This window comes from Xanthomonas campestris pv. badrii, assembly GCF_012848175.1.
In the GTDB taxonomy this organism is placed as follows: domain Bacteria; phylum Pseudomonadota; class Gammaproteobacteria; order Xanthomonadales; family Xanthomonadaceae; genus Xanthomonas; species Xanthomonas campestris_C.
Genome location: NZ_CP051651.1, coordinates 4,086,813 through 4,202,155 on the forward strand (window position 1 = coordinate 4,086,813; position 115,343 = coordinate 4,202,155).

Here is a 115,343-nt window from a genome sequence, read left to right on the forward strand (position 1 = left end):
GCCGCAGCACGGTGGGCTGCACGATCACCCCTTCGACCAGCGCAGTGGGGTGCGCGGCGCGCGCGCGCGCCAGGATGCCGGTGGCCGCTTCGCGCACCGCCGCCACGCTGGACAGGTTCAGGCGCACACCGTCCACATCGGATTTGTGCGCGATCTCGCTGGACAACACCTTCAAGGTCACCGTGCGGCCGACCGCCAGTAGGGGGTCGGCCAGCAACGCGGCCTCGTTGGCGGTGGCGGCCACCTGTAACGGCACCACCGGGATGCCGTAGGCGCTCAGCAACCGGTTGGTGGCCACCGGATCCAGCCAGCGCCGGCCTGCGGCCAGCGCCTCTTCCACCAGCGTGCGCGCCACGCCGGCATCCACCACGAAATCTTCCGGCAGGCTGGGCGGAGTCTCCATCAACGCCGCCTGCGCCTCGCGGTAGCGCACCAGATGGGTGAAGCCGCGCACCGCATCCGATTCGGTGGCATAGGTGGGCACGCGCGCGGCATTGAGCGCGGCGATCGCCGCATCGTCCTGGCCCAGCCACACCGCAAACACCGGTTTGTCGCGCTGATAGCGGTTGCGTTGCTCCAGCGCGCGGGTCAGCGCCTTGGCCGCATCGGCCGAGGAGGTGAACGCGGTGGGCACATTGACCACCAGCAGCGCGTCGTTCTCCGGATCGTCCAGCAGCGCTTCGATCGCTGCGGCATAACGCGCACCGTCGGCGTCGACAATGATGTCCACTGGGTTGCTGCGCGACCAGCCTTCCGGCAGCGACTGATCCAGCCGCTCCAGGGTCTTGGCCGACAGCTCGGCCAGGGTACCGCCGCGCAGCACCAGTTGATCCACCGCCAGCTGCCCCACCCCGCCGCCATTGCTCAGGATGGCCAGCCGCCGGCCAGGAAAACTGCCCAGCCGGCCCAGCGTTTCGGCGGCGGCAAACAATTCGTCCAGCGCACCCACGCGCAACAACCCTGCACGTGCGAAGGCGGCGCCATACACCGCATCCGAGCCGGCCAGCGCCTGGGCATGGGTGTCGGCATTGGGATTGATGCGGAACTGGCGCCCCGACTTGACCACCACCACCGGCTTGGCACGCGCGGCCGCACGCGCGGCCGACATGAACTTGCGCGCATCGCCGATGCGTTCGACATACAGCAGGATCGCGCGGGTGCGGTAGTCGGTGGCGAAGTAGTCGAGCAGGTCGCCGAAATCCACGTCCAGCGTATCGCCCAGCGACACCACCGCCGAAAATCCCACCGAGCGCGCCACGCCCCACTCCACCAGCGCCGCGGCAATGGCGCTGGATTCGGAAATCAGCGCCAGATCGCCGGCCTGCGGGCAGTGCGCGGCAATGCTGGCATTGAGCCGCGCATGCGGAGCAATCACGCCCAGGCAGTGCGGGCCGAGGATGCGCATGCCCTTTGCCCGCGCGGCCGCTTCCATGCGCGCGGCCGGCGAGCCCGGGCCGCGCCCCAGGCCGGCGGTGAGGATGATTGCCGCGGCCACCCCGCGGCGCGCGGCGATGGAGACGATGCGCGGCACGATGCGCGCCGGCGCGGTGATCACCACCAGGTCCGGCACCCACGGCAGATCGGTCAACCGCGCCACCGTACGCACGCCATCGATCTCGCTATAGCGCGGGCTCACCCAGCCGATCTGCCCGGGAAATCCGGCCGCGCGCAGATTGCGCACCACCGCCCGCCCGGCCGAGCGCTCGCGCGGGCTGCCGCCCACCACCGCGACGGTGCTGGGGCGGAAGACCTGCTGCAGGTGGTACGTACTCATCGGGCGGGGGACGCGAATGCCATCGCACTACGGTACACGTACTGGCGTTTCAGGGTATGGATGACGGATGCATGCGCACATGCATCCGTGATTGCCCGGGCACGAGGCCGCTACAACAGCGTGCCGCTCAAGATCAGCGCGGCGATGCTGAAATAGATCACCAGCCCGGTGACATCCACCAGCGTGGCAACAAAGGGCGCCGAGGCGCTGGCCGGGTCGAAGCCGAAGCGTTGCAGCACGAACGGCAGCATCGAGCCGGACAGCGAACCGAAGGTGACGATGCCGATCAGCGCCGCGCCGATGGTCAGCGCCACCCTCTGCCAATGCGGGCCGTAATCGTATAGCCCGGCGTTTTGCCAGATGGTGATACGCACGATCGCCAGCACGCCCAGGATCGCGCCCAGGGTCAGGCCGGTGGGCAGCTCGCGCAGCGCCACTTTCCACCAGTCGCGCAGGCGGATTTCGCGCAGCGCCAGCGAGCGGATCAGCAGCGAGGTGGCCTGCGAGCCGGAGTTGCCGCCCGAGCTCATGATCAACGGGATGAACAAGGTCAGCACCACGGCCTTGGACAGCTCGTCCTCGAAGTGCTGCATCGCGCTGGCGGTGAGCATTTCGCCCAGGAACAGCACGCTCAGCCAACCGGCGCGCTTCTTGATCATCTGGCCGAAGCCAATCTGCATGTACGGCTTGTCCAGCGCTTCCATGCCGCCGAACTTGTGCACGTCTTCGGTGGATTCGGCGATCAGCGCATCGAGCACGTCGTCGACGGTAACGATGCCCAGCACATGGCCGCGCGCATCCGCAACCGGGATCGCCAGCAGGTCATGCCGGCGGATCAGCCGCGCCACTTCTTCCTGGTCCAGCGCCGGGTCCACGGTGATCGGCGGATTGACCTGCGCCACCTCCAGGATCGGCGCATCCGCAGCGCCGGTGATCAGCCGGCGCATGGTCACCACCTGCTGCAGCACGCGGGTCTGCGGGTCGAGCAGATAGATGGCGTAGACGGTCTCGCGGCTGCGCTCCACGTCGCGGATGTGCTGCAGGGTGCGCCCCACCGTCCAGTCGGACGGCACGGCGACGAACTCAGTGGTCATCAGCGCGCCCGCGGTATTGGGCGGGTAGCGCATCAGCGCCTGGATCGACAGCCGCGCCTCGGCGCTGAGCAGCCACAGCAGCGGCTGGCGCTGGTCGGCATCCAGGCCATGGAAGATGTCGGTGGCGCGGTCGTCGGCCATCTGTCCGAGCAGCGAGGCGGCCTGCTCGGCCGGCAGCGACGCCACCAGCGCGCTGGCATCGCGCAGCTCGGGTTGTTCGAGCAACTTCACCGCACGCGGCGGCGGCAACGCGGCCATGACCTGCGCGGCGTCTTCGCGGTCGAGGGTGTTGAGATATTCCACCGCATCGGCCGTGTTGAGCTCGGCCAGGGGGGCGGTCAGTGCATCGACGCCTTGGGCAAGGCGCAGGGTTTCGTTGTACATGGTGGTTCGCCTGGTGACGACCGTCGTCGATGACAGCCGGCGAACCTAAAGCCTCAGGCGCGCGCCAGCTGGGTCATCGACCCGGGTCTAGGGTGACTGTCGCTGGACATGAGTAAGGGCTCCGAAAGGTGCGCACCGACCGGTGATCCGGGTGGCGGCGCGGCGCAGTCTGCGCGCCTGGGTCGGCGTGGTCAATGCCCTGCGCAGACCGTGCTCAGCAAACGTGCAGGCCGGCGCGCGGGGGGCTGGTTCTGGCACCTTGGCGCGCCGCGGCGGCATCGCTCATTGCGCTGGCATGGAGACCTCAAGCGCCTGGAGCGTGTGCTCCGGTGGCCTGTGCAGTGCGGCCCGGAACAGGCATTACGCTGGCGACCGCAACGCGGCGTACCGTGCCTCGATGCCGGAATTGGGCGTAGGCAGGCATCGTCGCCGTGCGGCCATGTGATGTCACCGGACGGACAGCGGTTGCGGGTGGCTCGCTGCGTGTCCCATGGCCGTGGCGATCACCGAACGGAAGCGCACCGCCGACCCGCACCGTGCACGCAGCGTACGCCGTTCCAGGCCGGCACACGCATGCCGGCGGCATAATGAGCACCTCAACGGAGAACGTGCATGCATAGCGGTGGTCTTGAACTGGCTCTGGTGCTGATGCTGGCTGCCATCGTGGCCGTGCCGGTGTTCAAACGCTTCGGCCTGGGCGCGGTGCTGGCCTATCTGGTCGCCGGCGTGGTGCTCGGGCCCGATGGCGTCGGCGTGGTGCAGGATGCCGAACGCATCAGCGGTGCGGCCGAGATCGGTGTGGTGATGCTGCTGTTCGTGATCGGCCTGGAACTGTCGCCAGCCCGGCTGAAGGTCATGCGCCATTCGGTGTTCGGTGCCGGCGCCAGCCAGGTGCTGGTGACCGCGGTGATTCTGGGTGGCCTGTTGATGCTGGGCCAACTCGGCTGGAAGAGCGCACTGATCGTCGGCGTGGCACTGGCATTGTCGTCCACCGCGGTGGGCCTGCAGCTGCTGGCCGAGCGCAAGGCACTGAACAGCGACTACGGCCGGCTGGCCTTCGCCATCCTGCTGTTCCAGGACCTGATCGCCATCCCGCTGCTGGCGGCCATTCCGCTGCTGGGCGGCAGCAAGAACGCCACCCTGGCCTGGCCGGATGTGGCCAAGGCGGTCGCCGCCCTGGTACTGGTGATCCTGTGCGGACGCTTGGTGCTGCGCCATCTGTTCAACGTGGTGGCACGCACGCGCATGCCCGAGGTGTTCACCGCCAGCGCGCTGCTGGTGGTACTGGGCACTGCGTGGATCATGCAGGAGGCCGGCCTGAGCGCCAGCCTGGGCGCCTTCATCGCCGGCGTGCTGCTGGCCGATTCGGAATTCCGCCACGAACTGGAATCGCAGATCGAGCCGTTCGAAGGCTTGCTGCTGGGCCTGTTTTTCATCTCGGTGGGCATGGGGATCGATCTCCACCGCGTGGCGGCCGAGCCGTGGTTGATCGCAGCGGGCGTGGCGATCTTGCTGGTGGTGAAGTTCTCGCTGCTGGTGGGTATCGGCAGTGTGGCCAAGCTGCCGCTGCGCAGCAGCCTGATGCTGGGCAGCGTGCTGTGGCTGGGTGGCGAATTCGCGTTCGTGGTGTTCAACGAGGCCGACCGCGTCGGGCTGCTGGAAGCTGCCAATCACGACCGTCTGGTGGCCATCGTGGGCGTGTCGATGGCATTGACCCCGCTGTTGCTGCTCGGCATGCAGCGCATCCTCAACGGGCCGCTGCGCGTGCGCGAACCCAAGTCCGAACGCCCGTTCGACACCATCGATGCGCAGACGCCCAAGGTGCTGGTCGCCGGCATGGGCCGCTTCGGCCAGGTGGTCGCGCGCCTGCTCACCGCACGGCATGTGCCGTTCGTGGCGCTGGAACACAACCCCGACACGGTGGAAGACCTGCGTCGCTTCGGCAGCCAGTTGTATTACGGCGACCCCACCCGCCCGGAACTGCTGCGCGCCGCCGGCGCCGAGCGCATCAAGGTGTTCGTGATCGCGGTGGATGACCCGGACACCAACATCAAGACGGTGCGACTGATCCGCCGCCTGTACCCGCAAGCCACCGTGCTGGCGCGCGCACGCAACCGTCAACACGCCTGGAAACTCATGGACCTGGGCGCAGAACCGTTCCGCGAGGTCTTCGCCTCCAGCCTGGAGCTGAGCGAACGCGTCCTCACCTCGCTCGGCCTCGGTGAAGCGCTCGCACACGATCACGTCAAACGCTTCCGCCAGCACGACGAAGACCTGCTGCGCCGCCAGCACCTGGTCTACGACGACGAAGCCAAGGTGATCCAGACCTCGCGCGATGCACGTGCCGACCTGATGAACCTGTTCGAAGCCGACGTCAAGGCGGATGTGGATGGGGACGATGTGCCGGTGGCGGAGGCTCACGAAAAATAACCTCGCACCATGCGTGGGACGACATCCGTTCGAGAGGAGATCTGCAAGAGCTTGCAGCTTTCCACATCATGGTCGATGCGCGTCTTCGGCAACACTGCCCTGATCTGCCTGCAACAACGAATCAGGTTCGAGCGCGCGTACGCCACCACATCCTCGTCGCGACGATCGAGGTTGATCGCGCACCACTGCATCCATGCACCCTAGCGATCCCGCGACCAGGGCACAGGATAAGCTGGCGTTTCTCACTTGGATGGAAGCGACCGTTGACCGAAGCGACGCCAGCAGTCACGTGACTGCCGGCGCAGATGGATCAACTCCGCGGCTTGCGCGCTGCGCGCTTGGCTGGCGCGTTCTTTCCCGCAGCGTTGCCGGTTGCAGTCTTGATGCCCGCGCGTCTTGTCGTCTTCGCGGTTGTCTTCGCCGCACGTTTGGCGACGGCTTTCTTGGAACGCATGGTGCTCCCACCAGGTGATACTTCCACCGCCTTCGCGGTCGTTGCAGGAGCGCGTTTGGCAGGCGCTGCGCCTGCCTTTCTCGTGGCTGGCTTGCTGGCCTTCTTCACCGGCGTTGCCGTACCCACACGCACCTCCGGGGGCCGACGCGGTGGCGGCTTGCGCCCTGGGGTGAGCGCGCGCCAGGCGTGGCCGCCATTCATGGCCAGCAGTGCGTCGGCGGCCGAGGGGCCGGCGCTGCCGGCGGCGTAGTTGGGGAAATCGCTGGCCGGCTGTTTCCAGGCATCCAGGATCGGTTGCACGATGCGCCAAGCGCCTTCCACCATCGCCGCATCCTGGAACAGGCCGGCTTCGCCGTTCATGCAGTCCTGCAGCAGGCGCTCGTAACCCACGGTGTATTCCTTGGGAAACCAGTCGCGGTAGCGGAAATCCATGCGTACCGGCGCCAGCGCAACCTGCGCGCCGGGGCGCTTGACGTCGAACTGCAGCGAGATGCCTTCATCAGGTTGAATATGCAGTACCAGCCAGTCGGGGCCGTAGCCGCCCACTTCGGTACTGCGGAATGGCGCCAGCGGTGCGGGCTTGAAGCGGATGGCGATCTCGGTGGTGCGTTCGCGCAGGCGCTTGCCAGTGCGCAGGTAGAACGGCACGCCGGCCCAGCGCCAGGTGTCGACCTGCAGCTTCATCGCCACATAGGTTTCGGTGTCCGAATCGTCGGGCACGGTGTCTTCTTCGCGATAGCCGGGAACGGCACTGCGATTGACCGCGCCGGATGCGTACTGGCCACGCACCACGTCTTCCGGCTTGATCGGGCGCACCGCTTCGATCACTTCGGCGCGGCGGCGGTGCATCGCCTCGGTGGTGAATGCGGCCGGCGGTTCCATCGCAATCATCGCCAGCAGCTGGAACAGATGGTTGGGCACCATGTCGCGCAGACAGCCGGTGGGATCGTAGAAGCGACCACGCCCTTCCACGCCGATGGTTTCAGCGGCGGTGATCTGCACATGATCGATGCGGTCGCGATTCCACACCGGCTCGAACAGGCCATTGGCAAAGCGGAATGCCAAGATGTTCTGCACGGTTTCCTTGCCCAGGAAATGGTCGATGCGGAATACCTGGTCCTCGTGCAGCACCTTGGCCACGGTGGCATTGAGCGCGATGGCGCTTGGCAGGTCGTGGCCGAAGGGTTTTTCCACGATGACGCGGCGCCAGCCCTCTCCCTCGCGCTGCTTGACCAGACCGGCCTCGCCCAGATTGAGCAGCACCGGTTCGAAGAAGCGCGCAGCGGTGGCCAGGTAGAACAGCACATTGCCCTGGGTGCCGTAGCGCTTGTGCAGCTTGTCCAGCACGCCTCCCAGCGCCTGGTAGGCACCCTGGTCGGTGAAGTCGCCACGCACGTAATGCATGCGTTCGCGTAGCCACTCCCAGGTGGCGGTGTCGAAGGCATCGGTCTGGAATTCGGCATCGCGGCTGCTGAGCAGCTGCGTCATCGCCTTGCCCATGTTGGTGCGCCAGGCGCGTTCGCTGATGTCGCCATGGTCCATGCCGACGATGGCGAAGTCATCGCCGAGCGCGCCCGAGCGGCGCAGGTTGTACAGCGCCGGCATCACCAGCCGCCGGGTCAGGTCACCGCGGGCGCCGAACACCACGATGATGCAGGGCGGCGTGGTCTGTTGCTCGTTCATGGATGCGTTTCCTTTTCGCCCATGCGTCCATGCAGGCGCAATGCCGCATTGACCAGGGCCACGTGGGAATACCCTTGGGGGAAGTTGCCAAGCATGCGTTTTGCGCGTGGGTCGTACTCTTCTGCGAGCAGGCCCACGTCGTTGCAGAGCCCCAGCAATCGTTCGAGCAGCGCGCGCGCTTCATCGGTGCGACCGATCAGGGCATAGTTTTCCACCAGCCAGAAACTGCAGGCCAGAAAGGTGCCCTCGCCGGCCGGCAGACCGTCGGCACTGTCGTCGGCGCGATAGCGTTCGACCAGGCCATCGATGGTCAGCTCGCGTGCGATCGCGTCGGCGGTGGCGGCAATGCGTGGATCCTCCGGCGGCAGGAAGCCGACGATGGGAATCAACAGCAGCGACGCATCCAGCCGATCCGAGCCATAGCTCTGCACGAAGTGACCATCCGGGTGCACGCCTTTTTCCAGCACTTCGGCGCGGATTTCCTCGGCGATCGCGCCCCAGCGCGCGCGCTTGGCGGCGTCGGCGTTGGTGATGCCGTCGCGCGTGCCGCAATCGAACGCCAGCCACGCCATCACCTTGGAATGCACGAAGTGACGGCGCTCGTCGCGGATTTCCCAGATGCCTTCGTCCGGCTGACGCCACAGCCCTTCGAGTGTGTCGAGGATGTTTTCCAGCAATGCCGCCGACGAGCCATCGTCGTCCGACGGCAGCGCCACACCTTTTTCGCGGGCGTAATGGAATGCGCCGATCAGCTCGCCATAGACATCGAGCTGGAACTGATCCACTGCGCCGTTGCCGATGCGCACCGGGCCGGAATTTTCATAACCGGGCAGCCAGTGCGCCTCCCACTCCTGCAAGCGGCGTTCGCCACCGATGCCGTAGAGCGCCTGCAATTGATCCGGCGACCCGGCGATGGTGCGCTGGACCCAGTCGCGAAACGAGGCAGCTTCGTCGCGATAGCCCGCTTGCAGCAACGCGATCAGCGTAAAGACCGAATCGCGTAGCCAGCAATAGCGGTAATCCCAGTTGCGGGTACCGCCCAGGTGCTCGGGCAGCGAGGCAGTGGGCGCGGCGACAATGCCGCCGGTGGGCAGATAGCTCAGGCCCTTGAGCACCACCAGGGAGCGGCGCACCTGCTGGGTCCACGGCCCCACGTCATTGCAGCGGCGCGCCCAGCCGTGCCAGAACGCGGTGGTGCGTTGCCGCGCCTGTTCCGGGTCGATCGGCGGCGGCGTGGGCAGATGCGACGCGCCATGGCTGAGCACGAACCAGGTGCTCTCGCCATCGCGCAGGGTGAAGTCGGCTTCTGTGCCCAGGTCCTGACCATGCAGCTCCTGTGGCGAACGCAGCGCAAGCTGATCGGGCCCGGCGGTGGCGCGGATGCCGCCATCGATACGGGTCACCCACGGCACGGTGCGGCCGTAATTGAAACGGAAGGTCAGCCGCATGTGCATGGGCACTTCGCCCTGCACGCAGCGCACGATGCGCACCAGGTGTTGGTGCAGCTCGCCATTTTCGGTGGCGGCCATGAAGTCAACCAGTTCCACCGTACCGGTGTCAGTGATCAACCGCGTGCACAGCACCAGGCTGTCGTCTTCATAGGCGCGCTCGCTGCGGAAATCGGCTGCGGGCGCCAGTGCCCACTGCCCGTGCTGCTCGTCGCCCAGCAATGCAGCGAAGACCGCATCGGAATCGAAGCGTGGCAGACATAGCCAGTCGATGGTGCCAAGGTGGTCCACCAGGGCCGCGCTGTGGCAGTTGCCCAGCATGGCGTGGTCTTCGATACGAACGCTCATCGTGCGGGCGCTTCCTTCCTGCGAAAGAGCCCGCAGTCTTGCACGCGCGGTGTCGGGATCAGGTTACGACTGCGCCGGCAACCGCAGCAGCGGTGGCACCGTGTGTTCCAGCCGGCGAACCAGTGCCGGGTCCATGTAGGCATAGTCGTCGGGGATCTGCAGGCAGACCACGCGGCAGTGGCGCAGATGCGCGGCGAAGCGTTTGCGCAGCAGCTGCAGATGGCGCCGTTCCATCACCAGCACCACCTCTGCCTCCTGCAACAGCTCCGGGGTGACCTGCACGTGCGCATCGGCGGCCAGCCCGGCCGATTGCGCCTGCACGCCGGGCCAGTCGGCGAACACGCGCTCGGCGGTGGGGCTGCGCAGGCGGTTGCGGCTGCACACGAACAGCACCCGCAGCGGTTGGCCGCCGCGCAGGCTCAGCGCCCCTCGCGCAGGAAGCGCGCCATCGACGAGACGCCCGGCAACGCCGGTTCGAACTGGCCCGCCACATCGATGAAGCCGCGCATGATGGCGATCTCGCGTGGGGTGCGGTTGAGCGCGTCGCGGCGGTCGGCGTCGGCACCGGCGCGCAGCAGGCGCTGCACCAGCAGCGGCAGGCCATGCAGGGCGGCCAGGTGCAGCGGCCCGAAGCCGCGTTGATCGGCAACCTCCAGCGACACGTCTTCATCGAGCAGGCGCTCGACCCCGGCCAGCACCACCTTCTCGTCGCAGGCAGTGCCCGGTTCGGCACGTGCGCCCAGCAACAGCAGCAGCGGGCTGACCCGGCCACCGGCCAGATGATCGGGATCGGCGCCGGCCAGCAGCAGCGTGTCCAGCAGGGCCAGCAGGCGGGTGGTGTCGCGTGCGGTGAAGCCGTACAACGCCGCGCAGTGCAGCGGCGCCAGGCCCTGGTTGTCGGTGGCGTGCACGTCGGCGGCGGCGGTGAGCAGGCGCGCCACGATATCCGGCATGCCCAGCGCGCAGGCCAGCATCAGCACGGTAACCCCGCCCGGCAGGCGGTGCTCGATCTGCGCGCCGGCCTGCAGCAGGGCGGCCACGATCTCGGTCTGGCGCATGCTCACCGCCGCCGACAACGGCGTGGCGCCACTGTTGGCAGCGCGCTGCAGATCGGCGCCACGGCTCAGCAGGTGCGCCACCACGCCCAGATGGCCGCCGCCGGCCGCGCGCAGCAGCGCGGTGCAGCCCTGCGCATCGACCGCATCGACGGTGAGGCCGAGGTCGATCAGGCGGCGCACCGCATCGGTGTCGCCGGTCATCGCAGCCGCCGGCACGTCCGCCTCGCGCAATGCGCGGCGCGGCAGCGCCCAGATCCGCCAGTCCAGCCAGTCGGCCAGATCGCGACGCCCGATCGACAGCGCCACGCCCAGCGGGGTCTGCCCATCGGCAGCGCGCGCGTCCGGCGAGGCGCCCTGCTTGACCAGCAATTTCAGCGCCGCCTCGCGGCCCAGTGCGGTGGCCAGGTGCAGCGCCGTCATGCCGTGGCTGTCGCGCGCCTCGCGGTCCACGCCGTGTTCCAGCAACCACTGTTGCAGGCGCAGCCAGCCCAGCCGCACGGCCAGCGACAACGGCGGGTCGCCCGCGGCCGAGGGCGCGAACGGGTCGGCACCCCGCTCGAGCAACTCCAACGCGAACTGTTCCAGCCCCCGCGAGGCGGCATCGTGCTGCACGCAGGCGCTGAGCAAGCGGGTCAGGCCACCGGCACCGGCCGGCGAGACGCCATGGCGCAGCAGCACCTGCAGGGCAGGCACGGCCTCCAGGCCGCGCGAGAGCAGCGCGAACATCGGCACATCGCCGCAGGCGTCGCGCACCTCGGCATCGGCGCCGTGGCGCAGCAGCCAGTCCACCGCCTCGGCATTCAAGGCCACATGCGCATCGTGCAGCAGGCCGCCGAGTTCTTCCGGCCCGCACAGCCTGGCCAGCGCGCCCAGGCTGTCGCGCTGGCCGAGCTGCAGACCCTCGCGCAGCAGCACCAGCGGCGGGCGGTCCGGCAACGTGGAAACGCCCGGGGTATCGCCGGGGGCATCGCTGACCGCGGCCGGCAGCGGATAGGCGGGATCGAGCAACTGCACGATGGCCCAGCGCCCGGCTTCGGCCGCCACGTCCACCGCACGGCGGCCGTGCACATCGGCGGCATCGGCCGGCACCTGCAATTCGAGCAGGCGGCGGATCAGTGCCGGCGAGACGCTATCGGCCGCACAGGCCAGCATCACCGCATTGCGCCCTTCGCCATCGATGGCCAGCACGTCGGCCTTGCGTGCGAGCAGGCGTTCGAGCACCGCACTGCGCGCCTGACGGGCGGCATCCAGCCACGGAGTGCGGCCGAGCAGATCGCGCGCATCCAGGTTGGCGCCGGCCGACAGCAGCGCTTCGACGATGTCGCCATGACCGGCCAGTGCGGCTTCGTGCAGGGCGCTGCGGCGCTGGCGGTCGCGCGCATCCACGCGCGCCTTGTGCTTGAGCAGCAACTGCACGCCGGCCGGGTCGTCTTCTTCGGTGCCGGCCGCGGCCAGCAAGACCGGCGCGCCGCCCTCCGGTTCGGACTGCGCGCCGCGCTCCAGCAGGAACTTGGCCAACCGCCAGTTGCCGACCTGGCAGGCCATCGCCAGCGGCGAATGGCCATCGTTGTTGAGCGCATCGAGCTCTGCGGCGGCATCGCGCAGCAGCGCGGCCACGCCGGGGTCGGAGCTGCGCACGGCGTGGTGCAGCGGGGTGTTGCCGTCGTTGTCGCTGGCGCGCGGATCGGCGCCGTTGGCCAGCAGGGTCATCACCGCATCCGGGCGGCCATGCCAGCTGTCGCGGGTGGCGGCCAGCAGCGGGGTCATGCCGCGGTGCGGCTGGTTGACGTCCACGCGCCGCACGATCAACTCGCGCAGCAGGCGCAGGTCCGGCAGCACCGCGGCCAGTGCCGGCAGGCTGCGTTGGTCGCGCCATTCCGGCAGCGGCATCGCCTGCGGGTCGGCACCGGCCTCCAGCAACTGCAGCGCGCGATCCACCCGGCCGCTGCGCGCGGCCTCGAACAGTTCGGGTACCAGCTGATGCTGGGCCACCGGCTCCAGCGGGCGCGGCGCGGCGGCCGCTTCGTTGAAGAAATCAGCCGCCTGCGGGGCGGCCGGTGCCGTGCTGCGCGATGGCGCGGCGGTGCGCTGCAACAGCAGGTGGGCGGCCGGCAAGGCCACGCAGGCGGCGATCGCCAGGCCCCAACGCAGCCCGGCGGACACGCCGCCCGGCCAGGCCAGGGTCACGCACAGCGTGCACATCGCCAGCACCAGTGCAGCCGCCAGCAACCCGCGCCAGGCATGCAGTTCCTGCGTGGCCAGCGCATGCCAGCGTGGCGCCAGCGCGCCGCCATCGCGTTCGACCTCGCCCCACAACGGCCAGGTCCGCCATAGCCCGAGCAGGGCCGCGCTGATCGCCACGCTCAGCGCCAGCGCGGCGGCCAGACTGCCGCTGTCGCGCAGCGCAGTCAGCGGCCAGCTGATCAATGCAGCCAGCGCCAGCAGGCCCACCCCCCAGATCGCCAGCAACGGCGGCAGCGCGTGTGCGATGGCGCGCGGCTGCGCCGGCAGCGCACGGGTCCCGCGCGCCCACGACACCGCGAGCGCGAACGCCGGCTGGGCCAGCCACAGGCTCAGTGCGGCAATGCCGCCGCCCAGGCCGCCAAGCAGGGACAACACCACGCCGGCTGCTGCCGCCAGCGCTGCGGCGCGCAGGCGCGCGGCACGCTGCGGATCAGTCATGGTCGCACTCGCCTGCCAGCACCACGGTCTTGGGCAATTGCAGATAGAAGCCGTGCTTGCCCAGCGCCTCGCGCACCGTGACCGCGTCGGCCTGCGCCAGCCGGCGCTCCGGCGTCAATACCACCTCCAGCACGAAGGCAAACGGCGCCAACTGCGCGTGCACGGCAGCAGGAAGACCGGCGAAGTCGTCACGCGTGGCGAGATAGACGAAGGTGTCCTGCTTGCGTTGGCTTTTATAGACGTAGGCGTGCATGCGCGCGTGATCGCGCTCGAAGAGCGGTAGGTCGCGTCGATTGTGTCCCAATTGCGGCCATGGCGAAAGCGCGGCGGGTGCGAAAAATCCCAGCCGCGTCAGCGACATGACCGGCACGTTCAGTTGTGGCGTCGATGGGACAGGCGCACGCCACCGATATACTGCAAGCACTTTTTGCCAGCCAGACCACCGTGAGCCAAGCGCAGCATCCGTCCCAGATGGCCCCGGTCGCCGTCACCGCCTACACCTCCACCACCGCGCTCGGCGCCGGGCTCGCCGCCCAGGCCGCCGCCTTGCAGGCGCGCCGCAGCGGCCTGCGTCGCAACGATTTCGGGCCGCAACCGCTGCCGTGCTGGATCGGCCGCGTCGACGGCGTGGAAGAGGTAGTCCTTCCCGATGCACTGCAGCGCTGGGACTGCCGCAACAACCGCCTGGCCTGGCTGGCGCTGCAGCAGGACGGCCTGCTGGACGCGGCGCAGGCTGCCGCGCAGCGCTACGGCGCCGAGCGCGTGGCGGTGATCATCGGCACCTCCACTTCCAGCATCGGTGCCAGCGAAGAGGCCTATACGCGGCTGGTGGAAGACGCCGACGGCGCGCGCTTCCCGCCGGATCTGGACCGCCAGATCGTGCACACCCCGCATTCGCTGGGCGACTTCGTGCAGCACGCCACCGGCCTGCGCGGCCCCAGCGTGACCGTGGCCACCGCGTGCTCGTCCAGTGCCAAGGTGTTCGCGCAGGCGGCGCGGCTGATCGAGGCCGGGGTGATCGATGCGGCCCTGGTCGGTGGCGTGGATACCTTGTGCGGCAGCGTGCTGTTCGGCTTCAACTCCCTGCAGGTGGTGGCGCCCGAGCCGTGCCAGCCGTTCGATGCGCGGCGCGTGGGCCTGAGCCTGGGGGAGGCCGGCGGCTTTGCGCTGGTCGAACGTACCGCCGCCGCACCGGACGCGGCGGTGTGGCTGTATGGCTATGGCGAATCCAGCGATGCGCACCATATGTCGGCTCCGCACCCGCAGGGGCTGGGCGCGCAGCTGGCGATGCGCGGCGCGCTGCAACGCGCCGGTGTGGAGCCGGCCGCGGTGGGCTATCTGAACCTGCACGGCACGGCCACCCCGGCCAACGACAGCGTGGAAGCGGCCGCGGTGGCGGCGATCTTCCCCGACACCCTGCATGCCAGCTCGACCAAGGCTTGGACCGGCCACACCCTGGGCGCGGCCGGCATCGTGGAATCGGTGATCGCGCTGCTGGCGCTGCGCGACGGCCTGCTGCCGGGCACGCTCAACAGCGACGTGCCCGACCCGGCCTGCGGCCCGCAGATCCGCTTCGACAACGCCCATACCCGGATCGATTACGCCATGAACAATTCCTTCGGCTTTGGCGGCAACAACTGCTCGCTGCTGTTCGGGCGGGCCCGCTGATGCTCGCTGCCAGCATCGAAGGGATCGGCTTCTGGAGCCAGGGCCTGCCCAGCTGGGAGGCCGCATGCGCCTTGGTGCACGGTGCCGCGCTGCAGCAGACCCCGGCACGCCCGGCGCCGCAGCTGCTGGCCGCCAACGAGCGCCGCCGCGCACCGGACACGGTGGCGGTGTCGCTGGAGGCAGCGCTGGCCGCCTGCATCGCTGCCGGCCGCGACCCGACCAGCCTGCCGTCGGTGTTCACCTCCACCCATGGCGACCTGGCCATCACCGATTACATGTGCACCACCCTGGCCAGCGACCCGCTGGCGATCTCGCCGACCAAGTTCCACAACTCCGTGCACAACGCCGCCGCCGGGTACTGGACCATCGGCGCGGGTGCAATGACGCCGGCCACGGCCATCAGCGCCTCCGATGCCAGTTTCGCGCAAGGGCTGCTGGAGGCGTTGGTGCAACTCACCGCCGGCGTGGAGGCCGTGCTGCTGGCCGGCTACGACGCGCGTTCGGTCGGGCCGCTGGGCCGGATCTCGCCCAGCCAGGGCCTGCTCGGCGGCGCCCTGGTGCTCGGCAGCGCCGGCCAGGCAGGCAAGCCGCAGCTGCGTGCGCGATTGGATGATGGCACCCCGTCGCCGGGCGATGGCCCGTTGGCACAGCAGATCGCCGGCAATGCGATGGCGCCGATGCTGCCGTTGTTCGAACTGCTGGCCGGGCGTGGCGACGGCGTGGCGTTGCAGGCCGGCCCTGGCCGGGTCCTGCGCGTGGAGATCCTGCCGTGAGCCGCGTGCCGCTGACGCCGCAGGACACCGCGATCCTGGTGCCGGCGTTGAACGAATCGCTGCGTATCCGCGAAGTGGTCACCGATGCACTGCAGCACTGCCCGCAGGTGATCGTGATCGACGACGGCTCCGACGATGGCACCGCCGATTGCATCGCCGACCTGCCGGTCACCGTGATCCGCCACCCGCAGCGCATGGGCAAGGGCGCCGCCCTGCGCAGCGGCTTTGCCAAGGCCCAGCAGTTGGGCATGCGCGCAGTGATGACCATGGACGGCGATGGCCAGCACAAGGCCGCCGATTTTCCGCGCCTGCTGGCCGCGGCCAACCGCCACCCCGGCAGCGTGGTGATCGGCGCACGCATGCGCAAGCGCGCCACCCAGCCCACCATTCGCCGTATCGGCAACGATTTCGGTGATTGGGGCATCGCCTGGGGCTGCGGTTTCCAGCTGGTGGACAGCCAGAGCGGCCAACGGCTGTATCCGGCGGCGGTGTTCACCCTGCCGAATGTGCCCGGCGAAGGCTTCGTGTTCGAAGCGCAGCTGCTGATTTCGGCCGCACGCCAGGCCGGCGCGCGGGTGGTGGCGGTGCCGATCGAGACCCGCTACGCCGGCAGCGCGCCAGGCACCTTTCGCAAGAGCCATTTCCGGCTGGTGCGCGACCTGTGGAACATCACCTCGCATGTGGTCAAGCAGGTCTGGGCGTATGGCCATGTCTGGCGCGAATATCGCCGCGTGCGCGCCAACCCGGTGATCGTTGACGATGTCGATGGCGAATTTGCTACTGTGCCCGCGGTCACCAAGAGCACCCACTCCTCATGAATGCAGCGCGCGCCGATGTCGTCATTACCGGTGGTGGGTTGGCCGGCCTAAGCCTGGCCTTGCAACTGAAGCAGCGCGACCCTGCGCTGGCCATCACGGTGCTGGAACGGCGCGCCCACCCGGTGCGCGAGGCCGCCTTCAAGGTGGGCGAATCCACGGTGGAGATCGGCGCGCATTACTTCGCCCAGGTACTGGATCTGCGCGAGCATCTGGAGATCGAACAGATCCGCAAGTTCGGGTTCCGTTTCTTCTTCTCCGACAAGCGCGAAGACATCGACCGTTGCACCGAACTGGGCGTGAGCAAGATCCTGCCGACGCCATCGTGGCAGATCGACCGCGGCCGCTTCGAAAACTTCCTTGGCGAGCGCGCCCGCGCGCAGGGCATCACCTTTATCGATGGCTGCAGCGTCAAGGGCGTGGACCTGGCCGAGGACGACGCCGACCATGCGGTGCGTTACGAGTGCGCCGGCACTGCCGGCACGCTGCAGGCGCGCTGGGTGGTGGACGCCAGCGGCCGCGCCGGCCTGCTCAAGCGCAAGCTCGGCCTGGCGCAGGACAACGCACACAATGCCAACGCGGTGTGGTGGCGCGTGGAAGGCTTGATCGACCCCAACGGCTGGTCGCAGGACAGCAGCTGGCTGCAGCGCTGCACCCCGCCGGACCGCTGGCGTTCGACCAATCACATGTGCGGGCCGGGCTATTGGTTCTGGCTGATTCCACTGTCGTCGGGAGCGCATTCGCTGGGCATCGTCTGCGATGCCGCGATGCATCCGCTGGAGACGATGAACACCCACGAAAAAGCCATGGACTGGCTGCGCCTGCATCAACCGCAGGTGGCCGCCACGCTCGACAGTGCGCACTACCGGCTGCAGGATTTCCTGTTCCTGCGCAAGTTCTCCTATGGCTGCACGCAGGTGTTCTCCGCGCAGCGCTGGGCGCTCACCGGCGAGGCCGGCCTGTTCCTGGATCCGTTCTATTCGCCCGGCAGCGACTTCATCGCGATTTCCAACACCTATATCTGCGAGCTGATCGGCCGCGACCGCGCCGGCAAATCGCTCAGCCCGTATGTGGAGCTGTACCAGCAGCTGTATTTTTCGTTCTACGAAAACACCCTGACGCTGTACCAGGATCAATATGCCTTGTTCGGCGACGAGCAGGTCATGCCGGTCAAGGTGATCTGGGATTACACCTATTACTGGTCGCTGCTGGCGCCGCTGTTCTGCTCAGGGCGCATCGCCGACCTGAGCCTGCTGGCGCGCATGAAGGCAGACTTTTTCTACGCGCGCGACATGAATCTGGCCATGCAGCGCGTCTTGCACGACTGGGGCGTGCGCAACACCGAACAGGGCATCACCGGCAGCGATGGACGCCTGCTGGACCAGTATCTGATCGGCTGGTTCAACGAACTCAATGGCGCCTTGAACGACACCCTGGACGATGACGCCTTTGCCGCACGCATCCACCGCAACGTGGCGCAGATGGCGGTACTGGCCCGGGAAATCCTGCAGCAGGCACGCCAACGCCACCCGGAGCTGTCCGACCACGGCCTGGACGCGCTGACGGCCGATGCCAGCGGCGAGGCGATCCTGACCGCCACGTGGTACGCCGACGCGGCGTGAGTTTGAGCGCGCGCGCCGATGCGCGGCGAGTTTCGGCGTACAACGCACTTTTTCGAGCAGTACGTGCAGCACGTGAGCGCATTGGCATCCAGTGCGCAATGCCCCACCGGACAGTCAGTGGGCTGCTTTATTGAAAGCCCTGCGCACCGACCCTCTCGACTGGTCCTTGCCCGCCACCGTCGCGGGACCCTTGGCGGCATGGATGCCGCCACGGAGCTTACATGGATGTACTTGCAGCGTGTCCTGCGATGGTGGGCGGGCAAGGGCCCTGCAGCAAAGGCGCAGACCATCCGCTCTCAGCCCATCCCACCATTGATGCCGATGACCTGGCCATTGATGTAACCGGCGGACTCCGAACACAGAAACGCCACCAGCGCGGCCACTTCCTCGGGCTTGCCCACGCGTCCGGCCGGCACCAGTTGCTTGATGACGTCCGGGGCGAAGCTCTCGCCGACCATCTCGCCTTCGATCATGCCCGGCGCCACCACGTTGACTGCGATACCGCGGCTGGCCATCTCGCGCGATAGCGACCTGCTGGCACCGTGCAGCGCCGCCTTGGCTGCGGCGTAGTTGGTCTGCCCGCGGTTGCCCAGCACTGCCGCCACCGACGACACACTCACGATGCGGCCCCAGCGCGTGCGTGCCATCGGCAGCAGCAAGGGCTGGGTGACATTGAAGAACCCATGCAGCGACACATCGATGACACGATGCCACTGGGCAGCGTTCATGCCCGCCATCGGCGCGTCGTCGTGGATGCCGGCGTTATTGACCACGATCTGGATCGGGCCGCTGTCCAGCAGGACCTCCAGCGCGGCCGTGGCCGCCTGCGCGTCGGCCACATCGAAGGCCACCGCCTCTGCGCTGCCACCGTCGGCAACGATCGCAGCCACCACGGTTTCGGCGCGCGCCAGGTTGCGGTTGGCATGCACGATGACATGCCGGCCTTGCGCGGCCAGCTGACGGCAGATGGCGCCGCCAAGATCGCCGCTGCCGCCGGTCACCAGCGCACGACGCTGTGGAAGGGATGTGCTCATGGATGCCTCGATGAAAGCCGCAAACGGCAGCGGCGAGCCCGTCATCCTAGCGACTGCCGCGGGCCGCGGGATAGATCGCCCGCATCTCGATCGCCCGCATCATGCAGGAACGCGCTTGCGCGCGATGTGGCCTCGCCGGTAACGCTGCATCGCGCGCAGGCGCGCTCCTACGTGGCGTCGACGGCCTGTGCGGCGCTCAGCATCACTGTCGCTCGCCCTTCGGCAAGCAACTGCTCGCCATGCGTCAGGCGGAAGCTGTATTGCTGGCTGTCCTCGCCCTGCATCAGCACCTGCGCCTGGCACACGATCGCCTCGGGCAGCTGCTCCAGATAGGCCACATGCAGCTCCACGCCACGCAAGGCCACCAGCATGCCCGGGCGCACCGGCTTGCCCGAGGCGCGGCCCAGCAAGCCGCCATGCACGGCCATCGCCTGCGCGCCGTATTCGCACAGATGCAGCGCGCGCAGGCGCCCGGCGGCGCGCAACGGATGCGTCTGGTCGCGGTGCGCGAGGCTGCGCAGCACGATGCGCTGCGCATCCCACTCCACCACCTCTTCCCACAGGCACATCGCGCCCTGGTGCGGAATCAAGGCGGCAATCGCGTCACGTCCCTGCATGCGGCTCTCCGTTGGCCATGCGTTCCAGCGCCGGTTCGCGCGACACCAGCAAGGCCAGAATGAAATTGAACAACACTCCCAGCGCCACCGTGCTGCCGATGGCGCGCAATACCGGGATGCTGGAGGCGGCCAGCAAGGCGAACACCAGCAGCGTCATCAGGCTGCACACGATCAGGGCATGCAGCGTGCGCAGCTGATCGGCGTGGTCGTCGCCGGCATGATCGAAGAACAGCGCGTAGTCCAGACCAAGCCCGGCCGCCAGGATCAGCGCGATCAGGTGGAACAGATTGAGCTCCACGCCGGTGCCGCGCAGGATGGCCAGGATCAGCACCGTGGTCAGCGCCATCGGCAGCAGCACGCGCACGATGCGGCGCGGGCTGCGCAGCGCGATCGCCACCGTCGCCGCCAGCAGCAACGCGGCCAACACCAGCGCGCCGAGCACGCGTGCGCGGTAGGCGGCCACCAGCGATTCGGACGCGTCCTTCAGGTCCAGCAGCTGTGCATCACTGCCCTGCACCGCCGCTGCCAGCACTGCCGGGTCGCGCAGGCCGGTCAACGACACCAGCGCGGTGCTGCGATCGCCGCGGCCCAGCAGCAGCCCGCCGACCGAGGTGGCCAGCGGCGAGCCGGCCAGGTCCCTGGGCAGCAGCGGCGCGGCATGCTTGGCCGTGTCCAGATCCTGCAGGAAGGGCGCAAACGCATCGCTGCGCAACGGCGTGGTGGCTACCGCCTGCTCGGTCATGGCACGCGCCTGCGCGGCATCCGGCAACGCCGCCTGACGTGCCTGCTGGGTCCGGGCACTGGGCAGATACCGCGCGGCCATGTCGTAGCCGGTCAGCGCGCCATGGCGCACCAGTGCATCCAGGCGCGGCCGCAACTGCTCGCTGGCCTGCAGCGCGGCTTCGTCGCTGGCCGCGGGCACGGCAAGCACGTAGCGCACATCCGGCGCACCCAGTTCCTGGCGCAGGCGGGTGTCCTGGGCCAGTGCCTTCGGCGGCACCGGCGTGAGCTTGGAGAGATCGTTCTGCCAGAACTGGCCGGGCGCAAACGCGATCACCGCGATGCCGATCGCCGCCACCACCGCCAGGCTGATGCGTGGCCGCGGCAGCCGCGCGATGCCGCGCCACAGCGTGGCCAGCAGCCGCGAATCGGCGTAGTCGCGCGCGGCCGGGTCGATCAAGGCCGGCAGCAGCCAGCGCGTACCGACTGCAGCGGTGGCCAGGCCGGCGATGGTGAACACCGCCAGCTGGCGCAGGCCGTCCACCCCGGAGAACAGGAAGGTCACATACGCGATGCAGGTGGAGACCACGCCGGTGGCCAGCGTCGGCCATAGATGCCGCGCGTTGTCGCGTGGGTCCAGACCGGGGCGTTGATGACTGAACAGGTGGATCGGGTAATCCTGCACCACCCCGATCAAGGTGAAGCCAAAGGCAATGGTGATGCCATGCACGCCATCGAACAGCAGCGCCACCGCGGCCAGCCCGGCCAGGCCAGCGCTCGCCAGCGGCAACACGCCAAGGACCGGGATCTTCCAGCTGCGGTAGGCGATCAACAGCAGCAGCACCAGGCCCACCGTATCGAGCGTGCCGATCCACTGCGATTCGCCCTGCGTGCGTGCGGTGATTTCCACCGCGAACGCTCCCGGGCCGGTGAGTGTCAGCCGCGTGGTGCTGCCTTGGGCGACCTTGGCAAACGCCGCCTGCACTGCGTCGTAGGCCAGCTGCTGCCCGGTGGGATCGAAACCGGCCGCCCGCGTCTGCGCCACCAGCAGGGCCGCGCTGCCGGCACGATCGAACCACACCGCGTTGCGCAGCTGCGGTGCGGCCGCCGGCTGCAGGGTCTCGGCCAGATGCAGCACTTCCAGCGTGGGGTCGCGTGGCAGCAGCGGCTCCACCAGTGCCGCGGCCGGCGAGCCCAGGTCCTGCACGCGCGCCTGCAGCGCCGTCTCCAGGGTCGATGCGTCCAACCGCGTCGTGTCGAAGCTGTCGCTGAGCAGGTAGCGGTACGGCAGCAGGCGTTCCGGGATCGCCTCCAGCCCGGCGTTGCCACCGTTGCCAACCAGTTCGAACAGCTCCGGCTGTGCGGCCAGGGCCTGCTGCAATGCCTGCGACTGCTCGGCCAAGGTGACCGGGTCGCTGTTGGACAACGCCATCAGCAGCAGCCGCGATCCGGGGCCTTCGCCGAGTTCCTCGATCAAGAGCTTCTGCGCCGGCGTGCGCGGGGCGGGCATGAATTTACGTAGATCGCCGGTGACCTTGAGCGTCTCGCTCAACCAGAATCCAGCGATCGCCAGCAAGGCCAGCCACAGCAATGCCAGGCCGATGCGGCGGTTTGCGGTCAACTTAAACGCCATGGTGTGGATGTCCTACTGCAGCGGCCGAACGTCCACCGGCCGCGTTCGCGGCACGCATCGTCATCGGCAGCACGCGCTTGCCGGATGCGGAGGTTGTGATCTTTATGGAGACGACCGGCGCAACCCTCCCGCGCGCGGTCACGCGCCCGGACCGTGGCAGAGCGTCGTCAGCGCCGCGACATCGGTCACGCTGGCCGCCGCGCGGGCCGCGCCGGCCAGCAGCGTGCGCTGCACGTCCCCCTTGGCGGGTACGCTCTCGATGCACCGCAACTCATCATTGCGGCCATACAGACGCAGTTCGCGCACCTGCTTGGCCACCGCGGCGTCCTTGGGCTGCAGCGTCAGCTGCCAGGCCTGCGGCTGGCCCTGCCCAGTGAGGCGATACTGCTGTTCCAGCAGCGCGCGGTCGCCGGCCAGCAACGCGCCGAAGCCGGATTTCAACCCGGCCAGCTCGGGCACGCGGCTCAACGAGAAGCGGCGCGGCGGCTTGCCGTCGCGTTCCAGCACGCCCTCGTCGCCCTGCAGGGTGGTGGTCTCGTGATACGGCGCGCTGACCTCGCGCACCAAGGTCTGCGCATCCGGGCGGCGGTAGTGGCCCTGCACGCGCAGCGGCGTCTTCAGCAGGGCAGAGCCACGCAGTTCGACGAACTCGGTACTGACCGGGGCCGGGCGCGCCAGGCGCTGCAGCACCTGGCCGACATCCAAGGTCTCAGGCGGTGCGGCGCATAGCGGTGCGGCGCTGAACAGCAGTATCAGCATCCACGGCAGGGTGCGGCGCATCGGCATGATGGGTATTCCAGAAATCGTAGAAGTTGAACCAGTTGTACGGCGCGTAGCGCGTGTAATGTTCCAGCCTGGCAGCGTAATCGCGCATGAGTACCGCCAGCACCGGGGCGCGCTGGCGACGCGGCAGGTCCAGGCCTTCGCTGAAGGTCTCAAATGCCAATTCGTAATGGTTGCCGCCGCGATACAGGCCGAACGCCAGCACCACCGGCACCTTGAGCGCGGCGGCGATCAGCCACGGCGAGGTCGGGAACATCGCGTTGCGGCCCAGGAACATCGCCGGCAGCGCCGGGTCGCCCTCGCGCGGGCGGTCGATCAGCAGCGCCACCAGCGCACCGGCGTCGGTGGCTTCCTTGATCGCCATGACGATCGAGGTCGCATCCATCCCGGCATCGATAATGTTGGCGGCCAGCTGCGGGTTCAGCGCACCCAGCAGGTCGGTCATGGCGCGGTTGTGCGCCTTGTCCAGCACCACCTTGACCTGCACGTCGGGGCGCTCGGTGGCCAGCACGCGCAGCGCGTCGAAACTGCCCAGGTGGGAACCGAAGATCAGCACGCCGCGGCCGCGATCCATCTGCGTATGCAGCTGGTCCAGGCCGGTGATGTCCACGCGGAAGCGCTGCATCTGCCCGCACAGCATGTACACCCGGTCCAGGATGGTGGAGGCGAAGGTGTGGATATGCCGGGCCACGTCGCGCAGCGTTGCCTTGCGGCCCAGCACCCGCGCCAGGTAGGTCCGCGAGGCGGCGCGTTCGGGCGCACGCACCAGCAGGAAGTACAGCGTGATCGGGTACAGCAGCGCACGTCCCACCGCGCGCCCGGCGTGGCGGGCGATGCCGCGGATCAGCCACAGCGCGAAGCGTCCGCCGCCTTCGGGACGCTGCTTCCAGTGATTGCTCATGCCAGCGCCTCCGCCACCAGTTCGCCACTGACCAGCACCTGGTCGGCACGCTGCACACGAAAGCGCCAGCGCGGGCCGTCGCCTTCCAGCGTGACCGAGGCGGTCTGGCCCGGCAACAGCGGCTGCACGAACTTCACCTGCGGCAGCCGTGCCGCCGCGCGCGGGCCATGCAGTGCTTCCACGGCCTGCAGCACATGGTCGAGCACGACCACGCCGGGCACCACGGGGCGACCCGGAAAGTGCCCGGGCAGGCAGGGATGATCATGCGGCACGACGAAATCCATAAGCGCGAAACTCAGATCCTGGGTTGAAGCATTGCAGCCACGGCCTTGTGTGCCTGCTCGGTCAGTTGTTGACGATCCGGCGCATCCGGCCCGGTCACCGCGATCGGCTCGCCGATGCGTACGCGGATGATGCCGGGACGCACCCTGAACACACCATCCACCGGCAGCACCTTGCCGCAGCCATCCAGCGCCACCGGAACCACCTGCACGCCAGCATCGATAGCGGCCTGCAGTAGCCCGGCCTTGAATGGCAATAATGCGCCCGTGCGGCTGCGGGTGCCTTCGGGAAACAGACACAACTGCTTGCCCTCACGCAGCAGCGCGGCAGCCTGCCGCCGCACCAGTGCCCCCGCCCTGCGGCTGTCGCGGTCCAGGAACAGCATGCCGGTGGCGCGCGCATACCAGTTCACGAACGGCACCTTGAGCATTTCTTCCTTGAGCAGGAACCGCAACGGCACTGGCAATGCATGGAACAGTGCGCAGATGTCGATGATCGACTGGTGGTTGCTGACGAACAGGTAGTTCCTGGACCAGTCGACCCGCTCGCGGCCTTCCACGATCACCTTGGCGCCCGCGCCGCGGAACAGCACCGACGACCACATCCAGCGGCCCATGTGTAGCGGACGATCGGGATCGCGGGTGATCGCCAGCACCACCAGCGCACAGGCGATGCCGCCGGCGGTGAACACCAGCGTGAACGCCAACTGCAACAGGTTGAACACAGCCCACGCCAGGCGCGACGGCATCCTTGCCAACGGCATTTTTGTCTTGTCCCCGAAACTGCGCACGTACGTCGGTGCCCTTGGGCCACGCTTTCAGCGTAGCAAATCGCGCCAGAACGCCGGGCCTAGCCTCGCCATCTGCCGCATGAAGTCGGGCAGATTACGATAGGGACGCTGGGGAAACCAGCGGCCGCGCAATAGATATTCCCCAACGAAGAACCCGCCAACCACGCCATACACCAGCACATTGGCGAACAACGATGCGCGCGCATCGCCGATCGGCAACGGCGAGGCATGGCCCAGCTGCGCCAGCACGCCGCTGGGTTCGGCGCACAGCCCCAGTACCAGGTTGACCAGGGTCAACCCGCACAGCAGCAGCGCCCAGGCCAGGGTGAGCCTGCGCGTATAGCGGTACTGGTCGGGCGTGATCGGCATCCCGGCCTGCTGGTACAGCCCCTCGACGATACGGGTGATCAGCGGCGTGCGCCCGCGTCGCAGGCTGCGCCCGAAGAACCACGCCACCCAGCCGGTGAACACCACCGGCGGGGCGGCCAGCAGCAGCATGGCGTACGGCGAGCGCCACAACGCGCCCAGGCCGACCAGGATCAGCACGCACAGGCCCCAGGCCCATGGCCGCCGCGCCACCAACGGTTCGATCAACACCATCAGCACCAACGTGGCGCCGGCGATGACGGCCAGCTCCGGGCGATGGCTGGCGTTGGCCCAATGCGCCAGCGGCGAGTAGGCCACCGCCAGCAACACGCCCACGCCCAGCACCCACGGCGGCGGGTCACTGGCCGCAGCGGTCGGAACCTCAGACGGTCTTGTTGGCTTGGACATGCGCCGACAATGCGCGCAGCGACGCGAAGATGCGACGGTTCTCGTCGTTGTCCGAGCGCAACTGGAAACCGTAGCGCTTGCTGATCGCCAGCGCCAGTTCCAGTGCATCGATCGAGTCCAGCCCCAGCCCGGTGTTGAACAGCGGCGCCTCCGGATCGATGTCGGCGGGTTGGACGTCTTCCAGGTTCAGGCTTTCGACCAGGAGTTCGGCCAGTTCACGTTCGGCAGCGGTTTGCGAGGACATCCAGGGCTTCCACAGGTGAGAGTCAGGCAACAAAATGGGAACAAGCAACCAGCATCGCGGGCGACCATTGATTTCGATGGGCGTCGCATCGAGCCGGAGTGTACGTTGCCGTCACCGCCGGTCCGAGCACCGCCCGCGCCCATCAGGGCACCGGTGCGCGTTGTCGGTCGTTCTTCAAAAGAGATCAGCGGCCCGCACAGCTGCCCGGGCCGCCGGACAGGCTATCATGACTGCATGACGCTGGCCCGCTGCAGGTTTGTTCCAGGATGATTTCCACCGCTGTTCGCCCCACCCCGACCGCCATGCCGGCAGCCGGGCCGGCTCCCGGACCGGAGTGTCCGGATGTACTCATCGTCGGCGGCGGCCCGGCCGGCTGCGCGGCGGCCATCGTGCTTGCCGAGCTCGGTTGGGCGGTCACCCTGCTCGAAAAGGAGCAGCACCCGCGCTTTCATATCGGCGAATCGCTGCTGCCGATGAACGTGCCGATCCTCCAGCGCCTGGGTGTGCTCGAACAGGTGCGCCGGATCGGCGTACTCAAGCGTGGCGCGGATTTCCCCAACGACAGCGGCGGCTACAACACGTTTCGCTTTTCCCACGCGCTCGACGCCAAGGCCGACTTCGCCTTCCAGGTGCCGCGCGCGCAGTTCGACCAGGTCTTGTTCAAGCGTGCGCGTGCGGTGGGCGTGGATGCGCGCGAACAGGTCAGCGTGGAACAGGTGGCGTTCGACGGCGAACAACCGGTGTTGCAGGCGCGCACCGCAGACGGCGGCGTGCAGCAGTTCCGCCCGCGCTATCTGCTCGATGCCAGCGGCCGCGACACCTTTCTGGGCACCCGGCTCAAGCTCAAGCGCGCCAATGCCAGGCATCAATCGGCCGCGTTGTTCAGCCACTTCCGCGGCGTGACACGGCGCCCGGGCGAGGATGCCGGCAATATCAGCATCTACCGGCATGCACACGGCTGGATGTGGCTGATCCCGCTGCCCGACGACATCATGAGCGTGGGTGCGGTCTGCTACCCGGAGTACATGAAGACCCGCAAGGGCGACAGCGAGGGCTTCTTGATGCGCACGCTGGCGCTCAATCCGGAGCTCAACGCACGCATGCGCGGCGCCGAGCGCGTGGCACCGGTGCATGCCACCGGCAATTACGCCTACGAATGCACGCGCATGGCCGGGCCGCGCTGGCTGATGCTGGGCGATGCCTACACCTTCGTCGACCCGATGTTCTCCTCCGGCGTGTTCCTGGCCATGCACGGCGCCGAGCGCGGTGCGGCGATGGTGGATGCCGCGCTGCGCACGCCGCAGTCGGAGGCGAAACTGCAGCGCGCGCTACAACGCGAACTGACCCGCGGCGTGGATGAATTCAAGTGGTTCATCTATCGCTTCACCTCACCCACCATGCGCGCCCTGTTCGCGCAGCCGCAGAACACCTGGCAGGTGGAACAGGCGGTGGTGGCGATGCTGGCCGGCGATGTGTTCGACAGCCCCAAGGTGCGCATCCGCCTGCGCGCCTTTCGTGCGCTGTACGCGCTCACCACCTTGTCGATGATGCCGCGCGCCTGGCACTCCTGGCGCCACCGCCGGCGCCAGGCCAAGCTCGGCTTCGACGGCGACACCTTGCACCGCGACACGCAACGACGAGACGCTCAATGACCGCTTCCCCGGCCCAGACCACGCACGCCGTGCGCCATCCCCGCCTGCAGGTCGACTATGTCGACCAGACCGACCCGGCCTTGCTGCTGGCCGACGCGCAGGTGTTGGCCGTGTTCGGCTTCGGCGATGCGGCGCCGCGCCTGCACGACCCGCGCTATCTGCGCGTGCCGCTGCAGCCGTACCAGGCCGATGTGCTGGAAGTGTGGCGCACCGATGCGCCGGTGCGTAGCGGCCGCGACGGCAACATCGCCTGGTCCAGCGACGGCCGCCTGCAGTTCGGCGTGATCGAGATCGACGAGCGGGATGTCGATATCGAAGACGCCGCCGCCAAGGCCTATGCGCAGATCACCGCCTTCGTCAGCGGCAGCGACACGCCACGCCTGCTGCGCATCTGGAACTACCTGGATGCCATCACCCTGGGCAGCGGCGACCGCGAGCGCTACCGGCAGTTCTGCGTGGGTCGCGCACGTGGCCTGGGCGCGTTCGACACCGCGCAGCTACCGGCCGCCACCGCGGTGGGCCGCTGCGATGCCGAACGCATCATCCAGATCTACTGGCTGGCCGCCGCCGATGCCGGCACCCCGCTGGAAAATCCGCGCCAGGTCAGTGCCTACAACTACCCGCGCCAGTATGGCCCGCAGCCGCCGAGCTTTGCGCGCGCCATGCTGCCGCCGGCCGGCAGCGACATGCCGCTGCTGCTCTCGGGCACCGCTGCGGTAGTTGGGCATGCCTCGATGCATACCGGCCAATTGCTGGCGCAGCTGGAAGAAACCTTCGCCAATTTCGATGCGCTGCTCGGTGCTGCGCGTACGCATGCCCCTGCACTGCCCGCGCAGTTCGGCGCCGGCACCCGGCTGAAGGTGTATGTGCGCGAGCAGGACGACCTGGCCAAGGTCGCTCACGCCCTGGATGCGCGCTTCGGCGATGCGGTGCCGCGCCTGCTGCTGCATGCGGTGATCTGCCGCGACGAACTGGCGGTGGAGATCGATGGGGTGCATGGATAAACCCAGATGGCCGCAGGTGCCGCCTGCTGCATTCAAACGGCACGGTGAGCGACCGGCAGACAGCGTCTGCCGGCCAGGCGCGCGCCAGCATCGCTCAGCCGTTGAGCAGTCCCAGCACCACATCGCGCGGCAGCTTGCCGGTTTCGTTGCGTGGCAGCACCGCAAGCTTGCGCAGGCGGCGCGGCAGGAACACCGGGTCGACGCTGACGCGCAGGGCGGCAAGGATCTGTGACTCGTCCAGGGTGGGGGCGACCACCAGTGCGGCGATGCGGCCGACGGCCTGCCCGGACTCCGGTGCCAGTTGCACCATGATGCCGTCGACCACGCCGGGGATGGCGAGCAGGCGGCGGGTGAGATCGGCCAGCGAGGCGCGCTTGCCGGCGATTTCCAGCAGATCGGCCTGGCGCCCGCGCACCTGGAAACGGCCGTCTTGCGCAACGTCCATCATGTCGGCCAGCAACACCGGCGTGGCCAGATGCGGCGCATGGACCAGCGTGCCGGCAGCCTGGGTTTCCAGGCGTACGCCCGGCAGCGGCGTCCATGCGGCCTCCAGCGCGGTGCGGCGCACCGCAAAGACGCAGGTTTCGGTGGAGCCGAACATCTCGCGGACTTGCCCGCCAAAGCGCGCCTCTGCCGCCGCCGCGATCTCCTGCGCCAGCGGTGCAGTGGCCGAGACGATGCCCACCAGCGGCGGCAACACCACGCCCGATTCGACCAGCGCGCGCAGATGTACGGGCGTGGTCACCAGCACCCGCGGCTCGGGAACCTCCGATAACGCGCGTGCCACATCGTCCGGAAAGAACGGCCGCCCGGCGTGCACCGCCAGCGTGGTCACCATCGGCAGCAGCACCGACAATTCCATGCCGTACATGTGCTGCGGCGGCACCGTGGCCACCACGTGCGGCACCGCGTCGGTGTGCGCCCACAGGCTTTGCAGCGCCACCAGATCCTGCCGGGTACTGGTCAGGAAGCTGCCCCAGGTCTTGGGATTGGGCTGCGGGCTACCGGTGCTGCCGGAGGTGAAGCCGATCGCCACCAGGGCGTCGTCGGCCAGCTGCGGTATCGGGCCGTCGGCCTGCGGCAGCTCGGTGGGCAGTTGCCAATAGCGTGGCGGCGCCAGCTCCAGCGCCAGATCGCCCAGGCAATAGGCATCGGCGTGCCGCGCCTGCACCTCGCCGACCACGGCCGGCGCGCGCGAGGACGGTAGCAGCGACACCTGCCCACGCAACGCACAGGCATAGAAGGCCACCATGAACCGGTAGCGGTCTTCGCACAGGTTCACCGCATGGCGCCCGTCGGGTAGCTGCTGTGCCAGTCCGTGCACGTGCGCGATGAAGGTGGCCAGATCGACCGACTGCCCCGCGCGCCACGCCAGCGGCCGGCCAGGCGCGCCGACGGCCATGGGGTGGGAAACGGCAGAAGCAGGCAGGCTGGACATGTGGATCGACAATCGCAAAAGCGCGCTAGCTTGGCCGCCGCCCGGGCCGCTGGCAAGTCGGGAGGCCGCGGCTGCGCCACGGGGGCGGCCGCCGGGAACCTCGACCAGGACCGTGCGCGCAGCGCGTTGCCCCTCATTGCAGTTGCGCATTGCAGCTGGTGCGCAGTGGCGATGGAGCGCGTGCGCGCGTGTGGAACCACCTACGCCGTCTATGGCCGCACCCGCCATGTGTCCATGCCTGGCCTGCGATGCCGCACTGGTCCAGTGCGGACATGACCTGTGGCCCAAGCCTTGCGCGCGGGCGAGCTGCTAGGCTTGCCCGCTCTCCGTTGCGTGCAGTTGTTGCCGATGCCCAGATTGTTGCCGCTGTCCTTGTTGTTGCTGGCTGTCACCGCGCATGCGCAGTCCGCCGCACCGCTCACCATCGAACAGGTGATGGCCGATCCGGACTGGATCGGGCCATCGGTCGAGCAGGCGTGGTGGCAATGGGATGGCAAACAGGTGCAATACCTGCTCAAGCGCGACGGCAGCCCGGTGCGCGACACCTACCGCCAAGGCATCGACGGTGCCGCCGCCGAACGCGTGGCCGATACCGCGCGCGCCGGCCTGGATGCCGCCAACCCCAGCTATGACGCCGCCCGCCAGCGCATGCTGTTCGCACGCAACGGCGACATCTTCCTGCGCGATCTGCGCTCGGGCGCGCTCACCCAGCTGACCCGCAGCAACGAGGTCGAATCGCGCCCGCAATTCGCCAGCGATGGCGGTGCGATCTGGCGTGCGGGCAACAACTGGTATCACTGGCGCGCCGATGGCGGCACCGCGCAGGTCGCCGTGGTCAAGGCCGAGCGCGACCCCAATGCCGCGCCCAAGGCCGATACCTTGCGCGAGCAGCAACTGGCCACGCTGGCCACGCTGCGGCGCGACCGTGAACAACGCGATGCGCTGCGCACCCAGGAAGACGCCTGGCGCCGTGCCGATGCCACCCGTGCCGCCGCGCCGGTGTATCTGGGCGATGAGGTCGAGATCGTCGACAGCGCCTTGTCGCCGGACGGCCGCCACCTGCTGGTGGTCACCCAGGCCAAGAAGGCCGACGAGGGCCAGGCCGGCAAGATGCCCAAGTACGTGACCGAATCCGGTTACGAGGAATTCCAGGAAGTGCGTACCCGCGTGGGCCGCAACGCGCCGGTCGCGCACGCGCTGTGGCTGGTGGATGTCACCGCCGGCAGCGCGCGGCAGCTGTCGTTCGACGCGCTGCCGGGCATCGCCACCGATCCGCTGGCAAGCCTGCGCAAGGCCGCCAAGCGCGATGCGCTCAAGGGCAACCGCGCGGTGCGGGTGGAAAGCGATGGCGATGGCAGCGGTCCAGCCGTGCACTGGAGCGACGACGGCCGCAACGTGGCGGTGGAAATCCGCGCCACCGACAACAAGGACCGCTGGATCGCCAGCGTGGATCTGGACGCAGCAAAACTGCAGCCGCGGCATCGGCTGAGCGATGGCGCCTGGATCAACTGGGACTTCAACGATTTCGGCTGGCTGCCCGACAACCGTACGCTGTGGCTGCTGTCCGAAGAATCCGGCTACTCACAGCTGTACACGATCGACGGCAACGGCAAGCCGCGCCAGCGCACGCGTGGCACCTGGGAAGTGTCGATGCCGGTGCCCAATGCCGATGGCAGCGGCATGTACTTCCTGTGCAACCAGAAGTGGCCGGGCGACTACGAGGTGTGCAAGCTCGACCTGCGCACCGATCAGCTCACCGAAGTGACCGCCTTGAACGGTGTGGAAGGCTTCAGCCTGTCGCCGAACGGGCAGCAGTTGTTGGTGCGTTACTCCGGTGCGTATCTGCCGCCGCAGCTGGCGGTGGTGCCGGCCGCCGGCGGCCAGGCCACCGTGCTCACCGACACCCGTACGCCCGCCTTCAAGGCGCAATCGTGGATCGCACCGCAGTACGTGCAGGTGCCGTCCAAACACGGCGCCGGCACGGTCTGGGGCAAGTATTACGGCCCGCAGACGCCCGAGCCGGGCAAGCAGTATCCGGTGGTGATGTTCGTGCATGGCGCCGGCTACCTGCAGAACGTGTCGCAACGCTACACGCCGTATTTCCGTGAGCAGATGTTCCACAACCTGCTGGTGCAGCAGGGCTACATCGTACTGGATCTGGACTACCGCGCCTCCGAAGGCTACGGCCGCGACTGGCGCACCGCGATCTACCGCAACATGGGTCATCCGGAGCTGGAAGACTACCTGGACGGCCTGGACTGGCTGGTGGCCACCAAGCAGGGCGATCGCGCACGCGCCGGCATCTATGGCGGTTCCTACGGCGGTTTCATGACCTACATGGCGCTGTTCCGCAGCCCCGGCACCTTCAAGGCCGGCGCGGCGCTGCGGCCGGTGGGCGACTGGATGCAGTACAACCACGAGTACACCTCCAACATCCTCAACACGCCCGAGCTCGATCCGCAGGCCTACAAGACCTCCTCGCCGATCAACTACGCCGACGGGCTGCGGGACCACCTGCTGATCGCCCACGGCATGATCGACGACAACGTGTTCTTCAAGGACTCGGTGGACATGACGCAGAAGCTGATCGAACTGCACAAGGACAACTGGCAGGTGGCGCCCTACCCGCTGGAACGCCACGGCTTCACCCGCGCCGACGCGTGGCTCGACGAGTACAAGCGCATCCTCAAGCTGTTCAACGAACAGGTGAAGCCTTAGAGCGTGTTCGGTACTTTGAGGTGAGTGTGAAGCGTCCTGTGGCGCGTCGAGTCAAGGCGTGCGCTGCGCCTTGCCCAGGCTGGCCGCCTTGTCAAGGCGCGCAACGCGGTATCGGCGCGCCACAGGACGCTTCCCCAGAAGATTGGCCGCCAGCGGCACGGAGTGCGCGCCGCGCAGCTTGCCTTGGCGCTACCAAGCCGGCGCCACGCAGCACCCGCTCCGCACCGCTGGCGGTCAACGCATCTCATCTCAAGGTGCATAACACGCTCCAAACCCGTCGAGACTGCGCGTGCCGTCCGCGCATAGAGATGGACGACACGCGCAGGGCTCGGGTGTTGCGCGTATTGCACGCAGATGCACCAGGCATCAAGGTGGTCATGGGCGCCCCCACCGGCAACATGCTGGTCGATGCCGGGGTCAGGCCATCTCGCAGTCACGATCCGCCCTGACCTACCGCGCAGAACGTTGCCGATCCGCCCATCGGCAGCGACGACGTTGCGATCAGGATCCACGTCGCAGCACGTGCGCAGGCCCACCAACCTCGGCGTCTGGGTTGCTTCGCACTCACCTGTTGCTACGCCAGTGGCTCTAAGCTTGGCGCAGGACCCAATGCCAGTCAGTTAAGCCCCGAGGGGAGCTGATCCAGTAAAAAGGGAACGTGTTCAACACGTTCCCTTTTTTGCTTGATGAGCCTGTTTGCGAGCGCTCTGCGCGAGACGTTACCGCGAGTCCCTGATCGACTCGACCAACTCAGCACATTGATAGAGCCGGCCTGGATCGAGCAGGCGCTGGCGACTAGCGGCAAGGCGTCGATCCGGCGGCGCAAGCTGCCGGCCGAACATGCCGTGTGGCTGGTGATCGGACTGGCGCTGTTTCGTGACCGACCACTGTGGCAGGTGGTGCAGCAGCTCGATCTGAGCCTGGACGCACAAGCGCTGCCCGCGCCGAGTGCCAGCGTGCAGGCCCGCCAGCGCCTGGGAGAAGAACCCCTGGCCGAACTGTTCGGTCTATTGACCCGGGCCTGGAGCCGCACACCGGTGGATACGCAGCGGCCACTGCGCGTGCTGGCGGTGGACGGCGTGGTCTGGGCAGCACCGGACACTGCGGAGAATCGAGCCGACCTCGGCAGCTGCAGCAACCAGCATGGTCCCTTGTCCTGGCCGCAGATTCGCGCCACCTGCCTGATGGATACCCACAGCCACGAGCTGCTCGACGCCAAGCTCGGCGGCATGGACTGCGGTGAACTGAGCCTGGCGGCGCAGCTGCAGGGCCAGGACCACTCGGTGACGCTATTTGACCGAGCGTACTTCTCGGCCGCGTTCCTGCTGGACTGGCAGGCTGCGGGCACGCAGCGTCACTGGCTGATGCGGGCCCGGGACAACCTGCGCCATGAGATCGTCGAACAACTCGCGCCCGGCGATGCACGCATCCGCATGCCGGTCTCGCCACAAGCGCGCAAGGCACGTCCGGAATTGCCCAGCCACTGGCAGGCGCGCCTGATCGAGGTCAGCGTAGGTGGGCGGCTACGGCGCTTCATCACCTCGTTGCCGTGTCCCCACACGCATCCAGCCCATGCCTTGGCCGAGCTCTATCGCCAGCGCTGGGAGATCGAGTTGGGATTCCGCGAGATCAAGCAGTCGCTGCAGGAGGGCGAACCGGTACTGCGCAGCAAGCAGCCCGCGCTGGTGCGCCAGGAACTGTGGGGCGTGCTGATCGCCTACACACTGCTGCGGCGCTGGATGCGAGAGATGGCCGCTCACGCCAAGGTGGAGCCCCAGCGCATCAGCTTCCACACAGCCAGCTATGCCATCGTCAACCTGCTGGCGGTCCCGAGCCTGGATTCGGCGGGCACCCTGCCCAGGCAACTGACGGCCTTGTTGGCACAGTCCAGGCACTTCGTGCTGCCACCACGCCGCACCGAACGAAGCTTCCCCAGAGTCGTCAAGAACCGCACTTCGAAGTTTCCTACGAAAAATGCCAATCAGCGTTAACTGACTGGCATTGGGCGCAGGACCGGCAAGTCGCCATCGCTGCACGCGTGCTGCCCACCGGTCCGCCGCATGACCGGTGCGCCGCCGGCATGATGGCGCTTCCACTCACCACGGGCGCAGGGAAGGGAGACGCGATGGGCCTGTGGGACCGTTTGTTTGGACGCAAGAGCACTGCGGCAGACACGCCGCGCACGGCACCGACGGCAACGTCTGTCGCTGCCGCAGACGCGTCGGAGGTGGCGGCCGAGATCGACCGCGTGCTGCAGCCGGCGCTGAGTGCGTTTCGGCGCGGCGACCATGTCGGTGCCTACAACGCTGCGCAGGCGCAGCTCCACCTTGGTGCCGATGCGCAGCGCCTGTGCGCGCTGTCGTTGAGCGCGCTGGACCGCTATCGCGAAGCCTACCCGCACTGGCTGGCGCTGTACGCGCTGGAGCCCACCGCACACAACGCACTGCAGCTGGCAACCACCTCGGTGATGTGCAACGAGATCGTCCAGGGCGAGCAGTGGCTGCTGACCTTCGACAACCTCAATGCGCAGGAGCGGTCCACCTCGCCGGCGACCGCGCGTACCAGCTTCCTTACCGCGCTCACCCGCGCCGGCCACGGGGCGCACGCGCTGCCGCACCTGGAATGGCTGCGCGAGGCATACGCTGGCATGTCCATCACCGACAGCCACTTCCTGTACGTGCGCGGGCTGCCGTTTCTCGAAGCCTTTCTTGAGCGCAGCACGCCGCTGTTGCGCCAATGCCTGCCTGCCGACACAGTGCCCGAGTGGTACGCGCAACTGCAACCTGCGCTGGATCCGCCCGGGCAGGCGATGGTGGCTGCCCACATCGCATCGCTGCAATGAGCGCCGTCCGGCCAGCATCGGCGCAGCAGCGTGGTAGCTTCGTCACTCCATTGGCGTGGGTTTCGCTGTTGCTGGGGGTGGTCAGCGTGCTGGCCAATCTGGTGCAGATCGCCATGATCGCACTGACGCCAGGTGCGGCATCGCTAGGGCTGCCCGAAGGCATCACCCTGCCCCCCTCCTGGCAGTGGCTGATCGATCACGCCCTGTCGTTATCCGTCGCCGGCGTGGTGCTCTCGGCTGCGTTCTGCGGGTTGAGTTGGGCGCTGCTGCAGCGGCGCGAGTGGGCAAGGCTTGGTTTCGTGGCGGTGTTGCTGGTGACCGGCCTGCTCAATTTCGGCGGACTGGCGTTGATCGGGCCGTTGTTCGACGGCGTGCAGGCGATGTTGCCTGCCGACGTCGTGCACAGCCCGGAATGGCCGGAGCTGCAGGCACGCCTGCAGGTGACCCGCCAGGCCGCGTTGCTGCTGACCGGCCTGGGCGCCTTGGCAATCGGCTGCGTGCATACAGCGCTGGCATGGCGGCTGTGTACTCCCGCAGTATGTGCGGAGTTTGCGTCGTCGGCCTCGGACTAAGAGCGGCAACGGTCCTGTACTTGGATGTAGATGCGTTTCGAGTGAGCAGTCGCGGGTAAACTTGGCGGAACTATTGGACGACGTGAAGCTTGATGAGATGCCTCGCGCGCTGTTTGGTAACCGCTGTTAGAGGCACCTGACGCGCCCAAAAGTCGGTGACGCGTATCTCAATGTGTTGCGGCGAGCCGCCAGCAAGCTTGCGATGCGGGTGCGAGCGAGCGCCGTGGACGCCGACCTGCGGCGCCTTGCCGGCTTTTTCGAGCCGCCGCGCTCATCGCTCAGACGCGCGAACGAAGACAGGAACTGCATAGCGCGCGATCTGGTGCGCTAGGTTGAATGCTGGCTGCGCCGTGACCGGAGGGGTACGCGTCCGACGCAGCGTTAGGTCGATCTTCCACGGCAAGCCCAGATCGGCCAGCGCCTCGCCAAGCCGCGCCAGACCAATAAAGTCGAGTGTGCTGGAGGTTACGCACAGATCAATATCGGAATTGGGCCGGTTAGTTCCGCGTGCGCGCGATCCGTACAGGCATACCTCTTCCACCGTGACGCATTGGGCGAAGACCGCGCCCATGCACAGCCAGTACGCAGCGGCCACGCCGCCTGGCGCCGGGGCGTCAAAGTCGCTCATCGCGAAACGCCTTGAGGCGCGCGGCGAGCGATTCGAGCAGCGGCAGATGGCGCTGGACGATGGCGCAGGCAAGCTCGCGTGCAATGACTCCATGGTGCGACTTCACCGCCAGCGCTCTGCACGCACACATCTCCATCCACAGCTCGCCGTCGCCGACGACACCTCGCGCGAAGGCCTCGCGGAATGTGTCCCGCGGTCCATGCAAATCGATCAGGCCCTGCCAGCGCAGGTACTCGTTGAGCGCATGCCATGCCATGTCATAGCAGATCTCGAACACCTTGATGAGGCCTTGGTCGGCGAGGTTGCCCGCCCCGAAGGTCTCTTCACCGATCTGACTGCGCGCCCACACGAGCGTGTACGCGAACTTGTCGGCACGCTGCTCCCAGCGTGCGGGACAATCGACCGGATCGGCCGCATCAAGCGCTTCGGGCAGTGCGCTGAGATTGGTCATAACAGTTCGCGGGCAAGGCGCGAGCGCCAACCGGCCACAGCGGCCGTGTCAGCCCGTTCTATTTCCGGTGGAAAGACGCGACGCTTGTGCGCGAAATAGACCTCGCGCAGGTCCCCTTCTTCCGAGGCGTTGTACGTCAGGAAGAAGGCGCGGCGGTGGGACCGGCTTCTATTGGGGCTGGACTGATGAGGCAGAAACGCGCTGAACACGACCGCGTCGCCGGGTAACAGGTAGAGCGCCTCCCACGAAATGGAGCATGCATCCACCAACTGACCGTGCGAATGGGGAAGCAGGGTGCGACCGCACGCGAACTCGCAATCGACCTGCAGCGCTCCATTTTCCGCCGTTGTCTCGTCCACCGCGACCATTACCGAGACCGCCTCTTGCGTCAGCAGGCGCCAAGCAGGCGCGTCCTGATGCGGCGCGTAGCCACCGCCTCCCGCCGGCTTGAGGTTAAGCTTTTCCTTGAAGAGCACGTACGGCCGCCCGAAGGCGGCAAAGACCGCCTCATGCATCGCCGGGTTGTCAAACACTGCTGGCGCCTCGGGGCAATGCTCAAGAAACGCCTCGACCCGGTTGAGAAGACGCGTGCCCCCGGGTCCGAGCTCGAAATACTTCATCCAGCGCCCGGCGGTTTCCGGTGCGGCTTCGAGGAAATCGGCCAGCACTCGCAATCGGTCAAGGGCCACGCCCGAAAATGCCGATCGCAGCACGATATAGCCGTGGCGCTGAAACGCCGAGGAATAATTGATTTGCCCCTTAATGGATTGCACAGGGTTACTCGCGAAGGTCGCTCGCCCCGAACGCAGCCGGGTATCGGACGAGGTAGTAGTCGTGCGCGTCCAGCAGAGGGCGCGCCAACAGTTCGCGAACCCCCTGCGCGAAGTACAGCGCCATACTGCAACACCCAACGATCCCGGCGGCGGTGGCTGCAGCCACGCAGGCGGACGTGTGCTGCAGCAGCCATCCGAAACCGCCGAGCCCAACCGGCACGGCCGCTTGGCTCAACCACTTGCCCCAACTTGAGAGCCGTGCCCGGAACGCCGCCGGTGTCGCCGCGCTCCGATACGCCGCGCATCGTGAGTTATGCAGGCCGGTTCCCACGCCGCACGCGAACGAACCGACCGCCAGTGTCCCCGCAGATGCACATACTGCGTAGAGGCCAATGCCCGCGCCTATGAGCGCAACGCTGCCGACAGCCGCTGACAAGGATGACACCGAGCCACGCCGACGCGGCGTCAGGCGGCTGCCTGCCCAGAGTCCGATGGCCATGGCGGCGCTGAACGCGCCCACATACCACGCGGGTTGCCGTTGCTCATGGAGAACGAGAACGGGCACTGTCAGGGAGACAAACGGAATGACGCACCCGTTGATGACCGCGCCGATCACGTTCCAGTCCCGCTCTGCCGGAATGCGAATCGACAGGCGCACCCCCGCCGTCAAACTGGTGAACCAACCATCGCGCGCCCTACCCGGCAACGCCGGCTCGGGGACACGGATCGAGGCAGTCAACAGCAGCGTAACCATGAGCATCGCCGCGTTGACCGCGAGGGCCAGCGACAACGGGATCCAGGTCGCGCCGAATCCGGCGATCAACGGCGCTAGCAGAAGGACGAGGGCCTGTGAGGCGGTAATCGCCGCAAAAGCCTGCCCGAGGCGTTCGCGCTGCACTAGCGACGGAATGATGCTGCCGGACACGGCCGTCATCAGGCTCACGCCCAACGCAAGCGAGCCGACAATGAGCTCGGTGACCAGCGGGCGGTAGTGCCCGTCCCATGTCGCAGCCCAAAGCGCGATCACGCCTGCAAGCGACCAAAGGTCTGCGGCGAGGGCACAGGCCTTGCGCGACCAGCGATCAGCCAGCGGCGCGAGGATGGGGAGGCTGACCAGCCCACACAACGAAAAAATGAGCGCCAACCGGGTAAAATCTGCCTTGGACCCCGTGCGTGGCAGCAGCCACCACGACAGACTCAGGAAGCTGCAGCGACCGCCGAGGATGGCGAGGAACTGCCCGGTCCGAAAGCGGACGAAGTCAGGCGAAGGCACGCGCGTGTGCCTCAGGGCGCAATAGGTCGTGCGGCGCCTGTCCAATGTGCCATAAGGTGGCCTCAATGGCCTCGACGAACGCCGACTGGTGACAGGTCATTAGGACTGTCCCTGCGCTAGCTGCATCATGGATCAGCTCGACGAGCGCGTCGGCGGTTATTTGGTCGAGTCCGTTAAACGGTTCGTCCAGCACGAGCAGCGGGCGCTCTATCAGCAACGCAGCCAGATGCATGAATTTCTTGCGGGTGCCGAGCGACGCCTCGCCGAACGTCGTGCCGAGGTAGGGTTCGACGTTGAGGCGGTGGACGAGGTGCGTAAATCGTGCGCCTCCCACGGCCTCGCCCTGTCCGTGCGCGCGCGCTACCAGGCGTGCGTACTCTTCTCCCGTCACGAAAGGGTAAAACGTGGCCGCATCTGGGACAAAGGCCAGGTTGCGGCGCGCGTCGACGAAATTGCGTTTCAAATCGTGTCCGGCAATGGAGATCCGGCCGCGATACGGAATGACGCCGCACACGGCGCCCAGCAAGGTCGATTTGCCTGCACCATTAGGGCCTGCGATGACGTGACAGCCGGTCGGAAACGCGTGTGTCAGCTCATCAAAGATCTTCGTCCGCCCGTACGAGATCGTCAGTTCAGTCAAGGACAGTGGAAGCATGGTCATCGCGCCCATACGGACGCCACCCAGGAGGTGGCAACTACGATAGAAATGGAGAACAGCAATCCGGCGGCGATCGTGTGCCTCGGCCACGCGCAGTAGGCGACGTACTGGAACGCGCTTAGCAGCATCGCACAGATCGCCACCAGCGCTCCACAGCGCAGCCCGCTGCGGGCCGCAACCAGGGACAACAGGACGCCAACGAACAGTAACGCCGGACCTTCGACCGCCACGATCGCCTGCAGCACCCGCACCGGACGCGCGATCGGCAGCGGCGCGAGAACACCCGCATAGGCCCGTTGGTGCCCCGTCAGCGTGCCGAAACCGAGCCCGAGAACACCGGTCGCGAGTGCCGCATAGGCGGCAGCTAATCCGACCGCGCGGGAAGGTGTCCCGTCGGACTGGGCAACCAGCAGGCCAACAAATACCCCAAGCGCGGCGACCAGTGCCAGCGTAAGGCGGTAGGCGCCATGCCTCCCGCGGTACAGGCCAATCCAATATAAGGCGGTCAGAGTTGTGCACCGCCATGCGGCGAGTCTGCCTGGCGCGCAACGCTTGGCTTGGCGTGGCCGAAAATCGCGGGGCAACGGCGGGCAGCTCCCGAGCCAGACGACGGCGGCGATGATAGCGGTCGCCACAAGCATCCTTGCGCCAGGTCTTGCGTCCCCGCACGCAAGAAAGGCCGCGCCGACGCTGATCGCCGCAACGACATAACGCGCACGCAGAATCGCCAACTGCACGATGAGTGCGATCGCGCTTACCGCCAGCATGGTCACGACGCGTTCGACCATATTCATGGGGGGTGGCGCGGTCCCTGCAGCAACCGCGAGCAGTACCGTCCAAGGGGTCGACACCGATGCAAGAAACAGCGCGTCGCGGAGCAACACCTGGAGCTGCGGCACGGGCAGGCTGTTCATGATCGCAGCCGCCGCTACAGAGCCCACGGCACCACGCTGGAGTGCCGCCCAGAGCGCCAGCACGAGGACATACCCGACCGCGCTGGCCCCGGCCGCGGGGTTCGGGGCGAAGACCTGCTGTAGGGGCGCCAACACGACCGCCTGGAAGGCGGGAAGGCCCGGCAGCGCAAGCAAGGCGATCACCAGCACGACCTGCTTATACCGCGTCACGCGCTCCTTGAGCTCGACGCGATAGTGTCGCAGGGCCAACCTCAGCAGATCAGAGGTGGACAGCGAGCGGCTATGCGGGCGCATAGGCCGCCGCCGCTTGAACACGTCCCACCGCTGCCTCGGCCCGGACGAACGCCCGGTCCAGGATGTCGCGTCCGCGCGCGTCGAACATGGCGCAGTTCGTACGCATGGCTTGGCCCAAGGCATGGATGATGCGGATCACACGCGCCGTCGAGCGATGGTAAACCGGACACGCGTCCAGCTGCCCGGTGGCCTCGCGGTACAGCAGCATTTCGACGGCAACGATATAGCTGTGAAACGCCAGGTAGATCGGGAAGCAGGTACCGCCCATTACGAAGGGCAAGCCGGTTTTGACCTGCACGTCTTTGCGATCCTGTGCCATGTGGGGGTCAAGCGTGTCATCGACGAAAAGCAGCATATGCACGAGCTGGTGGACAAGCAGCTCATGGAAATCCAGTTCGTCGAAATCGTCCTTGAAGTTGAAGTTCGCGACGCCGATGGTGTCTTCGGTGGTGCCGTTGGTGTATTCGCTCAGTTGGTTGACGACGATCAACCGGACACAGAAGTTCGCCATTTGGCACAGCCGAGGTGCCTTGTCGGAGAGCGTCTGCAATGCCCGGTCGAAGTAGCCGTTCGCCAGCCGCTCGCGCAGCAACGACGAGTTCTCCGCAAAGAAACGCTTCTTCTGCTCCGCGAACCGAGGCGCGTAAGGTTTCAGGCCTTCGAAATCGACGAGTCGCGGGCCCAACCAATCGATCGCTACCTCTATGATCGAGTGGGCCTGCAAAAATTGGTTGAACCCGGCGACAGCCGTCCTATCGTCTAATCGTTGAGCGTGCAGTGCCCCTGCGCGACGCAGTAGCAGGCTTGTGACAACTTCGTCCCCAAACAGGTGGTACATGGCGTCAAGCAGCGGCGACGGTCAGCGCTAGCGGCTTCCGCAACCCACGTCGGGCCAGGATGCCGCGGGCAATATCGAGCTCGGCCAGCGTGTCGCTGAACAAACCGAAATTGGAGTCGCGCTCGATGATAACGGCCTCCGGCCGTATGCGCCGACACACCTGATCGAACAGCTCCCACACCTCGCGCCAAACATCCGTAGCATGCGTGTCGACCATCATGCCGAACTTGCGTGACCCGCCGGCCAGATGCACCTCGATGACGCGGTCGAGCGGCAGTTGCTCCAAATAGGTCATCGGATCGAAGTGATGGTTCGACGCGTTGATGTAGAGGTTGTTCACATCAAGGAGCAGGCCACAGCCTGTCGCCTCGCACAGCATGCGCAGGAAATCCGCTTCGGGGATGATCGAACCCGGGATTGGGTAGTAAGAAGTGATGTTCTCCACGAGAAACGGCCGGTCGCTGAACGACTGAACTGCCCGGATCTTCGCAACGGTGCGCTCAAGGTCTTCGTTCGACAACTGCATGGGCATCAGATGCCCGACCTCGACCCCGTCCTCCGCAGTGAGCGAGAGGTGGTCGCTGAACCACTCGTGGGGCGTAACGGAAAGTGTGTGAGCAAGGTTGGTGCAATAGGTCTCCGGCATTTCATTAGACGAGCCAAGCGAGAGATCGAGTCCGTGCAGCGACACCGGCAGGCGTGACATGAGTATCTCAAGCACTGGATCGTCGCTCTGGATGAACAGTTTCTCGGTCGTGACCTCGAGAATATCCAGCGACCCGGTATTGGCGAGTAGTTCCTCACGGAGCTGGCTCTTGTAGTTCACACCGACCATTGTCGACATGGTTCAGCCCTCGTGCATGGCGTCGGGGATGCAAGGCGCAAGGACGCCCGCAGTTAGCAACGACGCAACTAGCGTCGACAGATGAGGATGCCGGTTGAGGAGTTCGGCATGCGAGTAGCGGCCGTCAAACAACTCGAGCGACTTTTCCACGGCGGAACCCAACTTGAGAGTCCCGACGCCGCCGCGCTTCCAGTTTTTGAAAAATAGATCACGCCTTCCTTGCCGACTTGTTCCGTAAAAAGATCGAGGATTGCGCGCCCGGTATCGCCCCGATAGCCGGAATGCACGGCGCCACTGAAGGCCATCACGTGGGCTTTTCGTTTCAGCGCCACTACGTCGCCTTTGACATAACCCACTACGTGCCCTGCCGCGTTCCACAAGAGCAGCAGCATCGCGCCCGATACCGCGTGGATTCGGCGTATAGCGTCCTCATACCGAGCGACGCTGGACGCGCGCTCCCCAGGCTCGAAGAGCATGAAACCTGTCTCGTCATCCAGCGATTGCAAAAACGCCAGCCAAGCGGCCGCGTCTTCAACTCTCGACGCTCGTAGAGAAACCGCCTTTCGCGCCAGCACCTGGGCAGGCGCTGCGACCTGTAATTTTGCATCCATGTCAGCCACAGTCTATGTCGCCGTCGATCAGGCATAGCGAGAGCCTAACCCGCCCAGTCACCTCGTTTCAACGTTCGCGTTCGTCCGAGGCATGCCCAATCCCTGTGCTCTCCTTCCCGCACAATTCCTACGTGTCATTAAATCCGAAGGTGCGGAGACATCTTTCCAAGCAGCCTTACGCGATTTTTCTACGGCGATTGTCCAGCGCAGCGGCGCGATCGAGTCGACCACATGGCGTTGAGCGCGCGTCGGCCGCCCCCCGCGGGCGGTCATCCTCGGGCAGGGCAGGTTGCCGGCGTTGGGACGGTTTTTTTTGATGCGCCCACCCAAGCGTTGGGCAACCAGAAAACTGTGAGCAGCAATGCAGAGCGTGGCGTGATGATGAAACCCCCGCCAACCACGTCCTTGGTAGTGATCCAGGCCGAACTCCTGCTTGAGGTCCTGATAATCGCGTTCGATCCGCCAGCGCGCCTTGACCGTACTGACCAGTTCCTTTCGTCGCGTGCTTGCCGGCAGATTGGATAGGAAGTATCTCGTTGGCTTGTCTTGGTTTTGGGGCATTCGATCTGCAGCCACTCTTCTTGGCGCAAACGATCCCCTTGCGCGGCACGCACGCGCAAGGCAGCAAAGCGCCCGGACAACGGTGCGCTGCTGCCTTCCCGCCATGACACGGTCCGGGAGGCGCGCCGAGGCAGCGCCAGTGCCAGTGCCTCTACCGACTGCCGGTGGCGATCGCCCGTGCGGCGATGGCGCATTGGAGGCGATCGGCACGCTCGCCGCTGGCGTCGCCAGCGATACGCTCACCGCCACCTGGCAGTTGTCCTGCTTTCCGATCTGCCCACAGTACTGTCGGGTCACACCGACCCAATGCCTGCCCTTCTTACGAAAACCCGTCTCGTCCACGATCCAATACACCCCGCCCTTCACATCCATGTGCGATGAGACGTACCGACCGACGCGCTCCAGCACCGCCGCATCGGACTAATCCGACTTGGCGAGGAGATGGTGCAAGGCTTGATGCCGAGCCCGTGTCCGCAGCCGATCCAGATGCGCCGCCAGCGGCTTCACGCTTTTGCGCTCAAACGGCAGCCTCAATCCCCGGCAATAACCGTGTAAGCCCGCCGTGCGATCGGCATGGCCAAGCTCAGCCGATAGCTCATCCAGAGGCGGAAAAACGCGCTTCGTGGCTGACACCGGCCATGTTCATCCTTGCGCGGTGTGGGCTGGCTAAAGGATCTATTTTTTTGACACACTAGGACTGACCATCTGCGCATAAAAACACTGGAAGCTTGCGTGTGCGGTTGCCTGGCGATCTTCAAGCCCAGGTCGAACGCACCGCGCGCCCATCGCTTGCGGCACACGCCGTAAACCTATCCTTGCGGCGAGGACACTGCACCAGCACATTGGTCGGCAGTTGCTGAAGGAGCTCTTCATACGGAAACGGCGCAGCAGAACACGCACGTGTCGCCGTTCGGTTGCACTGGCATACGACCATCTTGACGCGTCCTTGCCCGCTCACCGTCGCGGGATCCTTGGCGACATGGATGCCGCCAAGGAGCTACAGGGACGTACTTGCAGCGTGTCCCGCGATGGTGGGCGGGCAAGAACCCTACAGCCAGCGCAAAGACCTCGAGGGAGCGGCGCCGTCACCAGACAGTTTGCTGGTGGTCTTGTCGCGAAACGAAAGCACACCTCGCACGGTTGGCTGACTGTTGGCTGCCGCGCTGGAATTTTGCGCACCAAGTGACACGACTGGTCGTTGCCCTGCACTGATTGCTACGCCGTCACCCGCATCGCACTGCGACAAACGGGCGCGCTTGCGCGGGATACACCACGCCCAGTGCACGGCTTAGAATTGGGGCCATGAACGAATTCGACCGTGTACGTGATTATCTGACCGACCTGCAGGACCGCATCTGCGCCGCGGTGGAAGCCGCCGATGGACGAGCGCGCTTTTCCGAAGACCTGTGGCAGCGCGAGGAAGGTGGCGGCGGGCGCACCCGCATCCTGCGCGATGGCGCCGTGTTCGAGCAGGCCGGCATCGGTTTTTCGGACGTCTCCGGCACCCGCCTGCCGCCCTCGGCCAGTGCGCACCGCCCCGAACTGGCGGGAGCCACCTGGCGCGCCTGCGGGGTGTCGCTGGTGTTCCATCCGCACAACCCGCACGTGCCGACCACGCATATGAACGTGCGGTACTTCCGCGCCGAGCGCGATGGCGAGGTAGTGGCCGCGTGGTTCGGCGGCGGTTTCGACCTGACGCCGTTCTACCCGGTGGATGAGGACGTGCAGCACTGGCACCGCACCGCGCAGACGCTGTGCGCCCCGTTCGGCGAAGAACGCTATGCCGCGCACAAGCGCTGGTGCGACGAGTACTTCTTCCTGCGCCATCGCAACGAGACGCGCGGCGTCGGCGGGCTGTTCTTCGACGACCTGGGCCAGGACTTCGAGCACGACTTCGCCTATCAACAAGCGGTGGGCAATGGCTTCCTGGATGCCTACATGCCGATCGTGCAGCGCCGCAAGGACACTGCATTCGGCGAGCGCGAGCGCGAGTTCCAGCTGTACCGCCGCGGGCGCTACGTGGAGTTCAACCTGGTCTACGACCGCGGCACCCTGTTCGGGCTGCAGAGCGGCGGGCGCGCCGAGAGCATCCTGATGAGCCTGCCGCCGCGGGTGCGCTGGGAATACGGCTATAGCGCCGAGCCCGGCAGCGCCGAGGCACGCCTGCTGGACTATCTGGTGCCGCGCGACTGGCTGGGCTGAATCGGTCGCACGCATCTGGGCAGGTTGCTGCGCGATGCGGCCATCGGCCTGTATCAGGCAAGCTGGCCGGTGCGCGTGCTTCGGCCCTGCCGCATCGCGACAGTGCGCTACACAGCGTGGCGCGGTAGATGGCCGCGCGTGATCGCTGGCAGATATCGACTTGCTGACGGTATTTCGCCAATCGCGATCCAGCGCTTTCACATCCGCCCTCAGTTAAAGCTGAATTGGGAAAATGAAACGCTGTGTTGATTGAATGAATTAATCACACCCATTTAAATTTGTGATTAATTGCGGCGAGCAGGATCCGCTTCACCGTGCTGCGTTGCGCAATATGCCCCTGAAACTCGTGTAACGCGCGCAATAAAAAAGCCCCGCAGACCAGGGGGAGGTCGGCGGGGCCAGGGAACGGAGACTTGGGGAGGAGTTTCCGCTCCGAGATCTGCTCCAGGGGATGGGAGAGATCTGCCGACAGGCGTTGCGCCCGTCGAGGGATATAACACCATTTTCTACATTGATGGATCGTGAAGATAACTGTTAAAAAAATGTAGAATTTAGCGGTTATTCATTCCCTCAAATCAGCCGAATTCGGATTATGTCCGCGTTTTGTATGGCTGGTCTGCTCATTCAGCATACCAGCGCACGTGACTGCGTCAGTGCGCCTCATCCCAGTTATCGCCAATGCCCGAATCCACCACCAGCGGCACGCGCAACTCGGCGGCAGCCACCATGCGCGTGGTGACCTCACTCAGCAGCGTGTCGACGAAATCGGTGTCTGCTTCGAACACCAGTTCATCGTGCACCTGCAGGATCATCTTCGCGCGTTGCGCGTGGTCGGCGATCCAGCCATCCACGCTGACCATCGCACGCTTGATGATGTCGGCGGCGGTGCCCTGCATCGGGGCGTTGATGGCGGCGCGCTCGGCACCGGCACGCTGGCCCTGGCTGCCGGCGTTGATGAAGTCCAGATACAGGCGGCGGCCGAACACGGTCTCCACATAGCCCTTGTCGCGCGCCTGTTGGCGCGTGGTTTCCATGAAGTCGCGCACGCCCGGGTAGCGGCTGAAGTACAGCGCGATGTAGTCCTGCGCTTCGCCACGGCCGATGCCGAGCTGACGTGCCAGGCCGAACGCGCTCATGCCGTACATCAGGCCGAAGTTGATCGCCTTGGCGGCGCGGCGCTCATCCGCGCTGACGGTGTCGATGGTGCGGCCGAACACGTCCGCAGCGGTGGCCCGATGCACGTCGGCGCCGGACTCGAACGCGCCCACCAGGCCAGGGTCGCCGGACAGGTGCGCCATGATGCGCAGCTCGATCTGCGAATAGTCGCAGGCGACCAGCTTGCGCCCGGCCGGGGCGACGAAGGCACGGCGGATGCGACGGCCGTCTTCGGTGCGGATCGGGATGTTCTGCAGGTTGGGATCGGACGAGGACAACCGCCCGGTGGCGGCGCCGGCCTGATGGTAGCTGGTGTGCACGCGCCCGGACTGCGGGTGGATCATCTCCGGCAGCTTGTCGGTATAGGTGCTGCGCAGCTTGGCCAGGCCGCGGTACTCCAGGATCACCCGCGGCAGTTCGTGCTGGTCGGCGATGGCTTCCAGCGCTTCTTCATTCGTCGAGGGCTGGCCCTTGGGTGTCTTGACCACCGCAGGCAGCTTGAGCTCGTCGAACAGCAGCGCCTGCAGCTGCTTGGGCGAATCCAGGTTGAAGGTGCGCCCGGCCAGCTCGGTGGCCTTCTGCTGGGCGGCGAGCATGCGCTTGGACAGGTCCGCGCTCTGGCGGCGCAGTTCGGCTGCGTCCACGCACACGCCGTTGGCTTCGATGCGGGCCAGCACGCCTACCAGCGGCATTTCGATCTCGCGATAGACGCGCTCCAGGCCCGGCTCGGCGGCCAGCTTGGGGCCGAGCACCTGGTGCAGGCGCAGGGTGATGTCGGCGTCTTCGGCGGCGTAGCGGGTGGCGTCTTCCAGGCTGACATGGGCGAACGGGATCTGCTTGGCGCCCTTGCCGCAGATGTCTTCGTACTTGACCGTGTCGTAGCCCAGGTAGCGCTTGGCCAGGCTGTCCATGTCGTGGCGGGCGCTGCCGGAATTGAGCACGAAGCTCTCCAGCAAGGTGTCGTCGGCATAGCCGGCCAGCTCCACGCCGTGACGGCGCATCACGTGCAGGTCGTACTTGCCGTGCTGGCCGAGCTTGCGCACGGCAGGGTCGGTGAGCAGCGGTGCCAGCTGCGCCAGTGCCTGGGTGCGATCGAGCTGGGCCGGGGCACCAGGGAAGTCGTGGCCGAACGGCAGGTAGGCGGCGTGGCCGGGCTCGGCGGCGACGCTGAGGCCGATCAGGTTGGCCTGCAGGGCATCCAGGCTGTCGGTTTCGGTGTCGAAGGCGAACTGGCCGGCCGCACGCAGGCGCGCGATCCAGCTGTCCAGCTGTTCCTGGGTCAGGATGGTGGCGTACTGGCCGGGCGCGGCCAGTGCAGGATCGAGATCCACCGGCGCCCTGGCCGGGCCGGAGACGAAGCCGGTACCGCGGGCGCGGCCGGGTTCGGTGCGGGCCACTGCCATCGCGTCGGTCTGCGCCCCGGTTGCGGCAGCGCCACCGAGTTCGCGCAGCGCCTGGCTGAAGCCGTAGCGGGCATACAGCGCGGCCAGCGTTTCGCTGTTGGGCTCGCGCAGTTCCAGCGCGCGCGGGCCGCTGGCCAGCACCACGTCGGTCTTGATGGTGACCAGCTCGCGGTTGAGCGGCAACCGCGGCAAGGCGGCGCGCAGGTTGTCGCCGATCTTGCCCTTGATCTTGTCGGCGTTGGCGATCACGCCGTCGAGCGAGTCGTATTCGGCCAGCCATTTGGCGGCGGTCTTGGGGCCGCACTTTTCCACGCCGGGCACGTTGTCGATGGCATCGCCCATCAGCGCCAGCAGGTCCACGATCTGGTTGGGGCGCACGCCGAACTTGGCGATCACCGCCGCGTCCGAATCCATGCGGCTGCCGCTCATGGTGTTGACCAGTTCGATGCCCGGGCGCACCAGCTGCGCGAAGTCCTTGTCGCCGGTGGAGATGGTGACGCTCAGGCCGTCGGCCGCGCCCTGCAGCGCCAGCGTGCCGATCACATCGTCCGCTTCCACGCCGTCGATGCGCAGGATGTCGATGCCCAGCGCATGCACGATGTCGCACATCGGCTGCACCTGCGCGCGCAGGTCGTCGGGCATGGACGGGCGGTTGGCCTTGTAGTCGGCATACAAGTCATCACGGAATGTTTTGCCGGGCGCATCCACCACGAACGCGACGTAGGCCGGGCGCTCCTTCAAGGTGGCGCGCAACATGTTGACCACGCCGAACAAGGCGCCGGTGGGCTCGCCCTGGGCATTGGTCAGCGGCGGAAGCGCGTGGAACGCGCGATACAGGTAACTGGACCCGTCGATCAGGACTAATCTGCTCATGCAGTGATTCTACGCTGCACGCCCACGCCACACCCGGCCAGCGCATACTCGGCGACGACCTCACACGGACCATCACGATGAAGAGAGCACGTCTTTTGCTGTTGCCGCTGCTGCTGCTTGGCGGCTGTGCCACCACCTCCGGCGGCGCTGGCGGTGACGGGATCCCGGCCGGTGCCGATGTCACCAGCAAGACCATGGGCAATGGCGACAAGGTGGACGAATACCGCGTCAACGGTCAGCTGGAAATGGTGCGCATCACGCCGGCACGCGGGGCGCCGTACTTCCTGTACGACCGCGACCACGACGGGCACACCGACGCGGAGAAGGACAAGGTCAACAAGGTGTATTGGCAGCTGTATAGCTGGTGATTCGGGATTCGGGATTCGTAGAGCGTGAGCACGGCGGCTTTGCCAGCCGCTCGTGCCGGTGATGCCGGCCTTGGGCGGCCTATGTGGATGCGATGGCCGTTTGGTTCCGGTGAGCCGGAGCTTGTCAGTGACGGGTAACGCTGATGCGGGTCTACGGCGCCTGACGTCGCTGGGCGCAGGGCTCAGCCGTTGTCCAGCGGGCCGGTGACGCGTTGCAGGTCGTCGATGCCGGCCGGGGCCAGTTCCTTCATCAGGGCCAGGAAGTCGCAGCCCACCAGGCGCTGCGCGCGGCGCAGCAGCATCGGGACCGGGCTGGAGGGCTCGCAGCGCGCGTAGTAGGCGCAGATCTCGTCCAGGCGGCGCAGCACATCGTCCGGACCGGCAATGGCACCGGGCGGGCGGGCGCTGCCGGCCACCGTGGCGCTGCCCTCGCCTGCCGGCACGGCGTCGGCCTCGGGCATGTCGGTCGGGGCACCGCTGTCGCGGGCCTGCCAATGCGGCAGCACGAAGCGCTCCAGCTCGCGCAGGTCGGTCAGCAGCGGGCGCAGGTCCGGCGCGGCGGTGCCCAGGCGTTCGGTCAGCAGGGCGTCGATCGCACGCGTGTGCGCCAGCGCATCGCTGATGGCCTGGGCGGAGGCGGCCAGCGTCTCGGGCGCGCAGTCCAGGCAGCAGGCTTCGATTTCGGCCAGGCTGGGGCCGCTCTGGCCGTCGGGGAGCTTGATGCTGCCGTTGGCCACGCGCAGGTCGCGCAGGCTGAAACGGCCCAGCCGCGGCGACTGCACGAACGCGGTGGTGCGCAGCACACCGAGCAGGCCCATGGGATCGCTCAGGCCGACCAGGGCATTGACGCGCGAGGTGGGGTCGTCGTCGTCGTCGGCATCCAGTTGCGGGTGCACGCTGTCCCAGTGCTGCTCCAGCAGGCCGTGGATCAGCGCCAGGGTGTCGGCCCAGCCGGGCAGCCCGCGCAAGCGCAGCCAGGCCGCGCCGAGCCGGCTGGCCACGCGCAGGTCGCGGCTACGCCGGCTCAGTTCCAGCGCCAGCGTCTGCACCTTGTCCCAGTCCGGTTCTTCGGCGGCGATGACACTGTCGCCCAGGCTGCGTTCGGCGCGGATGGCCGAGTCGCGCTCCAGGCGCAGGAAGTCCGGGTCGTATTCCAGATCCGGGCCGGCCGGCGCGTCGTCGCTGACCGGAGCGAGCAGGGTCTGCAGGGTGCTGTCGTCGTGCATGGCATGGGCTCCGTCGGGGATGCCGCCGCGGTGAGGCGGCGGCGAGGCGATCATTGGGGCGTGCAGACAGCATCCGGGTCGCCGGCATCGCAGGCCGGCTGCTGGTCGTCGGGCAGGCGCAGCCCCGGGCGAACCAGGCCGAACGCGCGGTACGGCGTGCCCGACGCGGACAGATCGACAAAGGCGATGGTGCGGCTGGCCGAACTCTGCGCGCGGCCGGCGAACGCGGAGGCCGGCACGTTGAAGCTGGAGCCACCGCCCAGGTCCAGCAGGCCGCCGTCGGCGGTGGTGGCATTGAAATAGGCCGGCGGCGCGCCAACCAACCCGATCGTCTGGGTGCCGGTGCCGATCACGTACAGCGGATTGTCTTGCGTGCCGATGCGGCCGGTGGCCGAGAAGCTGCCGATGCCATCGCGCAGCGTGGCGCGGCCGTCCTGCACCAGGTCACCGCGCACCGACAGGAACAGCGCGCTGTCGCCGGCATCCACGCTGTAGCTGCTGCCGTCGGACAGCACCAGGGTGAGGTCGCCGGCATTGGTCAGGCTGAAGCCGTTGCTGGCGGTGAAATTGCCCAGGCGCACCACGCGGTTGTCGATGAAGCTGCCGGCATCGCCCAGCACCACTGGCCCGGCGGCGTTGCCGCTGAGCAGGTTGGCGGTAAGCGTGCTGCCGGCGCGCTGGCCGATACCGGCCACTGCCTGCAACCAGGTGCTGGCGCCGTTGAGCTGGCCGTCCAGCAACAGGGCGCCACCGCTGCCCAACCGCAGCAGGCTGCCGCCATCCACGCGCCCGCTGACCTGCAGCGTGGTGGCGCTGAACACGTCCAGGCCCTGCGCACTGAAATCGCCCAGCGTGCCGATGGCATTGCCGGCCCCTGTCAGCGTGGCCACACCGGCGGCACTGCCGCTGAGTTGCGCAGCGCGCAGGCTGCCGGCGCGCTGGGTGATCGCACCGCCGCTGCGCAGGTTGAGCGTGCCGGCACTGGTGATGTCGTGTGCGAGCTGCATGGCGCCACCGCTGCCCAGCGTCACGCTGCTGCCGCTGATCGCGCCACTGCTGGACAGCTGTCCGCCGGCCTGCAGGTCCACCGCACCACCGGATTGCGCGGCGGCAGCCAGGTCGTTGCGATCGGCCAGGGCAATGCTGCCGCCGCTGGCCTGCACGCTGCCCTGGAAATCGTTGCCGGCATCGGTGAGCACGATGGCACCGGTGCCGGCGTCGAGCACGCTATTGACGACGATGGTCAACGCGCCCTGCTGGGTGATGTCTACGCCGGTTGCGGCCGGGCGCACCACCGCCTGCGCGGTCAGCCTGCCGGTGCTGCCGATCCCGTTACTGCCACTACGCGCCACCAGCGTGCCGCCGATGCGGCCCTGGCCCAGGTTCAGGCCGGCGCCGCTGGCAACGTCCAGCGCGCCCACGTCCAGCGTGCCCAGCGTCAGCCCGTTGCGATCACGCACACGGGTATCGCCACCACTCAGGCTGAGGGCCGACTGGAAATCGTTGCCGGCATCGGCCAGCGCGATGGTCGCGCCGGCGCTGTTGATGCGGGTGGCGCCGGTCACGGTCAGCGCAGCGGTCTGTGTCACCGCACCGCCGTTGCTGGCGGCATCCAGATCGCCATCGACCAGGCCAAAACCCAGATTCAATGCACCGTTGCTGGCGACATTCAGTGCGCCGGTGTCGAGCGCGTCCAGGGTGAGCGCATTGGCATCGCGCACCCGCATGGCGCCGCCGGTCAGCGCCAGCAGCCCCTGGAAATCGTTGCCCGCCGCGTCCAGCGTGATCGCGCCGCTGCCGGCATCCACCACGCTGTTGCCAGCCACCTGCAACGTGCCTGCATTCTGGGTGATGGCTGCGTTGGTACTGCGCAGGCGCAGCGTGCCGCTGGCGCTGATGCCCTCGCCCAGCGTAATCCCGTTGGCACCGCTGAGCTGCACATCGCCGCCGCGCAAGGCGTGCGTGGTGGTCAGCGTACCGCCGCGTGCAATGAGGCTCAGCGCACCGGTCCCGACATCGATCGCACTGGCTGGCAGCTGCAGGGCGCCGCCGGCATCCAGCGACACCGAGGCGTTGCCGCCGCTCTGCACGGATGCAACCTGCAGGTCGTTGCGGTCCACCAGCACGATGCCGGAACCTGCCGCGGTCACGGCACCGGAGAAATCGTTGTCGGCGTCATTCAGCGTGATTGCGCTGCTGCCGGCGGTGAGCGTGCTGGTGCCACTGACGTTGAGTGCGCCGGCCTGAGTGATGGCGCCACTGGCGCTGTTGGCGATCAGCGCGCCGTCCACCGTGCCCTGACCAAGATTCAATGCGCCGTTGCTGGTGACAGTGAGTGCGCCGGTGTTGACCGCGCCCACGGTGAGCGCGGAGCCTGCATTGAGCTGGGTTGCGCCGCCGGTGAGGCTTACCGCGCCTGCGAATGCATTGTTGCCGGTCAGGGTGATGCTGCCCGCAGTGGCAACGAAGCTGTTGGTGCTGGCAGCATCGAGGGTAGTGACGCCGCCCACGCTGAGCGCACCGCGTTGCACGATGGCGCCGCCGCTGCTGATGGCCGTCAATGCACCATCGACACGACCACTTCCGAAGGTGAGTGTCTCCCTGGTAGCCCAATCCAGGGGCGTTGCATTGCTGGTTGCGCTCAAGCTGGTTACCGCGAAGGTATCCAGCGTCAGCGCGTTGTTGTCAGCGATCCGGCTTGCGCCACCGAAAAGACTGACTCCGCCTATGAAGTCGTTGAACCGATCTGCGAGCGTAATTGTTCCGGTACCTGCATCGATCACACTGGCGCCACCCACCCCGATGGCGACGATTTGATCGATTGCGCCGCCATTACTGGTTGCACGCAAGGCGCCGCTCACCCAGCCCCATCCAAGGTTGAGTGGACCTGTGCTGGTCACAGTGAGCTGCTGCGCGTCCACTTGACCCAGCATTAGCGCATTGCGGTCGATCAACGTCACGTCTTTTCCGAAAACCGAAAGCGCGCCAACGAAATCGTTGTTGACATTATCTAGACGAACGTCATTGGCACTGGACGCGATGCGGCTACTGCCGGACACCTCAAGTGGACCCGTTTGCGAAATGGCGCCGAGAGCGCTGCGAGCCGTCAGTGTGCCGATACGGCCTTGTCCAAGATTGAGTGCATCCAGGCTCCAGACGTTGAGCTCTCCGACGTCGAGCACTCCCAGGGTCAGGGACGCGGCGCTATCAATCTGCGCCACTGCCGCGCTGAGATCAACCTTACCCGCCAGCTCGATGGATGGAGCACCCAATGTGATGGTACCCGAGCCCGCATTGAGCGCGGCGTCACCAAGGACACGGAGCGAGCCGCCCTGTCTTATCGCACCGCCGTCGCTGCTCGCCGACAACGTGCCAGCGATGACGCCAAAGCCCAGATTCAGGTCACCATGACTGGTCGCATCCAGCGTGGTGACATCCAGTCGTCCCAGCGTCAATGCATTGGTGTCGGCAATCCCCACCGCGCCGCCACGCAGCGAAACGGGTCCACCGAAGTCGTTGCCCGGTGCCACCAATGCGATGGCGCCCACACCGGCATCGAAAGAGGCGTTGCCGGATGCCGACAACACGCCCGTCTGGGTGATGTCGCCACCAGCAACCGCCGCGATGGCATCCACGCGCGAGGTTGCCAGCGACAGTGCGTTGACATCGCGCAGCTGCACCGTACCCGCGGTCACTGCAAGCCCACCGCCAAAATCGTTGCCGCTCTCGTTCAACGTGACCGCGCCAGCGCCGGCGTCGATCACGCTGTCGCCGGCGATGACGAGTGCGCCAGCCTGCCCGATGGCACCACCGTTGCTGGCGGCCGACAGGCTCCCTGCATTGCCCGCGCCCAGATTCAACAGGCCACTGCTTCTGACGTCGAGTGCGCCGACGGCAACCTGATCCAGGGTGAGCGCGTTGGCATCCACGATCCGGGCCGTTCCGGCAGTCAGGGTGAGCGCACCGGCAAAATCGTTGTTCGTACTGTCCAGCGTGATGGCACCACTGCCGGCGTTGAGCGTGCTGGTGCCGGTGATGTTGAGTGCGCCGGTCTGGACGATGCCGTCGCTGGTGCTGTTGGCGTTGAGCGCACCATCGACCGTGCCCTGGCCCAGGTTCAATGCGCCATTGCTGGTGACAGTGAGTGCGCCGGTGTTGAGCGTGCCCAGTGTCAGCGCGTTGGGGTCATTGAGTTGTATAGCGCCGCCTGTCAGCGTCACCGCGTTCTGGAAGTCGTTGTTGCCGGTCAGTGCAATGTTGGCGGTGCCGGCGTTTGCGTCAGTGAGACCACCAACCGTGAGTTGGCCGGCGGTCTGGTTGATCGCGGTATTGGTAGTGCGCAGGGTCAAGTTGCCGGTGGTGATGTCGTGTGCCAGCGTCAGCCCGTCGCGTGCATCCAAGACGACGTTGCTGCCGCTGAGGTTGCCGCCCGTGCTGAGGGCGCTGCCGGTGGCGGTCAGGCTGAGCGTGCCGGTGCCGGCGGAGATCGCCGATGCCGGGAGATCGAGCGCCTGCGCGGTCAACGCGATATCGCCATTGCTGTTGCCGGTGATCGATGACACCGACAAGGTGTTGCGGTCGGTCACGGTGATGCCGTTGCCGGTCACGCCGACGGCGCCCTGAAAATCGTTGTTGGCGTCATTCAGCGTGATTGCACTACTGCCGGCATCCATGGTGGATGCGCCGCCGGCTGTGACTGCACCGGTCTGGGTGATGCCGCCACTGCCGCTGCGGGCGATCAGCGTGCCGGTGGTGCTGCCCTGCCCCAGGTTCAGTGCGCCGCCGCTGCGCGCGGCCAGCGTAGTGGTGGCGAAGCTGCCGAAACGCAACGCGCCGAGCGCATCGATCTGCACCTGGTCGCCGCTCACCGATACCGTGTCGCTGAACACATTGGACGGGCTGGTCAGCGATACATCGCCGCTGCCGGCGATGATCTCGGTGGTGCCGTCGACATCGGCCCTGCCGCTCTGCTGGGCAATCGATGCATCGTCGGTGGTCAGCCGCAGGTTGCCGCTGGCGTTGACGTCGTGCCGCAGCACCATGCCGGCGCCTGCATCGAGGCTGACATTGCGCCCGCTCAGCACGCCGTTGGTCAGCAGGGTGCCGCTCTCCGAGCTCAGGCGAAGGTCCGCACTGCCGGTATCGATCGCCTGCATCGGCAGGCTGAGCGCGCGGCCTGCGGTCAGCGTGACCGGGCTGTTGCTGCCGCTGCTCAGCGAGGCGATGGACAGGTCGTTGCTGTCGTAGACGGCGATGCCGCTGCCGGTCAATGCCAGCTGCGCCACGAAGTCGTTGCCGCTGCCGGCCAGCGCAATGGCGCCGGTGCCGGCATCGACCGTGGCAAGCGCGCCGGCGGTGACCGCACCGGCGGTCTGGGTAATGGCCGTGTTGTTGGTGGTCAGGGTCAGGCTGTCGGCGGCAGTGACGTCATGCGCCAGGGTCAACCCGCTGCCACCGCGCAGACGGATCTGGTTGGCGCTCAGCCCGCCGCTGGTGCCGAGCAGCCCGCCCTCGGCGGTCAGGCTCAGATTGCCGCTGCCGATGTCGATCGCCTGCGCGGGCAGCGACAGTCCGCCACCGGCAGTGAGGGCGACATCGCCGCCGGCTGCGGCGCTCAGTGCACCGATGCGCAGCGCGTTGCGGTCGTGGACCGAGATACCGGTGCCGGTCAATGCCAGCGCATCCTGGAAATCGTTGTCGCTGTTGCTCAGCGCAATGGCGCCGCTGCCCGCGTCCAGCGTGGCCGCACCGGTCAGGGTCAGTGCGCCGCTCTGCCCGATCGTGCCGCCGTTGCTGGAAGCGGTCAGGCGGCCACCGATCGTTCCCTGCCCCAGGTCCAGGTTGCCGTGGCTGGCGACGGTGAGGGTGCTGGTGTCGAGACTGCCGAGGTCGAGCGCGTTGCGGTCGTTGATCAGCACGGTGCCGCCGGTGAGCGACAGCGCACCCTGGAAGTCGTTGTTGGTGCCGTTCAAGGTGATTGCGCCGACGCCTGCCGCCGCCGAGGCGGTCGTGGCCCCGGTCACATCGAGCAGACCGGCGGTCTGGGTGATCGCTGCCGTGTCGCTGGTCAGCCCGAGCGTGCCGCGTGCCTGGATCGCGTGCGCCAGGTTCAGGGCGCCGCTGGCGCGCAGCGCCACGTTGTTGCCCGCCAGCGTGCCCGCGGTGGTCAGCGCACCGCCAAGCGAGATCAGGCTGAGATCCCCGGTGCCGGTGTCGATCGCCTGCGCGGGCAGCGTGAGCGCACCGCCCGCCAGCACCTGGACGGCAGCGGTCCCGGTGGTGGTCAGCGCGCCCACGGTCAGGGCGTTGGCGTCGCGCAGGGTGATGCCGTTGCCGGTGAGGCCGACAGCCGCCTGGAAATCGTTGCCGGCGTTGTCCAGGGTGATGGTGCCGCTGCCGGCATTCAGCGTGCTGGCGCCGGTCACGGTCAGTGGATTGGTCTGGGTGATCGCCCCACCGCCGCTGTTGGCGGTCAATGCGCCGTTGATGGTGCCTCTGCCCAGGTTCAAGGCACCGTTGCTGTTGACGGTCAGCGCACCGGTGTTCAACGTCCCCAGGGAAATCCCGTCGACATCGTTGAGTTGCACGTTGCCGGCGGAGAGATTCAGCACGCCGGAAAAATTATTGCCCGCCCCGGTCAGGGCGAGCGCGCCGCCATCGGTGTTGGCGGTGGTGGTGGTGGCCACCACCACGCTGCCCGCGCTCTGGTTCACCGCGGCATTGCCGGTGGTCAGGTTCAGCGACGTGGCATCGATGTCGTGACCGATGGCGACGCCGTCACGCGCGCGCAAGCTCACGGTGCCGCCACGGAGGTTGCCGGCCGTACTCAGCGCACCGCCGTTGGAAGCCAGATACAGCAAGGCGGTGCCGGTGTCGATCGCGAAAGGGGACAGGCTGAGGGTGGCATTGGAGAACAGCTCCACCGCGCCGTTGGGGCCGTTGGTCAACGCAGTGATGCTGAGATCGTTGCGGTCGTGCAGGTTGATGCTGCCGCCGGTGAGGCTGAGGGCGCCGGTGAAGTCGTTGCCGTTGTTGCCTAATGCAATGGCGCCGCCGACGGCATTGATGGTGCCGGTACCGGTGACGTTCAACACGTCGGCCTGGGTGATGGTCCCGCCGTTGCTGATGGCAGTCAGGACACCGCCCACCGTGCCGGTCCCGAGGTTCAAGTCGCCCGTGCTGGTGGCAGTGAGGTTGCCGGTGGACAGCGTCCCCAGCGTCAGCGCGTTGCTGTCGGTGATGCTGGTGGTGCCGCCGGTCAGCGTGACTGCCTGCTGGAAATCATTGCTGCCGGTAGCCAGCGTGATGCCGCCGGTGCCGGCCTGCAGGTTGCTGGTGCCGGTCACAGTCAGACCGCTCACCGTGGACTGGCTGATCGCCCCGTTGTTGCTGGTGGCAGCCAGCGTGCCGGTCACACTACCGCTGCCCAGATTGAGCGCGCCATTGCTCGTGGCGGTGAGGTTGCCGGTGGACAGCGTCCCCAGCATCAGCGCATTGCCATCGTTGATGCTGGTGGCGCCAGCGGTGATGGTGACCGCGCCGGTGAAGTCATTGCCCGCGTTGTCCAGGGTGAGCGTATTGGCGGCCAGCGCGAAGGTGCTGGTTCCGTCCACATCGAGTGCGTTGGTCTGAGCGAGGTCGCGCGCGTTGGTCACGCTCAAGTTGCGGCCGACCGTTGCGCCGATGGTGTCCATCTGGTTGCTGCCGGTGAGCAGGAGATCATTGCCGGTCGTGGCATCCAGTCTGGCGGCGGTCAGCACGCCGGTTTGTTGCACGCTGCCCTCGGTGGAGTAGCTGATCGAGCCGGTATCGACATCGATGCTGCCGCTGCCACCGATGGAGGTGCCGGTGGCGCCATTGGCGATCAACGAGACATTGCCGTCGCTTCCGGCATCGGACAGCGAGGCGGCACTGATGATGCCGCTGTTGTTGATCAGCTCACTGAACACCCCGCTGGCGGCACGGGCCTGCAAGCTGATGGTGCCGCCGGGCGCGATCAGGCTGCCGGTGTTCTGCACGGCCAGCGTGGCGAGCTGCGATTGCAATGCGCGGGTGATGATGACGCCGAAACCGCCGGATTCAAACGTGAGCGTGGCACGGTCGGCGCCTGCCAGGGTGATGTTGCCCGCGGTGGCGGTGATGGTGCCATTGTTGACCACCTGACCACCGATCAGGTTGACCGAGCCGGCCGCGGCGGTGATGGTGCCGCTGTTGATGACCGGAGCGGTGGAACCGCCGGCATCGAGCGCGTCGGTACTATTCATGAAGTTGGCCGCGCTGGTGCCCAGGCTGCTGGCCACCAGCCCGCCGACATTGACCTGCGCGGTGTCGCCGAACAGCACGCCGCGGCTGTTGATCAGGAACACCTGCCCGTTGGAACTGAGGTTGCCGAAGATCTGGCTGGGCGCGCTGCCGCCGATCAGGTTGAGCACCGCCGCGCTCGTGGAAGGCTGATCGAAGCGCACCGTCGCCGCCGAGCCGACGTCGAAGGACGACCAGGTCAGCGCCATCCGGTTCGAGGTCTGGGTGATCACCTGGGTGGCGCCGCTGGGCGCCTGGATGGTGCCGGTGCCACCGGCGATGCTGCCCCCGGTCGGCAGCTGGGTGCTGGCGACCTGCGCGGCGGCCGGTGCGCTGAGCGTGAGCGCGGCGGCCAGCGCAAGCGCCAGCGGCGCACGCGGCGGCAACGCACGGGGGCAACGGCCTGCTGCGGTGACGGCGGTGTGGGTGGCGTGCATGCGCAGATTCCTCAGAAAGTGAAGCCGAAACGCGTGTAGATGCGGGCGTCGTCGCGTCCGTCGGAGGCGTTGCGGCTCCCGGTCGGCAGGGCGGCGGTGAGGCGCCATTCGAAATTGGCGTACTGCGGCAGGCGGAAGGTGATGCCCACACCGGCGGCGTCGAAGGTCGCTGGCGCGGCCACGCCATTGGCCGCATACACGCGGGCGTGGTCGGCGAACACGTCCAGCTCCAGCAGCTCGCGCCACGGGCGGCCGTTGAACGGCGAGGCGACATCGGCAAAGCCCGGCGCATCGACGTGGTACTCCAGCGCGGTGTAGTACCCGCGGTCGCCCAGTGCGTCGGACACCGGATAGGCGCGCACGCTGTCCGGCCCGCCGACGGCGAACTGCTCCAGCGGCGCCAGCGTGTCGTCGCTGTATTGGCCGCTGAACTTGAAATACAGCCGCTGGGTGCGGCTGAGATATTGCAGGCGGGTATAGGACAGCCGCGTCAGGGTGAAATGGCTGTCGCGGTCGGGGGTGACCAGATCCGGCTCGGCCGAGCCATCGCGCAGGGCCTGGCGCACGCTGAGCTGCAACAGGTCCACTCCGCGCCAGCGCAGGTCGGTGCGGCGCAGCGAGGCGCCGAGTTCGGCCACGTCGAAGGATTGGTCGGACAAGTTCAGGCCGGCCGCTTCCAGCCGCGATGTTTCCCGCAGATACCGCGCCGAACCCTGCAGCTGCAGCAGATCCTGGTTGATGAATTTCCAGTCGGCACCGGCATACACCACCGAGGTCGGGCCGCGGAGCCCAAGCCGGGCGAACACGCCGTTGCGGACTTCCAGCTCGCTGCGGCTGGCGCCGACCACCGCGCTCAGGCCCGACACCTGCCCCACCGGCACCGCATACGACAACGCGCCGATCTGGCTCTGCCGCGGCGACAGCGAATAGGCGTAGTTGGCGGCGAACACATCGCCCAGCCCGAGCGGGCTGTTCCAGGTGATGCCGGCCTGGGCGCGATAGCGGCCGGTGAGTTCGGTGCCGTAGTTGTTGCCGCCCAGGCTGATCACGTACGGGCGGGCGGCTTCGCTGGCGACCAGCACCACATCGGTCTCGCCGGCGTTCTGGCCAGGTTGCAGCACCGAGGACAACGACACCCCGGGCAGATCGCGCGCATACAGCAGCGCGGTGTCCACGTCCTGCTTGCGCAGCGGGCGGCCCTGCAACTGGCGCAGCGGCGCAGACAGCGCGTTGCCGCGGTAGCGCGCCGCGCCCTGCACGGTGATCTGGCCGATGCGCCCCTCGAGCATGCGGATCTCGATGATGCGGTCGGCGCCCGGGGTCTGCGCCGGCAGGTAGGCGGTGCTGACGATGAAGCCGGCGGTGCGATAGGCCTGGGTGATGGTGTCGGCCACCGCCTGCAGCTGGTCGAAGCGCAACGCCACTTCCGGCTGGCCCTGCGCCAGCGTGGCAAAGGCGGCATCGGCCACGGCCTGGATGCGTGCCGGGTCGATGCCGGCGTCGGGATAGTTGCCGACATCGCGCACGCGAAAGCCGCGCACCGGCAAGGTGGCTGCGGCATCGCCACGGTCCTTCATGGCCGGCAGGGCGGCACCGTCGGTGGTAGCGGAGGCAGTCGCGCCATCCTGGGCTTGCGCCCACGCGGGAACGGCCAGCAGCAGGCACGCCGACACCGCCGCGGCCAGACACGTCATACGCATACGTCACTTACCCCTAAAAACATCCGTTGTCGCGCATGCCCGACGGGCCCGGCAGCGCATGCGGCCTGATGCAGACCCGCATGACGTTCGGTGTGGTTGCGCTCGCCCCTGACTGAACGTCGGTCGAACCCCGACGTACATTTATGGAATGTTAGCAACATTAGTGCGACGAGAGTCACTGTTACGACAATTGCCCGGGCGCGCCCGCGTGGTTGACTGAACCGATTAGGCTGCGGCGGCGAGCTGGAGCGCTGTCCCGGCGGCGACTGGGTGTTGCGCAAGGTGGCGCCCTGCGCCTGGCGCGCGGCCTCCAGCACGCTGCGGCGGCGCGCGCGGTATTGCGCGCGGTCGAGCTGGCCGTGCTGGTGCGCCTGGGCCAGGGCCTGGAGTTGCGCGTTGGCCGGATGGGCCGGGGTGCCGTGGCTCATGGCAGTTCCCGCAGCACGCGAAAACCCACGTCCGGCTGCGCCGAGCCGTTGTCGCCACGGCTGGCCTGCACGGTGCAATCGGACCAGTAGCTGGCGAAACTGCCGCCGCGCGCCTGGACGCCGGCGCCGCTGGAGACCCATTCCCAGACATTGCCGGTGAGGTTGATCAGGCCCCAGGGATTGGCATCGCGCCCGCGTGCGGACACCGGTGCGCGTACGGCGTCGGCGGCATTGGCATTGGGCGGCACGCAGTTGCTGTCTTCGGCCTGACGCCAGTTGGCCCCGGCCTGCGCGGCATGCAGCCATTCGGCATCGCTGGGCAGACGGTAGCGCCAGCCGCCGCTGCCGATGGTCAGCCAGCGCAGGTAGGCGCGGGCCTGGCTCAGGCTGATGTTGCGCACCGGCGCGCGCGCCAGCTCGGGGGTGCTGGCGGCCTGCGCGGTGCAGCGGCCGGTGGCCTGGCAGAACAGATTGAAATCGGCCACCGCCACCTCGCCGCGCGACAAGGCATAGGGCTGGCCGCCATCGAGCCCGGGCACCACCACCAGCATCGGCCCACGGGTGTCGCCCAGGGTGTCGAAACAGGCCGCGCCTCGGCCCGGCAGGCCGGCGCCGCCGCAGGGGTCGGGCCCGTTGGGCACCGGCGGCAGGCTGTCCTCCTCGTCCAGGCCGGCCGGCGCGTTGGCCGTGGGCGTGGTACCGCGCGCTGCGCCGGTAGGCGTATTGACGGGCATGGCAGTGGCTTTACCGCGCGCCGGCTTCGTTGTTGAGGTGGATGTGCTTGCATCGGTGGCGCTGCCGGCCGGCACGCTGTCCGATGCTGGCGCATCGCCCACCGGTGCACGTTGCAGGCGCGCCGAGAGCGAGCCTTCGGGCAATTGCCCGGCGGCCTTCATCTGCGCTTCCAGCTGCGCCATGGCCGTGGCATCGCTGCGATACAGCGCCTGCAGGCGCTGGCCCAGTTGCTGACGTTCGCTGGCCGGCAGCGTGGCGGCGGTCATCACTGCGGCCACCACCGCATAGCGGGTTTGCGCGCTGCGCAGTTCGGCGCGCTGGCCCAGCGTCTGCACGCCTTGCGCCAGCAGATCGGCGGCCTGTGCGTAGCGCGCCTGTGCGAACGCATCGTCGGCGGTGTTGCGATACACCTGCGAGAGCAGCTGCGGGCCTTCGCTGCGCAGCAGCGGATGGTCCGGCTGCAGCGTGCGGATACGCGCCAACGCATCGCGGGTCTTGCCCAGGTCGTTGGCGGCGGCGGCGCGGCGCAGCGATTCGACCCGCGCCTCCAGTTCGGCCTCGGCACTCTCGCGTGCCAGCGCTTGTTCGAGCTGTTGTTCGAGGGTCTGCAGGCGCGTGCGCTGGGCCAGCAGGCTGGCCGATTGCGGGGCCAGGCCCAGGCCGAACGCCACCAGCGCCTGTGCGCCGGCCAGCTGTGCGGGGTCGCTTTGTGCGGCGACCGCCGCGCTGATGGCCTCGGCCAGCGCGGTGCCCTGGCTGCTGCGCTCGGCGGCCGGCAGTGCCGCCAGCTCGGCGTCGACGCGCGCGCGCCAGGCCGGGTCGGGACTGGGGTTGGCCAGGTCGGCCGCCAGCGCCTTGCGTGCGCTGTCCGCATCGCGCGGCGCGGCGGCCACTGGCGTGCGTTTGGCTTGCTGCTCGGCGACGCCGACCTCGGCGCTGCGCAACTGCAGCCGCAACGACTCCGGAAACGCTGCACGCGCCTGCTCTACCTCTGTCCGCGCGGTGGCCAGTTGCCCGGCAGCCACCGCCTGCGCGATGGCCTCGTCCAGCCGCACCTCCAGCGCCGAATGGCGCAGCAGGCTGCTCTGCGGATCGATGCGGCGCACCTGGTCCAGCGTGGCCAGTGCGTTGTCGGGTTGGTTGCGGAACAGCAGCCCGGCGTCGAGCTGGCGATTGAGCGCGGTGTCGAGCGCGTTGAGGCGTTCGTTCTTCTCGCGTTCCATGGTCTGGCGGCGCGCATCCAGCGACGGCGAGTACAGCCGCAGCCGGTCGCGCAACGCGAACACCTGCAATGCGCCGCGATAGTCGTCGCGGCCGTTGCCCGGATTCCACAATGCATCCAGGCGACGCAGCAGGAAATCCTCGATCAAGTCGCTGCGGTCGGTGAGCAGGCGGCGGCGGTCGTCCGGCTCCAGGCTGGACAGCGCCTGCATGGCCTGGGTTTCGTCGCGATAACGCTGCCGGTCCTGCGCGCCGAAGCGGGCGATCACCTCGGCCAGGTGCTGCTGATGCAGATAGCGGTGGATGCCCCAGCCGCCCGTGCCCACTACCGCCAGTGCGGCGGCGCCGTAGCCGAGCAACGGCAGCGCGCGTTCGCGCAGTGGGACCTGGCGCAGGCCATCGAGCAACTGCTCCACCCGCTTCAGGCGATGGCTGGCCGGGAACGCCACCGCCGCGCACAGCGTGGCGTACTGGCGCCGGGTCAGGCCGGGCACCGGCGGTGGGCGGCGGCCTTCGCGCAGGGCCACCTCGGCACTGAGCTTGTCGAACGGATGCTTGCCGGTGAGCAGCTCGAAACAGACGCAGCCCAGCGCGTACAGATCGTCGGCCGGTGTGGGCGCCTGGCCGCGGATCATTTCCAGGCTGGCATAGGCCGGGGTCAGCGCGCCGAGCGTGGCGGCGTCGAACACGGTCTGCTCGCCGGCGACGTCGGCGGCATGTTTGCCGGCGCGTGCGATGCCGAAGTCGAACACCTTGGCCACGTTCTCGCGGGTGACCATGACATTGCCGGGCTTGAAGTCCGAATGCACCACGCCGGCCGCATGCGCGCGGATCAGCGCGCGGCCCATGCCGTCGATCAGCGGCCAGGCCTGCCTGAGCGGCATGCCGTTGTAGGCCTGCTCGCGGATCAGGGTCTTCAGGTCGCAGCCGTCGATGTACTCCATGGTCATGAAGACCAGGGTGCGGTCCTTGTCGAAGTCGTACACGCGCACGATGTTGTCGTGCGCCAGCTTCTGCGAGCGGCGCGCTTCGCGTTGCAGCGCCACCAGCGCATCGGGATGGCGGCGGAATTCGTCGCTGAGCACCTTCACCGCCAGCCACGGGTCGCGGTCGCGCGCTTCCACCTTGCGTTCGTCGCGGGCCAGATACACCACGCCCATGCCACCGCGCCCGAGTTCGCGTTCCAGCAGGAAGCGGCCCTTGAGCAGGCTGCCGACGCTGGCGTGATCGCCGCCGGCCGCATCGGCCAGTTGCTGCCAGCTGGACAGGCTGGCGGTGCCGGCCGTGCCGGTGCCAGTTCCGGTACCAGTGCCGGTCCGGGTGCCCAGGCCGGTCTGCGTGCCCAGCCCCAGGCTGGTGAGGCTGGGCGCATCGCCGGGCAGCGGCTGCGCCGGTTGCACGCGGGTGATGTCGTCGTCGAGCACGCGCACGGCATCGCGGCGCGGCATCACCACGGTGGCGTCGTCGTCGATCGGCGTGGCTGGGAGCGGGGTCGATTGCGGCGCTGCGGCGGTGAGAGCGGCGGCGGTGCGCAAGGCATCCAGCCGGCTCACCAGGGTGGTGACGGTGGCATCGTCCAGCAGCTGCTGGCGCTGCAGCTGCCACAGCGTTTCCACGCCATCGCGGTATTCGGCGTCCGGCACCGCCGCGCGCCTGCCCAGCGCGGCCAGCACGGCCTCCAGGTCCAGCGCGCCGCGGCGCATGGCGGTGACCAGTTCGGTCACGGTGGCGGTGTCTTGGTGCATGCGTTCACTCCTGCAGGCTGACGACGACGGCGGTGACGTTGTCGCGTGCCGCCCTGCCCATCGCCAGTTCGAACAAGCGCGCCAGCAGCGCGCGTGGATCGCCGAAGCGGTGGCATTCGGCATCCAGCTCCGGGTCGGGGATTTCCTTGTTGATGCCGTCGCTGCACAGCACGAACTGCGTGCCGGGCAGGCTGGGGGTCAGCACCCAATCGACGAACAACGGTTCCTGCGCGCCTACCGCACGGGTGAGCGCACCGGCCGCGGCAGCGGCGGCCTGGGCGCTGCCGAACCGGGTCACGTCCTCGCGCACGCCGTGCACGTGGTCGCGGGTGAGCTGGCGCAGCGGGCCGGCATGGCGGGCGTAGATGCGGCTGTCGCCGACCCAGCCGCACAGCATGAAATCCGGGTCGTGCACCAGCACCACCACGGTGGTGGCGATCATGTCCACGCGGCGCTGCCGCGCGGCGTGCAGCAACTCGGCGTTGATCTGCGCCAGGGTGTCGTCGATGGCATCCAGGAAGTCGCACAGGTCTGCCGGGCGCACCAGGGCGCCCAGGCGCTGCACCAGCAGCTGGCTGGCGTAATCGCCGGCGCTGTGTCCGCCCAGGCCATCGGCCACTACCCACAGCCCGGCCTCCTCGCGCACCAGCAGCGCGTCTTCGTTGAGGCGGCGCACCTTGCCGGTTTCGGTATGTCCGGCCGAGCGGTAGGGCGCGCTCATCGGGTCACCTCGGTGATGTCCTGTTCGGCCAGCAGCCAGTCCAGATAGCGCTCGGCGGCAGGCAGCCCGTGCAGCGACTGGGCGGCCTCCCCTGGCCGCCACCACAGCGCGTGACCCTGCATTGGCGCCGGCGCGGTGGATGGCGTGGCCGGCACCGCCAGCGCGCCCACCGCGGTCTCGAAACCGGCCGCGTCGGTGCGTGCGCGCAAGGCGCGGCCCAGGTAGGCGGCCACCGCGCCGAACCACGCCGGCGCCGGCAGGCACGCGTGCGCCCACGGCATCGCCAGGACCAGCGGGAAACAGCGCCCCACCCGGTCTTCGCCCGGGCCGAACACCCCGGCCCAGGCCTGCGGCCCGCACACGCCGGGCCCCAGCGCGAACGCACGCACGCCACTGCCGCGATAGGCGGCGGGCCAGCGCTCGCCGAGCGGCTGGCGCACCGCCTCCAGGCAGGCGGCAAAATGCGCATCCCAGGGCTGCACGAAGCCGGACGGCAGGCGCCGCTGCACGAAGTCGCCCACGCCGGGCAACTTGCCGTAGAAGCCGAGTTGTTCGGTGGCCGGCATGCTCATCCGCCGCACGCAAAGCGCTGGACGTCGCTGTCCAGGAACGGATGCCGCAGGTTGCCCGCGCGCAGCGGCACCTGCACGTCGTGGCCGCCGAGCGCGAAGCTGGCGACGAAACGCAGGTCGGAGGAATTTTCCAGTTGCCCGTCCTGCAGCGCGCGAAACAGCGCCCAGTCGCCCTGGTAATCGAGCTTGCCCAGCGCCACGCCGTCGGCGCCGAAGGCCGCGATCGAGACATGCCCCGGCACCGGGCCGGGCCAGGTCATCGGCATGCTCTGCGCCGCACCGGGCTGGTAGTCGTAGCGCTGGCCGTCGATCTCCAGGGTGAGCCGGGTGACGCCCTCGCCCAGCGTGGGCGCCAGTACGGTGAAGCCCACCTGCGGGCCCGGCCCGTCGCGGAAATATTTCTGCCGGATGCGCTGGGCCAGCTGCAGTTGTGCCGGCAGGCCGGGGGCGCCGACCACCGCGTCGGGGCCGTCCTTCCAGCGCCAATGCGGCGCCTGGGTGTCCAGCAGGGCCTGCACGGTGCCGGTGTACAGCGCATCCAGGCGCCCGCCGCTGCCGAACAGTTCGCCGAAATTCTGCAGGGGAATCTCCACCTGCGCGGCCGGGTCGAACGGGTAGCGGCCGCGCACGAACTCGCTGCACACCTCGCCCACCGACTGGCGCACCTGTGCATCCAGCGCCGCACGTGCCCCCTGGGTCATCAAGGTGGCGCTGCTGCCGGCCAGGCCCTGCAGCCAGCCGGTCACCGACGGCGGCAGCTGCGCCATTTCCTGCCGCGCCAGCGCCAGCTGCGCATTGGCCGCCGCAGCATCGCCACGGCCTTGCGACACCACCAGCAACTGCTTGCCGAGTTGATCGAGCACGCGCAGCAGCTGGTCCAGCGGCGTGCTGCCGGGCGCACCGGCCGCCAGTGCGTTGAGGGCCAGAAAATGCTCGCTGATGGCCGCCCCCGGCGCGGGTGCGGTCGCGGCCGCAGGATCGGGCGGGGTCGCCAACGCGGCGCGCATCGCTGCCCCGCCCGGCAGCCTGGCCGCTGCGCTGCCGGCGGTGGCGGCCGCCTTGCCGGCCACCGCGGCGGCAGCGCGCTGGGCCGCATCCGGCGGTGGCGCGCGGTCCATCGCCTGGGTGTGGTCGCCAACCACGCCCAGCAGCAGCCGCAGCGGCGAACTGGGGCCGGCCAGTTTGGCGGCGGTGGCGCTGGCGGCGGCCAGATCGGCGGCCGGGCGCAATTGCAGATCGGCCAGCAATCCATCCCAGTAGCGGATGTAGTCGGCCTCGTAGCGCTGGCCGACCTGGCGCGCCAGCGTGGCGCGGGCGGTGGCATCCAGCGGTGCGCCGCCGAACACCCAGTCGTCGCGCCCGAAGCGTTCCACCGCCTGGCCGATGCCGTCGCGCTGCAGGGCCGCGAACACCGGTTGGGTGTACAGCGCCGGCACCGGCGTGGACAACGGCGTGCCGCTGCGGCGCACGAAGGTGTCGGCGAGCAGGCCCAGCGATGTGTCCAGCCGCAGCGGCGTCCCCGCCGGTGGCGTGAGCAACAGGTTGCCGTAGATCAACGTGGACAGATCGGCCGCCTGCAGGCTGGCTTGCGCCTGCGCGATGCGCTGCCCATCCAGCGACAGCGCGCGCACGCGCGTGGGTGTGTCCAGCAAGGCCTGCAGCTGCGCGCCCAGCGCCTGCTGCTGCGCCGGATCGCGCGGGAACAGCTTACCGGCCTCGATCGCCGCCAGCGCGCTGAGCTGGGCCGGATCCAGGTGCTGCGGCTGGCCCAGCATCAGATAGCCCTTGAGCGTGTAGTACAGCGCCTGCGGCGCCTGCGCGTTGTCGACCAGCCCATCGCGAAAGCGCACCGCCAGTGCCGGCAGCAGCGTGGCATTGAGCTGGCGCAGGTAGCCGGCCTGCAGCGCATCGCCGAGCGCGCCGCCCTGGAACAGGCCCATGCGCAGCGCCCACGGCGTACCCTCCCGGTATTGCTGCGCCACCTGCACCACCGCGTGCGTGGCGGCGGCCTGCTGCAGCGTGCGCGTCACATACTCGGGCATGCCAGTGGCGGCATTGGGATCGGGCACCGCCGGGCGTGCATCCAGCGCCTGCTGCACCTGCGCCAGATAGGCGCGGTTGCCCAGGTAACTGGCGCTCAACCCGGCCAGGAGCGCAGCGCTCAGCACGCCCACGCCGGCATAGCCGGCCGCCTGCAGCCAGGCCATGCGGCGTTGCCGCGATGGCGGCGTGTTGGCCAGCCCGGATTCGCGCAGCACCACCTCGCGCAACAGCCGTTCGACGAAGAAGGTGCGGCGCTGCGCGCCTGGTGCCTGCACGCGCGCATCGTCCACGCCGAAGGTGCGTGCCACCGCGCCCATCATGCGATCGATCGGCGTGCCTTCCTGGGTGCCGGAGGTGAAGTACACCCCGCGCAACAGCGGCGCCGGCCCGTAGGCATGACCAGCGAAACTGCCTTCGACGAACTGCCGCGCGCGCTCGCCCAAGGCGGCCAGCTGCTGCGGGAACGCCAGGATCGCCGCGCGCCGCAGCCGGTCGCGTTCCAGGTTCAGGCGCTCGAACAGGCGTGCGCTGAGCTGCTGCTGCAGCAGGTTGAATTCGTCGGCGAAGCGGCGCGCCGCCTGGCCTTCCAGGGTCTGCGCCAGCGGGAAGGTGATGCCCCATACCTGGCTGCGCTGGGCAGGGTTCAGATCGTCGAAGAACTCGCCAAAGCCGCCGATCAGATCGCACTTGGTGAAGATCAGATACACCGGCACGCTGGCCTGCAGGTGGTCGGCCACCTCGTCCAGGCGGCGGCGGATCGCCTGCATGTGGGTGTCGCGCTCGCCATCGTCCAGCAGCAGCAGGTCGGACATGCTCATGGTCACCAGCACGCCATTGAGCGGCCGGCGCGGGCGATGCCGGCGCAGCAGGCGCAGGAAGTCGCGCCAGGCGCCGGCATCCACCGCCTGGTCCGAATCCTGCGTGGTGTAGCGGCCGGCGGTGTCCAGGAACACCGCTTCGTCGGTGAACCACCATTGGCAATCGCGGGTGCCGCCCACCCCGCGCAGCGCGGCATCGCCCATGCGCGCGGCCAACGGAAACTGCAGCCCGGAATGCTGCAGCAAGGTGCTCTTGCCCGAGCCGGGCGGGCCGATCAGCGCGTACCACGGCAGGCCATACAGGTCGCCGCCGCGGCGCTTGCGCAGCAGCGCAATGGCCTGCTGGAAGCGCGCCTGCAGCTGTGCGCGTTCCTGGCCGCTGCGCAGTTCGCGGTCGTCGTCGCGGCCGGGCGCAGCCAGGGCGCTGGACAGCCGGGCCGCACGCCGCTGCGCCTGCCAGCGGCGCAACGCCAGCACGCCAATCCATAGCGCGATCACCAGCACGATGGCCACCACGCGCGCAGCCACGCCGGCCAACGGGCTCCAGCCGCCAATCGCCACATACGGCCCGCCCACCCACAACAGCACCGCAAGCAGGCTCAATGCCAGCACGCTCACCACCACGGTGGCGCTGGGCGCGGACAACAGCGTCTTCATCGTCATTCCCCCGGCTGAAACAGGATGTCCACGCGGCGGTTGCGCGCGCGATTGGCCGGCAATTGCGGCGGCCGTGCCAGCGGTTGCGAATCGCCCGCCCCCAGCGCTTCCACCCGCCCCGGCGTGGCCAGCTGCGCGCGCAGCAACTGCGCCACCGCCTGCGCACGCGCCGCCGACAAGGCGTAGTTGTCGGCAAACCGCAGCGAGCGCACCGGCACGTCATCGGTATGCCCGACCACGATCACCCGCCCCGGCAATCGATCGATCGCCGCGGCGATCTGCGCGATCAGGCCACGCTGATCCGGCTCCACGTCCACGCCGCCGGAGGCAAACATCGCCGCGCTGCTCAGGCGCACACGGGTCTGGCCATCGGGCTGCTCGTCCACCTGCACCACCCCATCGCGTTCGGGCGCGGCCAGCTGTTGCTTGAGGCGCAGCGGCGGTGGCGGCAACGGCGTGGCATCCGGCGGGGTGGCCGGCGCAAGCCCCCACTGCGCCGCCTGCGCACTGATCGGCGCGGCCAGGGTGCTCAGGCGTGTCTGGAACCACACGAAGGCCACCACCAGCACGCTCAGCCCCAATAGCGCGGCAGCCCACAACGGCAGGAAGCGTCCCAGCCGCCGGCGATCGTCCACACCGCGCCAGTGCGGCGCCAGGCTGTCCGGTGCGGCGCCGCGCTCGGCGCGGATGCGCCGGTACAGATCGTCCTGGATCTCGCCCAGGCGGGCCAGGCCACCGGCCTCGATCTGGTAACGGCCCGCAAAGCCCAGCGCCAGGCACAGGTACATCAGCTCGATCAGATCCAGATGCCGCCGCACATCGGCGCACAGCCGCTCCAGGATCTGGAAGAACTTGGCCCCGCCATACGACTCGCTGTGGAAGACCACCAGCAGCGTTTTCTGCGACCAGCCGCTGCGCTCGCCCCACGGTGCGTTGAGCACCGCCTCATCGAGCAGCGCGCACAACACATAGCGTGCGGCGGTGACCGCTTCCACCGGCGCACCGCCCTGGTGGGCGCGCTGCTCGAAGCGGCGGATCTGCGCCATCGCCTGCTCGCGCAGGCGCGCCACCTCCGGCAACTGCGCGCTATGGCGCAGCTGCACCGCAAGCAGCAGCAAGGGCGTGGCCGCCTGCACCAGCGGGTTGACGCTGCGCCCCAGCAGTTCGCTGATGTCGGTGTCTTCGGCAGCGATGGCCTCTGCCGGCAACGGCGCGGCAGCGACCGGATCCAGTTGGGTCAGTGGACGGCTCATGCGCTCAGCTCCGGATCGCCCACAGTTGCAACTCCAGCCCGGCGAATTCGCTGCCGAAGTGGAACGCGATACCGCCGGAGGTCTTCAAGCTGCGCCATAGCGCCGCGCTCTTGTCGAACTCGAAGTACAGGTAGCCGGCGTGGTAGGGAATCTGCCGCGGCGCCACCGGCATCGGGTTGGCCACGATGCCCGGCAACTGCAGGTTGACCAGATCGCGGATCTGCTCCACCGGGCCGATCTTGGCGTGCGCCGGCAGCAGCCGGCGTAACTCTTCGCTGGGCATTTGCGCCTTGGCAGCCAGCACGAAGGCGGCGCTGTCCAGCAGCGTGGGATCGGGCACCATCGCCACCCACACGCCGAATTTGCGTGCCTGCATCGGCAATGGCGTGGCGGTCTGTTCGAGCACTGCGCTCAGGCTGCTGCGCAACGCGCCGATCAGCGGCTCGAAGCTCTCCTGCTGTGCCTCATGCCGGTAGACCGGCGATGCCGGCGGGCGCTTGCCGGGCGCGGTGAAGGTGCTCAGCTCGCCGGCCAGCGCAAGCAAGCCGCGGAACAAGTCTTCCGGATGCGCCAGCGGTGCGGCGGCCCAGTGCGCGATCTGCGGTTGCCAGCGGTTGACCAGCTGCAGCAGCAGGAAATCGGCGATATCGGCCGCGCCGCCGCGGTCGGTGAGCGTCACCCGTGCGGCCAGGGCTTCGCCACGCTGGTGCAGCAGCCCGAGCAGCTCGGTCAGGAACGTGGCCAGCCGCGGCGCGGCCTGGCACACCATCGCGCTGGGAATGAAGTGTGGGTCCAGCACCACCTGGCGATCGGCGCGCGTTTCGATGATGCGCGCCACCGCGATGCGGTCCAGCCCTTCCAGTGGCTGCGATTGCGGCAGCAGCCGCGTGCTCAGGCCGCCGACTTCCATCAGCACCGCCTCGGAAGTGCTGCCGGATGCATCGCCGCTTTCGGTTTCGCGCACGCGGTAGCGGAACAACTGATCGACCGGCGATTCCGGGCGCCCCAGCTCCGGCTGCGCCGGCACCTTCAACGGCAGGGTGAGATAGACGATCTGGTCGCGGCAATTGGGCTCCACCTCCATGGCCACCGGCAACGGATCGTCGCCCGGCATCGCGAACGGCGTGCCATCGGCAAACACCCCGCGTGCCCGGCGCAGCCCCAGCTTGCCCACTGCCAGCAGATCGGTTTCCCATTCCAGTTCGCTCACGCCCCAGGCGTGCGGCCGCAGCCGCGCCGCACGCAGATCGACATAGCGCTCCAGGTAGCGTTCCTGCTGCTGCAGATGCTGCGGGCGCAGGAACAGCCCCTCGCTCCACACGACCTTGTTGTTGTGCATGATCCACCTGCGGTGAGAAAGACGGCCGCCGCGTGAGGCCTTGGCGCCCCGCCACGCTGTCGCTGGCAGTGCATGTCCGCTCCGGCACGCGTGCCGATGGGCCGAGCTGATGGACCGATCTTGCGCCGCAGCCAGGCACCCAACCCGACAGAATGTCTCAGCCCTCAAGCTGCAGAACGTCGCTACCAGGCGCCGCTGGCAGCGCGTCGCCGACCGGTGCTGCACCCCGGGTGGCAACCGTTTCCCTGCCCTTTTCTGTGTGACCCCAACCGAAATCTGACCCCGCCCGCGCTGCGCGCGTTCATCGAATTCGTCAAACAATTGCCTGACTGAGAGCAGCTGACAAAACTCCTGCCTTCACCGCCAGGCGGGCGCGGCCGGTGCCGGGGATCGACATGCACCACTCGTGCACTCCGGTTCCTCTGCGCCGCACCTACCTGACGAACGCTCGCGACGGTTTGGTAGCCGCTCCAAGCCTTGCGCCCCTGCGGTCGCAACGCGCCCGTGTCACCCCTGCGATCCGCGTGCCGCAGGCTGGCGCCGCGCCGATTTCAGGCGTGCCAGCTGCGCCTCGTAGGCGCGGGCGAACTCGTCGCCGAACAGGCGGCGGAAGCAGTCGTCCGGGTCGCTACGCAGCTGCTCGAAGTTGTCGCGATAGCGCTCCCAGTAACGCCCCTTGCCGCCGAAGCTCAAGCGCTTGCCGCCGGCGTCGGCCTCCTGCTCCAGCCGGTCCGGGCTGAAGTGGAACAGCATCGCGTCGAAGGCCGCGCGCATGCCGGCCAGCATCGCCATCTGGTGGCAGCGGATATCGTCGAAGGCATCCTCGAATGCCGGCACCCCGGACAGGAACGCGGGGCTGGGCGGGGCCAGCAGTTTCTGCAGGGCATCGTCGGCGGTGGCGGCGAACTTGAGCGGGTTGTTCTCCGACCGCTGGATCACCGTGACCGGCAGGCGGAAGCTGTTCTTGATCTCCGCACGTGCGCGCAGTACGTCCATCACGCCATCCACCACGATGGCGAAGATGCGATCCAGCTCTGGTGGCAGGGATGTTGCTGACGTCGATGCATCCGATGGGTCTGATGCGCGCGGGAGCATCGCTGCCACCGGCGACGCCGACAGCGCTGCTGGAGCAGCCAGCGTGCCGGCCATGGATGATGACGAAAGCGATGGCGATGGCGATGGCGGCGCAAAATCGCCCAGCGTCATATCCCAGTTTTCCGGCAAGGTGGCGCGCGCGTCGGCACTGGCCGGCGGGCGAAAATAGTCCTGATTGGCGTTGCTCTGATTCCAGGCGCTGGGCGTGGTGTCACGCGCCGGTGCAGGCAGCGGGTCGAGCAGGCGCAACGGGTCCAGCTCGCGCGGCGTGCCGCCCAGCAGCAGATCGTCCAGCAGCGGGTCCACGGCAGGGCGCGCAGCAGGCGGCGTCTCGAACTCCAGCACATCAAAGCCCGCAGCGGTGGTCGCGGCACGCGCCGGCGCAGCCGGCGGCGCTACCTGGGTGCGGTCGTCCATCGCATCCAGCAGCGGGTCCAACGCCGGCGCGGGTGTCGGGGCGACAGCCAGCGATTGCACTTGCACCTGGATCTCGAAGCTATCGAGCTGCAGACGGTCGCCATCGCTGAGCGCGGACGGGTCCGCACGCGTCAACGCCTTGCCGTTGAGCGACATGCCGTTGGTGCTGCGGTCCTCGATGAAGTACATGCCGTTGAGAAAACGCACCACCGCATGCGTGCGCGACACCCCCGGTGCTGCCAGCACCCAATCGCTCTCGTCCGAGCGCCCGATGCTGCCGCCGCTGCCGGCGAACCGCTTCTGCGCATTGGGCCCGAACTGCGCGGCGTGCGCGCCGCCAACGGTGAGGATCAACTGCGAACTGGACACGACACGGGCTCCTGCAAATGATGATCGATATTCAAAAAAAAAACGTGGTGCGGCTGACAGCAGGTAGCGAGCGGCTATGCAGGGTTTGCTGGCCACTTGGGGTCATCTGGATGGTCCCCAACCGCATTGGTCGAGGGCGCGGTGCCCTCACCGCTCACGGGACACGCCGTTAACCCGTCCCGGGGGCTCGATGGCTGCATCCATGCCGCCAACGGTCCCGCAAGCGGCGAGGACACCGCACCAGAGGGTGAGTCGGTTGCTTTGTTGAAAGCCACCTGGTGATCGCGGTGCGCTGCAAAGCTGATCGGAGCTGGCGTCATTCGAGAAACCTGCCTTATGCCTTGCTTGCACCATGCATACCGACCATTTCAGATGGTCCTTGCCCGCCCACCGGCGCGGGACCTTGAGCGGCATGGATGCCGAGCCAGAGCCTCCAAGGACGGATTCACGGCGTGTCCCGCGTTGGTGGGCGGGCAAGGGCTCTGCAACCAGACCACAGACCCACTGCCCTGCAGCCGATGCAGCCACGGCGTCCAGGCCCCACGACACCCCGGATTTCACGCTATTGAAGTGGCTGGAAAACACTGCGCACACTGGATCGACCGCTTTGCTGCAATGACCAACAAGCGATCTCATGGCGCACCCGCACTGGTGAGCAACTCCAAGGCATGCATCGCGTAGCCGCTGCGGCGCGCCGCCAGCTGCGCCGGCTCGCGTGCAGCCAGCAAGGTGATGGCGGCGGCCACCGCGCGCGCGGTCAGATGCTCGGCCGGCGGCACCTGTGTGGCCTGTTGCGGCGGCGCCAGGCTGCCACCGGACCAGGCCACTGCCGCTGCCAGCCACGCACCCAGGGAGACGTAGCCACCGGCATGCGCAAACGCCTGCGCCGCGCGGCGATGCGTTTCGCTGGGGTCGCGCACCCACTTTTCCGCCAGCGCGGCACCGGCGCGGTCTTCCTCGTCCAGCGCTTCGCCGCGCACGCACTGGCACAGCCAGGCCACCGCGTAGCGCTTGGGCAGCAGGCGCGCGAGCAGCTTGATCGCATCCTCGTCGTGGCCATGCGCCAGCAGGGCGCGCACCGCCGCCTGCGGCGCGATCGGCGTGGCCAGCTGCGCACGCGCCGGCGCGGAGACCTGCATGTCCGCGCACGCCTGCGCCAGCGAGAGCATGGGCGCGCTCATCCGATCATGATCAGGCCGCCGCCGACCTGCACCAGGGCATCGGCCTTGATGCTGACCAGCGGGCCCTTGAGCGTGGCCGAGGCGCCGGCTTCGGCGCTGAGCATGCCGCCGGACGACAACTTCAGCGTGCCATCGCCGGCCACTTCCGTGGCTGGCGATTTGGCCTGCAACTGCGCGTCGGCGATCAGCTTGATGGCGGTGGAGGTGGTCTTGGCCTCGGAACTTGCATCGATCAGGATCTTGACCCCGCTGAGCACGATGTCGCCGTTTTGCTTCATCACCAGCCGCGCACTGCCGGTCACCAGCTCGATCTCTTCGCCGGCCTGCAGCAGCAGTTTCTTGCCGACATCCACGCTGTCGTTGTTGTCGATGCGCGCGGTGCGGTCGTGCTTGACCGTGAGCACCTGATCGTTGTCCACCGTGGCGGTATGGTCGTGCTGCACCGCTTCGCACAGGTCGCGCTGCGCGCGCAGGTAGACCTCTTCGGCGCCGGCTTTGTCGTCGAAGCGCAGCTCGTTGAAATCCGCGCTGCCGCCCAGCAGGCTGCGGCTGCGCACGCCGCTTTGGGTCTTGTTGTCCGGCAGCGCGAACGGCAGCGCGTGATCGGCGTTGTACACGCTGCCCACGATCAGCGGGCGGTCCGGGTCGCCTTCCAGAAAACTCACCACCACCTCCTGCCCCACCCGCGGCAGACTCATCGCGCCCCAGCCCTTGCCCGCCCACATCGAGGCCACCCTCACCCAGCACGACGGTGCGCCATGCGCGCGTGCGGAGCCGGACCAGTGGAAGGTGACCTGCACACGGCCATGTGCATCCACCACGATGTCTTCGTCGGTGTCGCCGGTCACCACCGCGGTCTGCAGGCCGGCAATGCTGGGCATGGGCGTGCGCGCCACGCTGCGAAACGGCAGCCGGCTTTCCATCACCTGCACGGTACTGGAAAACGGCGGCGCGTCGGCATGCCCGGGCGCTGCCAGCGTTGTCTGCGCCGAGAGCACCAGATACTCCTGATTGAGCTCGCTGCGCGGATGGCCGTGCAGGGTGAACAACGCCCCCACCATCAGCCCGCAGGCATTGGTGGTGGCCTGGTGGCTGGCGCGCTGCACGTTGTGCGCCTCGGTGCGGACCTGCACATAGCGGCTGCCATCGGCCTGCAGCGCATGCGGGCCGGGGTAATCGAACGCGGCCAGGCCATCCACCGGGTGCAGGCCGGCGCCGCTGGCGTCGAACTCGGCCGCCAGCGAGGCGCGTGGCTGCTGCGGGTCGTAATCGGTGACGACATGCTGGGTGGAATGCAGCGCGCGGGCGTTACGCCAGCGGCTCACCACCGAGCGCAGGATGCGCCGGTTTTCCAGTTCCGGCGGCACGTACGGCAGGCTGTCCACGCCGTTGCGCTGCGCATGCGCGCCCAGCGCGTCGCACAGCACCATCGTGTGCGCACTGCGGCCATGGGTGAAGTAGTAATAGATGCCTTCCTGCTCCAGCAGCCGGCTGATGAAGCTGAAATCGTCTTCGCGGTATTGCACGCAGTAGGTGCGCTTGGGGTACTGCGTGCTCAGTTGCTGCTGCACATCGCTGTAGCCGATCTCGCCCAGCACGCTGACGACGATCTCCGGCACGCTCAGGTCCTGATAGATGCGGCAATCGCGCCGTTGGGTGAGCAGCCATGGCCGCGGCACCAGGTGCAGCTCCAGCACCGTGTAGGCGATCGCATCGACGACGGTGACGCCGGCCTGCGCGCAGGTGGCCACGATGCCGTGGTACCAACGCTGCTCGCCGTTGTCGTCAGCCAGTTGGACCGCCACCGGCGTGGCGAGCAACGCCCCCAGGTTGGGCTGTGCATCCGTGCACAGGGCATCGATGCGGTAGTCGAACAACTGCCCCAAGGCCTCGTGCGCCTGCATGCGGTGCAGCCGCAGGCGGTCGCCAAGGTCGGAGTGCAGCGTGATGGTGCGCGGCATCGAAGCATCCACAGGTGGGTAGGCAACGCGGGGTGCGCCGGCCGGCAGTGCACAATCGCCGGCCTGCGCGCACCGTCGCATGCCGGTCACGGGCCATCACTGCCAGGGCGATGCTCCCATGCAGGCAGCGGGCAAAGCCGACATTTCGTCTCAGCACTGCGCAGGCGTGCGCGCCGTCACGACCCATCCGTGCACAGGCTGGCCACGCTCGCTGCGCAGCACATCCAGCAAGATTGCCATCGGCTGCAGACCGGCGCTGTGCAAGGCGGCCACCACATGCGCATGGCTGTGCTGATAGCGGCCGCTGGCATCCAGGTCGACCCGGTCGCCGTCTGTCTCCAGCGCCTCGACGGTGAAGCCAAGCACGCCGCCAGGCCGCAATGCACCGGCCGCCGCCGCCAGCACCGGTTGCAGCGCGCCGAAGTACACCAGCGTGTCTGCGCAGGCCACCACATCCCAGCGCGCGGGCGTCCCCTGCAGGTAGGCGGTGAGTTCGGCCACCTCCAGCGCATCGTAGCCGCCGCGCTGCTGCGCCTTGGCCACCATGCCTGGCGACAGGTCCACACCCACCAGCTGCTGCGCATACGGCCGCAGCAGGGGCGCGCACAATCCTGTGCCGCAGCCGGCATCCAGGATGGCCAAGTTGGCGCTCGGCGCGGGCAGGCATGCCGCCAATGCGTCGGCCAGGCGCTGGGGCGCGCGGTAGTCCAGGTTGTGCAGCAGTTGTTCGTCGAAGCTGTCGGCAAAGCCATCGAACAGCTCGCGTACATAGCTGTCCCCGGCACGCGGCGGCGCGGCGACGCCACCGCAGGCCGCGAGCATGTGCGCGGCCACCGCATTGCCCGGGTCGCGCGCCAGCCACGCACGATAGACCGCCTGCGCCTGCACGTGCTCGCCAAGCAGGTAGAGCCCGGTGCCCAGCGCCTCGCGCGCCGGCAGATGCTCCGGCGCCAGGGTGCAGGCCTGCTGCAGGCACTCCACCGACTGCTGCAGATGCTCGGCGGCCTGCGCGTTGTTGCGCAGGAACAGCCCCAGCAAATAGTGCGCCTGTGCCGAGTCCGGATGGGTATGCAACAGCGCCGCGTAGGTGACGAAGGCCTCCTGCGGGCGCCGCTGCGCTTCCAGCACCGCAGCCAGATTGGCCAGCGCATCGGCATGGGCGGGTGCCAGCGTCAGGGCGCGGCGGTAGCACTGTTCGGCATCGCCCAGCCGCCCGCATTCGCGGTGGATGTTGCCCAGGTTGTTGCACGCATCCGGCTGGGCGGGGTCCAGCGCAAGCGCCTGGGTGATCGAGACCACGGCTGCGTCGCTCTGCCCGCGCTGATGCAGCAGGACGCCGTGGAAATGCTGTGCGTCCACGTGCGCGGGCTGTGCATCCAGCACCTGCCTGTACAACTGCGCGGCGCGGTCGAACTGGCCGCTGCGGTGCGCGTCGATGGCCTGTTGCAAGGTGTCCGGCGGCAGGCGGGTGGCGGTGTGCATCGGGGCTCTCCAAGGGGCGGCAAGATGACGACGGAATTGCTGCAGTACGGGTGCGGGTGCGGGTGCGGGTTCGACGATGCGCATCGTGACCGGCCAGTGCGTGCTGCGCGCCGGCGTTGCGCCTGTTGCAGGCGCGGTGCGCCCGCAGCATCGCGGCAATGGCTGCGGCTGTGGCCTGTGCGCACGCGGCGAACGCGCAGCAACCATCCCGCGCGCGGCGGCTGCGCTCAGCCGATCAGCACGGTGAAGCACCCCAGGGTGATCACCCCGCCATGTGCGGTGCTGTCGCCCAGGCGTGCGGCCGGCTGCCCGGCGATCAACACGGTGGGCGCACCGGCCACGATGCTGTCCGGCGGGCCCACACACACCGCCGCATCGCCGATGCGTGCGGCAGGCAGGCCGCCGATCAGTACCGTGGGCGCACCGGGGCCGAGGATGGGGCCGCCCACGTGCGGCACCACCCCGGTCACCATCGGGCAGACGTGCAGGTCGGTCAGGCGTGCGGCGGGTTGCATGGCAACGCTTCGATGCAATCGGTGGCGGGCACTGTGGCGCCTGCGCCTACCGCTCACCCGACAATTCGTCTCAGCGCTGCGCCACCACCGAGGTGCTCGCTGCGTCGGCATCGGCGTCGGCGGGCGTCGGTGTTGCCGGTTGCAGCTGCGCCAGGGTCTGCCGTGCGGCGCGCAGGGGCTCCTCGGCGTTGCCGAAGATGCCGGTGAGGATCTGCACCGCCTGCTGCGCATGCGCGCGTGCGTCGGCTGTCCGGCCCAGGGTGCGCTCGGCCTCGGACATGCCGCGCAGGATCTCGGCGGTCTGCGGGTGCGCACGGCCCAGCACCCGCAGCGAGGCCGTCAGCGTGGCGCGCTGTTCGGCCAGCGACTGTGCCGCCTGCCCAGCGTCCAGCAACCAGAACGCATGGTTGCTGCGGAAGGTGATCGTCTCAGGCGCGTCTTCGCCAAACATGCGGCGTGCCCGCTCCAACGCCGCCCGGTAATGCGGGCCGGCCTCGGCCAGCTTGCCCTGTTGTCGCAATGCACCGGCCAGGTTGCCTTCCACCATCAGCGTGTCGGCGGCGTTGTCGCCATAGAGCTTGCGGTGGATCTGCAGCAGCGGCGTCAGCTCGGCCTCTGCGCCGGCGAAGTCGCGCTGCATCAGCAGATACACCGACAAACTGTTGCGCATCGACAGCACGAACGGATGCTCGGGCCCGTCCAGGGCGATGCGGTCGCGCAGCAGGGCGCGCTGCAAGGCGATCGCCGGTGCCACTTGCCCGACCTCGGCCAGCATGGCGGCGTAGACGTTGCCGGCGTCGATGCGCTGGCCTGCACGCGTGGCGGGGTTGGCCAGCGCCGCCACGTAGGCATGCCGGCTTTCGGTCATGGCCTCGGCGATGCGGCCCTGGTCGCGCAGCGTCCAGGCCAGCCATCCGCGCATGTCGTTGGCCATGGTCTGCTGCTGCGCATCGCCGCGCTGCGCGTGCGCAATGCCCTGGCGCAGCAGCTGCGCGGCTTCCTCGCGCTTGCCGGCACCGCGCAGCGCCTGGCCCAGCATGGAGGTGGCCTTCAGCGCAGGCAGGCTGCCCTCGCCCGCGCTCTCCCGCGCCAGCCGCTGCGCGGTGCGCAGGTGCTCCACCGCCTGCGGATACTTGGCCAGCGCAATCAGGGTACGGCCCAATGTCAGTTCGACATCGGTGCGTGCATCGGGCTGGCCGGCCAGCTCGCGTGCCGCACGCTGCGAGGCCTGCTCCAGCACGCGCAGCATCAGCGTCTTGTCCAGATCCTGCGCTACGCCCGGGTCCACGCTGGACAGCACCGAACTCATGAAATCGCCGGTGACCCGCGCGCGTTGCGCATCGCGCGCGGCCTGCTGCAGCGACCACAGCGTGGCGCCCACGCCGCCGATCGAGGCCACGGCCACCAGCCCGCCGGCCAGCACACCGCTGCGATGGCGCTGGGTGAACTTGCGCAGCCGCAGCCAGCGGCCGGCCTGCAGGGCGCGCGGCGGGTAGCCGTCGAGCCAGCGGTGCAGATCGTCCAGCAGCGCCGACACCGACGCATAGCGTGCACCCGGTTCGGGTGCCAAGGCACGCAATACGATCGCATCCAGGCCATCGCGCAGCTGCTGCAGCAATTGCACAGGGGTGGTGGCGCGCGCCGCGCAGATGCGTGCGCGCGCAGCGGCCGGCACCGCAGCCACCCGTTGCGAAGGTGGCTGCGGCACGCCATCGCTGCCGGCCACCGGCGCCAGCCCGCAACTCAATTCGTAGAACATCGCGCCCAGCGCATAGATGTCGCTGCGTGCGTCCACCTCCTGCGCGCCGCGTGCCTGCTCCGGACTCATGTAGCCGGGCGTGCCGCGACCATGCGCCGAGGTCAGCCCCGGGTTGGCCGCATCGATGGCGATGCCGAAATCGATCACCCCCGGCATCGGCCGCCCGTCGATGTCGCTGACCAGCACATTGCTGGGCTTGAGATCGCGATGGATCACGCCCTTCTGGTGTGCATGCTGCACCGCCTCGCTCACCCGCAGCATCAGCAGCACGCGCGCGTGCAACGACAACCGGTGCTCGTCGCACCACCAGGTGATGGGCTCGCCGCGCAGGTACTCCATCACCAGGTACGGCCGGCCCTGGTCGTCGGTGCCCACATCGTGGATCTGCGCGATGGCCGGGTGCACCATCTGCGCCAGCAGCCGGCATTCGAATTCGAACAAGGCCCGGCCCTGCGCATCCAGTGCGTCGGCCGCCACCAGCTTGATCGCCACCTCGCGCTCGTAGGCACCATCGGCGCGGTGGCCCAGGTACACCTGGCCCATGCCGCCGGCACCGAGCAGGCGGTCGATCGCCCACGCGCCGAAGCGCGTGCCCGCCGGCAGTTCCGGCAGCGGTGCGTGCAAGGCGGCCACGGCCTGTTTCAACGGCGCGCGTATCCGCAAGGTGGCCTGCGATTCCACCGCCAGCATCGCCAGCAATTCATCGCGCAACACGGCATCGTCGCCGGCCTGCGCGCGCGCGAACGCGTCGCGCTCTGCGGGCGGCAACCCGCAGGCCTGGTGGAACAAGGCCTCCAGCCGTTGCCAGGTGGTGGCCACGCTCACAGCTGCGCCGCCAGCCAGACCCGTGCAAAGCGCAGGTCGCGCTCCAGCGTGGGCACCGACACCTCCAGCTGCTCGGCGGCTTCGGCCACGCTGAAACCCACCAGTTCGGTCAGCGCGAACGCGCGGGCCTTGCGCTCGTCCACCTGCGCCAGCTTGTCGAAGGCATCGGCCACCAGCATCAGCGCCTCCGGTCGCGCTGCGCCATCGGACAGGCTGATGGTCAGCGTCACCGCCTGCCCCAGCCGCTTGGCGCTGGCCTGCTGGCGCGCCAGATCCACCAGCAGATGCCGCATCTGCAAGGCGGCCACCGCATAGAAGTGGGTGCGCGACCGGAACGCCTGCTGGCCGTGTTCCAGCCGCATCCAGGCTTCATGCACCAGCTCGGTGGCCTGCAAGCCGGCACGCGCATCGCGCCGCAGCTCGCGCAAGGCCGTGGCCCGCAGCACCTCATAGACCTGCCGCGCCAATGCATCGCCCGCCCCAGGCTCGTCGCGCTGCCAGGCCTGCAACAACTCGGTGATCGGCAGCTCGGACATCGAGGTCCCTCTCGCCTGCGTGGATGCGCAGTATCCCGCATTGGCGAGCAAGCGGAACAGGCAAAACGTAACGGTTTAGCGCCGCGACCAAAACGCCTGCGCTCACCGCCAGGCGGGCGCGGCCGGCGCTCGCGCGGCATGTGCCCCTAGAACACTCCCGTTCCTCTGCGCCGCCGCTACTCCCTTGACGACCGCGGGCTACGGTTGGCAGCCGGTCTTGGTTGGCAGGGACGCGGCGGCAGGCGGGCGGCGGCGTTTGAGTTTGCAGCCAGCCGTCATGGTCAAGGCGTTACCGGTCCCCTCGATCAGCGCACCCGCCCCATCCGGCTGACGCACCTAGCAGCCAGGCTCACGCCCGGCCGCATAGCGCAGGCCCTGCCGCAGCTGGGCCAGGAACTGTGCATTCGCATACACCGCCGCATCGTGGCCCAGCCCGGTGTACCAGGCCCGTCCGCCGTCGAAGGCATGGCACCAAGCGATCGGATGGTCGGCACCCATCGTGCCGCCGGCATACAGCCGCTCATCCACTATCGCGATCACCTGCACCTGCCCGCGCGGGTTATGCCGGTAGTTGTAGATCTCATCGGTGATCGGCCAGCTCTTGCCGACCGCCTGCCCCTCTCGCTCAGGCTGCACACGCGTGGACTGCAGCCCCGGCGGATGCCCCTTGAACCAGGCCCCGACCAGCTGCCCGTACCAGGGCCACTGATAGCCGGTATCGGTGGCCGAATGCACGCCCAGGAAGCCACCACCCTGCCGAACGAATCGCTCGAACGCCTGCTGCTGCGCCGGCGCCAGGATCTCCCCGGTGGTGCTGGCGAACGCCACCACGCGGTAGCGCGCCAGGTTGTCGGCAGTGAAGACATCCGCGTCCTCGCTGTGATCGGCCGCCATGCCCTGCTCTGCCGCCAGCTGGCGCAATGTCGCCACCGCCGCCGGAATCGACGCGTGACGGAACCCGGCGGTCTTGCTGAAGATCAACATCCGCTCCGGAGCGGACGCGGCAGTAGCGGTGAGGGAGGCGAGCATGCAGATCAGGGCGAGCGGGAGTCTGTGCATGCGTGCATTGTTGCGCGATATCGCATCGAGCGCGCGCCCTCGTTTTTGCCATTGGCGATCGCATGCGTCGCCAATGGCAACAAAGATCGAGCCCATGCGCCTCTCGCTGCGGTCGCTCAAGGTCACATCAATCCTGCATCGCCTATTTCCGTCTGCGGTGCCCCGGCAATCACGTTTCGAATCTGGATCCATACAAACCTTCGTACGTCGTGGCGCAGGCTGAGACGAATATCGAGGCCTGGGCTTTCTGCGACGAGGTTGCCGTCAGCGCCGTCACCTTCGTACCACCCGCGTTGCAGCCATTGTGCCCAGTGCGCAAATTGCTGACATCGCCCCAGCATACGAAGCGTTTAAAGTCGCTCTTGAGCGTTTTCTTGGCGAGCTGCGCGTGTTCGTCCAGCGCGATGGATAACAATACCCAGGGGATGACGTGGCAGACAGGAGGCTTGCGCAATTTTCCATGCGGCGTCGAGGCCGCGCCCACTTCCTGAAACTGCCCATTCAATTTGATGGTGCCGTCGCCGGACTCACCACAGGGCACTTCGAAGCCGCCTTTCCCATCCGGCTTTCTGGCCGCATAGACCAGATTCCAGGTGGTGCTGTAAGGCCCAGGCCGCCCAGGTACGCTACCAACCCAGTCGAAATCATCGTCGTTGGCGTCGACAACGGCATCGGCCAAGCTGTTGATGCCAGGATCGCTTTGCAGCAACTCCCATTCGCTGGCGCCGTCCTTGAATTTTCCCGGTGGCCAAGATTTGCGTTTGTTGGGTACCCACGACATCGTCCACCCCATCGAAGATGACGTCACCGGCAAAGACACAGCAGGAAGACGAGGGACGTATTTTCTTATCGGGCCGGAGTTCCAACCCGTCAAAACGTCTCTGTCATCAACGAGCGCTGGCAAATCTGAGCCATCGTTTTCCCCGACCCCGTCCGCTATCCGCTGCCTGAGACAACGACGGCCGAGATAGCCACTGAGCGCAATGGCCGCCGACGATTCGAGCACTCTGCGTCGCGCATGAACGATCCGCGGCACGCCGCCGTGTGCAGGCGCTTGCCTGCGCTCAGCGACGCAGGGCCACTCACGCTCAGCGCTTGGCCGCCTCGCACAGTTTGCGATTGAACCAGGTGGACCTGGCGATGGGCAGGTACGCATCCCAGTCGCTGGGCGGGAGCATCGTGCTGTTCTTGTCCAGTTACGCCTGGAACGAGGCCTCGTCGTGGCTGCGACCAGCCATGGTCTGATCAAGCGCCGTCAGGCACTCCTGCGGACGGTTCAAGCGCAATAACGTGAGCGCGCGGTCGTTGGCGAAACGGTCGCGATCGAGCCAGTTGAGGAACTCGCCGCACTCGCCCGCAAATGCCTGCATGCCGGCAAGTGCTTCGGCATAGCGCTTGCCGCGATAGTCCCGCAGATACGCCTCACGTCGTCGGCTGCTGCCTGCGGAGGTGCAGCCGGCCGGCAACCGCAGATAGTCGCCTTCGAAATGAGCGCGTATGCCACAGTAATAGCGGCAGCTATCCTGGGTGAGTGCGGCGATGTTGAAGCCCCCTGCCAACGGCTTGAACGAGAGCTTGCAGGGCGCGTCGCCAACATCGCTCACTTCGGCCTTGTCGCCCTGCAGCGTACCCTCCAGCGAGCAGCTGTGGCCGTTGGCGCCCACGGCGAAAATCTCGAGGTGGCGCGCACCACCCTTGTCGCTGACCTGCAGGCTGCCCCAGCCGTGCTTGGTGCTGTATTGGCCGGGCGCCGGACCAGCCGCCGCCACGCCGAAAGCCACCAGCCACACCAGCATCCCGCACCATCCATATCGCCGTGCCATCGCCTCGTCCTGTGTTCGACCGGAGCACAAGTGTGCGACATCGTGGTAACTCCAAGCGAGCGTCGTGTTTGCGCTGCCGCTGAGCAGAGCGTGCTTCCGCTGTCTTGACATAGTGTGCGCTATTGGCGGAGGCCCTCGGCCAACAGCGCCTAGCGGCAATTCGCAGCTATGTCGGTCAGCCTTATGAGATCAGAGTCACTCACTCAGCACCGTGGGCTACGCGGGTGGCGTTAACACCGCAGAGCGCGTGCAAGAAATATCTGACAAAATCATCGTTCACCTACTTACCAGAAGCAGGTATCACCGCCGACAGACGTCATCCCGTATTCAAACCATCGTTGGGTATTCGCCTCTGGACTCTCCGACATGGCACGCCCTCCTCGCCTGGATATCCCACATGTTGCCCAACATGTCGTGCAACGTGGCAACGACCGTATGCCGTGCTTCTTCGAAGACGTCGACTATCGCCATTACCTGACCATGCTGCATGAAGCCGCGACTGCGCAAGGCTGCCGGATTCATGCCTATGTGCTGATGACCAATCACGTACATCTCATGGCGACGCCCTCCGCGAAGGGAGCCGTCTCGCGCATGATGCAGGCGCTCGGCCGTCGCTACGTCAGCTACATCAACATCAAGTACCGACGCACCGGCACGCTCTGGGAAGGCCGCTATAAGGCCTGCCTGGTCGACGCCGAACGGTATGTCCTGGCCTGCTACCGATACATCGAGCTCAACCCAGTGCGAGCCGCAATGGTGACCGACCCTGGCGCCTACCGCTGGTCGAGCCACCGCTACAATGCTCAGGGCATCCATGATCCATTGATCACTCCACACGAAACCTATCTGGCGCTGGACGTACAGCCGGTTAAGCGTCTTGCTGCGTATCGTGTGTTATTCGCTGAAGCCATTGACCAACAGCGCCTTGCAGAAATTCGCATCTACCTCGAACAACAACGTGCACTTGGCACACCGCGCTTTCAGACACAGATCGAAGCGATGCTGGGCCGCTGCGCCACGACTCGGCCGCGTGGACGGCCGAGCGCTTCATCCAAGTGATGTTGGTAAATCACTCTGACCCTTTTGTTCTCTTCATCCAAGTGATGTTGGTAAATCACTCTGACCCTTTTGTTCCCGGACCCTTTTGTTCCCGGTCGACGCCGAACGGTATGTCCTGGCCTGCTACCGATACATCGAGCTCAACCCAGTGCGAGCCGCAATGGTGACCGACCCTGGCGCCTACCGCTGGTCGAGCCACCGTTACAACGCTCAAGGCATCCATGATCCATTGATCACTCCGCACGAAACCTATCTGGCGCTGGACGTACAGCTGGTGACGCGTCTTGCTGCGTATCGTGCGTTGTTCGCTGAGGCTCTTGACCAACAGCGCCTTACAGAAATTCGCAGCTACCTAGAACAACAACGTGCACTTGGCACACCGCGCTTTCAGACACAGATCGAAGCGATGCTGGGCCGCCGCGTCACGACTCGGCCGCGTGGACGGCCGAGCGCTTCATCCAAGTGATGTTGGTAAATCACTCTGACCCCTTCTGACTAACAATCTTTGTCATAAGGCACGTCCTTACCTGCGATATCCGGATAAAGCGCGACAGTGCGGCGATAGCTGGAACCGTACTTCTCATATCGAATGAGCTGTCCATTTTCCAGCTTGAACTGATCCTCTCGCTCGGAGAAAGCCGGACATGCGGAGTGGCCATTTCCTCCGTCATCGCTACAGTAGCGGATATACAGCGTGTCTCCGCGCACCTCTCCCTGCAACTGCCCATCATTGCCGCGTACGTTGGTGCCCTCGCTCCAGTCACCGGTCACGCGATCGCCACTCTGTTGGAGATGCAGACTCAGATAGTGGCCCAAGTCGCATTTCTTGGCATATGCCCACTCCCCGGAGAACGGCGGGGATTTGCTCGCGGAAGCGGAGGTAGCTCACGAGGTGATCAACGCCATCACCATCACTAGCGCGGCCACTGGAAAACGCGGGATTGATCGCTCTTGCTCAGCCATCGGTCACTCCTTGGACATGGTCTGCGGCTCGTATGTGCGGAAGATAGCAACTAGGCCCTGGGCGTTCCACAGGTCCCAGCGCCGCCCTTCATTTGCTGTGCGTTCTTGCCTCAAGCCAACCAAGCTAGGATCAGTGCAGCCACCCGCCTCCCGCAGGCGGCGCCTCGGATTCCGCTAACGGGGTCAGGTTCTGAGGTATCCCCACATTCCCCTTTGCAAAATCAAGCACTTGGTGCGCCGGGATATTGGAAGAAGGTGCGCGCATGGGGCACGCTTCAAGGTGACTAAGCCAGAGAAGAGTGCCAACCATGCGCGCCAGCGAAGTATTGCAGAAGTGCCTGTCCAACTCACTCTCCGGGATGCATGCATTACGTCAACGCAGCTTGCTGCGCGCGGTTGAAGCGCTGGTGCATGGAGGCAGGCTGACGCTGATCGACATTGCACGTGCGTGGCCTGGCGCGACGCGGGTACGTGCGCCCCTCAAGGCATGCGACCGCCTGCTGTGCAATCGCGCGTTGTACGCCGAGCGGTCCGTGATCGAGCGGGACATGGCGCATTGGCTGTTGCGCGGGGCGCAGGCGGTGATCGTGATCGATTGGCGCGATCTGAAGCCGGACAAATCGTGGTGCCTGCTGCGCGCCGCCGTTCCGTTCGGTGGGCGCACGCTCACCTTGCTGGACATGGTTGTCCCGGGAAAAGAGCAAGGCTCGCTTGGTGCGGAGAAGCGCTTTTTGCAGCAACTGCGCGCCTTGATTCCAGACGCTGTGCGTCCGATCCTGGTCACCGACGCCGGATTCCGCACGCCATGGTTCCGCGCAGTGTCGGCGATGGGCTGGGATTGGGTCGGGCGTCTGCGCGGTCGCACGCAGGTCAAACCGCAAGACGTGCCCGATGATGCAGCGCAGTGGATCGATAGCCGACGCCTGCATGCGCTGGCGTCCAACCGCGCACACGAATTGCCACCGATGCAGGTCAATCGCAGCGATCCGCTCGATTGCCGCCTGGTGCTCTACGCCAAGACACCGCAGGGACGGCAGCAACGCAATCGACGCTCGCCGTTGCCTCCCCACAGTTGCAGGCACCCAGCGCAAAGCAATTGGTCAACCTGTACGCACGACGGATGCAGATCGAGCTGGCATTTCGGGATCTGAAGTCGCATCGCTACGGCCAAGCGATGGAAGACAGCCTGACCCGTCGAGGCGAGCGGTTGCAGATCCTGTTGTTGCTCAACACCCTGGCCACCTTCGCCAGTTGGCTGGCAGGACTGGGCTGCGAAGCCACCGGCATCGCCCAATGGCTGTCGCCACGCAACAGTCAGCGCAAGCTTTACTCGACACTGCGCATCGGCCGCGAGGCGTTGGTCAGACGCTGGCCGATGGAACCTGTCTCACGCTGGCTGGAACGCTTGCGCACACTGCCCGACGCAGTGCGCGAGCAGATGACGCTGGTACCGTAAACACGTGGGGATACCTAAGAACCTGACCCCGTTACCCCCCGCTCGTCCATCGCCGCCTCCTCCCCGGTCGGTCATCAACGCGTGGCTCGCACGGGAGACGACTCGACGCTCGCTTCCCGGCGCGTGCCGGGTTCCTTGCGGACGGGGATTGTCGCAGGAACAGGACGGAGACTTGGAGATTCGCCACCGGTCGAGCGCTGCACCGTGATCGAGAGCCAAAATTTGCGATCTCGATGTGGGGTCCGCGATGGACTCAAAGGTGGAACGTGTACTTCGAAGACCCTCGCATTCTTTCAACTTCAACGATCATGCTCTTCACCGTGTCATTGTCGGTGTAGCTGGCGATGGATCCCGGGATGAAACTTGAACTCCTGTCATCAAACATAGCAACGACCTTCGTTCTCATATACATCTCGTAACCGGCGACCAACTCTGCAATGGCTTGTTGCATGGTTATCTTCTTAGCAATTATTCCTCGCTGTGCGATATAGACGCTCTCTTGGGTTTTCGGATCTGCGGAGGAAACCTTTTTGTATGCCTTTCCATCGTATATCTTCGCGAAATTCTCCCTGTTGAAGTCCACAAGAGCCTTAGCTTGTCCATCCAGAACATCTGGATGCGTCCTGGATAACGATTTCTCTTTCGTCCTCTGAACAAGGTTATGGATACCGTCTAATCCGGCTGGCGATGTGAATTGTTTCAGAATCAGGCCTTGGTAGTAAACGCTTTCCTCATAAAACGTCGTGACTTCGGTGAGGTAGGCACTCACACCCAGTCCAGTTAGGAGCGCGCCTCTTTCCTCCTTGGGTATGAGTTCGACAAGCCTACGAGTGAACTGGGCTAAGACACTGCTCGCAACATTACCGAGCTTGTTTCCCCCGGTGAAACAGCCTGCCAAATTGATCTTCCGGAAACAGATTCCCTTCTTGGCGAGTCCCGCGACTACCTCGGCGAGGAACACTGCAGACGGGTTGGACTGAGTCGCGCCTGCGTGAATTAGAAAGTAGAGTCCGTTATCCCGCGAAGCCCCAAGCACATCACTGCTCGCGAAAATGGCCTCCACCACCTCTTCCACCTTAGCGGACTTGCCGAACTCGGCCGATACGACAGTGACCGCGCTGGCGCGGACCGTCCTACCCTTGTATTTCTTGGAAAGTGCTTCAAGATTGTCCGCCAACTCCTGGTCCCCATCACCGTGGTAAAAAGGGATCAGCACGATGTTCTCGCATTGCATGCTCTTTCTCCGTCATTGAGACTCCTTCGCACCCTCGGAGCGTTTTCAATCGAAGCGATAGTCGAATCCGCCTTCCTTGCGCCCCACTCGTACGCCCGCGATGTCTTTTCCGTCGACCATCCTCCGCAGGAACTCACGGCTGATCTCCGGCAACATCGAATTGCTCAAAATCGCATCAATCATCCGCCCGCCCGATTCGCTCTCGGTGCAGCGGCTCACCACCAGCTCGACCACCGACTCGTCGTACTCGAACAGAATCCTGTAGCGCGCTTCGATGCGCTGCTTGATGCGGTTCAACTGCAGCCGCACGATCTTCGCCAGCATGTCGTGGCTCAGCGGGTAATACGGAATCGCGACCAGCCGCCCGAGCAATGCCGGCGGAAACACCTTCAACAACGGCTCGCGAATGGCCTTGGCCATACCCTCCGGATCCGGCATCAGCTCCGGGTCCTTGCACAGGCTGGCGATCAGGTCGGTGCCGGCGTTGCTGGTCAGGATGATCAGGGTGTTGCGGAAGTCGATGCGGCGGCCTTCGCCGTCTTCCATCCAGCCCTTGTCGAAAACCTGGAAGAACAGTTCGTGGACGTCCGGGTGCGCCTTCTCCACCTCGTCCAGCAGCACCACCGAGTAGGGTTTGCGGCGCACCGCTTCAGTGAGCACGCCGCCTTCGCCGTAGCCGACGTAGCCCGGCGGTGCGCCCTTGAGCGAGGAGACGGTGTGGGCCTCCTGGTATTCGCTCATATTGATGGTGATCAGGTTCTGTTCGCCGCCGTACAGGGTTTCGGCCAGCGCGAGCGCGGTTTCGGTCTTGCCGACGCCGGAGGTGCCGGCGAGCAGGAACACGCCGATCGGTTTGTCCGGGTTGTCCAGGCCGGCGCGGCTGGTCTGGATGCGCTTGGCGATCATCTCCATGGCGTGGTCCTGGCCGATCACGCGCTTGGCCAGTAGTTCGGGCAGGCGCAGGACGGTGTCGATCTCGTTGCGGGCCATGCGCCCGACCGGGATGCCGGTCAAGTCGGCGACCACGGCGGCCACCGCTTGGTAGTCGACCGTGGGCAGGATCAAGGGCGATTCGCCCTGGAGTGCGCCTAGTTCCGCCTGTACCAGCTGCAGGCGCGCGAGCAGTGTGTCGCGATCAACCTGCACCGGTGCGTCGAGCACGGCGGTGTCGCCAGACGCCGCCTGCGCGACAGCGGCGTCGGCATCGGCCTCTGCTTCCAACGCACTACCAGTGCCTTCCACCGGCGCATTGCCGCTACGCAGCTGTGCGCGCAGCGACAACAGCTCATCCACCAATGCTTTCTCGCCAACCCAGCGCTGTTCCAGATCACGCAGTCGGCCGTGCTCGCTTTCCAGCAGGCCGGCGCACGCAGCAGCACGCTCCTCCACTGCGATGCCAATCGCGCGCTCGCGTTCGATGATGGCGTGCTCGGTGTCCAGCGCTTCGATGCGGCGGCGGCTATCGTCCACCTCCGCAGGCGTGGCGTGCAGGCTGACCGCCACGCGCGCGCAGGCGGTGTCGAGCAGGCTCACCGATTTGTCCGGCAGCTGGCGCGCAGGGATATAGCGGTGGCTGAGCTTGACTGCCGCTTCCAGCGCCTCGTCGAGAATCTGCACACTGTGGTGCTGTTCCATCATCGACGCGACGCCGCGCATCATGCGCACCGCCTTGGCCTCGTCCGGCTCATCCACCTGCACGGCCTGGAAGCGCCGGGTCAGTGCAGGATCTTTCTCGATGTACTTCTTGTACTCGGCAAACGTGGTCGCACCTACCGTGCGCAGCGTGCCGCGTGCTAATGCCGGCTTGAGCAGGTTGGCCGTATCGCCGGTGCCGGCGGCACCACCGGCGCCGACCAAGGTATGGGTTTCATCCACGAACAGGATGATGGGCTTGGGGCTGGCCTGCACGTCGTCGATGACTGCGCGCAGGCGCTGTTCGAACTCGCCCTTCATGCTGGCGCCTGCCTGCAGCAGGCCCACATCCAGCGTGCGCAGTTGCACGTCCTTCAATGCGGGTGGCACATCGCCACGGGCGATGCGCTGCGCGAAGCCTTCCACCACTGCAGTCTTGCCCACGCCGGCCTCGCCGACCAGGATCGGGTTGTTCTGGCGGCGGCGCATCAGGATGTCGACCACCTGGCGGATCTCGTCGTCGCGGCCGATGATCGGGTCGAGCTTGCCCTCGCGGGCTTGTGCGGTGAGGTCGGTGGTGAATTTCTTCAATGCTTCCTGCTTGCCCATTGCCGCCGGCGCGATGGCGCCGCTGGCCTCGCCAGGCGCAGCGGTCTGGCCGAGCGAAAAGCCATCGCTGGGCAGCAGCCCCTCTTCCGGCGAACCGGCCACGATCTGCGCAAAGTGTTCGTTGAGTACCGCGGGCTTGAGCTTGTCGAATTCCTTGGAAATCGCCAGCAATGCATTGCGCAGGCCGCGCACGCTCAGAATGCCGACCACCAAATAGCCGGTGCGCACCTGTGCCTCGCCAAAGCTGAGCGAGGCATACACCCAACCGCGTTCCACCGCTTCTTCGACATTGGCCGACAGGTCGGTGACGGCGGTGGAGCCGCGCGGCAGGCCGTCCAGCGCGGCGGTGACATCGCGCGCCAGCGTGGACGGATTGAGCTGAAAGTGTTTGACGATGCGGTGCAGGTCGGAATCTTGCAGCTGCAGCAACTGATGCAGCCAGTGCACCAGCTCCACGTACGGGTTGCCGCGCAGCTTGCAGAACACGGTGGCGCTTTCGATGCCGCGATAGGCGAGTGGATTGAGCTTGCCGAACAGGGCACTGCGGGAGATCTCGGCCATGATGCGTCCTTCGAAGTCGGTACGTTGCGTGTGAGCGAAAGGGAGCGCGGTGCGCGTCAGCCCGATGGGCGCAGCAGCACCTCGTCGGCGTCGGCGATGCTCCAGGCGCGGCGGCCGATCCAGGTATCCAGGCCCAGCCGGCTGTTGCGCGCCAGCTGCGGGGTGGGTACCTCGTCGGCCTTGAGCACTAGCTGCAGTTCCCAGCCGAACTCGTCGCCCAGATAGCTGCGCACCGCGGCGGTCAGCTGGCGCAGCGCCTGGCCGCCCGGCAGGAAGCGTTGAAACGCGATGCGTGGCAATGGCCCCAGCCGGATACGCACGCGCTGTTGCGCACCGCGCACCTGTGCACCGACCACGCTGTCCACGCCGAGCTGCGCGTTGCGCGGGCCCAGGCCCAGCTGCAACTGCGCGTCGGCAGGCAGCCGCATCCATTCGGCAATGAATTCCTGCACCTGTACCGGCCACTCGAACAACTGCTGCAGCAGCGCACGCAGGCCCTCGGGCGTGCGCGTGGCTGCGCCCAGGCGACCGGCGTAGTAACGACGCGCATCGTCCGGCAAGGCATCGCGCTCGCGCAGGTGCGGGCTGGCGATGCCGACCAGCGCATCCAGCCAGCCGCGGAACTGGTCGCAGGCTGCGCGCTCTGCCTGCACGGTGGGCTGCGCCTGTGCCCACGCGCGGTAGAACAGGCTGAGCATGCGGTGATGGAACACATCGGCAAACGCGGCGAAGGTGCCGTCCTTGGCCTGCTGCGCACGCTCGATGGCGTATTCGGTCAGGTGCAAGGGCAACGGCGCGTTGGGACCAAACAGGCCCAAAAACACGCCATATAGCGCAGCGGGCTGCTCGTCGTATGCTGGCGTGTAGCGGTCCAGTGCATGTGGTGCGAACGCCAGCGACGGCGTGTGGCGCAGGCGCACCGCATCGTCCACGGCGCGGGCGGATTCGCCCAGGCGCGGATGCTGCGGATGGCAGCGCTCGATCGCGCGCAAGGCCGCGAACGGGCTGAAATCCTGTGGCCGGGTCTGCAGCGCCTGGGCCAGCGCCGCAGCCGCCGCGCTCACAGGCGCGGGCGCGTGCCGGGCTGGGCTGGCCATCGGGCCACCTCGTTGCGTTCGGTGGTGCGCAGGACCGTTTCGGTGAAGGAATTCACCGAGACATAGCGCGCAAAGAAGTGCCGCAGCACCGAAGCCAGCAGGAATGCACCGGTACCTTCGAACGCCGCGTCCTCGCAGGTGAGCGTGACCTCCAGGCCGCGGCCGAAGGTGATCGGGCCCGGTACCGGAATGCGCCGTACGATCGGCGTACCGGTCACGTTCTTGATGCCTTCGATCTGGCGTTGCGCAGACGCATCGAACGGATCGCAATACAGCGTGAGGATCTCGCGCAGCGCGGCCGCGCCATTGGGGCCGTCTTCGAACAACGACAGGTAATTGAGCTGCAATTGGCTGAGCAGGCGCCATGCGGTCTGCCCGTCGGACAACGCCGGACGTGGCTTGGTCGGCCCGGCCACGCAGCGCACGCTGCGCACCGGCACGCCGCTGTCCATCGTGAAGTCGCTTGCTCCCTTGCCTACCGGCATATGCAGCGGCAGATCGCGGTTGCTGCACCACAGCTGCAAGCCGAGTTGGCGCAGGCTACTGGCCTGCGCCTGGTCATTGGCATCGACCAGGCTGACGAAGACCTCGCTGCCCGCATAACTGGAACGTGCCCCGTCGCGACGTTGCCGCGCAGACAACACCCGCGGCTCGCGGCGCGTGCTGTAGAACGCGCCATGCCGTGCATGCCAGCTGCGTGCGTCGCCGCCATAGAACGGGGTAAAGCGCTGCTCCGGCTCCTGACGGTCGCCGAAGCCTTCCACCTCGCCCAGGTGATGGATCTCGAAATCCATTGGCCGAGTGCGATCTGCCAGCACGTGATACTCGTGCTGGCCAGCCTGCAGGTGGATACGGTCGGCGCGACGTTCGAACAGATTGATCGCCGGCGTGCAGAACAACTTGATGTGTTCGGCACTCACTGCGGCCGCCAGGCTGGGCACGCTGCGCTCCAACAACACCACCAACTCGAGGCTGCTGCCATGCAGGCGACGCAGCGGCGCACGCAGGCCGGTGAACTCGGCGAACAGGAAGCGCTCCGGGCAGGCGAAGTATTCCTGTAGCAGACGGTAACCGCTGAATGAGCGGCCATCGTAAGGAATCAGCGCATCCTCGTCGGCAAAGCCACGCATCTGCAGCGTGTGCGCGGCCAGTGTGGTTTCCACGCTGGCACCGCCCGCATCATTGCCGCGCACTATCACTGCGCTGGTGTCGGCATGCAGTTGTTCGTACAACCGCTTGGGCAGGCCATCGGCACCGGCCAGGAAGATCGGCAGGCGATCGAGCGCCAGCGCCTGCACCTGTGCGCCCCCCACCAGTTCCAGCCGCAGGCGGATGCCCGCACGCACGGTGCGCCCCGCCGGCAGGCCAATGCCGGCGGCCGCGAGCGCGGCCGGCGAGTCCAGGTACTTCGCCTCGGCCACCTGCAGTGGCCACAGCGTCACTGCATGCGCGGTGCGGAACTCGCAGGCGGTACGTTCGCCGGCGCCAATCAGGCTGCGCAAGGCGCTCTGGCGCGGCACCGTTACTCCTGCCGCCAGCCCGCTGTCTTTCAGGTCAGGCTGCAGCTGCACCACCGCCATCGACGGCAACGGCGCCAGGTAGTGCGGGTAGACCATTTCCAGCAGGTGCTGGGTGAAGACCGGGTACTGCGCGTCCAGCTTGAGCTGCACGCGCGCGGCCAGGAATGCGAAGCCTTCGAGCAGGCGCTCCACGTACGGGTCGGCGCATTCGAACGCATCCAGCCCCAGCCGCCCGGCGATCTTGGGATACTCGCGCGCAAATTCAGCGCCCATGTCGCGCACATGCTGCAATTCACGGCTGTAGTACGGGAGCAGGCGCGGGTCCATCTCAGCCATGCCCTTCGACGACATCGAGCCGCCCGGTTTCCAGGTCCAGCGCCGTCTTCAGGTACAGGTTCAACGGCAACGGCTGCGCCCACATCTCCGATTCGATGGTGAACAGCAGTGAGCGCCGGTCCATGCGCGTGGCATCGGCATGCACGCTGACGCGCAGCGTGTCGGGAATCAGGCGTGGTTCGAACGCCAGGATCGCCTCGCGGATGCGCTGCTGCAGCGCCGCCGCATCGATGCCGGTAACCGCCACGCCGGCCAGATCCGGGATACCGAAGTTGAGGACCGAGCGCTGCACCTGCGGATACGCGCCCAACGGATGGCTGGTGTCCAGATTCACCGCATTCAACAACCACGACAGATCGCGGATCACGCATTCGCGCAGGCGCGTGGCCGAGATCACGCGTTGCTCGCGGCTCTCTTCGCGCTGGCTAGGCACGGTGTCGGTCAGCCGGTCCAGCAGCGAAGGCTGCAGGCGTTCGGTGGTGGTGAGCTCGGCCATCTGCGTCAGCCCGCGTCGAACTGCACATTGCGCACATCGAGCAGCGCAATCTCATGCGATTCGGTACTCCACATGCGCTGGCCCAGGCCGATCTCGCCCTGCGCGCCCTGTGTCCATTCGGTGCGGCGCGCCAATTGCAGCTCGCCGGCATCCAGATGCTCGCTGCCGGGATACCGCACCGGCAGGTAGCCGAAGGCCTGGCCGCCGTTGCGCCATAGCACGCTCACTGGCGCCCACACGGTATCGCGCAGGTCCACCGGCGCTTCGAAGCGCAGCTGATGGATCTGCTGCAATGGTGCCCAGGCATAGCCGCTGTCGAGCATCAGTTCGATGCAGGGCCCGAAGCGCGCATCGGCATCGGACAGCCATTCGAAGCGTTCGCCATCGAGCACGCCCGCGCTTGCCGGTGCCAGTTCGAAGGCTTGCGCACGCAGTGCGTTGGCCTGCGCGCCATGGCCTTGTGCAGACAGGCGCAGCGCCTGCAGGTGCAGCGCCAGCCACTCGGCCGGCTCGCCGATCACGTGCGGCAACTGAGTGCCGGCGAACACCTGCGCCCGTGTCTGCTCGCCCTGCAGCACCGTGAGATACGTCTGCACCAACGGCTGCGTGGTGCCATCCAGCTCGCCGCAGGCACGCAGCTGGTCGGCCGCACGCGACCATTGGCCCAGCACGGCCAGCAGCTGGAACAGGAACACGCGCTGCGCAGCATCGGCCGGCTGCCGGCGCACCTGCTGCACCAGCTGCTGCAATGCCTGCGCCGGCTCGCCACGGGCAAGCAGGCTGTGTGCGGTGGCATCCATCGCGCATGTCCTCATCGAAGAAAGGGGCGGTGTCGCTGTGGACACCGCCGGTCATTGCATTGCAGGCATCGCGTGCAGCAGCACACCCACGCGCGCGGTTGCCGGAGAACCGCAGGCGGTGCGATGCGGCCGGCGTGGACGCGTGGTGCCTGCCGATCTCCCATTCGCCCTGCCATCCGGCGATCGCACACGCGGTGTGCGTGGCGCGTTATGCCTTGGCGACGCCCTGGATGTCGTAGGTGAATTCCTTCGCCCCGCCCTGCGCCGTGCCCTTGTCGTCCTGCGGCTGGAAGCCGTACTTGAACTTGCCGAAGTGCAGCGTCACGTTTTCGGTCAGACGGTCTTCGCCGCCGGACCCGCCGGTGGACAGCGAGGTGATCAGCACGCCTTCGCTAAGCTCCAGCGTGAGGAAGTCGCTCTGCTCGCCGGTGGCATTGGTGACGTACAGCCAGGCGTTCTCCACTCGTGCACCGGTGCACACTGCATCCAGCAGCGCGTTGGAGCAGCCGTCCACGTACTTGGTGATGGAGATGTCCTGGATATGTGCCTTGCCGCCGCTGGCCGAACCGCCACCGGTGTGCAGGTCGCCCGAATTGCTCGCGCCCCACGACCACGCCAGGATCGGAATCTCGCCCTTGTGCTTCTTGTGGTTGGACGCGCCTTCGATCTTGACCTTGCCGCTGCCGAACTTGATGTGCATGTCGAACGCCATGGAACTGCTCCTTCAATGAAAGTGACAACACAGGGATGGCGCAACGCGCAGTGGCGTCGTGCCCGTGACGCGAATGCGTCGGATCAGGCCTTGGCGGCCGAGGGCAAGCGCGAGACCAGGCGCAACGAGACGGTCAGGCCTTCGAGCTGGTAATGCGGCTTGAGGAAGAACTTGGAGCTGTAATAGCCCGGCGCGCCTTCCACTTCCTCCACCACCACCTCGGCAGCGGCCAGCGGCTTGCGTGCCTTGGTTTCTTCGCTGGAATTGGACGGGTCGCCATCGATGTACTGCGTGACCCAGCGCGTCAGCCAGCTCTGCATCTGTTCGCGATCGGAGAACGAACCGATCTTGTCGCGCACGATGCACTTGAGGTAATGCGCAAACCGGCAGCACGCGAACATGTACGGCAGACGCGCGCCCAGTGCCGCATTGGCGGTGGCATCCGGGTCGTCGTATTCGTCGGGCTTGTTCAAGGATTGCGCGCTGATGAAGGCGGCCATGTCCGAATTCTTGCGATGTACCAGCGGCATCAGGCCCATCTTGTCCAGCTCGGCCGAGCGGCGGTCGGTGATCGCCACTTCGGTGGGGCACTTCATGTCCACGCCACCGTCGTCGGTAGGGAAGGTATGGGTGGGCAACCCTTCCACCGCACCGCCGGATTCGATGCCGCGAATGCGCGAGCACCAGCCGTACTGCTTGAACGAGCGGTTGATGTTCACCGCCATCGCATAGGCGGCGTTTTGCCAGGTGTATTTATTGGAATCGGCGCCGGCGGTGTCTTCTTCGAAATCGAACTCGTCCACTGGGCTGGTGGCTGCGCCGTACGGCAGGCGCGAGAGCGTGCGCGGCATCGCCAGGCCGATGTACTTGGAATCTTCCGATTCGCGCAGCGAACGCCACGCGGCGTAATCGGGCGTGGAGAAGATCTTGGCCAGATCGCGCGGGTTGGACAGCTCGTTCCAGTTGTCCATGCCCATCAACTTGGGCGCGGCCGCGGCAATGAACGGGGCGTGCGCGGCCGCGGCCACCTGTGCGATGCCGTTGAGCAGCTCCACATCCGGCGGGCTCTGGTCGAAGTAGTAATCGCCGACCAGGCAGCCATACGGTTCGCCACCGAGCTGGCCGTATTCCTGCTCGTAGACCTTCTTGAAGATCGGGCTCTGATCCCAGGCGGTGCCCTTGTAGCGCTTGAGCACCTTGCCCAGTTCCTTCTTGCTGATGTTAAGCACGCGGATCTTGAGCTGCTGGTCGGTCTCGGTGTTGTTGACCAGGTAATGCAGGCCGCGCCAGGCGCCTTCCAGCTGCTGCAGATCGGCGTGATGCAGGATCTGGTTGAGCTGTTCGGTGAGGGTGCGGTCGATCTCGGCGATGTAGGCCTTGATGGTCTGCGAGACGTCTTCGCTGACCACGTCGCTGCGCGCAAGCACCTGCTCGGCCAGCGTGCGCACCGCCGATTCCACTTCTTCCTTGGCGCGTTCGCTCTTGGGGCGGAACTCACGATTGAGCAGCGCGGCAAAATCGCCCTGCTCGGCTGTTTCGGTGCTGCTGCTGCTGGCCAGTGCGGCTTCGGTAGCGGACATGGCTTTAGGCTCCTTCCGGCTCGGAGGCGGGTTTGGCCACCGACACCAGCGACTGCAGCAACGCCGGGTCGCGGATGGCATTGGCAATCAGCTGCTCGGCACCGGCCTTGCCGTCCATGTAGGTGTCCAGGTTGGCCAGCTGGGTGCGCGCTTCCAGCAACTTGGCCAGCGGCGCGACCTTGCGCGCAATGGCGGCCGGCGAAAAGTCGTCCATGCTCTCGAAGGTGATGTCCACCGCCAGCTCGCCTTCGCCGGTGAGCGTGTTGGGCACCTTGAACTGCGCACGCGGGCGCATCGACTGCAGCCGGCTGTCGAAGTTGTCGACATCGATCTCCAACGCCTTGCGCTCGTCCAGCGACGGCAGCTCGCCGGCGTTGGCGCCGGACAGGTCCGACATCACGCCCATCACGAACGGAATCTGCACCTTCTTCTGCGCGCCGTAGACTTCCACGTCGTATTCGATCTGCACGCGTGGCGCCCTGTTGCGGGCGATGAACTTCTGACTGCTGGCCATGCCTGATCTCCGATTGAGCTTGCCCGTTGCGCCACCGTGCTCGGCACGGGCGCTGCCTTGCGGCTTGGATGTCGCCGGCCCGGCGGATGGCCTGCAGCCTGCGTGCGACGCCGGTGTTGCGGGCCACCCCGCAACTGCCGCGCACCACGCGGACCGAAGCGTCAGGCCGTGCGATGACGCTTTCTCAGCGCTGCGGCGAGTCTAGGAATGGCGCCAGATGCCCACCCGACAAATCGTCTCAATCGCACCGATGCGTGATGCACCGCCGACTTCGTGAAAGGCGCGTGATGGGTTGTCGCTGCTTTTTTCGGTTGATCCAGGGACAGGCCCCGGGGAGTGGGCCGCAGGCAGCACCGCATGAGCATCAGTTACTACGGCGCCATCGTTCCGCAGGCGTGCGCGACCATGGACGCGCAGACGCCGTTGATGATCGACCTGCTGGCTTACATCGAGCAGCACATCGGCGAGGCCGAGCTTGGCACCGACTCATTGCAACAGGCATTCGCCCTCTCGCGCGCCTCGTTGTACCGGCTGTTCCAGTCGCGTGGCGGTGTGGCCAGCTACATCCGCGAGCAGCGGCTGTGCACCGCGCACCGCTATCTGCAGGCCTATCCGGACTGCAGCCTGACCTGGCTGCTGTATGAAATGGGGTTTGCCTCCGAGCGGCAGTTCCAGCGCGCCTTCCAGCAACGGTTCGGCATGCCGCCGATGCAGTGGCGGCGCCAGTGCCGCGCCAAGCCGCATGCACCGTCACCGCGCCGTGGCCATTACATGCCGATGTGGCGTTTCATGCGCGAGCTGAGCCAGGACGTGCCGCAACCAGTGCCCAATGTTTTACGCAGTGGCGTGCCGGGTACCTACAACGCACCGCTGGTACATACCGAAGCGCTACGCCGCCTGGCACGGCCGGCGCAGAGCGCGGCGGCGCGGCTGGAGCCGATGGACGCCTGAGCGTTGGCTGGAGTGTACGCTGTTGAAGCGCGCCTGCACATGCGATGGCCGCCCCGGCAGAGCCGGTCGCGCGTCTGGTGCGCGCCCTCGATGAGCGATCCTGGGTCACTGCGTGTATTGCGTCGCAGCGACGCGCGCAGCGGCACCGCAGGATCGCTGTGTCAGCGGATCACCAGCACCGGGATCGAGCTGTGGGTGAGCACTTCCACCGTCTGGCTGCCGAGCAGCATGCGCCGCACGCCGCGGCGGCCATGCGAGGTCATGATGATCAGGTCGCTCTTGCATTCCTCGGCGGTCTGCACGATGCCTTCGGCCGCGAAACGGTCCAGCACATGCCGCGAGGTCGCCTTGATATTGGCGGCCGCCGCCAGTTCAAGCGCCGGGCGCAGGATCTTCTCAGCGGCCGCCTCGCGTTCGGCGCGGTATTCCGGGCTGGCCTCGTAGCCGACGCTCCAGCCCATCGCATCGTACATGCCCATCGCCCACGGCTCGGACACGGTGACGATATCGACCTTGGCGCCAGTGGCCTTTGCCAGTTCCAGGCCCTGAAACAGGCCTCGATGCGACAGCTCGGATGCATCGATGGCGATGAGAATACGTTTGTACATGGTGACCTCCTGCAAGGATGGCAGTGCTGCCGGTGGACTTGGACGCACGGTGGCATGTGCGGGTGGAGTGGGCCTTGATGCGGATCAGTGCGGCGATGTTGCTGGCTGTGTTGGGACCGCGTTGGGGTGATGCTGCCGATGTTGCTGCTTTGATTGTGTTGCCGGTGCTGGTGCTGGTGCTGGCTGGATGATCGAGAGGTTGCAGTTGTGCTGTTGTTGTTGTTGTTGTTGTTGTTGTTGTTGTTGTTGTTGTTGTTGTTGTTGTTGTTGTTTTTGCTGTTGCTGCTGTTTCTGTTGCTGTCAGCGCTTTCCTGCTGTTCCTGCCTCCATGATGCACGCCGCGCAGCGCATCTGCGATCGACAACGAAGACCGCGACTCGGCATGCGTGGCGCTCAATCGGTGGCAACCGCATCCGGGTCCGGGCGCATCTCGCGCAGGCGTGCCGGATTGCCGACCGCGGTCGCCCCTGCCGGGACATCGCGGGTGACCACCGCACCGGCGCCGATCAACGCATCGTCGCCGATGGTCACGCCCGGCAGGATGATCGCCCCGCCGCCGATCCACACATTGCGCCCGATGCGGATCGGCCGCCCGAATTCCAGGCCGCTGGCACGTCCGGCGGCATCGCGCGGATGATCGGCCGCGTAGATCTGCACGCCAGGGCCGATCTGCGTGCCGTCGCCAATGCGCACCTCGCAGATATCCAGGATCACGCAGTTGAAGTTGAGGAACACCCCTGCACCCAGACGGATGTTGTAGCCGTAATCGCAATGGAATGGCGCACGAATCACCGCACCGTCGCCCACCTCGGCCAGGCGCTCCCGCAACAGTGCATGGCGCTGTGCTGAGGTCTGCACCACAGCGGCGTTGTAGCGCAGCATCCACTCGGCCGCGGCCGCTTGATCGGCCTGCAGCTGCGGGTCGGTCGCGCTGTACAGTTCGCCTGCCAGCATCTTCTGTTTTTCTGTCTGCATGGCTTTGCGTCCTGCATGTCGTGAAGTCGGCCTGCAGGGTGTCACGGATGCAGCGGCGAATGCACCGCGCGATGCACCAATGGGTCTCGGCAGGTTGGCATCTGTACGAAGGTGCTGGATGAGTCGATCGACTGCCCCCATCCGCCCTTCGGGCACCTTCCCCCGCAGGCGGGGGAAGGGAGCACGGCCAATGTCCGGGTCTTGCTGTCGCGTTGCAGCGATGTCATCGAGGCACGAGCACGTGCGGCCTTCCTGCCCTGCTACGACCGGCGACGGATGCTGAAGGTGCTGGATGAGGTGATCGACTTCCCCCATCCGCCCTTCGGGCACCTTCCCCCGCAGGCGGGGGAAGGGAGCACGGCCAATGTCCGGGTCTTGCTGTCGCGTTGCAGCGATGTCATCGAGGCACGAGCACACGCGGTCTTCCTGCCCTGCTACGACCGGCGATGGATGCTGGACGGCGCTGGATGAGGTGATCGAGTGCCCCCATCCGCCCTTCGGGCACCTTCCCCCGCAGGCGGGGGAAGGGAGCACGGCCAATGTCCGGGTCTTGCTGTCGCGTTGCAGCGATGTCATCGAGGCACGAGTACGCGCGGGCGGCCTCCTTGCCACGCCAACGCGGGCGACGGATGCTGGACGGCGCTGGATGAGTCGATCGACTGCCCCCATCCGCCCTTCGGTCACCTTCCCCCGCAGGCGGGGGAAGGGAGCCAAGCGGGGCGTGCCAGCCCGGATGTCTCAACGGCATGGGAACTCACGCCAGCACACACACACTTGCCCCTCTCCCGCCTGCGGGAGAGGGGATGGGGTGAGGGCACGACGAAGGCATGAAATCTCAGCAGCCGGCTGGTGGCACGTCACCATGGGACCGTTATCGGCGCCGGTGCAAGGAGCGCTGTGGCTGTTCCAGCGCAACCAATTGCCATCGTTCAAGACAGCACCACACCGCTGGAAGCAGCCGCCGACTACACCACCGTCAAATTCGCGTAGGCCATCACCAGCCACTTGGCGCCGACGTCGTCGAACTGCACCTGCACCCGCGCATGCGCGCCGGCACCTTCGTAGTCCACGACCACGCCGCCCCCAAATTTGGGGTGCTCGACATTGGCGCCAAGCTTGATCGGCGCCGTCTCCACGATGCCGTGCACCGGGCCACCACGTGCCGCGCCAAGCGATGCAGTGCGCGAGACCTGCACCTTCGGGCGCACTTCGTTGAGCAGATCGCGCGGGATCTCGCGCAGGAAGCGCGAGGGCACGTTGTAGTTGTCCTGCCCGTGGATGCGCCGCGATTCGGCGTAGCACAGCACCAGTTTCTGCCGCGCGCGGGTGATGCCCACATAGGCCAGGCGGCGCTCTTCTTCCAGCCGGCCGGTTTCTTCCAGCGAGCGCGCACTGGGGAACAGGCCGTCCTCCAGCCCGACCAGGAACACGATCGGGAACTCCAGGCCCTTGGCCGAATGCAGCGTCATCAACTGCACGCCTTCCTCGCCGGCCTGCGCCTGGCCTTCGCCGGCTTCCAGCGACGCATAAGCCAGGAACGCGACCAGCTCGGTCATGCCCTGGCTGTCTTCATCGTCCGGCCGGGTGAAGCGTGAGGCGACCGAGACCAGTTCGTCCAGGTTCTCGGTGCGCGATTCCGAATCCAGCCCACCGCGGCTCTCTTTCGCCCAGTGATCGCGCAGGCCCGAACGCATCAGCACGTGGTCGATGCGTTCGGCCAGTTCCATCTGCCCGGTTTCGGCATGCAGCTGGCCGACCAGGCTGAGGAAGCCGGCCAGGGCGTTGCGCGCGCGTGCGGCCAGGCTGTTTTCCTGCGTGGCCAGCATCGCCGCTTCCCACAACGACAGCGCATTGGCGCGCGCCAGCCGGCGCACTTCGTCCAGCGTGCGGTCGCCGATCCCACGGGTGGGCGTATTGACCGCGCGTTCGAACGCGGCGTCGTCGCTGCGGTTGGTGAGCAGGCGCAGGTAGGCCAGTGCGTCCTTGATTTCGGCGCGCTCGAAGAAGCGCATGCCGCCATACACGCGGTAGGGCAGCTGTTCGGAGATCAGCGCCTCTTCCAGCGCGCGCGATTGCGCGTTGCTGCGGTAGAGCACCGCCACTTCGCCATAGCTGCCGCCATCGCGCACCCATTGGCGCGCGCGCTCGACCACATAGCGGGCTTCGTCCACTTCGTTGTAGGCCGCATACAGATCGATCGGGTCGCCATCGCCCGAGTCGGTCCACAGCTGCTTGCCGATGCGGTCCGGGTTGTGCGCGATCACCGCATTGGCCGCGCCCAGGATATTGGCGCTGGAACGGTAGTTCTGCTCCAGCCGCACGGTCTGCGCGCCGGGGAAGTCCTTCAGGAAGCGCTGCACGTTCTCGACCTTGGCGCCGCGCCAGCCATAGATGGCCTGGTCGTCGTCGCCCACCACGAACACATTGCCCGATTCGCCGGCCAGCACCCGCACGAAGGCGTACTGGATGGCGTTGGTGTCCTGGAACTCGTCCACCAGAATTTCGCGGAAGCGTGCGCGGTAGTGCGCCAGCAGCGCCGGCGTATCGCGCAACAGCTCATGCGCGCGCAACAGCAACTCGGCAAAATCCAGCAGGCCGGAGCGGTCGCAGCGTTCCTGGTAGGCGGCATACACCTGCCGGCGCACCTCGGTCCAGTCGTCGTTGGGCTCGGGCTGGATATGCTGCGGACGGCGGCCTTCGTCCTTCTGTTCGTTGATCCACCAGCTCAGTTGCTTGGGTGGGTACTTGCCTTCGTCCAGCTCCAGCGACTGCACCACGCGCTTGACCAGCCGCAGCTGATCGTCGCTGTCCATGACCTGGAAGCCTTCCGGCAGCCGCGCGTCCTGCCAATGCAGGCGCAGCAGGCGATGCGCCAGCCCGTGAAAGGTGCCGATCCACATCCCGCGGCTGCCGTTGCGCAGCTGCAGGTCGGTGCGGTGGCGCATTTCGCCGGCGGCCTTGTTGGTGAAGGTCACCGCGAAGATGCCGTGGTTGGGCACGCCCTGGACTTCGTTGAGCCAGGCGATGCGATGGATCAGCACGCGCGTCTTGCCGGAGCCGGCGCCGGCCAGCACGAGGTAATGCCCCGGCGGCGCGGAAACGGCCTCGCGCTGGGCGGGGTTTAGATGATCGAGCAAATGAGAGACATCCACCGGCGCATTTTACCGGTTGTGGCGTCGCTGCGGCTGAGATTGCGATGAAGGGGCTGGGATTGCTGCCCCCATCCGCCCTGCGGGCACCTTCCCCCGCAGGCGGGGGAAGGCAGGAGAGTGGTTGCTCTGCCGCCTGCCAGAGAAGGCGGGACGCTGATTGCTCTGCCGCTCGCCAGAGAAGGCGCGACGCTGATTGTTTTCCCGCCTGCAAGAGCACAGGCAGATGCTCGCCGTGGCAGAGCCCCTCTCCCGCCTGCGGGAGAGGGGTTGGGGTGAGGGCAAGAGGCGCAGCCACGACGCATTGCGGGTCACCCGAGGCTTTACTCGCACCCTCATCGGCGCTATGCGTCGCCTTTGCCCATCGAAGCGGCCAGCGTCACGGACGGAGACGGCAGCCAAGCTGCATTTCCGGTCCGCACACGCCTATCAGCGCTCCAGCTGCAGCAACACATCCCGCGCAATGGCCGCAGCCTGCTCGCGCAGTTCCGGCACCGCCAGGCTCTCCCACAGCGAGCCGATGCGCAGGCTGCCGATCACCCGCACGCGTGGGTTGGCCTGGCCATCGGCATCGATCAGGCTGCCGTCGGCGGCGGTGTCCACTCCAATGCCATGCGGCCCGGCCACCGCAATGCCCTGGCCCAGCAATTGCTGCAGCAAGGGGTTGCGCATCGCCTGCACGCGCATTTCCACGCCGGTGGCGTTGACCAGCGTGTGCACATCCAGCTGCAGCGCGTGCCCGGCACTGGCGGCCCCGGCACTGACCCGCACGCAGGCGCCCACTTCGAACGCCACATCCAGCCGCGCCCGGTGCAGCTGCAGTTGCCCGCGCGCCTGCATCGCCTGCAGCTGCGCATGCACCGGCGCGGCAATGCGATGGCGATGCACATCCCAATGGCGCACCACATGACGCAGGAAGCGGCGCTGGTCGTCCACCGACAGCGTCTGCCACAGCGCCTGGCTCAGCGGGCGGATCCGTTCCATCACGCTTTGCCACGGCCGCCCCTGCGCCAGCGCGTCCCGCGCATGCTGGCGCAGGCGGCGCAGGCGCGCGCGCAGCGACAGTGCCAGCAGCGGCTGCGGATCGAAGTCGGCGCTGCCGCCATGCGCGTGCGGCAACGGCAACAGACCGTGCCGCGAAACCACATGCACCGCGCCGCGATGCGCCTGCGCAGCCAGCGTCACCACGGTGTCGGCCATGCTCAGGCCGGAACCGACGATGCACACCGCCGCCTCCGGCGGCAGTGCAGCCACGGCCTCGGTGTCCCAGGCCTCGATGCGCTGGGTTGGCGACAGGCCGGTAGCGCCACGCACCGGCAGCGGCCGCAACGCATTGCCCACCGCCAGCACCACGGCATCGGCTTGCAGCGTGTGCCCATCGTCCAGCTGTACCTGCGCGCCCTGCGCGGTGGGGTGCAGCCGCTGCACACGTGCGCTGCGCACGTGCAGGCTGGCCGGGCTGGCGGCAACTGCTGCCTGCAGGCGCTCACGCAGGTACGGCGCGTAATGCCGCCGCCCCACGAAGTGCTGCGCCAGCTGCGCATCGTCCAGCTCCGGGCAACACGCATGCGCGCGCAGATAGGCAACGAAGTCCTGCGGCGCATCGACCAGCGCACTCATGCGCGCCGCCGGCACGTTGAGCAGGTGTTCGGCACGCGCGGTGGAATACGCCACGCCCTCGCCCAGCACCGGATGCGGTTCGATCAACTCGATCCGCACCGGCGTGGTCGCCTGTTGCAATAACTGCACTGCCACCAACACACCTGAAGCGCCACCGCCGACGATGGCGATCACCGCATCGCCGTGATTGTGCAGTTCAGTCATGCCGCGATTGTAGGCGATGCCGGCGTCGCGCCGATAACAGATGCCCGACCCTGCACACACGACCCAGCCACGCCAGCCGCTGGCTGAGGCCTCGGCCGGCGTGTGCGCGCGACCATGCTCAACCTGGCGCACGCTGCTGCACGCCGATCAAACGGTCCGCCGTTGACGATCGACGCCGTCAGCGCAGCATGCCGCACCCGCCCTACATCAACGCATCGGCCAGCCGCGCGATGCCCTCGCGGCTGCGGCGCCAGGCCGGGCGGCGCCGCCACTGCTCCAACTCCAGCGGGCGCGCATTGGCCAGATAGTCCTGTTCGATCTGGCGCAGCCGCTGCACCACGCCACGGTCGTAGCAGAGCATGCCGATCTCGGCATTCAGCGCGAACGAGCGGATATCCAGGTTGATCGAGCCCACCAGCGCGATGTCCTCGTCCATGCTCAGGTGCTTGGCATGCAGGAAGTGCGGGCGGTACAGCGCAATCTTCACCCCGCAGCGCAGCAGCTCGTCGAAGTAGGCCTCTTGCGCCCAGGCTGCCAGCCGCTGGTTATTGCTCTCCGACAGGATCAGCTGCACCTCAACGCCCGATACCGCGGCGATGCGCAACGCGCTGAGCAAGGCCTCGTCCGGCACGAAGTACGGCGTGACCAGCACTACCTTGCGCCGTGCCAGGTGGATCACCGCATTGATCGCATCGCGCGCGTTCTCGAACGGATACGCCGGCCCGCTCGGCAGCAACTGGGTGGCGATATTGGCCTGGCACACCGGTGCGTCCGGCCACACATCCAGGCGCTGCCCGGTTTCGGTGAACCAGTCGCTGGCGAACACCGCTTCCAGGTGATTGACCACCGGCCCGCGCACACGCGCCACCAGTTCGCGGTTGGGCACCCCATCGATGAAGCCGGCCTCGGCCAGATTCTGCGAGCCGACAAAACCCACCTGATTGTCGATCACCGCAATCTTGCGGTGGTTACGCAGATCCATGCGCCCGCTGCGACGCCAGCGCAGGCCACCGGGCAATACCGAAAGCACCTCGATGCCGCCGGCCAGCAGGCGCTTGCGATAGCGGCGCAGGCCGCGCTTGGCGCCCACCGCATCCAGCAGCACGCGGCAGCGCACGCCGCGCGCCTGCGCACGCTCCAGCGCGGCCACCACTGCATCGCCCACGGCATCGTCGAACATCAGGTAGTACAGCAGGTGCACGCGTTGTTCGGCCGCATCGATTGCCGTGATCAGGGCCTGCAGCGAGTGTGCGTAGTCGTCGAGCAGTTCCACTGCATTGCCCAGGGTCGGCATGAAGTCGCCCTGCCGCTCGATCAACGGCACCACTTCGGCACTGCTGGTGTCGGCCGGCGGCTGCCAGCGCAATGCATGCAACGGCAGTTGTTGTTCGCGGATCACCTGCGAGGCGGTGGCCTGGCGCTCCACGCGCAGGCGCGACAGCCACGGGTGGCCGAACAGCAGGTACAGCGGCAAGCCCACCACCGGCACGAACCCGATCAGCAACAGCCAGCTGCGCGCCGCCCCGGGCGTGGTGCGGGCGGGAATCCACAGCAGCGCGGCCAGGCGGATCACCCAGTCCAGCGCCAGCAGCCAGGTGCCTGTCACCACATCCGGCAGCATTGGCGCTCCGTTCTCATGAGGAAGCCGATTCTGACCCGGCCGGACGTGAACGCAACGGCGTGCTGCCACCGGCCTGTCCGCAATGGCGAAAGGGCCCCGCTTCCGAGACTGCCGGCCGCACGCGCTCGGCGCAGACCTGCCGCAGCGTCTGCACGAATGCCGTTTGCGCGCGGGTGGGATGCCAGTCGCTGCGCAAGGTGATGCCGATCTGCCGGCGCAGCTGCGGCCCGGCACGGCCGATTTCGCACAGCAGCCCGGCGCGGCGTTCGAACAGGAACTGGTCGCGCGACATCAGGGTCAGCCAGTCGCCTTCCAGTAACAGCCCGCGCACGGTGAGTTCGGCCCCGCATTCGATGCGCAGCGGCGGCGGCTCCAGCTGGCGGTCGCGGAACATGCGCTCCCAGCGCTCGCGCACCGGGGTGCCGGCCGCGGCGATCACCCACGGGTAGTCGAGCAACTGCGCAAATCCGTAGGGATGCCCGGCCAGCGGGTGGGCGCTGCGCGCCACGATCACCGGCTCGTCGTCGAACAGCGCTTCCTGCAGCACATCGCGCACCGGCAGGCGCTCGCGCAGCGCGCCGATCAGCAGGTCCAGCCCACCGTCGCGCAGATGGGCAAGCAGTTCCGCATACGGCCCTTCGACCACGCTGATGCTGGCGGCCGGGTGCGCGCGCGCAAAGCGGGCCAGCACCTGCGGCAGCAGGATCGCGCGGGCCAGTGGCATCACCCCCACCACCACCCGGCCGGCGTGCTGCGAGCGCAGGGCGGCCACTTCATCGAGCGCGGCGCGAACCTCGGCCAGCGCCAGCCGTACCTGCCGCAGCAGCCGTTCGGCCACCGGCGTGGGCTGCACCGCCTTGCCGCGGCGCACCGTCAGCGGCACTTCGATCACATCGGCCAGGGACTGCACCGCGCGGTAGACCGCCGGCTGCGACACGCCCAGCTGCACTGCCGCCAGCGAATAGCTGCCCGCCGCCTCCACCGCCACCAGTGCCTGCAACTGCCCCAGCGATACCCGCCGCTCCAGCCCCGGGCGGGCGGGCAAGCGCAGCGCGCGCCGCGCCACCCGGAGGCCGCGGCCCAGATGCGCCAGCGCGCGCTCGATCCGCGGCACCACCAGGCCGGTGGCCTCGGTGGCCAGCATCCCGCCCGGCTGCCGGTCGAACAGGCGCACGCCCAGCTGCTGTTCCAGCCGCGCCACTGCCTGGGTGAGGGCGGGCTGGGACAGGTTCACCTGCGGCGCGGCCGCGCTGATGCTGCCCAGCCGCTGCACGACGGCCAGGGCATGCAGATGGCGGAGATTCGGTTCCGGTAGCGGCGGCATGCTCTAACTATAAGCAAAACCAATACGCATACCTCAAATGAATCTTGAGCGCGTTGACTCTCGCCGCGCAGACTCGGCGCATCACTAACGAGGATGGATGGATGAGCCAGGTCGTCACCCAGGTCGCGCGCGCGCCCATCGCCATCGTCGACGGACTGGCGCAGGCTGGGGTGGCCACCGTGCACGAGGCGCAGGGCCGTCGCGGCCTGCTGCACCATCGGCTGCGCCCGATCTATGCCGGTTGCCGGGTCGCCGGCACCGCGGTCACGGTGTCGGTGCCGCCCGGCGACAACTGGATGATGCATGTTGCCATCGAACAGCTGCAGCCCGGCGACGTGCTGGTGGTGGCACCCACCAGCGACTGCTGCGACGGCTACTTCGGCGACCTGCTGGCTACCTCGGCGCAGGCGCGCGGCTGCCGCGGGCTGATCATCGATGCCGGCGTGCGCGACGTGCGCGACCTCACCGCCATGCAGTTCCCGGCCTGGAGCCGCGCCATCTGCGCGCAGGGCACCATCAAGGAGACGCTGGGCTCGGTCAACGTGCCGCTGGTCTGCGCCGGGCAGCTGGTGCAGCCAGGCGATGTGGTGGTGGCCGACGACGACGGCGTATGCGCGGTGCCGCGCGAACGCGCCGCCGAGGTGCTGGCTGAAGCGCAGGCGCGCGAGGCGCGCGAGGCGCTCAAGCGCGAGCGGCTGGCACGCGGCGAACTGGGCCTGGACATCTACGCGATGCGCGAGCGGTTGGCGGCCAAGGGACTGCGCTATGTCTGAGCGCGTCCGCGCGATGTGGATGCGTGGCGGCACCTCCAAGGGCGGCTTCTTCCTGGCCGAGGATCTGCCCGGCGACATCGCCGCGCGCGATGCCTTACTGCTGCGCGCCTATGGCTCGCCGGACCTGCGCCAGATCGACGGGATGGGCGGCGCCGACCCGCTGACCTCCAAGGTGGCGGTGGTGTCGCGTTCGACGCGCGCCGATGCCGACGTGGAGTACCTGTTCCTGCAGGTGGCCGTGGACCAGGCGCAGGTCAGCGATACGCAGAACTGCGGCAACATGCTGGCCGGTGTTGGCCCATTCGCGCTGGAGCGCGGCCTGCTGCCGGCGCGCGATGGCATCACCGACGTGCGCATCTTCATGCGCAACACCGGCACCCTGGCCACCGCCAGCGTGCGCACGCCTGGCGGCCAGGTGCGTTACAGCGGCGACACCCGCATCGATGGCGTGCCGGGTACCGCCGCCCCGGTCGCACTGGCCTTTGCCGACATCGCCGGCTCGTCCTGTGGCGCGCTGCTGCCCACCGGACGGGCAATGGACATGCTCGATGGCGTGCCGCTCACCCTGATCGACAATGGCATGCCCTGCGTGGTGCTGCGCGCCAGCGATATGGGAATCAGCGGCTATGAGGACCGCGCCACGCTGGATGCGGATACCTCGCTCAAGGCGCGGCTGGAATCCATTCGCCTGCAGGCGGGCCCGTTGATGCGGCTGGGCGATGTCGGCGCTGCGACGGTGCCGAAGATGATGCTGGTGGCCGAACCGCGCAACGGTGGTGCGATCAGCGTGCGCTCGTTCATTCCGCATCGCTGCCACGCGTCCGTCGGCGTGCTGGGTGCGGTCAGCGTCGCCACCGCCTGCCTGCTGCCGGACGCGCCCGCGCATGCCCTGGCGCAATTGCCTGGCGGCAGCGCCCAGCAGGTGGAGGTGGAGCATCCGAGCGGCATGAGCAGCTGCCTCATCGAGTGCGACGCAGGCGGCGCAGTGGTGCGCGCTGCGGTCATCAGGACCGCACGCAAACTGTTCGATGGTGAGTTGTTTGTGTAAGCACAACACCCAACCCTGTGCGCCGGCGTTTGACTGCGCAGCATCCCCTCTCCCCGCATCGCGACGAGCATTGCCATGATCATCGATTGCCACGGCCACTACACCACCGCGCCTGCCGCGCACGATGCGTTTCGCAAGGCGCAGATTGCGCACTACAACGACCCGGGTCTGGCAGCGCCGGTGTATCCGCAGATCTCCGACGACCAGCTGCGCGAAAGCGTAGAGCAGCACCAATTGCGCCTGCTGCGCGAGCGCGGCGCCGACATGACCATCTTTTCGCCACGCGCCAGCACCATGGCCCATCATATCGGCAATGACGCCGTGAGCCAGGTGTGGACGCGTCACTGCAACGATCTGATCGCGCGCGTGGTGCAGTTGTATCCGCACACCTTTATCGGCGTCTGCCAGTTGCCGCAATCGCCGGGCGTGTCGATCGCACACTCGATCGCCGAGCTGGAACGCTGCGTCACCGAGCTCGGGTTTGTCGGCTGCAATCTCAATCCCGATCCGTCCGGCGGCCACTGGAATGGCGTGCCGCTGACCGACCGCACCTGGTACCCGTTCTTCGAGAAGATGGTGGAACTGGACGTGCCGGCGATGGTGCACGTCTCGGGCAGCTGCAACGCCAATTTCCACGCCACCGGCGCGCATTATCTCAACGCCGACACCACCGCCTTCATGCAGTTCCTGGAAGGCGACCTGTTTACCGACTTTCCCGAGTTGCGCTTCATCATCCCGCACGGCGGTGGCGCGGTGCCGTACCACTGGGGTCGCTTTCGCGGCCTGGCCGACATGCTGGGCAAGCCGCCATTGGCCACGCACGTGATGCGCAATGTGTTCTTCGATACCTGCGTCTATCACCAGCCCGGCATCGACCTGTTGTTCGAAGTCATCGACATCGACAACATCCTGTTCGGCTCGGAAATGGTCGGCGCGGTACGCGGCATCGACCCGCAGACGGGGCATTACTTCGACGACACCAAACGCTACATCGACGCATTGGCGATCTCCGACGCCGACAAGCGCAAGGTGTTCGAAGGCAATGCGCGGCGCGTGTATCCGCGCCTGGACGCACAGCTGCGTGCGCGTGGGCTTTGACGGCGGCGTTGCACGGCGCGCTTCCTGTTATTGCTCCCTTCTCCCATTGGGACATTGTCCTCCTTTATGGGGGAGAAGGTGCCCGTAGGGCGGATGAGGGTACGTGCGAAGCCTCGTGCACTCAAAACAATTGCGGCGGCTTCGCCCCGTACCCTCACCCCAACCCCTCTCCCGGTGGGAGAGGGGCTCGATACAAACGCAAACACCCGCCTTGCGGCGGGTGTTTGCTTGGGCGCAGATCGCGTAATCGGTGGATTACTTGATCTTGCCTTCCTTGTACATCACGTGCTTACGCACGACCGGGTCGTACTTCATCATTTCCATCTTCCCCGGCGTGTTTTTCTTGTTCTTGTCCGTGGTGTAGAAGTGGCCGGTAGCGGCCGAGGAAATCATACGAATCTTGTCACGCTTGCCTTTTGCCATGACTGCTTACTCCTCAGACCTTTTCGCCGCGCGCACGCAGCTCTTTCAGAACGGCATCGATCCCGTTCTTGTCGATGGTGCGCAATGCATGCGCGGAGACACGGAGCTTCACCCAGCGGTTTTCGCTGGCGACCCAGAAACGGCGCTCGTGCAGGTTGGGCAGGAAGCGACGACGGGTTCTGTTGTTTGCGTGGGAGACGTTGTTACCCGTCTGCACACGCTTGCCGGACACTTGGCATACGCGGGACATTACGCACCTCGATAAATGAATTGCCACCCATAGCCTGGGGAGCGGCGGCCCCGACAGCATCAAGCTGCCACGCAACGTTGGGAATCAATAACTTACGCTGGAACCGGCCGGCAACCCCATCGCGCTGGGTGCCGCCATCCGGAGCGATCCGGGCACAGCGAGCCGCGCATTATGCACGGCAATTCCTTGTGCCGCAAGCACTTAGCCTGCACCACCCTAGCCCGGCGCACGGCAGCCATGCCTGCCTGGCCCTTGTTTGCGCTTGCGGCCACCCGAATCCCGGCAGACGCGCCTGCCGGGATCGTGTCATGCCTCAGCCGGCCTCGGTGCACGCCGCCCGGGCCGCTCGCGGTGCAACCAGCGGTACAGCACCGGCAACACCAGCAAGGTGAGCAAGGTGGACGAGACGATGCCGCCGATCACCACCGT

The 115,343-nt window shown here is 67.2% G+C and carries 85 protein-coding genes, 1 other RNA gene and 5 pseudogenes (2 of these 91 cut by a window edge); 23 read left to right on the top strand and 68 right to left on the bottom strand.

The features are described 5' to 3' along the window. Positions 1-1,774, bottom strand: partial view of a bifunctional acetate--CoA ligase family protein/GNAT family N-acetyltransferase gene (locus tag HG421_RS17430; RefSeq protein WP_169707460.1) — the 5' portion only. Its footprint begins 935 nt before the window's first position; only the first 1,774 of its 2,709 coding nucleotides appear in the window; it begins with the start codon at positions 1,772-1,774; its stop codon lies off the left edge, out of view. 110 nt (positions 1,775-1,884) lie between these two features. After that, positions 1,885-3,252 (bottom strand): magnesium transporter, encoded by a 1,368-nt coding sequence (gene mgtE, locus HG421_RS17435; protein ID WP_169707461.1) that lies wholly within the window; start codon positions 3,250-3,252, stop codon positions 1,885-1,887. Positions 3,253-3,864: 612 nt separating this feature from the next. Here mgtE and HG421_RS17440 point away from each other — a divergent pair. Further along, positions 3,865-5,682, top strand: coding sequence for a monovalent cation:proton antiporter-2 (CPA2) family protein (locus tag HG421_RS17440; protein ID WP_169707462.1), 1,818 nt, complete (start codon positions 3,865-3,867; stop codon positions 5,680-5,682). Between the two features lie 310 nt (positions 5,683-5,992). Here HG421_RS17440 and zwf read toward each other — a convergent pair whose 3' ends face one another. The 5 genes from zwf to HG421_RS17465 all read right to left on the bottom strand — a co-directional run bounded on the left by zwf (position 5,993) and on the right by HG421_RS17465 (position 13,608). Next, positions 5,993-7,819, bottom strand: a complete 1,827-nt coding sequence (gene zwf / locus HG421_RS17445) for a glucose-6-phosphate dehydrogenase (protein ID WP_169707463.1) — start codon at positions 7,817-7,819, stop codon at positions 5,993-5,995. After that, complete coding sequence (locus tag HG421_RS17450) at positions 7,816-9,615, bottom strand: glycoside hydrolase family 15 protein (RefSeq protein ID WP_169707464.1); 1,800 nt, start codon at positions 9,613-9,615, stop codon at positions 7,816-7,818. Before HG421_RS17450 ends, zwf begins: the two co-directional genes overlap by 4 nt. A gap of 63 nt (positions 9,616-9,678) precedes the next feature. Next, positions 9,679-10,008: a low molecular weight protein tyrosine phosphatase family protein gene (locus HG421_RS17455; RefSeq protein ID WP_169707465.1), complete on the bottom strand. Its 330-nt coding sequence runs from the start codon at positions 10,006-10,008 to the stop codon at positions 9,679-9,681. A 26-nt stretch (positions 10,009-10,034) separates the two neighbouring features. Next, positions 10,035-13,355 carry an ankyrin repeat domain-containing protein gene (locus HG421_RS17460; RefSeq protein ID WP_169707466.1) on the bottom strand — a complete coding sequence of 1,107 codons (3,321 nt, stop codon included), beginning with the start codon at positions 13,353-13,355 and terminating at the stop codon, positions 10,035-10,037. Further along, positions 13,348-13,608 (bottom strand): YcgL domain-containing protein, encoded by a 261-nt coding sequence (locus HG421_RS17465; RefSeq protein ID WP_169707467.1) that lies wholly within the window; start codon positions 13,606-13,608, stop codon positions 13,348-13,350. The genes HG421_RS17460 and HG421_RS17465 overlap by 8 nt, the downstream gene beginning before the upstream one ends. Positions 13,609-13,826: 218 nt before the next feature. Between HG421_RS17465 and HG421_RS17470 the strand changes: the two genes are divergently transcribed. The 4 genes from HG421_RS17470 to HG421_RS17485 are packed head-to-tail and all read left to right on the top strand — an operon-like array spanning position 13,827 to position 18,233. After that, entirely contained in the window at positions 13,827-15,023 is a 1,197-nt protein-coding gene (locus tag HG421_RS17470; RefSeq protein WP_169707468.1) for a beta-ketoacyl-[acyl-carrier-protein] synthase family protein, read from the top strand. Continuing rightward, the gene (locus HG421_RS17475; RefSeq protein WP_169707469.1) at positions 15,023-15,796 is read left to right on the top strand and encodes a beta-ketoacyl synthase chain length factor; all 774 of its coding nucleotides are present in this window, start codon (positions 15,023-15,025) and stop codon (positions 15,794-15,796) included. Before HG421_RS17470 ends, HG421_RS17475 begins: the two co-directional genes overlap by 1 nt. Continuing rightward, complete coding sequence (locus HG421_RS17480; RefSeq protein ID WP_169707470.1) at positions 15,793-16,614, top strand: glycosyltransferase family 2 protein; 822 nt, start codon at positions 15,793-15,795, stop codon at positions 16,612-16,614. Before HG421_RS17475 ends, HG421_RS17480 begins: the two co-directional genes overlap by 4 nt. Next, positions 16,611-18,233, top strand: coding sequence for an NAD(P)/FAD-dependent oxidoreductase (locus HG421_RS17485; protein WP_169707471.1), 1,623 nt, complete (start codon positions 16,611-16,613; stop codon positions 18,231-18,233). Before HG421_RS17480 ends, HG421_RS17485 begins: the two co-directional genes overlap by 4 nt. Positions 18,234-18,529: 296 nt before the next feature. On the opposite strand, the gene fabG is transcribed toward HG421_RS17485, so the two are convergent. The 9 genes from fabG to xanC all read right to left on the bottom strand — a co-directional run bounded on the left by fabG (position 18,530) and on the right by xanC (position 26,011). After that, positions 18,530-19,267 carry a 3-oxoacyl-ACP reductase FabG gene (gene fabG / locus HG421_RS17495; RefSeq protein WP_169707472.1) on the bottom strand — a complete coding sequence of 246 codons (738 nt, stop codon included), beginning with the start codon at positions 19,265-19,267 and terminating at the stop codon, positions 18,530-18,532. A gap of 167 nt (positions 19,268-19,434) precedes the next feature. Then, complete coding sequence (locus tag HG421_RS17500; protein ID WP_169707473.1) at positions 19,435-19,884, bottom strand: phosphotransferase; 450 nt, start codon at positions 19,882-19,884, stop codon at positions 19,435-19,437. Beyond that, entirely contained in the window at positions 19,871-22,237 is a 2,367-nt protein-coding gene (locus tag HG421_RS17505) for an MMPL family transporter (protein WP_169707474.1), read from the bottom strand. The genes HG421_RS17500 and HG421_RS17505 overlap by 14 nt, the downstream gene beginning before the upstream one ends. A gap of 138 nt (positions 22,238-22,375) precedes the next feature. Next, positions 22,376-23,023, bottom strand: coding sequence for a LolA-related protein (locus HG421_RS17510; RefSeq protein ID WP_169707475.1), 648 nt, complete (start codon positions 23,021-23,023; stop codon positions 22,376-22,378). Next, positions 22,947-23,921: an acyltransferase gene (locus HG421_RS17515; protein WP_064508424.1), complete on the bottom strand. Its 975-nt coding sequence runs from the start codon at positions 23,919-23,921 to the stop codon at positions 22,947-22,949. The genes HG421_RS17510 and HG421_RS17515 overlap by 77 nt, the downstream gene beginning before the upstream one ends. Continuing rightward, a complete protein-coding gene (locus HG421_RS17520) occupies positions 23,918-24,145 on the bottom strand; it encodes a hypothetical protein (RefSeq protein WP_228330571.1) in 228 nt (75 codons plus the stop codon). The genes HG421_RS17515 and HG421_RS17520 overlap by 4 nt, the downstream gene beginning before the upstream one ends. A 71-nt stretch (positions 24,146-24,216) precedes the next feature. After that, the gene (locus HG421_RS17525) at positions 24,217-24,966 is read right to left on the bottom strand and encodes a lysophospholipid acyltransferase family protein (protein WP_169707477.1); all 750 of its coding nucleotides are present in this window, start codon (positions 24,964-24,966) and stop codon (positions 24,217-24,219) included. A gap of 54 nt (positions 24,967-25,020) precedes the next feature. After that, complete coding sequence (locus tag HG421_RS17530) at positions 25,021-25,704, bottom strand: ketosynthase (RefSeq protein ID WP_169708244.1); 684 nt, start codon at positions 25,702-25,704, stop codon at positions 25,021-25,023. A 37-nt stretch (positions 25,705-25,741) separates the two neighbouring features. Beyond that, on the bottom strand, positions 25,742-26,011 hold the full coding sequence (gene xanC / locus HG421_RS17535; protein WP_005914783.1) for a xanthomonadin biosynthesis acyl carrier protein XanC: 270 nt from the start codon (positions 26,009-26,011) through the stop codon (positions 25,742-25,744). A gap of 302 nt (positions 26,012-26,313) precedes the next feature. On the opposite strand from xanC, the gene HG421_RS17540 reads away from it, so the two are divergent. After that, positions 26,314-27,663: an NAD(P)/FAD-dependent oxidoreductase gene (locus HG421_RS17540; RefSeq protein WP_169708245.1), complete on the top strand. Its 1,350-nt coding sequence runs from the start codon at positions 26,314-26,316 to the stop codon at positions 27,661-27,663. Further along, positions 27,660-28,667 carry a pteridine-dependent deoxygenase gene (locus tag HG421_RS17545; RefSeq protein ID WP_169707478.1) on the top strand — a complete coding sequence of 336 codons (1,008 nt, stop codon included), beginning with the start codon at positions 27,660-27,662 and terminating at the stop codon, positions 28,665-28,667. The genes HG421_RS17540 and HG421_RS17545 overlap by 4 nt, the downstream gene beginning before the upstream one ends. A 94-nt stretch (positions 28,668-28,761) precedes the next feature. Here HG421_RS17545 and HG421_RS17550 read toward each other — a convergent pair whose 3' ends face one another. After that, complete coding sequence (locus HG421_RS17550) at positions 28,762-30,105, bottom strand: AMP-binding protein (RefSeq protein WP_169707479.1); 1,344 nt, start codon at positions 30,103-30,105, stop codon at positions 28,762-28,764. Positions 30,106-30,462: 357 nt separating this feature from the next. Here HG421_RS17550 and HG421_RS17555 point away from each other — a divergent pair, with 357 nt between their 5' ends. From HG421_RS17555 to HG421_RS17570, 4 genes are all read left to right on the top strand, one after another. After that, the gene (locus HG421_RS17555; RefSeq protein WP_169708246.1) at positions 30,463-32,823 is read left to right on the top strand and encodes a S9 family peptidase; all 2,361 of its coding nucleotides are present in this window, start codon (positions 30,463-30,465) and stop codon (positions 32,821-32,823) included. Between the two features lie 686 nt (positions 32,824-33,509). Further along, positions 33,510-34,814, top strand: coding sequence for an IS4 family transposase (locus HG421_RS17560; RefSeq protein WP_168968412.1), 1,305 nt, complete (start codon positions 33,510-33,512; stop codon positions 34,812-34,814). Positions 34,815-34,948: 134 nt separating this feature from the next. Beyond that, positions 34,949-35,665: a hypothetical protein gene (locus HG421_RS17565; protein WP_169707480.1), complete on the top strand. Its 717-nt coding sequence runs from the start codon at positions 34,949-34,951 to the stop codon at positions 35,663-35,665. Further along, the gene (locus HG421_RS17570) at positions 35,662-36,237 is read left to right on the top strand and encodes a hypothetical protein (RefSeq protein ID WP_169707481.1); all 576 of its coding nucleotides are present in this window, start codon (positions 35,662-35,664) and stop codon (positions 36,235-36,237) included. The genes HG421_RS17565 and HG421_RS17570 overlap by 4 nt, the downstream gene beginning before the upstream one ends. Positions 36,238-36,508: 271 nt before the next feature. Here the strand turns inward: HG421_RS17570 and HG421_RS17575 are convergent, their stop codons facing one another. The 11 genes and pseudogenes from HG421_RS17575 to HG421_RS21640 all read right to left on the bottom strand — a co-directional run. After that, on the bottom strand, positions 36,509-36,865 hold the full coding sequence (locus HG421_RS17575; RefSeq protein WP_104622223.1) for a nucleotidyltransferase family protein: 357 nt from the start codon (positions 36,863-36,865) through the stop codon (positions 36,509-36,511). Further along, on the bottom strand, positions 36,852-37,316 hold the full coding sequence (locus tag HG421_RS17580) for a nucleotidyltransferase substrate binding protein (RefSeq protein ID WP_169707482.1): 465 nt from the start codon (positions 37,314-37,316) through the stop codon (positions 36,852-36,854). Before HG421_RS17580 ends, HG421_RS17575 begins: the two co-directional genes overlap by 14 nt. Then, positions 37,313-38,089 carry a phytanoyl-CoA dioxygenase family protein gene (locus HG421_RS17585; RefSeq protein ID WP_169707483.1) on the bottom strand — a complete coding sequence of 259 codons (777 nt, stop codon included), beginning with the start codon at positions 38,087-38,089 and terminating at the stop codon, positions 37,313-37,315. Before HG421_RS17585 ends, HG421_RS17580 begins: the two co-directional genes overlap by 4 nt. A 4-nt stretch (positions 38,090-38,093) precedes the next feature. After that, entirely contained in the window at positions 38,094-39,362 is a 1,269-nt protein-coding gene (locus HG421_RS17590; RefSeq protein WP_169707484.1) for an MFS transporter, read from the bottom strand. Then, positions 39,349-40,032: an ATP-binding cassette domain-containing protein gene (locus HG421_RS17595; RefSeq protein ID WP_169707485.1), complete on the bottom strand. Its 684-nt coding sequence runs from the start codon at positions 40,030-40,032 to the stop codon at positions 39,349-39,351. Before HG421_RS17595 ends, HG421_RS17590 begins: the two co-directional genes overlap by 14 nt. Continuing rightward, positions 40,020-41,228 carry a hypothetical protein gene (locus tag HG421_RS17600; RefSeq protein ID WP_169707486.1) on the bottom strand — a complete coding sequence of 403 codons (1,209 nt, stop codon included), beginning with the start codon at positions 41,226-41,228 and terminating at the stop codon, positions 40,020-40,022. Before HG421_RS17600 ends, HG421_RS17595 begins: the two co-directional genes overlap by 13 nt. Beyond that, positions 41,215-42,066, bottom strand: coding sequence for a hypothetical protein (locus tag HG421_RS17605; RefSeq protein WP_169707487.1), 852 nt, complete (start codon positions 42,064-42,066; stop codon positions 41,215-41,217). The genes HG421_RS17600 and HG421_RS17605 overlap by 14 nt, the downstream gene beginning before the upstream one ends. A 4-nt stretch (positions 42,067-42,070) precedes the next feature. Then, on the bottom strand, positions 42,071-42,910 hold the full coding sequence (locus HG421_RS17610) for a DUF692 domain-containing protein (protein ID WP_169707488.1): 840 nt from the start codon (positions 42,908-42,910) through the stop codon (positions 42,071-42,073). 68 nt (positions 42,911-42,978) lie between these two features. Beyond that, positions 42,979-43,521, bottom strand: coding sequence for a GNAT family N-acetyltransferase (locus HG421_RS17620; protein ID WP_248279406.1), 543 nt, complete (start codon positions 43,519-43,521; stop codon positions 42,979-42,981). Positions 43,522-43,578: 57 nt separating this feature from the next. Further along, complete coding sequence (locus HG421_RS21635) at positions 43,579-44,082, bottom strand: transposase (protein ID WP_429001925.1); 504 nt, start codon at positions 44,080-44,082, stop codon at positions 43,579-43,581. A gap of 156 nt (positions 44,083-44,238) precedes the next feature. After that, positions 44,239-44,715 (bottom strand): annotated as a pseudogene (locus HG421_RS21640) (transposase); the annotation flags it as partial. Positions 44,716-45,384: 669 nt separating this feature from the next. Between HG421_RS21640 and hemF the strand changes: the two are divergent. Beyond that, positions 45,385-46,284: an oxygen-dependent coproporphyrinogen oxidase gene (hemF, locus tag HG421_RS17630; protein ID WP_169707489.1), complete on the top strand. Its 900-nt coding sequence runs from the start codon at positions 45,385-45,387 to the stop codon at positions 46,282-46,284. A 650-nt stretch (positions 46,285-46,934) separates the two neighbouring features. Here hemF and polA read toward each other — a convergent pair. Beyond that, complete coding sequence (gene polA / locus HG421_RS17635; protein ID WP_169707490.1) at positions 46,935-49,715, bottom strand: DNA polymerase I; 2,781 nt, start codon at positions 49,713-49,715, stop codon at positions 46,935-46,937. A 77-nt stretch (positions 49,716-49,792) separates the two neighbouring features. Here polA and HG421_RS17640 point away from each other — a divergent pair, with 77 nt between their 5' ends. Next, positions 49,793-50,083, top strand: a complete 291-nt coding sequence (locus HG421_RS17640) for a DUF2782 domain-containing protein (RefSeq protein ID WP_169707491.1) — start codon at positions 49,793-49,795, stop codon at positions 50,081-50,083. A 182-nt stretch (positions 50,084-50,265) separates the two neighbouring features. Here HG421_RS17640 and tssA read toward each other — a convergent pair whose 3' ends face one another. The 10 genes from tssA to tssK are packed head-to-tail and all read right to left on the bottom strand — an operon-like array spanning position 50,266 to position 73,279. Further along, the gene (gene tssA, locus HG421_RS17645; protein WP_169707492.1) at positions 50,266-51,309 is read right to left on the bottom strand and encodes a type VI secretion system protein TssA; all 1,044 of its coding nucleotides are present in this window, start codon (positions 51,307-51,309) and stop codon (positions 50,266-50,268) included. Positions 51,310-51,359: 50 nt separating this feature from the next. Then, complete coding sequence (locus tag HG421_RS17650; protein WP_169707493.1) at positions 51,360-60,047, bottom strand: beta strand repeat-containing protein; 8,688 nt, start codon at positions 60,045-60,047, stop codon at positions 51,360-51,362. Positions 60,048-60,058: 11 nt separating this feature from the next. Further along, positions 60,059-61,741: a ShlB/FhaC/HecB family hemolysin secretion/activation protein gene (locus tag HG421_RS17655; protein WP_169707494.1), complete on the bottom strand. Its 1,683-nt coding sequence runs from the start codon at positions 61,739-61,741 to the stop codon at positions 60,059-60,061. Continuing rightward, the gene (locus HG421_RS21550) at positions 61,738-62,175 is read right to left on the bottom strand and encodes a hypothetical protein (RefSeq protein WP_323134500.1); all 438 of its coding nucleotides are present in this window, start codon (positions 62,173-62,175) and stop codon (positions 61,738-61,740) included. The genes HG421_RS17655 and HG421_RS21550 overlap by 4 nt, the downstream gene beginning before the upstream one ends. Further along, positions 62,172-65,876 (bottom strand): bifunctional serine/threonine-protein kinase/formylglycine-generating enzyme family protein, encoded by a 3,705-nt coding sequence (locus HG421_RS17660; protein ID WP_169707495.1) that lies wholly within the window; start codon positions 65,874-65,876, stop codon positions 62,172-62,174. Before HG421_RS17660 ends, HG421_RS21550 begins: the two co-directional genes overlap by 4 nt. Positions 65,877-65,880: 4 nt before the next feature. Beyond that, positions 65,881-66,597 carry a PP2C family protein-serine/threonine phosphatase gene (locus HG421_RS17665; RefSeq protein ID WP_169707496.1) on the bottom strand — a complete coding sequence of 239 codons (717 nt, stop codon included), beginning with the start codon at positions 66,595-66,597 and terminating at the stop codon, positions 65,881-65,883. After that, on the bottom strand, positions 66,594-67,169 hold the full coding sequence (gene tagF, locus HG421_RS17670; protein ID WP_169707497.1) for a type VI secretion system-associated protein TagF: 576 nt from the start codon (positions 67,167-67,169) through the stop codon (positions 66,594-66,596). Before tagF ends, HG421_RS17665 begins: the two co-directional genes overlap by 4 nt. Further along, positions 67,166-70,693, bottom strand: coding sequence for a type VI secretion system membrane subunit TssM (tssM, locus tag HG421_RS17675; protein WP_169707498.1), 3,528 nt, complete (start codon positions 70,691-70,693; stop codon positions 67,166-67,168). The genes tagF and tssM overlap by 4 nt, the downstream gene beginning before the upstream one ends. Beyond that, positions 70,690-71,940, bottom strand: coding sequence for a type IVB secretion system protein IcmH/DotU (gene icmH / locus HG421_RS17680; RefSeq protein WP_169707499.1), 1,251 nt, complete (start codon positions 71,938-71,940; stop codon positions 70,690-70,692). The genes tssM and icmH overlap by 4 nt, the downstream gene beginning before the upstream one ends. Before the next feature lie 4 nt (positions 71,941-71,944). Next, positions 71,945-73,279 carry a type VI secretion system baseplate subunit TssK gene (gene tssK / locus HG421_RS17685; protein ID WP_169707500.1) on the bottom strand — a complete coding sequence of 445 codons (1,335 nt, stop codon included), beginning with the start codon at positions 73,277-73,279 and terminating at the stop codon, positions 71,945-71,947. A gap of 213 nt (positions 73,280-73,492) precedes the next feature. Here tssK and HG421_RS17690 point away from each other — a divergent pair. Further along, positions 73,493-73,612: pseudogene (locus HG421_RS17690) on the top strand (LysR family transcriptional regulator); the annotation flags it as partial. A gap of 62 nt (positions 73,613-73,674) precedes the next feature. Continuing rightward, positions 73,675-73,746, top strand: a non-coding RNA gene (locus HG421_RS17695) — sX9 sRNA. Between the two features lie 40 nt (positions 73,747-73,786). Here the strand turns inward: HG421_RS17695 and tagH are convergent. From tagH to HG421_RS17745, 10 genes and pseudogenes are all read right to left on the bottom strand, one after another. Then, positions 73,787-75,160 (bottom strand): type VI secretion system-associated FHA domain protein TagH, encoded by a 1,374-nt coding sequence (tagH, locus tag HG421_RS17700; RefSeq protein ID WP_169707501.1) that lies wholly within the window; start codon positions 75,158-75,160, stop codon positions 73,787-73,789. 632 nt (positions 75,161-75,792) lie between these two features. After that, a complete protein-coding gene (locus HG421_RS17705) occupies positions 75,793-76,341 on the bottom strand; it encodes a DUF6931 family protein (RefSeq protein ID WP_169707502.1) in 549 nt (182 codons plus the stop codon). Further along, positions 76,338-78,302 (bottom strand): type VI secretion system tip protein TssI/VgrG, encoded by a 1,965-nt coding sequence (gene tssI, locus HG421_RS17710; protein ID WP_169707503.1) that lies wholly within the window; start codon positions 78,300-78,302, stop codon positions 76,338-76,340. The genes HG421_RS17705 and tssI overlap by 4 nt, the downstream gene beginning before the upstream one ends. Before the next feature lie 150 nt (positions 78,303-78,452). Beyond that, a complete protein-coding gene (locus tag HG421_RS17715; RefSeq protein WP_169707504.1) occupies positions 78,453-79,784 on the bottom strand; it encodes a tetratricopeptide repeat protein in 1,332 nt (443 codons plus the stop codon). A gap of 227 nt (positions 79,785-80,011) precedes the next feature. Further along, positions 80,012-80,299, bottom strand: a complete 288-nt coding sequence (locus HG421_RS17720; RefSeq protein ID WP_029218002.1) for a PAAR domain-containing protein — start codon at positions 80,297-80,299, stop codon at positions 80,012-80,014. Positions 80,300-80,369: 70 nt separating this feature from the next. Continuing rightward, a complete protein-coding gene (locus HG421_RS17725; RefSeq protein WP_169708247.1) occupies positions 80,370-82,901 on the bottom strand; it encodes a serine/threonine-protein kinase in 2,532 nt (843 codons plus the stop codon). Further along, positions 82,880-83,419: an ECF-type sigma factor EcfK gene (gene ecfK, locus HG421_RS17730; RefSeq protein ID WP_064508453.1), complete on the bottom strand. Its 540-nt coding sequence runs from the start codon at positions 83,417-83,419 to the stop codon at positions 82,880-82,882. Before ecfK ends, HG421_RS17725 begins: the two co-directional genes overlap by 22 nt. A 336-nt stretch (positions 83,420-83,755) precedes the next feature. Further along, positions 83,756-84,478, bottom strand: coding sequence for a ThuA domain-containing protein (locus HG421_RS17735; protein WP_169707505.1), 723 nt, complete (start codon positions 84,476-84,478; stop codon positions 83,756-83,758). Between the two features lie 169 nt (positions 84,479-84,647). Beyond that, a complete protein-coding gene (locus tag HG421_RS17740) occupies positions 84,648-85,259 on the bottom strand; it encodes a hypothetical protein (protein WP_169707506.1) in 612 nt (203 codons plus the stop codon). A 307-nt stretch (positions 85,260-85,566) separates the two neighbouring features. Continuing rightward, positions 85,567-86,301: pseudogene (locus HG421_RS17745) on the bottom strand (hypothetical protein). A gap of 366 nt (positions 86,302-86,667) precedes the next feature. Here HG421_RS17745 and HG421_RS17750 point away from each other — a divergent pair. Beyond that, entirely contained in the window at positions 86,668-87,360 is a 693-nt protein-coding gene (locus tag HG421_RS17750; protein WP_169707507.1) for a transposase, read from the top strand. A 160-nt stretch (positions 87,361-87,520) separates the two neighbouring features. Continuing rightward, the gene (locus HG421_RS17755; RefSeq protein ID WP_169707508.1) at positions 87,521-87,826 is read left to right on the top strand and encodes a hypothetical protein; all 306 of its coding nucleotides are present in this window, start codon (positions 87,521-87,523) and stop codon (positions 87,824-87,826) included. A gap of 29 nt (positions 87,827-87,855) precedes the next feature. Here HG421_RS17755 and HG421_RS21345 read toward each other — a convergent pair whose 3' ends face one another. Continuing rightward, positions 87,856-88,131 carry a hypothetical protein gene (locus HG421_RS21345; protein WP_248279518.1) on the bottom strand — a complete coding sequence of 92 codons (276 nt, stop codon included), beginning with the start codon at positions 88,129-88,131 and terminating at the stop codon, positions 87,856-87,858. 500 nt (positions 88,132-88,631) lie between these two features. Here HG421_RS21345 and HG421_RS17765 point away from each other — a divergent pair. Then, a pseudogene (locus HG421_RS17765) lies at positions 88,632-89,779 on the top strand (IS4 family transposase). A 253-nt stretch (positions 89,780-90,032) separates the two neighbouring features. Here HG421_RS17765 and HG421_RS17770 read toward each other — a convergent pair. From HG421_RS17770 to tssB, 9 genes are all read right to left on the bottom strand, one after another. After that, a complete protein-coding gene (locus HG421_RS17770) occupies positions 90,033-91,013 on the bottom strand; it encodes a hypothetical protein (RefSeq protein ID WP_169707509.1) in 981 nt (326 codons plus the stop codon). Positions 91,014-91,058: 45 nt separating this feature from the next. Beyond that, the gene (gene tssH, locus HG421_RS17775; protein WP_169707510.1) at positions 91,059-93,815 is read right to left on the bottom strand and encodes a type VI secretion system ATPase TssH; all 2,757 of its coding nucleotides are present in this window, start codon (positions 93,813-93,815) and stop codon (positions 91,059-91,061) included. 56 nt (positions 93,816-93,871) lie between these two features. Beyond that, positions 93,872-94,912: a type VI secretion system baseplate subunit TssG gene (gene tssG / locus HG421_RS17780; protein ID WP_169707511.1), complete on the bottom strand. Its 1,041-nt coding sequence runs from the start codon at positions 94,910-94,912 to the stop codon at positions 93,872-93,874. Next, complete coding sequence (gene tssF / locus HG421_RS17785; protein ID WP_169708248.1) at positions 94,876-96,759, bottom strand: type VI secretion system baseplate subunit TssF; 1,884 nt, start codon at positions 96,757-96,759, stop codon at positions 94,876-94,878. The genes tssG and tssF overlap by 37 nt, the downstream gene beginning before the upstream one ends. Before the next feature lies 1 nt (position 96,760). Then, positions 96,761-97,264, bottom strand: coding sequence for a type VI secretion system baseplate subunit TssE (gene tssE / locus HG421_RS17790; RefSeq protein ID WP_169707512.1), 504 nt, complete (start codon positions 97,262-97,264; stop codon positions 96,761-96,763). Positions 97,265-97,269: 5 nt separating this feature from the next. Further along, on the bottom strand, positions 97,270-98,064 hold the full coding sequence (locus HG421_RS17795) for a type VI secretion system accessory protein TagJ (RefSeq protein WP_169707513.1): 795 nt from the start codon (positions 98,062-98,064) through the stop codon (positions 97,270-97,272). Positions 98,065-98,272: 208 nt separating this feature from the next. After that, on the bottom strand, positions 98,273-98,776 hold the full coding sequence (locus tag HG421_RS17800; protein ID WP_005993934.1) for an Hcp family type VI secretion system effector: 504 nt from the start codon (positions 98,774-98,776) through the stop codon (positions 98,273-98,275). A gap of 83 nt (positions 98,777-98,859) precedes the next feature. After that, positions 98,860-100,356: a type VI secretion system contractile sheath large subunit gene (tssC, locus tag HG421_RS17805; protein ID WP_169707514.1), complete on the bottom strand. Its 1,497-nt coding sequence runs from the start codon at positions 100,354-100,356 to the stop codon at positions 98,860-98,862. A gap of 4 nt (positions 100,357-100,360) precedes the next feature. Then, entirely contained in the window at positions 100,361-100,870 is a 510-nt protein-coding gene (gene tssB, locus HG421_RS17810) for a type VI secretion system contractile sheath small subunit (RefSeq protein WP_169707515.1), read from the bottom strand. 292 nt (positions 100,871-101,162) lie between these two features. On the opposite strand from tssB, the pseudogene tagK reads away from it, so the two are divergent. Then, positions 101,163-101,821, top strand: a pseudogene (tagK, locus tag HG421_RS17815) (transcriptional regulator TagK). 161 nt (positions 101,822-101,982) lie between these two features. On the opposite strand, the gene HG421_RS17820 reads toward tagK, so the two are convergent. Together HG421_RS17820 and HG421_RS17825 are read right to left on the bottom strand one after the other, a co-directional pair. Continuing rightward, positions 101,983-102,429 (bottom strand): universal stress protein, encoded by a 447-nt coding sequence (locus HG421_RS17820; RefSeq protein ID WP_169707516.1) that lies wholly within the window; start codon positions 102,427-102,429, stop codon positions 101,983-101,985. Positions 102,430-102,822: 393 nt separating this feature from the next. After that, complete coding sequence (locus HG421_RS17825; RefSeq protein ID WP_169707517.1) at positions 102,823-103,404, bottom strand: sugar O-acetyltransferase; 582 nt, start codon at positions 103,402-103,404, stop codon at positions 102,823-102,825. Positions 103,405-103,680: 276 nt separating this feature from the next. Between HG421_RS17825 and HG421_RS17830 the strand changes: the two genes are divergently transcribed. Then, entirely contained in the window at positions 103,681-103,875 is a 195-nt protein-coding gene (locus HG421_RS17830; RefSeq protein ID WP_169707518.1) for a hypothetical protein, read from the top strand. A gap of 494 nt (positions 103,876-104,369) precedes the next feature. Here the strand turns inward: HG421_RS17830 and uvrD are convergent, their stop codons facing one another. From uvrD to HG421_RS17850, 4 genes are all read right to left on the bottom strand, one after another. Then, positions 104,370-106,556: a DNA helicase II gene (gene uvrD, locus HG421_RS17835; protein WP_169707519.1), complete on the bottom strand. Its 2,187-nt coding sequence runs from the start codon at positions 106,554-106,556 to the stop codon at positions 104,370-104,372. Positions 106,557-106,982: 426 nt separating this feature from the next. Next, positions 106,983-108,377 (bottom strand): FAD/NAD(P)-binding protein, encoded by a 1,395-nt coding sequence (locus HG421_RS17840; RefSeq protein WP_169707520.1) that lies wholly within the window; start codon positions 108,375-108,377, stop codon positions 106,983-106,985. Between the two features lie 202 nt (positions 108,378-108,579). Then, complete coding sequence (cls, locus tag HG421_RS17845; RefSeq protein WP_169707521.1) at positions 108,580-109,998, bottom strand: cardiolipin synthase; 1,419 nt, start codon at positions 109,996-109,998, stop codon at positions 108,580-108,582. Between the two features lie 13 nt (positions 109,999-110,011). After that, positions 110,012-111,322: a LysR family transcriptional regulator gene (locus tag HG421_RS17850; RefSeq protein WP_169707522.1), complete on the bottom strand. Its 1,311-nt coding sequence runs from the start codon at positions 111,320-111,322 to the stop codon at positions 110,012-110,014. A gap of 101 nt (positions 111,323-111,423) precedes the next feature. On the opposite strand from HG421_RS17850, the gene HG421_RS17855 reads away from it, so the two are divergent. From HG421_RS17855 to HG421_RS17865, 3 genes are all read left to right on the top strand, one after another. Further along, positions 111,424-112,095 (top strand): 4-carboxy-4-hydroxy-2-oxoadipate aldolase/oxaloacetate decarboxylase, encoded by a 672-nt coding sequence (locus tag HG421_RS17855; RefSeq protein WP_169707523.1) that lies wholly within the window; start codon positions 111,424-111,426, stop codon positions 112,093-112,095. Next, entirely contained in the window at positions 112,088-113,143 is a 1,056-nt protein-coding gene (locus HG421_RS17860) for a 4-oxalomesaconate tautomerase (RefSeq protein ID WP_169707524.1), read from the top strand. Before HG421_RS17855 ends, HG421_RS17860 begins: the two co-directional genes overlap by 8 nt. Before the next feature lie 75 nt (positions 113,144-113,218). Continuing rightward, a complete protein-coding gene (locus HG421_RS17865; RefSeq protein ID WP_169707525.1) occupies positions 113,219-114,241 on the top strand; it encodes an amidohydrolase family protein in 1,023 nt (340 codons plus the stop codon). Positions 114,242-114,496: 255 nt separating this feature from the next. Here the strand turns inward: HG421_RS17865 and rpmG are convergent, their stop codons facing one another. The 3 genes from rpmG to HG421_RS17880 form a co-directional block, all read right to left on the bottom strand. Continuing rightward, the gene (rpmG, locus tag HG421_RS17870; RefSeq protein WP_002809462.1) at positions 114,497-114,664 is read right to left on the bottom strand and encodes a 50S ribosomal protein L33; all 168 of its coding nucleotides are present in this window, start codon (positions 114,662-114,664) and stop codon (positions 114,497-114,499) included. Between the two features lie 13 nt (positions 114,665-114,677). After that, positions 114,678-114,914 (bottom strand): 50S ribosomal protein L28, encoded by a 237-nt coding sequence (rpmB, locus tag HG421_RS17875; protein ID WP_002809459.1) that lies wholly within the window; start codon positions 114,912-114,914, stop codon positions 114,678-114,680. A 306-nt stretch (positions 114,915-115,220) separates the two neighbouring features. Then, positions 115,221-115,343 carry the final stretch of an efflux RND transporter permease subunit gene (locus HG421_RS17880; RefSeq protein WP_169707526.1) on the bottom strand. Its footprint extends 3,075 nt past the window's final position, so the window shows 123 of its 3,198 coding nt (coding positions 3,076-3,198); the start codon falls outside the window, past its right edge; the stop codon is at positions 115,221-115,223.

Bases quoted from the DNA above. Each gene is read 5' to 3' on its own strand.
- HG421_RS17755 (WP_169707508.1), top strand. From the start codon at position 87,521: ATGGTGACCGACCCTGGCGCCTACCGCTGGTCGAGCCACCGTTACAAC.
- hemF (WP_169707489.1), top strand. From the start codon at position 45,385: ATGAACGAATTCGACCGTGTACGTGATTATCTGACCGACCTGCAGGAC.
- HG421_RS21550 (WP_323134500.1), bottom strand. From the start codon at position 62,175: ATGAGCCACGGCACCCCGGCCCATCCGGCCAACGCGCAACTCCAGGCC.
- tssC (WP_169707514.1), bottom strand. From the start codon at position 100,356: ATGTCCGCTACCGAAGCCGCACTGGCCAGCAGCAGCAGCACCGAAACA.
- HG421_RS17715 (WP_169707504.1), bottom strand. From the start codon at position 79,784: ATGCACACCGCCACCCGCCTGCCGCCGGACACCTTGCAACAGGCCATC.
- HG421_RS17825 (WP_169707517.1), bottom strand. From the start codon at position 103,404: ATGCAGACAGAAAAACAGAAGATGCTGGCAGGCGAACTGTACAGCGCG.
- tagF (WP_169707497.1), bottom strand. From the start codon at position 67,169: ATGAGCATGCCGGCCACCGAACAACTCGGCTTCTACGGCAAGTTGCCC.
- xanC (WP_005914783.1), bottom strand. From the start codon at position 26,011: ATGTCCTCGCAAACCGCTGCCGAACGTGAACTGGCCGAACTCCTGGTC.
- HG421_RS17465 (WP_169707467.1), bottom strand. From the start codon at position 13,608: ATGCACGCCTACGTCTATAAAAGCCAACGCAAGCAGGACACCTTCGTC.
- HG421_RS17440 (WP_169707462.1), top strand. From the start codon at position 3,865: ATGCATAGCGGTGGTCTTGAACTGGCTCTGGTGCTGATGCTGGCTGCC.
- HG421_RS17705 (WP_169707502.1), bottom strand. From the start codon at position 76,341: ATGAGCGCGCCCATGCTCTCGCTGGCGCAGGCGTGCGCGGACATGCAG.
- HG421_RS17640 (WP_169707491.1), top strand. From the start codon at position 49,793: ATGAAGAGAGCACGTCTTTTGCTGTTGCCGCTGCTGCTGCTTGGCGGC.
- HG421_RS17515 (WP_064508424.1), bottom strand. From the start codon at position 23,921: ATGAGCAATCACTGGAAGCAGCGTCCCGAAGGCGGCGGACGCTTCGCG.
- HG421_RS17740 (WP_169707506.1), bottom strand. From the start codon at position 85,259: ATGTCGTGGGTACCCAACAAACGCAAATCTTGGCCACCGGGAAAATTC.
- HG421_RS17600 (WP_169707486.1), bottom strand. From the start codon at position 41,228: ATGCGCCCGCATAGCCGCTCGCTGTCCACCTCTGATCTGCTGAGGTTG.
- tssM (WP_169707498.1), bottom strand. From the start codon at position 70,693: ATGACGATGAAGACGCTGTTGTCCGCGCCCAGCGCCACCGTGGTGGTG.
- HG421_RS17540 (WP_169708245.1), top strand. From the start codon at position 26,314: ATGCCGGCAGCCGGGCCGGCTCCCGGACCGGAGTGTCCGGATGTACTC.
- HG421_RS17550 (WP_169707479.1), bottom strand. From the start codon at position 30,105: ATGTCCAGCCTGCCTGCTTCTGCCGTTTCCCACCCCATGGCCGTCGGC.
- HG421_RS17750 (WP_169707507.1), top strand. From the start codon at position 86,668: ATGGCACGCCCTCCTCGCCTGGATATCCCACATGTTGCCCAACATGTC.
- HG421_RS17565 (WP_169707480.1), top strand. From the start codon at position 34,949: ATGGGCCTGTGGGACCGTTTGTTTGGACGCAAGAGCACTGCGGCAGAC.
- HG421_RS17720 (WP_029218002.1), bottom strand. From the start codon at position 80,299: ATGCAACCCGCCGCACGCCTGACCGACCTGCACGTCTGCCCGATGGTG.
- HG421_RS17570 (WP_169707481.1), top strand. From the start codon at position 35,662: ATGAGCGCCGTCCGGCCAGCATCGGCGCAGCAGCGTGGTAGCTTCGTC.
- icmH (WP_169707499.1), bottom strand. From the start codon at position 71,940: ATGAGCCGTCCACTGACCCAACTGGATCCGGTCGCTGCCGCGCCGTTG.
- tssI (WP_169707503.1), bottom strand. From the start codon at position 78,302: ATGCCGCGCACCATCACGCTGCACTCCGACCTTGGCGACCGCCTGCGG.
- HG421_RS17470 (WP_169707468.1), top strand. From the start codon at position 13,827: ATGGCCCCGGTCGCCGTCACCGCCTACACCTCCACCACCGCGCTCGGC.
- tssE (WP_169707512.1), bottom strand. From the start codon at position 97,264: ATGGCCGAGCTCACCACCACCGAACGCCTGCAGCCTTCGCTGCTGGAC.
- polA (WP_169707490.1), bottom strand. From the start codon at position 49,715: ATGAGCAGATTAGTCCTGATCGACGGGTCCAGTTACCTGTATCGCGCG.
- HG421_RS17510 (WP_169707475.1), bottom strand. From the start codon at position 23,023: ATGCCGATGCGCCGCACCCTGCCGTGGATGCTGATACTGCTGTTCAGC.
- HG421_RS17475 (WP_169707469.1), top strand. From the start codon at position 15,023: ATGCTCGCTGCCAGCATCGAAGGGATCGGCTTCTGGAGCCAGGGCCTG.
- HG421_RS17500 (WP_169707473.1), bottom strand. From the start codon at position 19,884: ATGCAGGGACGTGACGCGATTGCCGCCTTGATTCCGCACCAGGGCGCG.
- fabG (WP_169707472.1), bottom strand. From the start codon at position 19,267: ATGAGCACATCCCTTCCACAGCGTCGTGCGCTGGTGACCGGCGGCAGC.
- HG421_RS17830 (WP_169707518.1), top strand. From the start codon at position 103,681: ATGCTGAAGGTGCTGGATGAGGTGATCGACTTCCCCCATCCGCCCTTC.
- HG421_RS17655 (WP_169707494.1), bottom strand. From the start codon at position 61,741: ATGACGTGTCTGGCCGCGGCGGTGTCGGCGTGCCTGCTGCTGGCCGTT.
- tssG (WP_169707511.1), bottom strand. From the start codon at position 94,912: ATGGCCAGCCCAGCCCGGCACGCGCCCGCGCCTGTGAGCGCGGCGGCT.
- tssA (WP_169707492.1), bottom strand. From the start codon at position 51,309: ATGCACGACGACAGCACCCTGCAGACCCTGCTCGCTCCGGTCAGCGAC.
- tssB (WP_169707515.1), bottom strand. From the start codon at position 100,870: ATGGCCAGCAGTCAGAAGTTCATCGCCCGCAACAGGGCGCCACGCGTG.
- HG421_RS17650 (WP_169707493.1), bottom strand. From the start codon at position 60,047: ATGCACGCCACCCACACCGCCGTCACCGCAGCAGGCCGTTGCCCCCGT.
- HG421_RS17575 (WP_104622223.1), bottom strand. From the start codon at position 36,865: ATGAGCGACTTTGACGCCCCGGCGCCAGGCGGCGTGGCCGCTGCGTAC.
- HG421_RS17820 (WP_169707516.1), bottom strand. From the start codon at position 102,429: ATGTACAAACGTATTCTCATCGCCATCGATGCATCCGAGCTGTCGCAT.
- HG421_RS17660 (WP_169707495.1), bottom strand. From the start codon at position 65,876: ATGCACCAAGACACCGCCACCGTGACCGAACTGGTCACCGCCATGCGC.
- ecfK (WP_064508453.1), bottom strand. From the start codon at position 83,419: ATGTCCGAGCTGCCGATCACCGAGTTGTTGCAGGCCTGGCAGCGCGAC.
- rpmB (WP_002809459.1), bottom strand. From the start codon at position 114,914: ATGTCCCGCGTATGCCAAGTGTCCGGCAAGCGTGTGCAGACGGGTAAC.
- mgtE (WP_169707461.1), bottom strand. From the start codon at position 3,252: ATGTACAACGAAACCCTGCGCCTTGCCCAAGGCGTCGATGCACTGACC.
- HG421_RS17665 (WP_169707496.1), bottom strand. From the start codon at position 66,597: ATGAGCGCGCCCTACCGCTCGGCCGGACATACCGAAACCGGCAAGGTG.
- HG421_RS17800 (WP_005993934.1), bottom strand. From the start codon at position 98,776: ATGGCGTTCGACATGCACATCAAGTTCGGCAGCGGCAAGGTCAAGATC.
- HG421_RS17485 (WP_169707471.1), top strand. From the start codon at position 16,611: ATGAATGCAGCGCGCGCCGATGTCGTCATTACCGGTGGTGGGTTGGCC.
- HG421_RS17605 (WP_169707487.1), bottom strand. From the start codon at position 42,066: ATGTACCACCTGTTTGGGGACGAAGTTGTCACAAGCCTGCTACTGCGT.
- HG421_RS17855 (WP_169707523.1), top strand. From the start codon at position 111,424: ATGAGCCAGGTCGTCACCCAGGTCGCGCGCGCGCCCATCGCCATCGTC.
- HG421_RS17620 (WP_248279406.1), bottom strand. From the start codon at position 43,521: ATGGATGCAAAATTACAGGTCGCAGCGCCTGCCCAGGTGCTGGCGCGA.
- zwf (WP_169707463.1), bottom strand. From the start codon at position 7,819: ATGAACGAGCAACAGACCACGCCGCCCTGCATCATCGTGGTGTTCGGC.
- HG421_RS17505 (WP_169707474.1), bottom strand. From the start codon at position 22,237: ATGGCGTTTAAGTTGACCGCAAACCGCCGCATCGGCCTGGCATTGCTG.
- tssF (WP_169708248.1), bottom strand. From the start codon at position 96,759: ATGGACCCGCGCCTGCTCCCGTACTACAGCCGTGAATTGCAGCATGTG.
- cls (WP_169707521.1), bottom strand. From the start codon at position 109,998: ATGCTGCCGGATGTGGTGACAGGCACCTGGCTGCTGGCGCTGGACTGG.
- HG421_RS17545 (WP_169707478.1), top strand. From the start codon at position 27,660: ATGACCGCTTCCCCGGCCCAGACCACGCACGCCGTGCGCCATCCCCGC.
- HG421_RS17460 (WP_169707466.1), bottom strand. From the start codon at position 13,355: ATGACTGATCCGCAGCGTGCCGCGCGCCTGCGCGCCGCAGCGCTGGCG.
- HG421_RS17770 (WP_169707509.1), bottom strand. From the start codon at position 91,013: ATGCAATGCGAGAACATCGTGCTGATCCCTTTTTACCACGGTGATGGG.
- HG421_RS17595 (WP_169707485.1), bottom strand. From the start codon at position 40,032: ATGGGCGCGATGACCATGCTTCCACTGTCCTTGACTGAACTGACGATC.
- HG421_RS17525 (WP_169707477.1), bottom strand. From the start codon at position 24,966: ATGCCGTTGGCAAGGATGCCGTCGCGCCTGGCGTGGGCTGTGTTCAAC.
- HG421_RS17560 (WP_168968412.1), top strand. From the start codon at position 33,510: ATGAGCCTGTTTGCGAGCGCTCTGCGCGAGACGTTACCGCGAGTCCCT.
- HG421_RS17850 (WP_169707522.1), bottom strand. From the start codon at position 111,322: ATGCCGCCGCTACCGGAACCGAATCTCCGCCATCTGCATGCCCTGGCC.
- HG421_RS17450 (WP_169707464.1), bottom strand. From the start codon at position 9,615: ATGAGCGTTCGTATCGAAGACCACGCCATGCTGGGCAACTGCCACAGC.
- HG421_RS17735 (WP_169707505.1), bottom strand. From the start codon at position 84,478: ATGCACAGACTCCCGCTCGCCCTGATCTGCATGCTCGCCTCCCTCACC.
- HG421_RS17580 (WP_169707482.1), bottom strand. From the start codon at position 37,316: ATGACCAATCTCAGCGCACTGCCCGAAGCGCTTGATGCGGCCGATCCG.
- rpmG (WP_002809462.1), bottom strand. From the start codon at position 114,664: ATGGCAAAAGGCAAGCGTGACAAGATTCGTATGATTTCCTCGGCCGCT.
- HG421_RS21635 (WP_429001925.1), bottom strand. From the start codon at position 44,082: ATGCCCCAAAACCAAGACAAGCCAACGAGATACTTCCTATCCAATCTG.
- tssH (WP_169707510.1), bottom strand. From the start codon at position 93,815: ATGGCCGAGATCTCCCGCAGTGCCCTGTTCGGCAAGCTCAATCCACTC.
- HG421_RS17865 (WP_169707525.1), top strand. From the start codon at position 113,219: ATGATCATCGATTGCCACGGCCACTACACCACCGCGCCTGCCGCGCAC.
- HG421_RS17860 (WP_169707524.1), top strand. From the start codon at position 112,088: ATGTCTGAGCGCGTCCGCGCGATGTGGATGCGTGGCGGCACCTCCAAG.
- HG421_RS17840 (WP_169707520.1), bottom strand. From the start codon at position 108,377: ATGACTGAACTGCACAATCACGGCGATGCGGTGATCGCCATCGTCGGC.
- tssK (WP_169707500.1), bottom strand. From the start codon at position 73,279: ATGCACAACAACAAGGTCGTGTGGAGCGAGGGGCTGTTCCTGCGCCCG.
- HG421_RS17795 (WP_169707513.1), bottom strand. From the start codon at position 98,064: ATGGATGCCACCGCACACAGCCTGCTTGCCCGTGGCGAGCCGGCGCAG.
- HG421_RS17610 (WP_169707488.1), bottom strand. From the start codon at position 42,910: ATGTCGACAATGGTCGGTGTGAACTACAAGAGCCAGCTCCGTGAGGAA.